Origin of the sequence: Anaerotruncus rubiinfantis (assembly GCF_900078395.1) — a bacterium.
GTDB classification, from domain to species: Bacteria; Bacillota; Clostridia; order Oscillospirales; family Ruminococcaceae; genus Anaerotruncus; species Anaerotruncus rubiinfantis.
This window is the reverse complement of record NZ_FKLA01000006.1, coordinates 1-114,380: the sequence shown is the minus strand read 5'-3', so window position 1 is coordinate 114,380 and position 114,380 is coordinate 1. Positions and strand designations below refer to the sequence as shown.

General features: G+C 57.0%; 109 protein-coding genes, 1 tRNA gene and 1 pseudogene (1 of these 111 running past the window's edge). 69 read left to right on the top strand and 42 right to left on the bottom strand.

The features are described from left to right. Both BN4275_RS00820 and BN4275_RS00815 read left to right on the top strand, forming a co-directional pair. Positions 1 to 137 carry the final stretch of a DUF4234 domain-containing protein gene (locus BN4275_RS00820; RefSeq protein WP_066452636.1) on the top strand. Its footprint begins 307 nt before the window's first position, so the window shows 137 of its 444 coding nt (coding positions 308-444); its start codon lies beyond the left edge, outside the window; its stop codon occupies positions 135 to 137. A gap of 153 nt (positions 138 to 290) precedes the next feature. Further along, on the top strand, positions 291 to 2,549 hold the full coding sequence (locus BN4275_RS00815) for a vitamin B12-dependent ribonucleotide reductase (protein ID WP_066452634.1): 2,259 nt from the start codon (positions 291 to 293) through the stop codon (positions 2,547 to 2,549). Between the two features lie 312 nt (positions 2,550 to 2,861). Here BN4275_RS00815 and BN4275_RS00805 read toward each other — a convergent pair whose 3' ends face one another. Then, entirely contained in the window at positions 2,862 to 3,131 is a 270-nt protein-coding gene (locus BN4275_RS00805) for a DUF6809 family protein (RefSeq protein WP_154018780.1), read from the bottom strand. A 96-nt stretch (positions 3,132 to 3,227) separates the two neighbouring features. Between BN4275_RS00805 and BN4275_RS00800 the strand changes: the two genes are divergently transcribed. The 11 genes from BN4275_RS00800 to rsmI all read left to right on the top strand — a co-directional run bounded on the left by BN4275_RS00800 (position 3,228) and on the right by rsmI (position 11,703). Further along, entirely contained in the window at positions 3,228 to 3,464 is a 237-nt protein-coding gene (locus BN4275_RS00800) for a helix-turn-helix domain-containing protein (protein ID WP_066452627.1), read from the top strand. Next, complete coding sequence (locus BN4275_RS00795; RefSeq protein ID WP_066452624.1) at positions 3,451 to 4,263, top strand: epoxyqueuosine reductase; 813 nt, start codon at positions 3,451 to 3,453, stop codon at positions 4,261 to 4,263. The genes BN4275_RS00800 and BN4275_RS00795 overlap by 14 nt, the downstream gene beginning before the upstream one ends. Positions 4,264 to 4,703: 440 nt before the next feature. Beyond that, a complete protein-coding gene (locus tag BN4275_RS00790) occupies positions 4,704 to 5,756 on the top strand; it encodes a lipid II:glycine glycyltransferase FemX (RefSeq protein ID WP_079987969.1) in 1,053 nt (350 codons plus the stop codon). Further along, positions 5,753 to 7,084: an aminotransferase class I/II-fold pyridoxal phosphate-dependent enzyme gene (locus tag BN4275_RS00785; protein ID WP_066452622.1), complete on the top strand. Its 1,332-nt coding sequence runs from the start codon at positions 5,753 to 5,755 to the stop codon at positions 7,082 to 7,084. Before BN4275_RS00790 ends, BN4275_RS00785 begins: the two co-directional genes overlap by 4 nt. Before the next feature lie 22 nt (positions 7,085 to 7,106). Then, on the top strand, positions 7,107 to 7,307 hold the full coding sequence (locus BN4275_RS00780; protein ID WP_066452620.1) for a hypothetical protein: 201 nt from the start codon (positions 7,107 to 7,109) through the stop codon (positions 7,305 to 7,307). Positions 7,308 to 7,539: 232 nt separating this feature from the next. Further along, positions 7,540 to 7,863 carry a cyclic-di-AMP receptor gene (locus tag BN4275_RS00775; RefSeq protein WP_066452616.1) on the top strand — a complete coding sequence of 108 codons (324 nt, stop codon included), beginning with the start codon at positions 7,540 to 7,542 and terminating at the stop codon, positions 7,861 to 7,863. Beyond that, positions 7,860 to 8,822, top strand: coding sequence for a DNA polymerase III subunit (locus tag BN4275_RS00770; RefSeq protein WP_066452614.1), 963 nt, complete (start codon positions 7,860 to 7,862; stop codon positions 8,820 to 8,822). Before BN4275_RS00775 ends, BN4275_RS00770 begins: the two co-directional genes overlap by 4 nt. Before the next feature lie 12 nt (positions 8,823 to 8,834). Then, positions 8,835 to 9,689 carry a PSP1 domain-containing protein gene (locus tag BN4275_RS00765; RefSeq protein ID WP_066452611.1) on the top strand — a complete coding sequence of 285 codons (855 nt, stop codon included), beginning with the start codon at positions 8,835 to 8,837 and terminating at the stop codon, positions 9,687 to 9,689. A gap of 170 nt (positions 9,690 to 9,859) precedes the next feature. Next, positions 9,860 to 10,030: a 4Fe-4S ferredoxin gene (locus BN4275_RS00760; RefSeq protein ID WP_066452610.1), complete on the top strand. Its 171-nt coding sequence runs from the start codon at positions 9,860 to 9,862 to the stop codon at positions 10,028 to 10,030. 96 nt (positions 10,031 to 10,126) lie between these two features. Further along, on the top strand, positions 10,127 to 10,867 hold the full coding sequence (locus BN4275_RS00755; RefSeq protein ID WP_066452607.1) for a tRNA1(Val) (adenine(37)-N6)-methyltransferase: 741 nt from the start codon (positions 10,127 to 10,129) through the stop codon (positions 10,865 to 10,867). Further along, a complete protein-coding gene (gene rsmI, locus BN4275_RS00750; RefSeq protein WP_066452605.1) occupies positions 10,864 to 11,703 on the top strand; it encodes a 16S rRNA (cytidine(1402)-2'-O)-methyltransferase in 840 nt (279 codons plus the stop codon). Before BN4275_RS00755 ends, rsmI begins: the two co-directional genes overlap by 4 nt. 82 nt (positions 11,704 to 11,785) lie before the next feature. On the opposite strand, the gene BN4275_RS00745 is transcribed toward rsmI, so the two are convergent. From BN4275_RS00745 to BN4275_RS00735, 3 genes are read right to left on the bottom strand one after another with little or no spacing between them, the layout of a single operon-like run. Further along, entirely contained in the window at positions 11,786 to 12,187 is a 402-nt protein-coding gene (locus BN4275_RS00745) for a hypothetical protein (protein ID WP_079987968.1), read from the bottom strand. Beyond that, a complete protein-coding gene (locus BN4275_RS00740; RefSeq protein WP_066452602.1) occupies positions 12,184 to 12,726 on the bottom strand; it encodes a hypothetical protein in 543 nt (180 codons plus the stop codon). Before BN4275_RS00740 ends, BN4275_RS00745 begins: the two co-directional genes overlap by 4 nt. A 36-nt stretch (positions 12,727 to 12,762) precedes the next feature. After that, positions 12,763 to 13,014 (bottom strand): hypothetical protein, encoded by a 252-nt coding sequence (locus BN4275_RS00735; RefSeq protein ID WP_066452600.1) that lies wholly within the window; start codon positions 13,012 to 13,014, stop codon positions 12,763 to 12,765. Positions 13,015 to 13,118: 104 nt separating this feature from the next. Between BN4275_RS00735 and BN4275_RS00730 the strand changes: the two genes are divergently transcribed. Further along, positions 13,119 to 13,592 carry a metallophosphoesterase family protein gene (locus BN4275_RS00730; protein WP_066452598.1) on the top strand — a complete coding sequence of 158 codons (474 nt, stop codon included), beginning with the start codon at positions 13,119 to 13,121 and terminating at the stop codon, positions 13,590 to 13,592. Positions 13,593 to 13,648: 56 nt separating this feature from the next. Here BN4275_RS00730 and BN4275_RS00725 read toward each other — a convergent pair whose 3' ends face one another. Both BN4275_RS00725 and BN4275_RS00720 read right to left on the bottom strand, forming a co-directional pair. Continuing rightward, entirely contained in the window at positions 13,649 to 14,317 is a 669-nt protein-coding gene (locus BN4275_RS00725) for a potassium channel family protein (protein WP_066452596.1), read from the bottom strand. A 509-nt stretch (positions 14,318 to 14,826) separates the two neighbouring features. Next, positions 14,827 to 15,456, bottom strand: a complete 630-nt coding sequence (locus BN4275_RS00720; protein ID WP_066452594.1) for a potassium channel family protein — start codon at positions 15,454 to 15,456, stop codon at positions 14,827 to 14,829. A gap of 209 nt (positions 15,457 to 15,665) precedes the next feature. Here BN4275_RS00720 and BN4275_RS00715 point away from each other — a divergent pair, with 209 nt between their 5' ends. From BN4275_RS00715 to BN4275_RS00700, 3 genes are all read left to right on the top strand, one after another. Then, positions 15,666 to 17,270 carry an ABC-F family ATP-binding cassette domain-containing protein gene (locus BN4275_RS00715; RefSeq protein WP_066452593.1) on the top strand — a complete coding sequence of 535 codons (1,605 nt, stop codon included), beginning with the start codon at positions 15,666 to 15,668 and terminating at the stop codon, positions 17,268 to 17,270. A 275-nt stretch (positions 17,271 to 17,545) separates the two neighbouring features. Further along, the gene (locus BN4275_RS00705; protein WP_423230138.1) at positions 17,546 to 18,988 is read left to right on the top strand and encodes an FAD-dependent oxidoreductase; all 1,443 of its coding nucleotides are present in this window, start codon (positions 17,546 to 17,548) and stop codon (positions 18,986 to 18,988) included. Next, the gene (locus tag BN4275_RS00700) at positions 18,981 to 20,984 is read left to right on the top strand and encodes a thioredoxin domain-containing protein (protein WP_066452590.1); all 2,004 of its coding nucleotides are present in this window, start codon (positions 18,981 to 18,983) and stop codon (positions 20,982 to 20,984) included. Before BN4275_RS00705 ends, BN4275_RS00700 begins: the two co-directional genes overlap by 8 nt. Positions 20,985 to 21,241: 257 nt before the next feature. On the opposite strand, the gene BN4275_RS00690 is transcribed toward BN4275_RS00700, so the two are convergent. The 4 genes from BN4275_RS00690 to BN4275_RS00675 all read right to left on the bottom strand — a co-directional run bounded on the left by BN4275_RS00690 (position 21,242) and on the right by BN4275_RS00675 (position 24,287). Beyond that, positions 21,242 to 21,799: a hypothetical protein gene (locus BN4275_RS00690; protein ID WP_066452577.1), complete on the bottom strand. Its 558-nt coding sequence runs from the start codon at positions 21,797 to 21,799 to the stop codon at positions 21,242 to 21,244. A gap of 242 nt (positions 21,800 to 22,041) precedes the next feature. Beyond that, positions 22,042 to 22,287 (bottom strand): putative Se/S carrier protein, encoded by a 246-nt coding sequence (locus tag BN4275_RS00685; protein ID WP_066452576.1) that lies wholly within the window; start codon positions 22,285 to 22,287, stop codon positions 22,042 to 22,044. After that, positions 22,287 to 22,874 carry a sulfurtransferase-like selenium metabolism protein YedF gene (gene yedF, locus BN4275_RS00680; protein WP_066452575.1) on the bottom strand — a complete coding sequence of 196 codons (588 nt, stop codon included), beginning with the start codon at positions 22,872 to 22,874 and terminating at the stop codon, positions 22,287 to 22,289. The genes BN4275_RS00685 and yedF overlap by 1 nt, the downstream gene beginning before the upstream one ends. A gap of 21 nt (positions 22,875 to 22,895) precedes the next feature. After that, positions 22,896 to 24,287: an MATE family efflux transporter gene (locus BN4275_RS00675; RefSeq protein WP_242863520.1), complete on the bottom strand. Its 1,392-nt coding sequence runs from the start codon at positions 24,285 to 24,287 to the stop codon at positions 22,896 to 22,898. Positions 24,288 to 24,443: 156 nt separating this feature from the next. On the opposite strand from BN4275_RS00675, the gene BN4275_RS00670 reads away from it, so the two are divergent. The 5 genes from BN4275_RS00670 (at position 24,444) to BN4275_RS00650 (ending at position 28,591) form a co-directional block, all read left to right on the top strand. After that, the gene (locus BN4275_RS00670) at positions 24,444 to 25,376 is read left to right on the top strand and encodes a helix-turn-helix transcriptional regulator (protein ID WP_066452574.1); all 933 of its coding nucleotides are present in this window, start codon (positions 24,444 to 24,446) and stop codon (positions 25,374 to 25,376) included. 129 nt (positions 25,377 to 25,505) lie between these two features. Beyond that, positions 25,506 to 25,925, top strand: coding sequence for a YjdF family protein (locus BN4275_RS00665; protein WP_066452572.1), 420 nt, complete (start codon positions 25,506 to 25,508; stop codon positions 25,923 to 25,925). Between the two features lie 231 nt (positions 25,926 to 26,156). Continuing rightward, entirely contained in the window at positions 26,157 to 27,089 is a 933-nt protein-coding gene (locus BN4275_RS00660; protein WP_066452571.1) for a DUF4261 domain-containing protein, read from the top strand. Between the two features lie 20 nt (positions 27,090 to 27,109). Next, positions 27,110 to 27,646, top strand: coding sequence for a DUF5662 family protein (locus BN4275_RS00655; protein WP_066452567.1), 537 nt, complete (start codon positions 27,110 to 27,112; stop codon positions 27,644 to 27,646). Positions 27,647 to 27,727: 81 nt separating this feature from the next. Further along, positions 27,728 to 28,591, top strand: a complete 864-nt coding sequence (locus BN4275_RS00650) for an AraC family transcriptional regulator (protein ID WP_066452566.1) — start codon at positions 27,728 to 27,730, stop codon at positions 28,589 to 28,591. A 59-nt stretch (positions 28,592 to 28,650) separates the two neighbouring features. Here BN4275_RS00650 and BN4275_RS00645 read toward each other — a convergent pair whose 3' ends face one another. Genes BN4275_RS00645 through BN4275_RS00625 form a run of 5 tightly spaced genes read right to left on the bottom strand, consistent with a single transcriptional unit; the run spans position 28,651 to position 33,678 of the window. Beyond that, entirely contained in the window at positions 28,651 to 29,385 is a 735-nt protein-coding gene (locus tag BN4275_RS00645; protein WP_066452565.1) for an ABC transporter permease, read from the bottom strand. Further along, positions 29,382 to 30,128 carry an ATP-binding cassette domain-containing protein gene (locus BN4275_RS00640; protein ID WP_066452564.1) on the bottom strand — a complete coding sequence of 249 codons (747 nt, stop codon included), beginning with the start codon at positions 30,126 to 30,128 and terminating at the stop codon, positions 29,382 to 29,384. Before BN4275_RS00640 ends, BN4275_RS00645 begins: the two co-directional genes overlap by 4 nt. Before the next feature lie 10 nt (positions 30,129 to 30,138). Beyond that, complete coding sequence (locus tag BN4275_RS00635) at positions 30,139 to 31,068, bottom strand: ABC transporter substrate-binding protein (RefSeq protein WP_066452562.1); 930 nt, start codon at positions 31,066 to 31,068, stop codon at positions 30,139 to 30,141. 14 nt (positions 31,069 to 31,082) lie between these two features. After that, on the bottom strand, positions 31,083 to 31,955 hold the full coding sequence (locus tag BN4275_RS00630) for a 4-hydroxybenzoate octaprenyltransferase (protein WP_066452560.1): 873 nt from the start codon (positions 31,953 to 31,955) through the stop codon (positions 31,083 to 31,085). A 25-nt stretch (positions 31,956 to 31,980) separates the two neighbouring features. After that, positions 31,981 to 33,678, bottom strand: a complete 1,698-nt coding sequence (locus BN4275_RS00625) for a menaquinone biosynthesis decarboxylase (RefSeq protein ID WP_066452559.1) — start codon at positions 33,676 to 33,678, stop codon at positions 31,981 to 31,983. A 159-nt stretch (positions 33,679 to 33,837) separates the two neighbouring features. On the opposite strand from BN4275_RS00625, the gene BN4275_RS00620 reads away from it, so the two are divergent. The 22 genes and pseudogenes from BN4275_RS00620 to BN4275_RS00520 all read left to right on the top strand — a co-directional run bounded on the left by BN4275_RS00620 (position 33,838) and on the right by BN4275_RS00520 (position 56,856). Further along, positions 33,838 to 35,808, top strand: coding sequence for an NAD(P)/FAD-dependent oxidoreductase (locus tag BN4275_RS00620; RefSeq protein ID WP_423230137.1), 1,971 nt, complete (start codon positions 33,838 to 33,840; stop codon positions 35,806 to 35,808). Next, on the top strand, positions 35,801 to 36,811 hold the full coding sequence (locus BN4275_RS00615; RefSeq protein WP_066452552.1) for a polyprenyl synthetase family protein: 1,011 nt from the start codon (positions 35,801 to 35,803) through the stop codon (positions 36,809 to 36,811). Before BN4275_RS00620 ends, BN4275_RS00615 begins: the two co-directional genes overlap by 8 nt. A gap of 34 nt (positions 36,812 to 36,845) precedes the next feature. Then, positions 36,846 to 37,946: a hypothetical protein gene (locus tag BN4275_RS00610; protein WP_066452550.1), complete on the top strand. Its 1,101-nt coding sequence runs from the start codon at positions 36,846 to 36,848 to the stop codon at positions 37,944 to 37,946. 58 nt (positions 37,947 to 38,004) lie between these two features. Then, a complete protein-coding gene (locus tag BN4275_RS00605; protein WP_066452549.1) occupies positions 38,005 to 39,066 on the top strand; it encodes an FAD:protein FMN transferase in 1,062 nt (353 codons plus the stop codon). A 476-nt stretch (positions 39,067 to 39,542) separates the two neighbouring features. Beyond that, a complete protein-coding gene (locus tag BN4275_RS00600) occupies positions 39,543 to 40,412 on the top strand; it encodes a MurR/RpiR family transcriptional regulator (protein WP_066452547.1) in 870 nt (289 codons plus the stop codon). 26 nt (positions 40,413 to 40,438) lie between these two features. After that, a complete protein-coding gene (locus BN4275_RS00595) occupies positions 40,439 to 41,263 on the top strand; it encodes an SDR family NAD(P)-dependent oxidoreductase (RefSeq protein ID WP_066452545.1) in 825 nt (274 codons plus the stop codon). Positions 41,264 to 41,301: 38 nt separating this feature from the next. After that, positions 41,302 to 42,825 carry a xylulokinase gene (gene xylB / locus BN4275_RS00590; protein WP_066452543.1) on the top strand — a complete coding sequence of 508 codons (1,524 nt, stop codon included), beginning with the start codon at positions 41,302 to 41,304 and terminating at the stop codon, positions 42,823 to 42,825. Between the two features lie 72 nt (positions 42,826 to 42,897). Continuing rightward, entirely contained in the window at positions 42,898 to 43,977 is a 1,080-nt protein-coding gene (locus BN4275_RS00585) for a TRAP transporter substrate-binding protein (RefSeq protein WP_066452541.1), read from the top strand. Between the two features lie 111 nt (positions 43,978 to 44,088). Then, a complete protein-coding gene (locus BN4275_RS00580) occupies positions 44,089 to 44,580 on the top strand; it encodes a TRAP transporter small permease (protein WP_066452538.1) in 492 nt (163 codons plus the stop codon). Between the two features lie 3 nt (positions 44,581 to 44,583). Beyond that, positions 44,584 to 45,867 (top strand): TRAP transporter large permease, encoded by a 1,284-nt coding sequence (locus tag BN4275_RS00575; protein ID WP_066452537.1) that lies wholly within the window; start codon positions 44,584 to 44,586, stop codon positions 45,865 to 45,867. Positions 45,868 to 45,953: 86 nt separating this feature from the next. Continuing rightward, positions 45,954 to 47,378 carry an FAD-binding oxidoreductase gene (locus tag BN4275_RS00570; protein WP_066452654.1) on the top strand — a complete coding sequence of 475 codons (1,425 nt, stop codon included), beginning with the start codon at positions 45,954 to 45,956 and terminating at the stop codon, positions 47,376 to 47,378. Between the two features lie 23 nt (positions 47,379 to 47,401). Beyond that, entirely contained in the window at positions 47,402 to 48,505 is a 1,104-nt protein-coding gene (locus BN4275_RS00565) for a (Fe-S)-binding protein (protein ID WP_066452535.1), read from the top strand. 25 nt (positions 48,506 to 48,530) lie between these two features. Then, entirely contained in the window at positions 48,531 to 49,310 is a 780-nt protein-coding gene (locus tag BN4275_RS00560; protein WP_066452533.1) for an electron transfer flavoprotein subunit beta/FixA family protein, read from the top strand. Next, positions 49,307 to 50,290, top strand: coding sequence for an electron transfer flavoprotein subunit alpha/FixB family protein (locus tag BN4275_RS00555; protein WP_066452532.1), 984 nt, complete (start codon positions 49,307 to 49,309; stop codon positions 50,288 to 50,290). Before BN4275_RS00560 ends, BN4275_RS00555 begins: the two co-directional genes overlap by 4 nt. Before the next feature lie 14 nt (positions 50,291 to 50,304). Further along, on the top strand, positions 50,305 to 51,414 hold the full coding sequence (locus BN4275_RS00550; RefSeq protein WP_066452531.1) for a glycerol dehydrogenase: 1,110 nt from the start codon (positions 50,305 to 50,307) through the stop codon (positions 51,412 to 51,414). Between the two features lie 228 nt (positions 51,415 to 51,642). Then, entirely contained in the window at positions 51,643 to 52,647 is a 1,005-nt protein-coding gene (gene yiaK, locus BN4275_RS00545) for a 3-dehydro-L-gulonate 2-dehydrogenase (RefSeq protein WP_066452530.1), read from the top strand. Positions 52,648 to 52,714: 67 nt separating this feature from the next. Further along, positions 52,715 to 52,846: pseudogene (locus tag BN4275_RS17775) on the top strand (LacI family DNA-binding transcriptional regulator); the annotation flags it as partial. 12 nt (positions 52,847 to 52,858) lie between these two features. Next, positions 52,859 to 53,713 (top strand): LacI family DNA-binding transcriptional regulator, encoded by an 855-nt coding sequence (locus tag BN4275_RS00540; RefSeq protein WP_341423366.1) that lies wholly within the window; start codon positions 52,859 to 52,861, stop codon positions 53,711 to 53,713. Between the two features lie 215 nt (positions 53,714 to 53,928). Continuing rightward, positions 53,929 to 54,153, top strand: a complete 225-nt coding sequence (locus BN4275_RS00535; RefSeq protein ID WP_066452527.1) for a FeoA family protein — start codon at positions 53,929 to 53,931, stop codon at positions 54,151 to 54,153. Next, complete coding sequence (locus BN4275_RS00530) at positions 54,150 to 54,371, top strand: FeoA family protein (protein ID WP_066452522.1); 222 nt, start codon at positions 54,150 to 54,152, stop codon at positions 54,369 to 54,371. The genes BN4275_RS00535 and BN4275_RS00530 overlap by 4 nt, the downstream gene beginning before the upstream one ends. Before the next feature lie 61 nt (positions 54,372 to 54,432). Further along, on the top strand, positions 54,433 to 56,592 hold the full coding sequence (gene feoB / locus BN4275_RS00525; RefSeq protein ID WP_066452520.1) for a ferrous iron transport protein B: 2,160 nt from the start codon (positions 54,433 to 54,435) through the stop codon (positions 56,590 to 56,592). An 84-nt stretch (positions 56,593 to 56,676) separates the two neighbouring features. After that, positions 56,677 to 56,856, top strand: coding sequence for a FeoB-associated Cys-rich membrane protein (locus BN4275_RS00520; protein WP_066452518.1), 180 nt, complete (start codon positions 56,677 to 56,679; stop codon positions 56,854 to 56,856). Between the two features lie 151 nt (positions 56,857 to 57,007). On the opposite strand, the gene BN4275_RS00515 is transcribed toward BN4275_RS00520, so the two are convergent. The 10 genes from BN4275_RS00515 to BN4275_RS00470 form a co-directional block, all read right to left on the bottom strand. Next, on the bottom strand, positions 57,008 to 57,925 hold the full coding sequence (locus BN4275_RS00515) for a SufB/SufD family protein (RefSeq protein WP_066452517.1): 918 nt from the start codon (positions 57,923 to 57,925) through the stop codon (positions 57,008 to 57,010). Beyond that, on the bottom strand, positions 57,922 to 58,653 hold the full coding sequence (locus tag BN4275_RS00510) for an ABC transporter ATP-binding protein (RefSeq protein ID WP_066452516.1): 732 nt from the start codon (positions 58,651 to 58,653) through the stop codon (positions 57,922 to 57,924). The genes BN4275_RS00515 and BN4275_RS00510 overlap by 4 nt, the downstream gene beginning before the upstream one ends. A gap of 152 nt (positions 58,654 to 58,805) precedes the next feature. Further along, positions 58,806 to 60,653, bottom strand: a complete 1,848-nt coding sequence (locus BN4275_RS00505) for a heavy metal translocating P-type ATPase (protein ID WP_066452515.1) — start codon at positions 60,651 to 60,653, stop codon at positions 58,806 to 58,808. A gap of 41 nt (positions 60,654 to 60,694) precedes the next feature. Next, a complete protein-coding gene (locus BN4275_RS00500) occupies positions 60,695 to 60,913 on the bottom strand; it encodes a cation transporter (protein WP_066452514.1) in 219 nt (72 codons plus the stop codon). 28 nt (positions 60,914 to 60,941) lie between these two features. Then, positions 60,942 to 61,304 (bottom strand): ArsR/SmtB family transcription factor, encoded by a 363-nt coding sequence (locus tag BN4275_RS00495; protein WP_066452652.1) that lies wholly within the window; start codon positions 61,302 to 61,304, stop codon positions 60,942 to 60,944. A 93-nt stretch (positions 61,305 to 61,397) separates the two neighbouring features. Continuing rightward, entirely contained in the window at positions 61,398 to 61,868 is a 471-nt protein-coding gene (locus BN4275_RS00490) for a low molecular weight protein-tyrosine-phosphatase (protein ID WP_066452513.1), read from the bottom strand. Positions 61,869 to 62,016: 148 nt separating this feature from the next. Continuing rightward, a complete protein-coding gene (locus tag BN4275_RS00485; RefSeq protein ID WP_066452512.1) occupies positions 62,017 to 62,730 on the bottom strand; it encodes a GntR family transcriptional regulator in 714 nt (237 codons plus the stop codon). A 268-nt stretch (positions 62,731 to 62,998) separates the two neighbouring features. After that, positions 62,999 to 63,946 carry a transketolase family protein gene (locus tag BN4275_RS00480; protein WP_066452511.1) on the bottom strand — a complete coding sequence of 316 codons (948 nt, stop codon included), beginning with the start codon at positions 63,944 to 63,946 and terminating at the stop codon, positions 62,999 to 63,001. Further along, on the bottom strand, positions 63,937 to 64,812 hold the full coding sequence (locus BN4275_RS00475) for a transketolase (protein WP_066452510.1): 876 nt from the start codon (positions 64,810 to 64,812) through the stop codon (positions 63,937 to 63,939). Before BN4275_RS00475 ends, BN4275_RS00480 begins: the two co-directional genes overlap by 10 nt. 142 nt (positions 64,813 to 64,954) lie before the next feature. Beyond that, the gene (locus BN4275_RS00470; protein ID WP_066452509.1) at positions 64,955 to 66,145 is read right to left on the bottom strand and encodes a DegT/DnrJ/EryC1/StrS family aminotransferase; all 1,191 of its coding nucleotides are present in this window, start codon (positions 66,143 to 66,145) and stop codon (positions 64,955 to 64,957) included. Positions 66,146 to 66,389: 244 nt separating this feature from the next. Between BN4275_RS00470 and BN4275_RS00465 the strand changes: the two genes are divergently transcribed. From BN4275_RS00465 to BN4275_RS00355, 23 genes are all read left to right on the top strand, one after another. Beyond that, positions 66,390 to 67,349 (top strand): acetamidase/formamidase family protein, encoded by a 960-nt coding sequence (locus BN4275_RS00465; RefSeq protein WP_066452508.1) that lies wholly within the window; start codon positions 66,390 to 66,392, stop codon positions 67,347 to 67,349. Positions 67,350 to 67,375: 26 nt separating this feature from the next. Next, positions 67,376 to 68,320: an arginase family protein gene (locus BN4275_RS00460; RefSeq protein ID WP_066452507.1), complete on the top strand. Its 945-nt coding sequence runs from the start codon at positions 67,376 to 67,378 to the stop codon at positions 68,318 to 68,320. Position 68,321: 1 nt separating this feature from the next. Then, on the top strand, positions 68,322 to 69,746 hold the full coding sequence (locus BN4275_RS00455; RefSeq protein ID WP_079987962.1) for a YjiH family protein: 1,425 nt from the start codon (positions 68,322 to 68,324) through the stop codon (positions 69,744 to 69,746). Further along, on the top strand, positions 69,746 to 70,246 hold the full coding sequence (locus BN4275_RS00450) for an alpha/beta hydrolase fold domain-containing protein (protein ID WP_066452506.1): 501 nt from the start codon (positions 69,746 to 69,748) through the stop codon (positions 70,244 to 70,246). The genes BN4275_RS00455 and BN4275_RS00450 overlap by 1 nt, the downstream gene beginning before the upstream one ends. Next, positions 70,243 to 70,437, top strand: coding sequence for an alpha/beta hydrolase (locus BN4275_RS17445; protein ID WP_066452505.1), 195 nt, complete (start codon positions 70,243 to 70,245; stop codon positions 70,435 to 70,437). The genes BN4275_RS00450 and BN4275_RS17445 overlap by 4 nt, the downstream gene beginning before the upstream one ends. 300 nt (positions 70,438 to 70,737) lie before the next feature. Beyond that, positions 70,738 to 71,145 carry an IS200/IS605 family transposase gene (gene tnpA / locus BN4275_RS00440; RefSeq protein ID WP_242863522.1) on the top strand — a complete coding sequence of 136 codons (408 nt, stop codon included), beginning with the start codon at positions 70,738 to 70,740 and terminating at the stop codon, positions 71,143 to 71,145. 147 nt (positions 71,146 to 71,292) lie between these two features. Next, entirely contained in the window at positions 71,293 to 72,618 is a 1,326-nt protein-coding gene (locus BN4275_RS00435) for an L-fucose/L-arabinose isomerase family protein (protein ID WP_066452504.1), read from the top strand. A 77-nt stretch (positions 72,619 to 72,695) separates the two neighbouring features. Continuing rightward, positions 72,696 to 73,778: a C4-dicarboxylate TRAP transporter substrate-binding protein gene (locus BN4275_RS00430; protein ID WP_066452503.1), complete on the top strand. Its 1,083-nt coding sequence runs from the start codon at positions 72,696 to 72,698 to the stop codon at positions 73,776 to 73,778. Positions 73,779 to 73,877: 99 nt separating this feature from the next. Then, positions 73,878 to 74,378, top strand: coding sequence for a TRAP transporter small permease (locus BN4275_RS00425; RefSeq protein ID WP_066452502.1), 501 nt, complete (start codon positions 73,878 to 73,880; stop codon positions 74,376 to 74,378). Further along, a complete protein-coding gene (locus tag BN4275_RS00420) occupies positions 74,375 to 75,658 on the top strand; it encodes a TRAP transporter large permease (RefSeq protein WP_066452501.1) in 1,284 nt (427 codons plus the stop codon). Before BN4275_RS00425 ends, BN4275_RS00420 begins: the two co-directional genes overlap by 4 nt. Positions 75,659 to 75,680: 22 nt before the next feature. Further along, positions 75,681 to 76,607 carry a nucleoside hydrolase gene (locus BN4275_RS00415; protein WP_066452500.1) on the top strand — a complete coding sequence of 309 codons (927 nt, stop codon included), beginning with the start codon at positions 75,681 to 75,683 and terminating at the stop codon, positions 76,605 to 76,607. A 219-nt stretch (positions 76,608 to 76,826) separates the two neighbouring features. After that, the gene (locus BN4275_RS00410) at positions 76,827 to 78,383 is read left to right on the top strand and encodes a PucR family transcriptional regulator (RefSeq protein WP_066452499.1); all 1,557 of its coding nucleotides are present in this window, start codon (positions 76,827 to 76,829) and stop codon (positions 78,381 to 78,383) included. 280 nt (positions 78,384 to 78,663) lie between these two features. Beyond that, positions 78,664 to 79,974 carry a uracil-xanthine permease family protein gene (locus BN4275_RS00405; RefSeq protein ID WP_066452498.1) on the top strand — a complete coding sequence of 437 codons (1,311 nt, stop codon included), beginning with the start codon at positions 78,664 to 78,666 and terminating at the stop codon, positions 79,972 to 79,974. Positions 79,975 to 80,036: 62 nt separating this feature from the next. Then, the gene (locus BN4275_RS00400) at positions 80,037 to 80,894 is read left to right on the top strand and encodes a cysteine hydrolase family protein (protein ID WP_199719762.1); all 858 of its coding nucleotides are present in this window, start codon (positions 80,037 to 80,039) and stop codon (positions 80,892 to 80,894) included. Between the two features lie 91 nt (positions 80,895 to 80,985). Then, on the top strand, positions 80,986 to 81,960 hold the full coding sequence (locus BN4275_RS00395; RefSeq protein ID WP_066452497.1) for a carboxyltransferase domain-containing protein: 975 nt from the start codon (positions 80,986 to 80,988) through the stop codon (positions 81,958 to 81,960). Positions 81,961 to 81,977: 17 nt separating this feature from the next. Continuing rightward, a complete protein-coding gene (locus BN4275_RS00390) occupies positions 81,978 to 82,937 on the top strand; it encodes a 5-oxoprolinase/urea amidolyase family protein (RefSeq protein ID WP_066452496.1) in 960 nt (319 codons plus the stop codon). 14 nt (positions 82,938 to 82,951) lie between these two features. Then, positions 82,952 to 83,212, top strand: coding sequence for a hypothetical protein (locus BN4275_RS00385; protein ID WP_066452495.1), 261 nt, complete (start codon positions 82,952 to 82,954; stop codon positions 83,210 to 83,212). A gap of 14 nt (positions 83,213 to 83,226) precedes the next feature. Then, positions 83,227 to 83,589 carry a biotin/lipoyl-containing protein gene (locus tag BN4275_RS00380; RefSeq protein ID WP_066452494.1) on the top strand — a complete coding sequence of 121 codons (363 nt, stop codon included), beginning with the start codon at positions 83,227 to 83,229 and terminating at the stop codon, positions 83,587 to 83,589. Between the two features lie 164 nt (positions 83,590 to 83,753). Beyond that, the gene (locus BN4275_RS00375; RefSeq protein WP_066452493.1) at positions 83,754 to 84,959 is read left to right on the top strand and encodes a sodium ion-translocating decarboxylase subunit beta; all 1,206 of its coding nucleotides are present in this window, start codon (positions 83,754 to 83,756) and stop codon (positions 84,957 to 84,959) included. Then, complete coding sequence (locus BN4275_RS00370; RefSeq protein WP_066452492.1) at positions 84,956 to 86,125, top strand: hypothetical protein; 1,170 nt, start codon at positions 84,956 to 84,958, stop codon at positions 86,123 to 86,125. Before BN4275_RS00375 ends, BN4275_RS00370 begins: the two co-directional genes overlap by 4 nt. A 251-nt stretch (positions 86,126 to 86,376) precedes the next feature. Continuing rightward, positions 86,377 to 89,961, top strand: coding sequence for a response regulator (locus tag BN4275_RS00365; RefSeq protein WP_368183614.1), 3,585 nt, complete (start codon positions 86,377 to 86,379; stop codon positions 89,959 to 89,961). 3 nt (positions 89,962 to 89,964) lie between these two features. After that, the gene (locus tag BN4275_RS00360) at positions 89,965 to 90,333 is read left to right on the top strand and encodes an Hpt domain-containing protein (RefSeq protein WP_066452490.1); all 369 of its coding nucleotides are present in this window, start codon (positions 89,965 to 89,967) and stop codon (positions 90,331 to 90,333) included. 1 nt (position 90,334) lies between these two features. Beyond that, on the top strand, positions 90,335 to 94,621 hold the full coding sequence (locus BN4275_RS00355) for a PAS domain-containing protein (protein ID WP_066452489.1): 4,287 nt from the start codon (positions 90,335 to 90,337) through the stop codon (positions 94,619 to 94,621). Positions 94,622 to 94,773: 152 nt separating this feature from the next. Here BN4275_RS00355 and BN4275_RS00350 read toward each other — a convergent pair whose 3' ends face one another. The 5 genes from BN4275_RS00350 to BN4275_RS00330 all read right to left on the bottom strand — a co-directional run bounded on the left by BN4275_RS00350 (position 94,774) and on the right by BN4275_RS00330 (position 100,360). Further along, entirely contained in the window at positions 94,774 to 95,877 is a 1,104-nt protein-coding gene (locus BN4275_RS00350; protein ID WP_066452488.1) for a M24 family metallopeptidase, read from the bottom strand. Positions 95,878 to 95,904: 27 nt separating this feature from the next. Continuing rightward, positions 95,905 to 97,200 carry a nickel pincer cofactor-dependent isomerase, group 22 gene (locus BN4275_RS00345; protein ID WP_066452487.1) on the bottom strand — a complete coding sequence of 432 codons (1,296 nt, stop codon included), beginning with the start codon at positions 97,198 to 97,200 and terminating at the stop codon, positions 95,905 to 95,907. After that, positions 97,197 to 98,699: a tripartite tricarboxylate transporter permease gene (locus BN4275_RS00340; protein ID WP_066452486.1), complete on the bottom strand. Its 1,503-nt coding sequence runs from the start codon at positions 98,697 to 98,699 to the stop codon at positions 97,197 to 97,199. Before BN4275_RS00340 ends, BN4275_RS00345 begins: the two co-directional genes overlap by 4 nt. Positions 98,700 to 98,711: 12 nt before the next feature. Then, positions 98,712 to 99,167 carry a tripartite tricarboxylate transporter TctB family protein gene (locus tag BN4275_RS00335; RefSeq protein ID WP_066452485.1) on the bottom strand — a complete coding sequence of 152 codons (456 nt, stop codon included), beginning with the start codon at positions 99,165 to 99,167 and terminating at the stop codon, positions 98,712 to 98,714. A gap of 119 nt (positions 99,168 to 99,286) precedes the next feature. After that, positions 99,287 to 100,360: a tripartite tricarboxylate transporter substrate binding protein gene (locus BN4275_RS00330; protein WP_079987957.1), complete on the bottom strand. Its 1,074-nt coding sequence runs from the start codon at positions 100,358 to 100,360 to the stop codon at positions 99,287 to 99,289. A 191-nt stretch (positions 100,361 to 100,551) separates the two neighbouring features. Here BN4275_RS00330 and BN4275_RS00325 point away from each other — a divergent pair, with 191 nt between their 5' ends. Beyond that, entirely contained in the window at positions 100,552 to 101,433 is an 882-nt protein-coding gene (locus BN4275_RS00325; RefSeq protein ID WP_158572774.1) for an AraC family transcriptional regulator, read from the top strand. A 37-nt stretch (positions 101,434 to 101,470) separates the two neighbouring features. Here BN4275_RS00325 and BN4275_RS00320 read toward each other — a convergent pair whose 3' ends face one another. From BN4275_RS00320 to BN4275_RS00270, 11 genes are all read right to left on the bottom strand, one after another. Further along, a complete protein-coding gene (locus BN4275_RS00320) occupies positions 101,471 to 102,499 on the bottom strand; it encodes a Gfo/Idh/MocA family protein (protein WP_066452484.1) in 1,029 nt (342 codons plus the stop codon). Between the two features lie 164 nt (positions 102,500 to 102,663). Further along, positions 102,664 to 103,692 carry an L-threonylcarbamoyladenylate synthase gene (locus BN4275_RS00315; protein ID WP_242863518.1) on the bottom strand — a complete coding sequence of 343 codons (1,029 nt, stop codon included), beginning with the start codon at positions 103,690 to 103,692 and terminating at the stop codon, positions 102,664 to 102,666. Between the two features lie 99 nt (positions 103,693 to 103,791). Continuing rightward, on the bottom strand, positions 103,792 to 104,754 hold the full coding sequence (locus BN4275_RS00310; protein WP_066452483.1) for a D-2-hydroxyacid dehydrogenase: 963 nt from the start codon (positions 104,752 to 104,754) through the stop codon (positions 103,792 to 103,794). Positions 104,755 to 104,767: 13 nt separating this feature from the next. Beyond that, positions 104,768 to 105,544 carry a FadR/GntR family transcriptional regulator gene (locus BN4275_RS00305; RefSeq protein WP_066452482.1) on the bottom strand — a complete coding sequence of 259 codons (777 nt, stop codon included), beginning with the start codon at positions 105,542 to 105,544 and terminating at the stop codon, positions 104,768 to 104,770. Positions 105,545 to 105,722: 178 nt separating this feature from the next. Further along, entirely contained in the window at positions 105,723 to 107,009 is a 1,287-nt protein-coding gene (locus BN4275_RS00300; RefSeq protein ID WP_066452481.1) for a TRAP transporter large permease, read from the bottom strand. Beyond that, positions 107,006 to 107,497 carry a TRAP transporter small permease gene (locus BN4275_RS00295; protein WP_066452480.1) on the bottom strand — a complete coding sequence of 164 codons (492 nt, stop codon included), beginning with the start codon at positions 107,495 to 107,497 and terminating at the stop codon, positions 107,006 to 107,008. Before BN4275_RS00295 ends, BN4275_RS00300 begins: the two co-directional genes overlap by 4 nt. A gap of 88 nt (positions 107,498 to 107,585) precedes the next feature. Continuing rightward, on the bottom strand, positions 107,586 to 108,659 hold the full coding sequence (locus tag BN4275_RS00290) for a TRAP transporter substrate-binding protein (RefSeq protein ID WP_066452479.1): 1,074 nt from the start codon (positions 108,657 to 108,659) through the stop codon (positions 107,586 to 107,588). A gap of 26 nt (positions 108,660 to 108,685) precedes the next feature. Beyond that, complete coding sequence (locus BN4275_RS00285) at positions 108,686 to 109,561, bottom strand: beta-keto acid cleavage family enzyme (RefSeq protein WP_066452642.1); 876 nt, start codon at positions 109,559 to 109,561, stop codon at positions 108,686 to 108,688. 16 nt (positions 109,562 to 109,577) lie between these two features. Beyond that, on the bottom strand, positions 109,578 to 110,519 hold the full coding sequence (locus BN4275_RS00280; RefSeq protein ID WP_066452478.1) for a transketolase family protein: 942 nt from the start codon (positions 110,517 to 110,519) through the stop codon (positions 109,578 to 109,580). Beyond that, a complete protein-coding gene (locus BN4275_RS00275) occupies positions 110,516 to 111,346 on the bottom strand; it encodes a transketolase (RefSeq protein ID WP_199719763.1) in 831 nt (276 codons plus the stop codon). The genes BN4275_RS00280 and BN4275_RS00275 overlap by 4 nt, the downstream gene beginning before the upstream one ends. Before the next feature lie 5 nt (positions 111,347 to 111,351). Next, entirely contained in the window at positions 111,352 to 112,410 is a 1,059-nt protein-coding gene (locus tag BN4275_RS00270) for a zinc-dependent alcohol dehydrogenase (protein WP_066452477.1), read from the bottom strand. Between the two features lie 381 nt (positions 112,411 to 112,791). Between BN4275_RS00270 and hdhA the strand changes: the two genes are divergently transcribed. Next, the gene (hdhA, locus tag BN4275_RS00265) at positions 112,792 to 113,586 is read left to right on the top strand and encodes a 7alpha-hydroxysteroid dehydrogenase (RefSeq protein WP_341423360.1); all 795 of its coding nucleotides are present in this window, start codon (positions 112,792 to 112,794) and stop codon (positions 113,584 to 113,586) included. Positions 113,587 to 113,776: 190 nt separating this feature from the next. Here hdhA and BN4275_RS00260 read toward each other — a convergent pair. Beyond that, positions 113,777 to 113,853 (bottom strand) — tRNA-Arg (locus BN4275_RS00260). Between the last annotated feature and the right edge of the window lie 527 nt (positions 113,854 to 114,380).

The window sequence follows — 114,380 nt, the reverse complement described above, 5'->3', positions numbered from 1 at the left end:
GTATCATGCAGTCGCAAATCAATGAACTTGCGGATAAGGGCGCGGGCGGCCCTTCGAATCCGAATGGCTATTACACACAGGGCGCGCCAAAGGCACCGGAAGAGCCAACTCCGCCGGATGCCCCGTCGGCAGAATAATTTGAAAATTAGTCACCTTAAACAACCTTGCTGGAAAAGATTCGGCAAGGTTGTTTGTTTTATATGTTGTTTCCATAGATGGAAAGTGATACAATATATAGTATTACGAAATTTATATGATACATAATATAGAGATTAAGGATGGATTGACCGATGAAAATTGGAAAAAACGCAATGACGGTTCTGGAACGGCGTTACCTGATGAAGGACGAGGAAGGCAAAAATATCGAAACAGTGGAGCAGCTGTTTTGGCGTGTGGCGCGTGCCATCGCGGAAGCGGACAGGCATTTCGACTCCGCTGCCGATACCGAAGCATTGGCCGGGCGGTTCTACGAGATGATGACCAATCTCGAATTTTTGCCGAATTCCCCCACCCTGATGAACGCCGGCCGCGAGCTGGGACAGCTTTCCGCCTGCTTTGTGCTGCCCGTGGGCGATTCGATGGAAGAGATCTTTGAGGCGATCAAACAGGCCGCGCTGATTCATAAGTCCGGCGGCGGCACCGGCTTTTCCTTCTCCCGGCTGCGTCCGTCCGGATCGACGGTGCGCACCACCGGAGGCGTGGCCAGCGGCCCGATCAGCTTTATGCGGGTTTTCAACATGGCCACCGAAGCGGTCAAGCAGGGCGGCACCCGCCGTGGGGCAAATATGGGCATCCTGCGGATCGACCATCCGGATATTCTGAATTTCATCGACTGCAAAAAAGACAACGCTGATATCACCAATTTTAATATATCGGTGGGCATCACTGAAGAATTTATGCATGCGGTGCAGCATAACAACACCTTCAAGCTGGTCGACCCCAAAACCAAACAGCCGGCCGGTGAGCTGGATGCGCGTGAGGTTTTTACTAAGATTGTGGAAAGCGCATGGCGCAATGGCGAGCCGGGCATCATCTTCCTCGACCGCCTCAACCGCGACAATGTCGTCCCGAGCCAGGGGGAAATCGAAAGCACCAATCCCTGCGGGGAACAGCCGCTGCTGCCATACGAGAGCTGCAATCTCGGTTCGATCAACTTGGTCAATATGCTCAAAAAGACCGGAAAAGGCTATGCCATCGACTACAAAAAACTTGAAAAAACCGCAAGGGACGCGGTTCACTTTCTTGATAATGTGATCGATGTGAATAAGTATCCGCTCGAGGAAATCGACTTCACCACCAAGCAGACCCGCAAGATCGGCCTCGGCGTGATGGGCTGGTCGGATATGCTCGCCTATATGGGCATCCCTTATAATTCGGAAGAGGCGGTGGAATTGGCCGGAAAGGTCATGAAATTCATCACCGAAACCGGCCGCGCCGAATCGATTGAGCTGGCCAAGACACGCGGACCGTTCCCGCTCTTTAACGAAAGCATCTTTGCCGGCGGCCCGCCGCTTCGCAACGCCACCATCACCACCATCGCCCCGACTGGTACCCTTTCGATCATCGCGGGATGTTCTTCCGGGGTGGAGCCGGTATTCGCTTATGTTTTCATCCGCAACGTTATGGACGGCACCGAAATGATCGAAGTCAACCCGGTGCTTCGGGAGATGCTGGAAGAACGCGGACTCTACAGCGACGAACTGATGAAAAAGATTGCGGCGGAAGGTACGCTCGCGCATATTGAAGAAATCCCGGAGGATATCAAACGGGTATTCGTTTCGTCGCACGATGTCAGCCCGCTTTATCATGTCAAGATGCAGGCCGCGTTCCAGAAATATACCGACAACGCGGTCTCCAAAACGGTCAACTTCAAGCATGACGCGACGGTCGAGGATGTGCAGGAGGTCTATATGCTGGCCTATGAGCTCGACTGCAAGGGCGTGACCATCTACCGTGACGGCAGCCGTGACAGCCAGGTGTTGAATATCGGGTCGGTTAAGAAGGAAGGGGAAACCCCAGTTGAAACGGACCCGGAAGGCTACCCCACCAATATCCGTCCGCGTCCGCGTCCGGAGATCACCTGTGGGCTGACCGAACGGATGAAGATTGGGTGCGGCAATCTTTATGTGACGGTCAACTATGATGAAACCGGCATTTGTGAAGTATTTACCTCGACCGGCAAGGCGGGCGGCTGTCCGAGCCAATCGGAAGCGACCGCGCGGCTTGTTTCGATCGCGCTGCGGTCGGGCATCTCGATTGATGAAATCCTCGACCAGCTGCGCGGCATCCGCTGCCCGTCGACCATCCGGCATACGGGGATGAAATGCACCTCCTGTCCGGATGCGATCGCCCGCGTGATCAAAAAGACAGCGGACATGATCGCGGCGCAAAAGCCGGCTTCGAGTGCAATTCTGGAACCGAAGAAGGCTCCGGAACAGCCGGTCATTGTGACCAAGCATTCCAAATTTTGTCCGGACTGCGGCAGTGAGCTGGAACACGAAGGCGGCTGCGTAAGCTGTAGATCCTGTGGATATTCGAAGTGCAACTAAAGGGATGGAATAAAAGGGCTCCGCGCTTAAGCGCGGAGCCGGGGGAACGCCGGGGGAAAACTTCTTGAAAGAAGTTTTTCCCCGGACCCTTTTTCAAGAATTTTTGATTCGGTTGCGCCGCGAAAAAACAAAAGTTTCGTCAACCTTTTCAAAGGTTGCGGGGAACGCGGGGGCGGCGCCCCCACGCCGGTGCGCGCACGCACCGGAATCCCGCCTGGGCCCGCAGGCCCTGCTTCGGGCGCATTTGGGGGTATGGGAGGATTTGCAAGAGAAATCCCCCCATGTGCGTCCGTAAGCCCTTTCAACCAGCGGTTAAAGCTCGAGGACGAGGGAAGAGCGGATAGATTTGAAACGGACGCCGCGGACAAAGGCACGGGCGGAGGCGCGGTCGATGAGTTCGTCGTGCACGTCGCGCAGATCGAGCAGGAGACGCATTTGCTGTTCGGTGAGGGTATGGGCGAGGAGATCCTGGGCCTGCTGGAAGCGGGCGAGGATTTCATGCGCTTCGGAGGCTTCCTCGTAGGTGGCGAAGGTTTTGAGTTCAGAAAGGAAGAATTCTTCAAGGGCGGTTGGCATAAACATGATTCCTCATATAATATTCTTTACAAGAATATTATATGAGGAATGATTATAATTATCAAGCATATTTTATGAGATAATAGCATAAGAGGTGAGCGCATGAAGAACCTGAAGAAAATTCGTGTCCTGCGGGATTTGACGCAAATACAGTTGCAAATGGAAACCGGTATTAATCAGAGTATCCTTTCCAAGTATGAGACAGGGGAGTACACGCCCACAACTGAAAACCTGCTAACCTTGGCGGCATTTTACAAGACAAGCGTGGACTTCCTTTTGGATCTTACGGACGAGGAAAAACCCTATCCAAGAAAGAAGAGAACCGATGGCGGAACTTGAACAAATTGTCCGCGATGCCGGGATTGATCAGTGGGGCGTGTGCGCCTTTGCCGATGCGCTCCCGCTGTTGGAAGTCCGCGCAAAGGCCCGTATCCCGGAAAATGCGAAATCAATAATTGTATTTTTATTTGGATATTATACAAATAGTTATGAATTGCGCAACATCTCCCGATATGCAATCGTAGACGATTATCACACCGTAATTCGGGGAATTTTGGAAAATTTGGCGAAAAACATAAACAAAAAGTATATAAATAATATATTTATACCATTTGTGGACGCTTCGCCGCTTGTGGAGGTGCGCGCCGCATATCTTTCCGGCCTTGGCGACGTGGGCCGAAATGGACAGCTGCTCAACCCCGTCTATGGGAGCTATTGTTTCATCGGGGAGATCGTCACCGACCTTGTTTTGCCGCCCGGCCAGCCGCAAAGCAAAAAAATGTGCGTCAATTGCGGACAGTGCCTTGCTGCCTGCCCGACCGGCGCACTCTCGGAAGACGGCTTTGACAAGACGAAATGCCGTTCCTTTCTCACGCAGAAAAAAGGCGCGCTGAGCGAATGGGAACGCGGACAGATCCAAGCGGGCGGATTCGTTTGGGGCTGTGACAGGTGCACCGATGCTTGCCCGGTCAACCGGCAGGCTGCCAAGAGCAGAGTCGAAGCCTTTTACCGGGATAACCAGCCGGTGCTCGGGTATGATACAATTGGAAAACTCTGTGAGACGAAAGCTTATGGCTGGCGTGGAGAAAAAGTGCTGCGCCGCAATCTGGATATCATTTCCGGCAAGGATGTGGTATAATAGCCGCAAAGCGGCTATTATAGCTTTTTATGCGCAGGACGATTCGCGCCTTTGGCGCTTCCGTCCCAATGCGCCATTATCCCACTGCGTGCTTCGCACTTGTGGTACAATAGCCGCAGAGCGGTGGATTGCGCTTTTCAGGCGCTCGGAGACTCTGCGCCTTCCCGGCACCCCGGCCCTATTTCTTGCTCGTGCAAGAAATAGGGAAAAGAACACGCCAAAGTGGCTAGCCGCCCCTTTGGAAACCCCGCGGACGCCTTGCCAAACCCCGCGGACGCCTTTGCCCCCAGCAAAACGGTCAGCTCAGGACTGATGGTAACGTTTTATGCTCCCTGCACTGCGGTGGGGCTGGGGTGGATTCAGGGCTTACGAAAACGCTTGGACGGTGTTCTTTGGAGTCACGCAATCAGGACAAAAGGACTGAAAAGGAGATACAGATCTTGGAAATTATTACGCCCGATCAATATGGAGAATATGAGGCATTTGTCTCAAACCATCCGCAGGGATGCTTTACGCAGAGCGTCAACTGGCAGAAGGTAAAAAATAACTGGGGCTTCGAAGCGGTTGTTTCGCGCGGCGGTGCGGGCGAAATCGTCGGCGCCATGTCGGTGCTGATCCAAAAGATCCCGCTGATCGGCACCTCGTTTTTGTATGCGCCGCGCGGCCCGGTCTGCGACCTGCACGACCAGGCCGTGCTCGCCGACCTCAAGGCCGGCGTCGACGCGCTCGCTAAAAAATACAACGCCCATACCTTCAAAATGGACCCGGATGTTCTGATGAGCGACGCGCAGTTTTTAAAACTCGCAAAAGGTATGGGCTTTACCCAAAGCTACGGCCCCGATGGATTTGAAGGCATTCAGGCCCGATTCAATTACCGGCTTTACCTGAACGAACGCACCGAGGAGGAAGTTTTCGCGGCGCTCACCCAAAAGACCCGTTACAACTGCCGCGTGGCAATGAAGCACGGTGTGGAAATACGGGTGGTGGGACAGGAATATCTGGACGATTTTGTGCGGATCATGCAGACTACCGGCGAGCGCGACGGCTTCAACGTCCGTCCGAAGGCCTATTTTGCCCGGATGCTCGACGCGCTTGGCGAGCATGTGCGGATGTATATGGCCTTTTATCAGGACCAGCCGATTTCCGGCGCGATCACCACCAACTATGCGGGCAAGACCTGCTATGTCTATGGAGCGTCGGATAATGTCTACCGCAATGTGATGCCAAATTACCTCATCCAGTGGGAGATGATCAAATGGGCGATCGAAACTGGATGCGCGGTTTACGACTTCCAGGGCGTTTCCGGCAATATGGATGAAAATGGGCATATGTACGGCCTTTACCGCTTTAAGCGCGGGTTTAACGGCACGCTTGACGAGCTGGCCGGAGAATTTGACTATGTCTACCAGCCGCTCAAAGCGAAGATGGTGGACAAAGCGATTGCCCTCAACGGGACGATCGGCGCGGTGAAGCGCAAACTGAAAAAATCATGAGGCAGGCGGGCAAAACACCGCTTCATGACGCGGTGGAAGCATATCTCCAAAAGGACATGGCCCGGTTCCATATGCCGGGGCATAAGGGCCGTGGGACAGGGGAATTCGCAGAAATCCTGCCGTGGGACATCACCGAAGTGGAGGGGGCGGACAGCCTTTTTCACGCGGATGGGCCGATTTTGGAGTTGGAGCGGCAGTTCGCGGAGGTTTACGGCGCGTATCGGACGCTCGTTTCGGCGGGTGGGGCGACGCTGTGCATCCAAACAATGCTGGCGCTCGCATGCGGCAATGGCGGCAAGGTGATCATGAGCCGCAACATCCACCGGGCCGCGATCAACACGGCAGCGCTGCTCGATCTTTCGCCGGTGTGGATCTATCCGGAAAACGACGCGGGGGAATGGTTCCTTGGGCGGTATACACCCGCCTCGGTCGCGGCGGCGATCGAGACGAACCCGGATGCAAAAGCGGTCTACATCACCTCGCCCGACTACTTTGGGGTGATGAGCGACCTTGCCGGGATCGCCGCGGTCTGCCGGGAACATGGCGTGCCGCTGCTGGTTGACAACGCGCACGGCGCGCACCTCCGGTTTCTCCCGGAGAAATACGGGAAGCCGCATCCGATCGACTGCGGCGCGGCGCTCTGCTGCGACAGCCTACATAAGACGATGCCCGCCATGACCGGCGCGGCGCTTTTACATATTGGAGACGGGCAGTTCGCGGCGGATGCGAAACGGATGATGTCGCTGTTTGGCTCGACCAGCCCAAGCTATCCGATGATGCTTTCCTGTGAGATTGCGCTCCAGTATGCGCGCGGCGGCGCCCGGGAGGGCTTTGCCCGCACCGCCCGGCAGATGGACCGGCTGCGGGGACTTTCCCTTGCGCATGGCTTCGCGCTGCCGCAGGGGCTTTCCGATCCGGCAAAGCTTTCGCTCGGCTTTGGGCCGCTTGGGATGGATAGGGAAACATTTGGCGCGCACCTGCGCGGTTTCGGCGTTGAGCCGGAATACGTGAGCGGTACCGCCTGTGTGCTGATGGCCAACGCCTATAACCGCGAAAGCGACTACGAACGGCTCGCGCGGGCAATCGGGGCGCTCTCGCCAGGCGCCGCGCTCCCGCGCCCCCAGTCGGCAATGCCGTTGCGCGCCGCGGTTTTTTCCACACAGGAAATTGTTTTGGTGGAAAACGCGATTGGACGGATCGCGGCCGGAGAAGTTTCCCCCTGCCCGCCGGGCATCCCGGTTGTGATGGGCGGCGAAAGGATTGACGAGGAGGCCGCCGCCGCGCTCAAGGCTTATGGAATTACAGCGGTATGCGTTGTAAAAGATTAAAACTGCGGGAGAGGAATTGCCGATGCTGCTTGGACTGATGAAGGGGATTGCAATCTTTTATTATTGGACCTGGTTCATTTGGCCGTTTGTGTTCGTTTTTTCGCTGGCGGCCGGGATCGCGGAGATCGTGAAGGACGAGAAGGCTTCGGGCAAAAGCCTGATCATCTCGGCGGTTTCGCTGCTCATCATTCTGGCGGGACTGCTTTCTCCGGCGTTTGGCTGACCTTTTTCCAAAGGGCAGCGGAAAGTAGCGGGTTCTCTGCGGAGCGCAGCGGACAAGTCATGCGGTTTCTGATATGCTTTCTTTGCATTCTGCCAACAAAAAACTATGGCATTTTACACCCGGATATGGTAAAATAGCAATACAGAAAGGGACTTCCCTTTCGGGCGCTAATTTTCATGCGTGAAAGCTCTGGCAATGGGGCCGGGGCAAGGGCAACAAGGAGGGTGACCTTATGAAACTGATCTTTGCGATTGTGTCCAATGACGACAGCGCCAAGGTTTCCAAGGAGCTGACCAAAAACAAGTTTTCGGTAACCAAGCTGGCGACGACCGGCGGGTTCCTCATGGCGGGGAACACCACCTTCATCATCGGAATCGACGACGATAAGGTCGACGAGGTCATTTCGATCATTGGCAAGCATTCCAAAAAGCGCACCCAGATGGTGCCGTCCTCCGCGTCTTACGGCGTGGGCATGTACACCTCCTTCCCGGTGGAAGTGCAGGTCGGCGGCGCGACGATCTTTGTAACCAACGTGGAGAGATTTGAGAAACTTTGAAAACATTACTCTATCATAATCAGAAAGCTACCGGTACGCTCGCCAACCTCAGTGCTGGCGGGCGTTTGCCGCATGCGTTGTTGGTCGAAGGCCCCGAGGGTTCCGGTAAAAAGACGCTGGCCCGCCTTTTTGCGGAGCTTTCGCTCTGCGAGGAGGCGGAAAAGCCCTGTGGGATCTGTCCGCACTGTTTCAAAGTGCAAAAGGGGATCCATCCGGACGTGCGGTATTACACTGTGCCGGAAGGGAAGAAGGAATTTCCCATCGACCTGGTGCGCGAGATCCGGCAGGACGCCTACATTGCGCCGAATGAAGGTCCGTGCAAGGTTTATGTCATCGATAAGGCCCATGCGATGAATACGGCGGCGCAGAACGCGCTGCTCAAGATCATCGAGGAGCCGCCCGCCTTTGTGCGGTTTGTGCTGCTCTGCGAAAACCGATCCCGCATGCTGCCCACCATCCTCTCACGGGTTTTGCCGCTGGAGCTGGAGATTCCCACCGTGGAAGAGTGTGAGCAGGCGCTGGCCGCGCTTTCTCCCGAAACGGACGAAACCCAGCGCCGCGCGGCCGCCGCGGGTGCCGGCGGAAACATTGGGCGGGCGCTTTCGCTCATCGGGTCGGCCAAGCCTTCCAAAGCGGCCGCGGATACCCGCTCGCTCTGTGAGGCGCTGCTTTTTGGCGAACGGTATAAGGCGCTGCAGATCCTGGCCGCTTACGACCGGGACCGCGAGGGGCTTTTACAGCTTTTTACCCTGCTGCGTGAGGCGTTCGCCCAGTATGCGGTCGAACGGTACCGCCCGGAGGGGAACCCGGACATGCGGGTGGTGAACCGGCTGACGCCGATGCAGGCGCTCGGCGCGGCCCAGGCGGTTGAAACGGCCGCGCGGCGCGCCAACCAGAATGTGAGCATCGCGCTTTTATCGGCGTGTATGGTGGAACAGATCAAAGCTACACTCAGATAGATGGAGGACGTTATGGCGGAAATTATCGGTGTCAGATTTAAAAGCGTGGGCAAGGTTTATTATTTTGATCCCGGCCCGCTCCAGGTGGAGAAGGGTGCGAAGGTGATTGTTGAGACAGCCCGCGGCGTGGAATGCGGCGAGGTTGCGATGGCAAACCGACAGGTGAGCGACACAGCGATTGTCAAGCCGCTCAAGAAGGTGATGCGCCTTGCAAACGAGGAGGACCTCAAAAAGGTGTCGGACAACGCGGCGCGGGAAAAACAGGCCTTTTCGGTCTGCAATGAGAAGATCGCCAAGCATAAGCTCAATATGAAACTGGTGGATGTGGAATTCACCTTTGATAATAACAAGATCCTGTTTTACTTCACAGCCGACGGACGGGTTGACTTCCGCGAGCTGGTCAAGGATCTGGCGTCGGTGTTCCGCACCCGCATCGAGCTGAGGCAGATCGGCGTGCGCGACGAAGCGAAGATGCTGGGGGGGCTCGGCATCTGCGGCCGTCCATTCTGCTGTTCTTCCTTCCTGGGGGAGTTCCAGCCGGTCTCGATCAAGATGGCCAAGGAACAGGGGCTTTCGCTCAACCCGACCAAGATTTCAGGCACCTGCGGCCGGCTGATGTGCTGCCTCAAATATGAGCAGGAAGCTTATGAGGACCTTCTGCGCACCACGCCGAAGGCGGGTTCCTGGGTGCGTACCAAGGAGGGCCGCGGCGTCGTGACCGAGGTGAACCTGCTGACCGGTATGCTCAAGGTCGCGCCGGAGAAGGATCAGGCCGCGGCCAAGTACATCCATAAGAGCGAAGTGCGTCTCATCCGAAACAATAACCAGGGCGGCGGGGAACCGGCCTCGGACGATGGCGAAAAATAACGAATTTTACAGGCGGAAAATGGTTTAAGTCTTGCATTTTTGCAAACCTGTGGTAGAATAAGCTTGTGAATATCATATCGATTGTGCATCGTTGCATAGTCTATGGTATCGCTGTTGCGCGGAAATTTGCGCGGCGGCCAAAATCACAAATTTTTTTGGAGGTGTTCCCCATGGCATATGTAATTCATGACGATTGCATCTCTTGCGGTAACTGCAAGGAGACCTGCCCGGTTGGCGCGATTTCCGAGGGCGATGGAAAATACGAGATCGACGCCGGTACCTGCATTGAATGCGGCGCCTGCGCGGCGGATTGCCCGGTCGAAGCCATTAAGCCGGAATAAGCAATCATCATAAGCGTACATAAAGAAAAGCCTTCGCTTTGTGTGAAGGCTTTTCTTTTACCTGCGCGCGGCCCGGGATTTTTCTGTAAGGAGCGGATGCTTTTGTTCAAGGACACCTTTGAGCCGCTTGGGGAGCGGATAAAGCTGTGCGTTACGCCGCAGCATAAATTCGGGACCGATGCGTTTCTGCTTTCGGATTTCGCCGCGCCGCGCAGAAAGGATCTGGCCTGCGATCTCGGCGCGGGCTGCGGGATTGTGGGAGCCTTGTGGTTCCGGGACGAAAAAACCGCCCCGCGGAAGGTCTGCGCGGTGGAGGTGCAGGAGCAGGCGGTTGCGCAGATGCAAAGAAGTGTCGCTGTGGGGGGGCTTCCGGCGGACCGTTTTTTTCCGGTACGTGCCGACTTGCGTGATCTTTCCGGCGTGCTGGACGCCGGTATGTTCGACCTGGTCACCTGCAACCCGCCGTACAAAACCGCTGGGACCGGAATTTTGAGCGAAAGCGAAAGCGACCGGATCGCGCGGCACGAAACCCTCTGTGAAATTGGGGATATCTGCGCCGCTGCGGCAAGGCTTCTGCGCTTTGGAGGACGGCTCTGCCTCTGCCACCGGCCGGAGCGGCTGGTGGACGTGGCCTGCGCGATGCGAAAGGCTGGGATTGAGCCGAAGCGGCTGCGGATGGTGCACCAGCGGCCGGGATGCGCGCCATGGCTGCTGCTCATCGAGGGAAAGCGCGGCGCCAAGCCGTTTTTGCAGGTGGAAGCGCCGCTTATAATTGAGGGACCGGGCGGCTTTTCCCAAGAAGTCCTGCGCATCTATCAAAAGGAGGCGAACCTGTGAGCAGGTTATATGTGGTGGGCACGCCGATCGGCAACCTGGGGGATCTGTCGCCGCGCGCGGTAAAGACACTTAACGAATGCGATTTTATTGCGGCGGAGGACACCCGCGTCACCCTCAAGCTTTTAAACCATTTCGGCATCAAAAAGCCGATGGTCAGCTACTATGAGCACAATCTGCGCGAACGCGGGCAGATGATTGTCGGCCGGATTCTGGCGGGCGAAAGCTGCTGTGTTGTGACCGACGCGGGCATGCCGTGTATCTCCGACCCGGGCGAGGACCTGGTGAAGCTCTGTGCCGAAGCGGGGATTGCCACCGTCGTGGTCCCGGGTCCGAGCGCCGCTATTTCCGCGCTGGCCGTGTCCGGTCTTGCGACTTCCCGGTTTGCGTTCGAAGGATTTTTAAGCGTCAAGCGCGCCAGTCGTTTTTCCCATCTCGAAGCGGTGCGGGACGACACGCGCACACTTATCTTCTATGAAGCGCCGCATAAGCTGCTGAGCACCCTGCAGGACATGCTTTCTGTGCTGGGTGACCGCAGGGTCACGCTTGCGCGGGAACTGACAAAGATCCACGAGGAAATTCGCCGCACAACGCTGCTGCAGGCGGTGGAATATTATACCGTAAACAACCCCAAAGGAGAATTTGTGCTGGTGCTGGAAGGCGCGCAGCCCAAAACGGAGGAAGTGCCGGAATTGCCGGAGGCGGTTGGAATGGTGCGGGCGCTCACCGATGGCGGGATGTCCCTTTCGGACGCGGCCAGGGAGGTTGCCCGGCAAACCGGTTATAAAAAGGGTGTGCTCTATAAAGAGGCATTGCAGGAAGCGCTGAAGGAAACCTGAAAGAGAAAGGCCGCCGGAATTTTTCCGGCGGCCTTTCAGGAAATGAGGTTCCCAATGAAAACGGGAGAAAACAGGGAGAGGCTCAGAGAAGCAGGTAGGCGAGCGCAATGAGCAGGACGTTATCCGCCTTTTCGTTATAAAGCAGGAAGATAAGCCCGAGAATCAGCAGGGTTTCGCCGTCAAGATCGAGCTTTTCGAGCAGCCCGTGGATCGGATCGGTGGGCTGTGGGGGCGCGGGCGGCGCAGGCGGTGCCGCCTGCTGCGGCTCGGGATCGTTTTCCTGCGGCAGCACGCGGGACTGCGCTTCGATCACCGGCTGTGGGACGGGGTAAGGCTCGTGGTATTCCCCGATGGTGGGTGTGTCGTAGAAAGAGGCCGCCTCCTGCGCGCGGGACTGGAATTCATGCACGCGGTTGACCGCTTCCTGTTGCATGCGCAGGATATCGTCTTCGGTATAGGTTTTGGTGCTGTTCCAACGCATCATCGGTTGTTGCCACCTCCGCCGAACAGGTTGCCAAGGCTGCCCAACAGGCCGCTGTCGCGCAGAGCGGGCCACATGCGGATAATCTGCATGATCCGTACCGCGTCGTCGATCTTGCTTGCGCGCGTGGGGGAGAAGTGTGGTTTGAGCGAACGTAGCAGCTCTACATTTTTGTCGCTTTGGTTATAGGCGCTCATGAGGCCGGCGATCTTTGAAAACGCGCCGAGATCCGGTCCCGAACCCGCACCGGCATTCTGCGCGGCGCTCGCGGTATTGGCCGCGTTTGCGGCGTTTGTACCGCCCATGTTCTGAAAATTCTGCAAGATGGATGCAATGGCGGCGGGATCGATCCCGCCGCCGGAAGGCGCCGCTTGGTTGCCAGGGCTGCCGGAAGGGGGAGGAGGCGTGTTCTGCGCGGGCTGCCCGCCGGGCGCGCCGGCGGCGCCGGTGTCGATCCCCAGCGACTGTGCGACCGCACGCAGCTGCTCCATCTTTTGCGGATCGCCCAGTATTGAGCTGATTGTTGAATTCAGATCATCCATAGTTTGCGCTTCACGCCCTTTCTGTGTAAACGGGAGCTATTTGCCCATGAGCCCTTTCAGCAGCATCTGTACTTTCGGGCTGTTCATCAGCTGTTCAATGGCAGCTGGGTTGTTCATCAGGTTCTGAATCTGCGCCTGCTGGTTCGGGTTCAGGTTCTTCAATATGCCGTCCATCTGACCGCTCTGCATCTGTTCCTTGAGTTTCTGCGGATCAGTACCCATCTTCTTGCCCGCCATCTGCATCAGGGAATCCATCTGGTCCTGCGAAAGGTTTAGATTGTTACTCAACTTTGTCACCGCCTGTTTCATTTCAATTAATAGTATGATATATTAATAGCAGATATTCTCTGGAATGTTCCTGTCCGCAAGTCCAATTGCAAGGAGTTTGTGTTATGCGAATCATTGTCATGTCCGATACCCACCGTGATTTCCATGCGCTGATGGAGCTGGTGGAGAAGCACCGCGAGGCGGATATCTTTATCCATCTTGGAGATGGCGCGCGGGAACTTGCGCAGGTGGTTGAGATTTTTCCCGAACACAAATTTTTGAGCGCGCGCGGAAACTGCGATTTCGGATCGGAATCGGCGCTGGCCGGATGTTTTTCCTGCGGACAGGCAAAGATTTTTTACACGCATGGGCATATGTATAACGTCAAATACGGCCTGGCGGACCTTGTGCGCGCCGGGCAGGAAATGCAGGCGAACGTTGTCCTGTTCGGGCATACCCACATCCCGATGGTCGATTACCGGGAGGGGATGCACCTGATGAATCCCGGCAGCCTGGGTATGCCGCGCGGCTCGAACGGAACCTACGGCGTGCTCGATGTAACCGAACAGGGGATCGTCTGTTTTATCAATGAGCTTTGAACAGATCACAAAAAATGGGCGGGACGCAAAAAGCGTCCCGCCCATTTTTTTATCCTTTACGTCTCCTTTTTGAGCGAAAGCCGTTCGGAAAGCTCCCGCAGGGCGGTGTTCGCACAGACCACCAGGAGTTTGTCGCCTGAAAGGATCTGCGAATTGCCGCGTGGGATGATCAGGCGTCCGCCGCGGGAGATCGAAACAATAACCGACTCCTCCGGCAGGTGCAGATCCACGAGACGGATGCCGTCAAGGTCATATTTCTCCGGGATCTGCAGCTCGGACAGGGAGGCTTCCCCGCGGTTTAACGGCATAAGCTGCTTGATGGCCGCGGTGTCCACCTCACGTTCGAGCAGCCGGGCGATGTTGTCGGTGGAGGAGATCGGGATATCCACCCCCAGCTGTTTCATGGCGGCGGCATTTTTCGGATTGTTGATGCGGGCGACGGTACGCCCGACATGGAAAATTTCCTTTGCCAGCTGGCAGGCGACCAGATTGTCCTGGTCGCGCCCCGTCACTGCGATGAGCGCGTCGGCGCCGTCCGCCTCGGAAGCCTCGAGAATATCGATAATGGTGCCATCGCCGCAGACGACCGGTACGTCGAGATCGTTGGCAAGACGGGTACAAAGGGTTCGGTCACGTTCGATCAGGCGGGGGGAATGCCCGTGTTCCAGCAGCGTCTTGGTCAGGTAGTAACCGACCTTTCCGCCGCCAACAACAATGATTTTCATAGAAAAAGCCTCGTTTCTTCTTTTTTGCGCCTGCCCAGCGCGGGGGTGCGCCCTTCACACGCCCGGAGATCCTTTCTCACTTGTCCAAGAAAGGAAGCAAAGAGGGACACGCGGGGACACCCCGCAGCCCCGATCTACGGCCTAAGAGCCGCCGCTTTGCGGCAAAGATCGCGCGCAATCTGCGGAGACAAAACGGTGTGTGCCACGTTTGGAAGCCTGCTCGCCTGACGGCGAAGCGCGCTCCGGCCCATAGGCCGGGAAGCGAGTCCCTAGCCCCTTTGGCGTGTTCTTTCCCCATTTCTTGCACCGAATAGCAAAGGCACAGGCAAAAATGCCGCGTACCACCCAGACTCCAAAGGAGCCGCCGCTCTACCGGGAGCATAAAACCAGTGCAGCATCGGAAGGCTCAGCGCAGCGAATACCAGGGCCTCGCGGCGCGCGGCGAAACGCACCAGTAATTCTCAAGCGGCAGAGCCGCTTGATTCCGATGGACGCCTGGAAGGCGCAAATCAGTCGATCACCTTGGCATAGAGGAGCCGGTCGTTTTGGCCGACCAGCTCCTCAGCGTTCGCATGCGCGAGAGTGAGATTGCCGTCGGCATGCAGAAGGCCGAACAGCACCTGCCTGCCGGAATCCTCCGCGCAGAGCTCGCGCAGCCGCATACCGACCTGTCTGGGCTGCGGCTCAGCGGCGTCGAATGAAACGGTGGCCGAATCGAGATAGACATTTTTGACCTTGTCGTGGTCGGTGAGCATCGAATAGATCGCGTCGACCGAAAGGTTGTTTGGGCAGATGGTGTGCAGCCCGAAATGGGAAAAGACGCTGCCGCGCGGCGGGTCGTAGATGCGGGCGAGCACCCGTGGGACCTTGAAAATTTCGCGGGCAAGCTGGCAGACCATGACGTTCATGTTGTCGTCGTTGGTGACCGCAACCAGTGCGTCGCAGCCTTCTATGCCGGCGCGTCGCAGGACATCCTGGTCGATTGGCACGCCGCTCACCGTATAGCCGGAAAAGTCATCCGAAAGCCCATCGAAATGTTCGGGAAAGTTATCGATAACAGCGACATCATGCCCCATTTTGGAAAGCACGCTCGAAAGTTGTGAACCGAGCTTTCCGCAGCCCACTACCAGTACGTTCATCTGCAAAACTCCTTTGAAGGGGAAGCCTTCGTATTTCGTACTCACAAGTATACACATTTTGCTCGGATTTGCAAGGGGAAGCGCGCCGGAAGGCCCGAATTTCGCGGCTTTTCCGGGCAAAAACGGTTGACGAAAGCCGAAACTATGTTATACTGAAAAAGTGACAAATTGGACAGGAAAATTTTGTGTTATCTGTTAGTGGAGGATCTATGATTACCGTTTCGAATGTCAGTTTAATGTTTGGCGGCACCAAGCTGTTTGCAGGCGCCGACCTCAAGTTCACGCCAGGAAACTGCTATGGCATCATCGGCGCGAACGGCGCGGGCAAGTCTACCTTCCTGCGCATCCTCTCCGGCGACCTTGACCCGACCACCGGCGAGGTGGTGATCCCCAAGGAATGCCGCGTTTCGGTTTTAAAGCAGGACCAGTTCCAGTATGACCAGTATCCGGTCATCGATACCGTCATCATGGGCAATCCCCGGCTTTATGAGGTGATGAAGGAAAAGGACGCGCTCTATGAAAAGCCGGACTTTTCGGACGCCGACGGAGAGCGCGCCGCCGAGCTCGAAGGGGAATTCGCCGAAATGAACGGCTGGGACGCCGAGACCGACTCCGGAAGGCTCCTGCAGGGGCTTGGAATCGGGCCGGAGCTTTATGGAACCCCGATGGGTGAGCTCAAGGGCGGCGAGAAGGTTAAGGTGCTTTTGGCGCAGGCGCTTTTCGGCCAGCCGGATATCCTGCTGCTCGACGAGCCGACCAACAACCTGGACGTCAAATCGATTGAATGGCTGGAGGATTTCCTGCTCGATTTCCCCGGCACGGTCATCGTCGTTTCGCATGACCGGCATTTCCTCAACACCATCTGTACCCATACGGTGGATATCGACTTCAACCAGGTGCGCATGTACGTGGGAAATTACGATTTCTGGTATGAGGCCAGCAAGGCGATGCAGTCGATCCTGAAGGACCAGAACAAAAAGCGCGAGGATCAGATCAAGGACCTGCAGGCGTTCATCTCCCGGTTCTCCGCCAATAAATCGAAGTCCAAACAGGCGACCTCCCGCCGCAAGCTGCTCGATAAGCTCACTGTGGATGAAATCCCGGTTTCCTCCCGGCGCTATCCGTGGGTCGGCTTTAAGCCGGATCGTGAGGCCGGCAAAGACATCCTCGAAGTTAAGGGGATCAGTAAATCGATCGATGGGGTCAAGGTGCTTGACGATGTGAGCTTTCTGGTGAACAAAGGCGATAAAATCGCCTTTGTGGGGGAAAATGAACAGGGGCAGACCGCGCTGTTCCGGATTCTCGCTGAGGAGCTTGAACCGGATGAAGGCAGCTTCAAATGGGGCCAGACCGTATCGACTTCCTATTTCCCAAAGGACAATTCCCCTTACTTCAATAACAGTGAGCTTACCATGCTGCAGTGGTTTGCACAGTATTCGCCGGACGACACAGAGACCTTTATGCGCGGCTTTTTGGGGAAGATGCTCTTTTCGGGCGACGATGTGTATAAGCAGGTGAAGGTGCTTTCGGGCGGGGAGAAGGTGCGCTGCATGCTCTCGCGCATGATGCTCACCGGCGCAAACCTGCTGATGCTCGATCAGCCTACCAACCACCTCGACCTCGAGTCGATCACCGCGGTCAACAACGGCCTGATCGATTTTCCGGGGACGGTGCTCTTCTCGTCGCAGGACCACCAGTTTATCCAGACGATCGCCAACCGGATTATTGAGATCCATATGGATGGAACCATCACCGACCGGATGATGAGCTATGACGATTATCTGGAATTTCGCAAGACACAGCAGGCGCACTGAATCTGAAAAGGCCCCCGCAAAAATTGCGGGGGCCTTTTTGGGTGGCATTTATGGCTGTGCGCTTCATGCCGCCAGGAACCGTAAACCCACATGCCGGCGCTCTGCCGTATGGGAATATTTTTGCTGCTTTTACCAATGCTAAAACATCAGAAAAAACAGGAGCGTGGTAAAATGAAAGCGATTGCCAGCCGGCGTGTGAAAAGTACCGGTCCGCGCGAAGCGGCAGGCCAGAAACTGAAAAACCGGGAAACCGTTGCGGCAGGGGGATGGAAGCATTGAGCGAATCGATTTGGAGCAAAACTGTAAAATTTCCGGAACGCGCACCGCTGCGGGGCGACCTTGCGGTGGATGCCGCTGTGATCGGCGGCGGTCTGGCAGGGATTCTCACCGCGCATTTTCTCAGGGAAGCGGGGCTGCGGGCGGTCGTTTTGGAAGCCGCCCGCGTGGGAAGCGGACAGACGAAGAACACCACTGCAAAGATCACCTCGCAGCACAGCCTGGTTTACCACCGGCTGACCGAGCGGTTCGGTGAAGAGAAGGCCCGGCAATATGCCCAGGCCAATCAACAAGCCATCGCCGAATACCGGCATTTGATCGGATCGCAGCGGATTGCGTGCGAATGGGCCGACTGTCCCGCCTATCTCTATTCCACTGCTGAACGGGAACCGCTGGCCCGGGAATTCGAAACGGCAAAAAAACTGGGGATAGACGCGTCTTACTGCAGCGAAACCGAACTTCCCTTTCCAGTGGCCGCTGCCCTGCGCTTTGATCATCAGGCGCGGTTTCATCCGCTGAAGTTTCTGCGCGCGGTCGCGGACCCGCTTGAAGTTTATGAACTGACCAGGGTCACCGCGGCCGAGGAAAACCGTGTGGTCACAGACCGGGGGACGGTGACAGCCGGGCATATTATTTTTGCCTGCCACTATCCGTTTCAAAATTTCCCCGGCTATTATTTCATGCGGATGCATCAGGAGCGCAGCTATGTGATCGCGCTGGAAAATACCGCCCGCCTGGAGGGGATGTATCTTGGCGTGGATCAGGATGGCCTTTCTCTGCGCCCGGATGGCGGGCTGCTGCTTCTTGGCGGCGGCAGCCACCGCACTGGGGAAAATTCGGCAGGCGGGCAGTACCAAAAATTGCGGGAGGCGGCCGGGCGGTATTGGCCCGGGAGCCGGGAGGCCGCCCATTGGAGCGCACAGGACTGCATGACGCTGGACGGCATCCCGTATATCGGCCGGTTTTCCGCGTCCACCCCCAGCTGGTATGTGGCGACGGGCTTCCAAAAGTGGGGGATGACTTCCGCAATGGTGTCCGCCCAAATGATCTCTGACCTGATCGTTAAAGGGGAAACCCCTTGGGAACCGGTGTTTTCTCCGCAGCGTTTTACCCCATCCGCCTCGGCGAGAACATTGATGCAGGAGACGGCTCAGGCCGCCAAGGGACTGACGCGCAGGATCTTCACACCGCCCCAGGCGGATATTGAGGCGCTGCCGTGCGGCCATGGCGGCGTGGTGGAATGCGGCGGGGAAAAGCTGGGCGTCTACAAGGACGGGCAGGGCGAGACATTTGTTGTTTCGATCCGCTGTCCGCATTTGGGCTGCCAGTTGGAATGGAATCCGGACGAGAGAAGCTGGGATTGCCCCTGCCATGGCTCCCGCTTCGACTATCGGGGAAATCTCATTGATAACCCGGCACAGGAGGATTTGGAACATGAGTGAAAACCGCTTGATCCACGAGAAGTCGCCCTATCTTTTACAGCACGCCCATAATCCAGTGGAGTGGTATCCCTGGGGCGCCGAGGCTTTTGAGGCGGCCTTGCGGGAGGATAAACCGATTTTTCTTTCCATCGGGTATTCCACCTGCCACTGGTGTCACGTGATGGAACGGGAATCCTTTGAGGACGCGCAGGCGGCGGAGCTGCTGAACCGGGCATTTATTGCCATCAAGGTGGATCGGGAGGAGCGGCCGGACATCGATGCGGTATATATGGCGGTTTGTCAGGCCCTGACCGGCGCGGGAGGCTGGCCGTTAACCATCCTGATGGGACCGGATCAGAAGCCTTTCTGGGCGGGGACATACCTGCCGAAACGCAGCCGTTACGGGCAGCTGGGCCTGGTGGAGTTGCTGGAACAGGTATCGTCTCTGTGGAGGACCGGCCGCGAGCAGCTTTTGCAGGCTGGGGACGAGATCGCAGCGCATATCGCCAGCCAGAAGCCGGCGCGCGCAGCCGAACCGGACAAAGCGCTGCCGCGCGCGGCGGCAGCGCTTTTCCGGCGCGGGTTTGATCCCAGGAACGGCGGTTTTGGAAATGCGCCCAAATTTCCAGCTGCCCATAACCTGCTGTTTTTGATGGAATACAGCCGCCTGAATAAGGACGCGGACGCCATGAGCATGGCGGAAACCACACTCATCCAGATGGCCCGGGGCGGCCTGTTCGACCAGGTTGGCGGTGGGTTCTCCCGTTATTCCACCGACGAAAAATGGCTGGCGCCCCACTTTGAAAAGATGCTCTATGACAATGCTCTGCTGACTTACGCCTATCTGGAAGCGTTCGCAAGGACCGGACGGGAGTTCTACCGCGGAATTGTCAGGCGGACGCTGGACTACGTCCTGCGGGAACTGACCGGCCCGGAGGGGGAATTCTACTGTGGACAGGATGCGGACAGCGGCGGCGAGGAGGGCAGATACTACCTGTTCACCCCTGATGAGGTGAAGAACGTGCTGGGCCAGGAGGACGGAGATCGGTTCTGCCGGTGGTATGACGTCACTGCCCGGGGAAATTTCGAGGGGAAAAACATCCCGAACCTGCTCGGCAACGATTCTTTTGAACAGGATTCTCTGGAATTGGCGGACATGCGGGAAAGACTCAGCCGGTACCGCCGCAGCCGCGAAGAACTCCACCGGGACGACAAAGTGCTCACCGCTTGGAACGCCCTGATGATTGCCGCTTTGGCCAAGGCATACCGGGTGCTGGGGGAGGTGCGGTACCTGGAAGCGGCAAACCGGGCGGCGGCCTTTTTGCGGGAAAACCTCACCCGCCCGGATGGGCGGCTTTGGCTGCGCTGGCGGGAGGGGGAAGCCGCCCACGACGGGCAGCTGGATGATTACGCCTTTTATGCCTGGGCGCTGCTGGAGCTCTATGCCGCCGGAGCCGATATTTCTCACCTGCGGGAGGCCATCCGGCTTTCGGGTGAACTGGAAACCCATTTCTGGGATGCCCGGCGCGGTGGTTTCCATCTCACCGCCGCCGATGCGGAGCAGCTGATCACCCGGCCAAAGGAAGTTTATGACGGCGCGATGCCCTCTGGAAATTCCGCCGCAGGGCTGGTGCTGATCCGGCTCTGGAAACTGACCGGTGAAAGCCGCTGGCAGGCGCTTGCCGACCGGCAGCTCGCCTTTTTGGCGGGAAGCGCCGGGGATTATCCGTCGGGGCATTGCTTTGCCTTGCTGGCGTTGATGGAAGCGCTTTATCCTTCCCGCGAGCTGGTATGCGCTTCGGCGGACACCCCTCCGGAAGGGCTGCGGGAGATCGCGGAGCAGTATCGGCTGTATACGCTGGTCAAGACGCGGGAAAACGCAGAACAACTGGCGATCTGCGCGCCGTTCACCGGGTCCTATCCGCTGCCGCAGGCGGGAACCGCTTTTTACCTTTGCCAAAACGGGAGCTGCGCCGCGCCGGTAACGAGCCTCAGCCAACTGGAGAAACTGCTTTAAGACCGCCCTCGGCGAACAGCCGATGGCTTGCAGGGACATGGTGGGTTTATGGCGGACATCGGCCCCGCCGCCCATATCGGGCAAATGATCAAACGGATTTACAATTTTCAGGCAGGGAAAGATGTGCGAAAATTCCGAAGCGGCCAGCGGTGCACAGACACCCGGGAGATATGCGGCAGGGCGTGCAAAAAACAAAAAAGAGCGCCCTGCCGTTTTTTGCAGGGCGCTCCTTCTGCTGAGAAGCCTGAACAGAGGCCTTAGCTTTTGGGAGTAAGGGTGACGCTTTGCGCCATGACGCGCTGCTGCTCGGGGGTGATGCGCCCCGCGTCGAACGAGGCCGCGATGTAGACCAGCAGTTCCTTATCATAGGCAAGGATGGCGGGCAGATAGGTGACCGGGGCGGAGGGCATCCGTCCTCCCCACTCCGGCCCCGTGTCCTTCGTGTAAACATAACAGGTGGCATTGCAGGTGGTTTCGGTTTCCTTGACCGGGGTATATTCACAGTCCCAGCTCACCATTGAGCCAAGCATCAGCCCGCTGTATACCGAACGGTAGAAGTTTTCCGGCGTGGTATCCGGATAGAGCTCGAAGGTGCAGTAGCCCACACTGCCCATGACGGTTTCCCCGCTGTCGCGGATATCCATTGGTGTGAATGGGATGGAGTGCGCCTGATCTTCCGGAAAAGATATCGTCCAGCCGTATGGGACCAGCATTTTCATTGTGAACGGCGGAATTTCATAGATTTCGGCGTTATAGTCCTCCTTGCCGTCCTGATAGGCGGGGAAGGTGACCTCTGCCCATTCGTAATTCTCCAAAAGGGCATCATCCTCTGGGGATACGCTAGGAGCGTTTTCCGGTGCGGACGACGCCGGCTCAGGAGATTCTGCGGGCGAAGAAGCCGGGCTTATCAGCTCCGGCACAGGCGGCGGAGCGGCGGGTTTTTCTCCCGGGGCGCCGCAGGCGCAGAGCGAAAGAGCCAGCAATAGGCAAAGCAAGCGCGGAAAACATCGGTTCATAGCATTCACCTCATCATTTTATTTGCGGATACAGCCAAAGCTTAGACCGGGTGGATGCTCCCGTCGTCCGCGATCCCGTAAATGGCATAGAGGCGGGAAGAGCCAAGCGCGGCAAGCTCCTCACGGACCACGCCGAGGTCATCCGGAAAAAATCGGATCGAAATGCCGCAGGAGGCCGTAATTTGGCGCGGCGTGGGCATCATGGAAACTTTGCAGCGGGCTTTCAGCCGCTTTTCAGCATGGATGGCCGCATGGGTCGAATCGAAAGCGATTACGCCGTACCGCATCAGAGGGTGACCACCTTGTCCGCCTGCCGCATGCGCTCGGTGATGTCGTACATGTTGCTGGCCGTACCGATCCGCAGCTGCCCGGCGATGCCGTAAAAATTGAGACAGGTGCCGCAGACCAGGATGTCCACGCCTTTTTCCACAAGGGCCTGGAGATGTTCCACAATCTGATCATCAAAGACCGGAAGCTTGACGCCCGCGTTCATGAACAGGATCGAAGCGGGCGGATCGTCCGATTGGGCGATGGTGTAAAAATACATTTTTATGAGAGAAGTCCCAAGCTCCGGGTCACCGTCCCCGATGGTGTCACGGGGGACAAAAACCGACCAGCTGCCGTTTTTCGGTCGGAGGATTGGCTGTGCCTCACAGACGGGGCCTCCGGCTATCGAAAAAGAAACCGTGTAAACGCCATCCGCTTCGGCGGCGTCAATGGCGTAGCCCTGGCTGTCGGCCAGACGGGTGAGGTTCTCCACTGCGGCCGGGTTGTCCACCAGGACGGTGAACGCCCGCGCGCCCGCATCGATCTCCTTTTTTGCCAGAATGACCGGAATCGGACAATTTTTGCCTTTAGCATCGACTGTGATCATAGCAGATACTCCTTGAAAATTTTATATTTTGATTTTGGTCCAACGGCCGCCGGCAAAACGCAGGCCGTTTAGAAGAGAACGCAGCGCCTGATCCACGGTGAGACCGAGCCACGCGCCCATCAGGCCCATTTGCAGCGGATAACAGAAGAGCCAGCCGGAAAACGGGCGGATAAAGGTGACGCTGATGAGCGAAACAACCGCGACGAAAACGGTATCTCCGGCGGCGCGCAGGCAGCCGGAAAAAGTGACGTTTGCAATCTGCATGAAAACGATGAGGATCATGGGAGTGATGATGACCGGTGCGAAAGCAAGGATTTGCGCTTCCTGCGAAAAAAGCATAAAGATATATTTCCCTACAGAAAGGTAAATAACAGCCAGGACACAGGAGAAGAAAAGCCCGATCCGCTGGCAGACGCTGCCGTAGATGCGCGCGAGGTCAGCGCGGTTTTCCCCAAGGCTGCGGCCGACCAGGGCGATTGAAGCAGCGGAAAGCCCGTCGCCGAGGGAAAAGTTGATGGTCAGCAGATTCATGCCGATCTGGTGCGCGGCGAACGCCACGGTGCCAAGATGGGCAACGATGATAGCGTAGGTGAAAAAGCCGATCCGCAAAAAGACCTGTTCCGCCAGCGTGCTGGAGGAGATGCTGGTGATGGTGCGGATGGTCCGCCGGTCAAAACGCACATGCCGCAGGCCGTGGAAATACAAAAACTGGTCGGGATGAGAGACCGAACGGACGCTCAGGACAAGTCCGAATACGGTGCCGATAACCGTTGCGATCGCCGCGCCTTTGACGCCAAGCTTGGGAAAACCAAAATTGCCGCCGATCAGCAGGTAATTGAAAAGGAGGTTCACCCCGTTGGAAACCATATTGGTGCGCATGGCAATACGGGTGTTGCCCGCGCCGCGCTGGGCGGCATTGATCACCAGTGTGACCGAGTTGAAGATGAGCCCTCCCATGATGATCCTGAAGTACGCGACCGCATCCGCGTGGGTGTCCGGCGCGGAACCGGCAAAACGGATGATCTGGTCGGCAAACCCCACGCAGAGCGCCGTGACAACCACCGTGAGCCCCAGCGTGATGAGAAGCGCCTGCACGAGCACCTTGTTGGCGCTTTCCTGATCCTGTTCGCCGCGCCTGCGCGCAACCAGGGCGGAAACAGCCACATTGAGCGAGACGAAGATCGCAAGCCCGATAAATTTCGGCTGGGTGGTGAGCCCAACCGCCGCAATTGCATAGGAGCCGAGTGAACCGACCATGATCATATCGATCATGCCGACAAGGCTCACCAGAAAAGATTCCACGATCGACGGCCACGCGACCTGCATTGTGTTTTGTAAAAGCTCCCGTTCATCCGGGATTTCCCCGGCGGCCGGGGTCTTGCGCAGAATTTTATCGATATGGATGAGGTGCACGGTAAATTGCCTCCGCTTCCAGTGTAATCTTTTTTTAGTTTACACCTTTCCGATGGGAAAAGCAATCAATCCGGGGAGGGACAGGACTTTTCCAAATATGACTTTCTGGTGTCCGGTTTGTGTGATATGATGAGGATGGAAAAGGAGGCGGCCGCCATGCAGATAAACCGGCTGTTTGAAATTACATACCTGCTCATCGAACGCGGCAGGATGACCGCGGCCGAACTGGCAGAGCGGTTCGAAGTCTCAACCCGCACCATCTACCGCGACCTGGAAATCCTTTCGGGCGCGGGAATCCCGGTGTATACCGACCGTGGAAAAGGCGGGGGCATCCGGATGATGGAACAATTTGTGCTGGGCCGATCGCTGCTCACCGAAGGGGAGCAGGACCGGCTGCTCGCGGGTCTGCAGGGACTGAGCGCGCTGGACGTGCCCGAAGCCAAGGCCGCTCTCCAAAAGCTGGCGGCGCTTTTTGGCAGGCCGCAGAACACCTGGCTGGAGGTGGACCTTTCCCCATGGGGGGACGGCGCGGACAAACAGGTGCAGTTTTCGCTTTTGCAGGAAGCGGTGCAGTGCCGCCGGGTGATTGTTTTCGACTATTTCGGCGCGAACGGAGTGGCCTCCCGCCGGCAGGTTGAGCCGCTCAAGCTCCTGTTCAAGGGCCGTGGATGGTATCTTTATGGCTTCTGCCGGCAGCGGCAGGGCTTCCGGCTTTTTAAATGCGGACGGATGCGCCGCGTGGAACTCACCGGGGAACAGGTGACCCGGGAAGCGCCCGACATGATTTTTTCAAACGCGGCGTCAATCGAGATGATTACCCTGCGGCTGCGTCTGGACGCGGGACTCGCCTATCGGGTGTATGACGAGTTCCCCCCGGAACAGGTCGAGCGCCTGCCAGACGGTGGATTTCTGGTTAAAATGCAGGCCGCGGCCGGTGAATGGGTGTTCAGCTTTCTTTTGTCGCTCGGCCCGCAGGCACAGGTGCTCGGGCCGGCGTGGGTGCGTGAAGGAATGCAAAAACGGCTCGAACAGATGCAGAAGGCCTATCAAACTCCGCACCCGCTTGCGGACGAAGGCAAAAAAGCGTAAAATGAATGCGCAGGGATAAAAACACGGCCCGGTAGGTAGTCCGGGCGCAGCTGAAAGGCTGTCAGTAACCTGCCCTCCCAGGGTTGTCCATTCCTTGCGGGAATTTATTCTGATGGGAGGGATCTTTTGATGTGCAGCATCACAGCGCGGTTTACCGTGTATTTTGAGGACCCGTTCTGGGTAGGCGTGATTGAACGGGTTGAAAACGGCAGGCTTGAGGCCGCCCGGATCGTTTTTGGCGCTGAGCCGAAGGATTATGAGGTCTATGCATGTCTCCTCAAAAATTACACCCGCCTGCGTTTTAGTCCGCCGGTCGCGGCAGACAGGGAAGGCGTACGCAGGCCAAATCCCAAACGGATGCAGCGGCAGATTGCGGCTGGACTTTCCCAGTCCGGCGTCGGCACCAAGGCGCAGCAGGCGCTGAGGCAGATGCATGAAGCGGGAAAGGCTGAACGCAAAGCCCGGCGGAAAAATTTTTCCGCCGCACAAAAGCAGCGGAAATTCGAGCTGCGCCAGCAAAAGAAAAAAGAAAAACACCGGGGCGGCTGAAACGGGCGCCTTTGGCAAAAACGCGCAGGGACGCCTATCCCTGCGCGTTTTTGCCAAAGGTTCATAAGTTAAACGTTTTATGTATCGCAGGGATGTGGTACAATAGCCGCAGAGCGGCTGTTGTACCGGGCTTATGCGCAGGGCGGTCCGTCCGCTGTGCAAACCTGCGCCCAATGGCCAATGGAATAAATGATAAAAGTGCCGGTTATGCCGGACGAACAGGAGGCCCAGATGCGCGAAGAACAAAAAGAATTCCACCAGGACCCCGATTCCAAGGCGGAATTTCCCGCCGCATATTTTATTGAGCTGCTTTTCGAACGGGAGGGGAAACTGCCCGCCGCGGATGAAATTGCGCGGCGGATTGGGGAGAAAATTGGCCGGACCGATATGATGTTTGACAGCGAACAAATGTATATCTTTCATCTCAAGGATAAGCCGGTCGCCTATCGGGACAAAAAGACCTTCCCGGCCGGAATTTCAATCGGCGGCTATCTGCCGTTCGATCCGCAGACAGTCACTGGTTTTGAGCGAAGCCAGTACTGGAATGTGGAGAACGCGGATGCGCTGCTTGCACGGTGCCGCTACAAGGTGCTGCTCGGCGATTGGATGGCTGCTGGCTTGCCATATGCCGAGCGGGCGGAACTTTTGCAGGGCTGGCTTGAGCTGGCGTGGGAATGGTTCCCGGACTGCGCCGCGGTGCGGTTCCCGGTGAGTGGGAAGCTGATGACAGCGGACCAGTGCCGGGATAACCCATATGAGGGCGCGCTGCGGTTTTTACACGGCGGGATCAACCTGCGCTTTTTTAATATCGCGGGGCGGGAGGAATATCTCGCGGACTCAATGGGGCTTTTTGCACTTGGCCTGCCGGATGTGCAGTGCCATTTCCACACGCTTGACCCGAATGAGGTGGTTGGGCTGGTGTTCAATGTGGCTGCTTACCTGTTCGAGAAAGGCGATGTCATTGCGGATGGAGAAACCGTTCCGGGGCTTGGCGGGGATGAAAGGTGGCATTGCCAGCATGAGAATTCGCTCATCCAGCCGAGCCGTGTGGTGCTCGACCTGAATCCGGGAAGATATGCCGCGGGCAGGCGGCAGGAGGACCCGGAACGCGCTGTTTTTCGGAAGCCTGCAAAGGCTTCCTGTGGCGAATTGGAAAATGAATGAATGGGGAGCCAGAGGAAAGAATGAAATGGTGGGGGCATTTGTGCACGATCAATCATCACAAGTGGCTGGTGATGAAGCATTGCTTTGCGGTCGGACTTTATAAGCAGGGCCTGCTGCACGATCTTTCAAAGTACACGCCGGTTGAATTTATGGCCGGGGCGAAATATTTTCAGGGCAGCCGCAGCCCAAATGAGGCGGAACGGCTGGAAAAAGGCTACAGCGCGGCCTGGCTGCATCACAAAGGCCGCAATAAGCACCATCTGGAGTATTGGATCGATTACAGCCCGCGGGAGGACTTTCGGATGGCGGGCATGAAGATGCCGGTAAACTATGTTGCGGAGATGGTTTGCGACCGTATCGCGGCCAGCAAGACCTATCGCAGAGGCGCCTATACCGATGCCGATCCGTACGAATATTTTCTGCATTCCCGCGACCATTACCTGATCCATCCCGAAACCCGCGCACTGCTTGAGGAGCTGCTCTTGATGCTGCGAAACGAAGGGGAGCAAAAAACCTTTGCCCATATCCGCAGGCAGGTGCTCGGCAAAGGCGGGTAGCGACCGCGCAGTTTTGTGCAGGGAATGCGAGGAACCGGGGCGGGAAAACTGGTAAGATGGCAGTAAGGAGCTGAGGAAACCATGGAATGGCTGGACCGGATGAACGAAGCACTGGACTATATTGAAGGCAATCTTGATGGGAAGATCGACCTTTCGGCGGCGGCGCGGCTCGCATGCTGTTCGGTCTATCATTTTCAGAGGATGTTCCCCTATATCACGGGGATACCGCTTTCGGAATATATCCGCCGCAGGCGGATGACCCGGGCGGCCTTCGACCTGCAAAACGGCGCAAAGGTGCTCGACACCGCGCTGCGGTATGGCTACGAATCGCCCACGGCGTTCAGCCGGGCCTTTCAGAACGTACATGGGGTGCCGCCTTCCGCCGCGCAAAAGCAAGGCGCGCCGCTCAAGGCATATGGTCGGATCAGCTTCAAAATTACCGTCAAAGGGGATACCGAAATGGATTATCGGATTGTCAAACGGGAAGCGTTCCGGATCGTGGGGCTCTGTGAGCCGCTCGACCGGGATCTGGAGAAAAATTTTGAGCTGGTGCCGCAGATGTGGGCCCGCGCTGCAATGAGCGGCGCGGTGGAAAAGCTGGCCGCGCTGATGGACAGCGAACCAAAAGGCGTGCTCGGTGTGAGTGCCTGTATGAGCGGGGACGATTGGGCCTACTATATCGGCGTCGCGTCAAACCTTCCGGTGCCGGAAGGCTTGCCGGGTGCCCAGGAGTATACCGTCCCAGCCTGTACCTGGGCGGTGTTTCCGGGGACCGGCCCGATGCCGGGCGCGATTCAGGAGATCGAAAAGCGCGCGGTTACCGAATGGCTGCCCACCTCCGGTTATGAATACGCCGACGCTCCGGACATTGAGCTTTATACCACTCCAAACCCGCAGGACGCGATGTTCGAGGTATGGCTGCCGGTGCGCAAACAGGAAGCTTAATCGAAATACCAGAAAAAGCGGCCCCGGATTTTCCGGGGCCGCTTTTTTGATAGATTCCGTCAGCTTTTCCAGCGGCAGAGCTTCGCAAAGAGCAGATCTGCCGCAAGGAAAAGCGCCGCGCCGGTGAGCGAAATCACAATGATGCCGCCGTACATTTCGGTGTAATCGATCCGAGACCACGCATCGAGGATATAGTAGCCGACCCCGGCACGGGTTCCGTAAGCCTCCACCAGCAGGAGCACCGCCAGCGAGGTGCCCATGCCGATGCGCAGACTGGTAAACAGTTCCGGCAGGATGGCGGGCAGGGTGATCTGCCAAAGAAGCGCGCTTTTTGGGGCTCCGGCGCTGATTGCCACCTGGTAAAAACCCGGGTCGATCCCGGCGGCCGCGTCGCGCGCGGCCACGATCACCTGAAAAAGTACCGTGAGCGAAAGGATTAGCACCTTTGAGCCGTCTCCCAGCCCGAGCAGCAGCATCGCGACCGGCAGCAGAGCGGTCTTGGGAATGGGATAGGAAAAGTAGACAAGCGGATGCAGAAGCCTGCCCCAGTGGGCAGAAGACGCCATCAAAAGCCCGATTGGAACGCCGCATGCAAATGCAAGCAGCAAAGCCGTTGCAATCCGAAGAAGGCTTGCGCCGATATGGGAGATAATTCCAGACGAAAACACCTCGCCGAAATGTGCATAGACAGTGAAAGGACCCGGTAGCGCGCGGGTGCCTAGCAGCAGTGCCGCTGCCAGCCACAGCAGGTTGAGCGTCACAAATCCAAGCAGAAAACACACGCATTTTTTCAAAAATTCCCCCCTCCCTCTCCGGCGGCCTGCAAAAGCGCTGTCCGCAGCCGCCGTGAAAAAGTGTGGAAGCCGGGAGCATCGCAGCCGTCAATCCCTCTCCAGGGATTTTCGGCGACGAGGCGGAACCGCCCGCCCGGCTGCATCACCGCGATCTGCCCGGCGAGGAAAAGTGCTTCTTCGGGCCGGTGAGTGACGATAATTGCAGTCGCGCCGCATTCGGCGAGCAGATTCTGGCAGAGGAGCTTTGCGTGCCAGGCCGCGGCCGCGTCAAGCGCGGCGAACGGTTCGTCCATCAGCAGAAGCTGCGGCTGCATAAGCAAAGCGCGCGCCAGCGCGGTCCGTTGCGCCTGTCCGCCGCTCAATTCCCGCGGATACCGGCCAAGGAGCGGCAGCAGGCCAAGCCGTGCGCAGAGTTTTTGTAGCGCGGTTTCATCCGTATTTCCGCGCAAATCCGAACAGAATCGGATATTTTCCCGGACGGTTTTCCAGGGGAGCAGGCCGTAATGCTGTGGGATAAGCCCGATGGATACTTTTTCGGGTGTGAGCGGCTTTCCAGAGAAGGAAACCGAACCTGCCTGCGGTGCCATTGTCCCGCCAAGCAGGTTTAGGAGCGTTGTTTTGCCGCAGCCGGACGGCCCTAAAACCGCCAGTACGCCGCCGGAGGACAGGCTGAACGAAAGCCCGTCGATGACCGGTGCTTTCGCGCGGGGATAGCCCACCCGCAGATTTTCCACTGTAAGCATGGCGCGCTGCCTAGGAAAGCCTGCCAAGCAGGCTTTTGGGGGTGAGGGCCGCATCGCAGAGCCCTTTTCGGGAAGCCCATGCGATTGCGGCGGCCAGGTCCCTCTCGCTGGGCAGGGCGTTTTTGCGAAAAACCGGCAATTCAATGCCGCCCGCGAGCTCCTCCGGGAAGCCCGCGCTTTCAATCACCACCGATTCAAATTCCGATACCGGCGTTTCGTTGATATAATCCACCGCTTCGTCATAGGCGCTGTACAACTTTTTAATCAGATCCGCTTTTTCTCTGATCGCGTCCCGCGTGAAGGCCGAAACCGCCGGATAGAGGCCGGCTGCGTTCGCACTGCCGAGCAGCGCGGCGCCGTCCCGCTTTGCGATGGTGGCGAAGGGCTCAGGAAGCAGGCAGAGCTCCACGCCGCCGGCGCGCAGCATTTCAAGCCGGTCGGGGATGCGCGGGACGAGCTCCTTGCGCAGATAATCAGGCGTATAGCCCTCCTGTGTGAGGATCGTGTCGAGCGCATATTCGATCAGGGTGTTTTCCGAGATGGCGATCCGCCCTCCTGCGGCGCCGGCAAGCGAAGTGATCCCGGTGCCTGATCCGGCAAGCAGCAGGTAGTCGCCGTCGGTCATGCCGGTGATCTTCACGTCCAGTCCGGCGTTCTGGTAGATGCATATGCCTACAAAGTCGGTGAAAACCCCGTCAAGCTCGCCCGCCTGCAGCGCCGCGTCGCGGTCTTTCGCGGAGGAAAAAATCTGCATCTCCAAATTTACGCCATGCTTCTCATCGAGCTTCTGGTTTTTCATAACCGCGAGCGGGATGACGTCCGAGGAATACATGACCCCGACGCGCAGCGCGCCGGTTTCCTCCTGCTTGCCGCAGGAGAAGAGAGAGAAGGCCGAGAGCCCCGTGAGCAGCAGGGCGAGGGAAACGCGCAAAAACCGCATGGGAAAGGCTCCTTTCAAAGATAGATGTCGAGCACGCCGAACAAGAGCAGCGTGAGGCTGGTGAGCTGACTGACGCTGTAGGATGCAAAGGTCACGTTTTCGAGCCGTCCTGGCGAAACAAGCCGGTGCTGCACCGCCATGAGCCCGGCGATCACTAGGAGCCCCGTACCGTAAAGCGGGCCCATCAGCGGGGAAATAAGGCCGAAGGCGGCAAGACAGCCGAGCGCAGCCACATGGAAACCGGTGCTGATGCGAAGCCCACTTTTGATCCCGAAGCGCACCGGAATCGAGTGCAATCCGTTCGCTTTGTCAAAATCGTAGTCCTGCGAGCCGTAAATGATGTCGAATCCGGCGGTCCACAAGCAGTTTGCTGCTCCGAGCAGCAGCGGCGGCAGAGAAAACCGGCCGGTCACCGCGAGCCACGCGCCCACCGGCGCGCAGGCGCAGGTCACGCCGAGCACCAGATGACACAGCCAGGTGAATCGCTTTGTGTAGGAATAGATGAACATGAGGAAAAGCGCGGCGGGCGACAGGACAAGGCAGAGGGGGTTCAGCATATAGGCGCCAAGAACCATCCCCGCGAAACAGAGAAGCGTAAAAATTACCGTCTCCGCCACCGAGATTTCGCCGCGTGGGATCTGGCGGTTCGCGGTACGGGGATTCTTTGCGTCGATCTTCGCGTCCACCGCGCGGTTCAAGGCGTTCGCGCCGGTGCGCGCGCCGAGAAAGGCGGCGGTTGCCCAAAAGACGACCCGCGGCAGCGGCCTACCGTCTGACGCGGCAAGCAGAGCCACCAGCCCGAACGACAGGGAGAACACCGTGTGGCCAAACATCACGAGCTTACCGTAATCATGGAGCTTTCGGATCAGTTTTTTAATCGGATTCATCGTTTCGCCTTCCGTTCAAAGAGATTCAAAGCCCGTATTCTTCCCAGCGCCGGTCGACCTGCTCACGGATATCAGGGGACATCATGATGTCCTGCGGCCACGGGCGGGTGAGCCCTTCTGACGGCAGTTTGGTGGTTGCGTCGAGCGCCGCGCGTCCGTTTTCGACCGTGAGGTCGCGGGCCGCGTCGATGTTATTAAATACGCGCCAGAGCACTTCCTGACGGTTGCAAAGATTCACCGTGTCATCGACCGCGACCGCGAGCTTTACATCCGGGCTGCTTCGCAGGAAGGCTTCGGCGGCGCGCTTCCCATCCCCTGCGGCGGATTTTTGTACCGGCAGAAAATGAAGCTTACCGGTGCGGATGCGTGCGCCCGGCTTGCGCGCCGCATCCACGCCGAGCCGGGCGCCGTAGAGCGCTTGGTCCGAACTGTGGTCAAGCGCGTCGAGCGGGCCCATTGAAATGACCAGGTCCTTTTCAAAATCGGTATTTTGCAGGATGGCTGAAACGACCGCATCGTAGCTGCTCGGGTCGACCCCGGCATCCACCGCGACGATGAGCTTGGTACAGCGCATCTGTCCCATTCCCCAAATTGCGTTCATCACGGTGCGCGCCGCGCCGGGAAAATCATTTTTCACCGATACGACCGCGCAGTTGTGGAAAACGCCCGGGAACGGCAGGCTCAGATCCGCGAGCTGCGGTATTGAGATCCGCAGGATGGGCAGGAAAATCCGTTCGGTGGCTTTGGCCAGGTAACAGTCCTCCATCGGAGGACGGCCCACGACCGTAGCGGGGTAGATGGGATTTCTTTGCCGGGTGATGCAGGTCACATGAAAGCGCGGGTACCAGTCCGCGAGCGAATAGTAACCGGTGTGATCTCCAAACGGCCCTTCCCGGATCGGCGCCTCTTCGGTGTCCACATAGCCTTCGAGCACGAACTGCGCGTCACACGGAACCCAGAGCCCGTTTGTCACGCAGCGGGTGAGCGTAACCGGACGCTTTTGCAGAAAGCCCGCAAGCATCAGCTCGTCAAGCTTCGGCGGCAGCGGCGCGGTCGCCGCGTAGGAAACGGCCGGTCCGCAGCCGAGCGCCACCGAAACCGGCATCCTGCCGCCATGGGCCCGCCACGCCTCATAGATAGCGGAGCCGTCCTTGTGTTTCTGCCAGTGTATGGCGGTGGTGTTTTTACTGAGCACCTGCATGCGGTACATGCCGATGTTCTGTACCTTTGCGTCCGGGTATTTGGTGAAGACGAGCGGCAGGGTGAGGAATCGCCCGCCGTCGAGCGGCCAACACTGCAGTACCGGCAGGGCGGAAAGGTCGGGGCTGCGTTCGACTACCTGCTGACAGGCCGCGTTTCCCAAGGGTACGCGCAGCGGAAAACAGCAGGTGAGGCGCAAAAGCTTTGGCAAAAAGGATAAAACGCCGCCGATTGAGGTATAATGCGAAAAGTCGAGATAGGCAGAAAGGCCGTCCGCGATTTCATCAAGCGATTCGGCACCGAGCGAAAGGGCCATACGCCAATCGCTGCCCACCGCATTGATAAAAACCGGATAGCGGGAGCCCTCCACGTTTTCGAAGAGGAGCGCCCTGCCATGGGCCTTGCTGACCCGGTCGGCAATCTCGGTAATTTCCAGAATAGGCGAAACCGGCGCTTTGATACGGGAAAGCTCACCGAGCGCTTCGAGTTTCTGCAGGAAGGCGCGCAGATCTTTGCCTGACAAGGGGAAGCCTCCTTTTGTGAGGGATGTTTGAAAAAGAAACAGTGGATTTTTGGTCGCGGTTTTGAATCGGTGGCGTCCCGTGGTGAATACTAAAGGAAGGGTCCAATGTGGCTTCGCCGGTCAGCCGGCCCGGCAGCCGATCGTTAGGAGATGAAAGCATTGAAAAATATTGTCATTGTCGGCGCAGGTTATGCAGGTGTCCTCACGGCAAAAAAACTGGCGAAACGCCTGAAAAAACAGGAGGACGTGCAAATTACGATTATCGATAAAAATCCGTTCCATACCATGTATACCGAGCTGCACGAAGTAGCAGCGCACCGCGTGGACGAGGTCAGCATTAAAATCAGCCTGGAACGGATATTCGCGGGACGGAATGTGCGCGTCGTGCTCGATTCGGTCCTGTCGATCGATTTTGAGAACAGAGTGCTCGCAGGCAAGGCCGGCGCTTATCCATACGATTATCTGGTTTTCGCGACCGGCTCAAAGCCAGCCTTTTTCGGCGTGCCGGGTGCGGAAGAGATCTCCTACACCCTGTGGTCCTACGACGACGCGGTGGTCCTGCGCGAGCATTTGCTGCGCGTTTTCCGCCGCGCCGCGCGCGAGGCCGATCCGGCCGAACGCCGCAGGCTGCTGACCTTCTATGTGGTCGGCGCGGGCTTCACCGGTGTGGAGATGGCGGGGGAGCTCGCGGAACTGGCGCCGCTGCTCTGTGAAAAATTTGAAATTGACGCTGGCGAAGTCTCGATGTTTGAGGTTGACGTGCTCGACCGCATCGTTCCCATCCTGCCGGAGAAACTCTCGGATAAGGTCGCGCGCAGGCTTGCCAAGATGGGCGTGCGGGTGCGGCTCGAAACCGGCGTGGCGGGCATTGGCAAAGATTACATCGAGCTCAAAGGCGAGGACGGCCGAGTGGAACGTTTTCCGGCCGGCACGGTCATCTGGACAGCTGGGATCGAGTCGAGCGATATTGTCTCAGAGGCGGCTGAAGCGCTGCAGACCGCCCGGCGCGGCAGGGTTGTCACCGATAAATACCTGCGCGCTGCCGGTCACGCGGATGTGTTTGTCGCGGGAGACAATATTATGTATGTCCCAAAGGGCGAACAAAATCCGGTTCCGCAGATGGTTGAAAACTGCGAACAGAGCGCTGAACTCATTGCCCACAACCTGGTTTCGCTTGTGACCGGGCGGGGGGAACTGCGGGAATACAATCCCAAGTTCCACGGCGTGATGGTGTCGGTTGGCGGACGCTACGGTGTGGCGCAGGTCGGCACCCCGAACCACATGTTCAGCCTGCCGTCCTTTTTGGCGATGTTCGTCAAACATTTCATCAACGTTGTCTATTTTGTGCAGGTGCTCGGCTGGAACAAGGTGTTCAGCTACCTGAAGCACGAATTTTTCACCATCCGCGACTGCCGCAGCTTTCTGGGCGGGCACTTTTCCAACCGCACGCCGAGCTTTTTGCTCGTGCCGCTGCGGGTCTGGCTTGGGGCTTGCTGGGTGTTTGAAGGGGCCATGAAGATCGTGGAGGGCTGGATGGACACCCCAATGCTGACCGGATTTTTCGGCGGCGCGAACCAGTTTTTCAACCAGATCCTTTCCGCGGCGGGCGCGCGAAACGCCGTCGCGGTGGTGGATGCGGTGGCGAGCGCGACAGCCGCCGCAGGGGAAGCGGTTTTGACCGGCGTGGCAGTGTTCAGCTACCGCATCCTTGGTTTTCTCGATGTGACGCTTGTGAGCGCGTCCGACCTCACACATGCGACGATCTCGGATTATGCCTTTAAGATCGACTTCCCGCTGGTAAACTGGTTTGTCAATCACGTGATCCTCTCAAGCGATGGGATGCAGGTGTTTATGCAGATTTGTGTTGTGGCGGCAGAAATTTTGATCGGCCTCGCGCTGATCGGAGGACTCTTCACCTTCCTGACATCCGGCGCTTCGCTGGTGCTGCAGGTGATGTTCGTCATGACCACCGGGCTTTACCTGAATACCTTTTGGATGGTTTTTGCGGCAATCGCAGTGCTCATCGGCGGCGGACGGACGATCGGCCTTGACTACTATGTGATGCCCTGGCTCAAGAAACGCTGGAAGAATGTCCGGTTTGTAAGAAAGTGGTATCTCTACAATGATTGAAAACGCAGGCATCAGAAATCTCGCCCGGGGCGAACCATTCCCGGGATTTGACGAAGCGCTGGGGTCGGCCGGTGCGCGGGTCGGCCGCGCGCTGACCACAGCACCGGGGCTCATTAAGAATTATACCGGATATCTGGCTGAGGCGCGGGGAAAGATGATCCGCGCGGCAAGCCTGCTTGCCTGCGCGCAGGCTCCGGACGGGACAGTCCCCGCCGACGCAGTGTGCTTTGCGGTGTCGGTGGAGCTTTTGCACCTGGCGACACTGGTGCATGACGACGTGATCGACGACGCCAGTCTGCGGCGCGGCGTTCCCACCATGCAGCGCAAGTTCGGCCGCCGGACGGCTGTCATCTGCGGGGATTATCTGTTGAGCCTCGCGCTGCGCGCGGCGGCCGCGGCAAACGACCGGGAAACATACCTGCGCCTGCGGCTGCCGGATTTCGCGGGGCGGGTCTGTCTGGGGGAACTGCAGCAGCAGATGAACAACTACAATTTTGATTTGACCGTCTGGCGTTATCTCAAAATCATCCGCGGCAAGACCGCGGCGCTTTTTGAGGCGGCTTACCACGGCGGCGCGATCCTCTGCACACAGGATGAAACGCTCCTTCGCCGTTATGAACGGCTTGGACGCAGCGTGGGGATGATCTTCCAGCTGACCGACGACTGCGCCGATTTTGAATCGGATGAGGCAGCTGCAAAGAAAACGGTCCAGTCGGACTACGAGCAGGGGGTTGTCACGCTGCCGCTTATCAAAGCGCTTGAAACGGACGCGGACTTTAAACTCCGCGCCCGCCAAGGCGGGCTTTCCCGCGATGCGCTCAACAAAACGGTGCGCGCCTGCGGTGGGCTTGACGATACGCGGCGGCTTTCAAAACGGTATTATGAGCGCGCCATAAAGCTGGTTGCACAGCTGGGCGTACCGGAAGAAAAGGAAGCCCGATTGACGGGAATTCTTGACAGAGCTTACCATGGACCCACAAAGCAGCCGGAGCAGAACGGCTGAACCTGCTTCGCAAAGCTGAAAGGAGAAATCGATCATGAAAAGGTTATTGGCGGCTGTTTTGAGCCTTGTGCTGGCGACGCCCATGCTGGCGGGCTGCGCATCAAATCTCCCGAAAGGATATTCGCCGTTTGCCTCTGCGCCTCCGGAAAGCGCATCATCCACCGCGCCGGAAGCTGTCCCCGAACAGAGGCCAGAGACGCCTCCCTCCGGAAAAGGCCTCGCGACTGGCCTGGCCATACTCAATTCAGTGGCGAAATCAAAAGACGCTGGCGAGGAGGACGGGCTGGCTGAGGCGGACACAAACATCGTGGCGGTGCTTGTGGACGCACAGGGGCGGATCGTCGACTGTAAGATTGACGCAGTGCAGGCAAAGATCCCGTTTTCGAAGGAGGGAAAGCTGCTGGCGGATACGGCGGCCATGTTCCGGACCAAGCAGGAACTGGGCGGCGAATACGGCATGAAGAAAGCTTCGGGCATCGGCAAGGAGTGGTACGAACAGGCGAACGCCCTGGCGGCCTATGTGACCGGGAAGACGGTTGAGGAGATCAAGGGCATTGCCCTGACCGAAACGACCGCGCCGGCGGACGCGGAACTCGCGGCCACGGTGACCATCTCGATCGGAGACTGGATCGCCTCGATTGAGAAGGCGGTTGCGAACGCGAAACCGCTCGGTGCAAAAGCCGGCGACAAGCTTGGCATGGGGACCGTGACGAATATGTCAAAATCAAAGGACGCGGGGGCCGAGGATGGCCTCGCACAGGTGGATTCAATCTATGCGGCGGCGTCGTTCGGCACGGACGGCCGTGTCACAAGCTGTATTCTGGATGGCTCCCAGTCGAGCGTGCGCTTCGATAAAACCGGAAAGATCACGACCGGTCTGGACATCGCGCCGCAGACCAAAAACGAGCTGAAGGAAGCCTATGGGATGAAACAGGCTTCCGGTATTGGACTCGAATGGTATCAGCAGGCGGAAAATTACGCGCGGTATGCACTGGGCAAGACGGCCGATGAACTGTCCGGCATTGCGGTGAACGACAGCGGTTCGCCCCAGGACGCGGAACTTGCCGCATCGGTCACGATCAGCGTCGGGGACTTTAACCTGGCGCTGGGCAAGGCGGCGGACAGCGCCAGATGACAAAAATGCGAAAGGACGGGACGTATGGGACCCGTCCCGTCTTTTTTCGAGGTGCCGTATGGGACAGAGACGATGGATAGTGGGCTTTGCGGCTTTTTGCCTGGCTGTATCGCAGGGCGGATGCGGCGGCCGGACCGAAGCGGCAAGGCTCCCGCGCTATGAGGCCACCTTCCTCTCCTTGTTCGACACGGTGACCACCATCGTCGGATACGGCGGCAGCAAAGAAACATTCACCGCCAATGCGCAGCTAATCCACGACGAGCTGGAAGCCTACCATCAACTTTATGATATCTACCATACGTATGACGGCGTAGCAAACCTCAAAACGATAAACGACCTGGCTGGGATTGCGCCGGTTAGGGTGGATCGGCGGATCATTGATCTGCTTTTGGAGGCCAAGGAGCTATATGTCCGCACCGGCGGAGAGATGAACGTCGCGTTTGGAAGCGTGCTTTCGATCTGGCATGAGTTCCGCATCCGAGGGATTGACGACCCGGAACATGCGACGCTTCCGGCGATGGAAGCGCTGCGCGCCGCCGCACAGCATACCGATATCGAAAAAATAGAGATTGACCAAACGGCATCGACCGTATTTCTTGCCGATCCGGAGATGCGCCTTGATGTGGGTGCGATCGCAAAAGGCTACGCGGTGGAGCGGGTCTGCCGCGGCGCGCGGGAACAGGGAATCAAAAACCTTCTGGTCAGTGTGGGCGGCAATGTCTGCGCGGTCGGCGGGATGGACGGTTTTGGCGCGCCGTGGCGGGTCGGCGTGCAGAATCCCGATCATCAGAGCGGGCGGAAATATCTCTGCCGGGTTGGCCTGCGCGACCGGTCGCTTGTCACAAGCGGCGGCAGCCAGCGTTATTATACGGTGGACGGCGTGCAGTACCATCACATCATCGATCCAAAGACGCTGATGCCCGCCCGGTATTTTTGGGCGGTCAGCGTGATCGCAAAGGACTCAGGGACTGCGGATGCGCTTTCAACCGCGCTCTACAACCTGCCGTACACGCAGGGACATAGCCTGGCCGAACGCTTCCCGGACATCGAGGCGCTGTGGGTGATGCCGGATGGAACACAGAAGATGACGGACGGATTTGACGATTTTATTTTAAAATAACGGGGAACTGGTGAAAAGGAAAACCGGCTGCGGACGCGGCCGGTTTTTTGTTCGGAGGACATGATTCGGGTGAGAAAGGCATAGGATGGGATAGGCTCCTGGAACCGGCCTTTGGTTGAAAAGGAGGCGGAATTCCGCAAAGCTGGACAGGCCCTGCGAAAAATGAAAAAATTCTCCGGCAAGTGAAAATTCAGCAAAGTTGTGAAAGATTGAAGTTCATCATACATTTAATGGAAGAACATTTTCAAAAATATCACGAGACTGTCAAAGCCTTTGGCGAAAGGACAAGTTCAATTGGTGATTTTTCAGAGAATGAAACGAAAAAGTTGATAAAATTCAGGTATGTTGAGCAGTTTGACTTTGATTTTTCAATCCCATAGAATCAAATTGAAAATAATATTCAAAATTGACCCCAAAATATCAATCTTTTTGAAGGATACTTGCAGAAATAAAAATAATCTTCAAAAGTGAAAGCGATGGGTGATAAAATGACCAGCCATACCCAGATCAGCCTGACGATCGACCAGAAACTGCTGGAGCTGACCAAAACCGAACGGCGGGTGGCGGATTACATCCTGGTGAACCAGGACCGGATCATCTATGAATCGATCACCGATGTGGCGGAGGCCACCGGTTCCAGCGAAGCGACCATTATCCGCATGTGCCGAAAGCTGGGCTACAAAGGCTTTCAGGATCTCAAAATCCGGGTGGCAAAGGATTTGGTTTCCCCGCTCGAAAAGATCCATGAAGGGGTTTGCGCCAGCGATTCGGCCGGCAGCATCCTGGAAAAAAGTTTCGACAGCGCGGTGGAAACGATAAACGCCACCAAACGGGTGGTGAGCACCCCTGAATTTGAAAAGGCCGCCAATGCAATCCTGCACACCGGGCGCCTGCTCGTATTCGGGCTTGGCAATTCGGCGCCGGTCGCAATGGATGCCGCGCATAAATTCCTGCGGGCGGGCATCGATTCAAATGCTTACTGCGACAACCACTTTCAGATGATTGCTTCGAGTTCGCTGAAACCTGGCGACGTGGTACTTGGGATCTCCCATTCGGGCAATTCCCGCGACATTGTCGAAGCGCTTGGCTATGCCAAAGAACAGGGCGCCACCACCATCTGCCTGACCAACTACGGGAAATCCCCGATCACCCGCGGCAACGTTTCGGACATCAGGCTGTTCACAAGCGCAGCCGAAACAAAATTCCGGGTTCACGGATTGACCTCGCGTATTGCGCAGCTCGCAATTATTGACGCGCTGTTCATCTATGTATGTTTGAAAAAGGGGGAGGAATCGATCAAGAATTTTGAAAAGGTGGATCAAAGCCTTTCTCTGAAGAAATATTGACGAAAATCAAGGAAAGGAGGAGCGCAATGATTGGAATTGATGTGGCGGGCATCCGGGTGGCAGTTACCGGCGCGTCCGGTGTAATTGGGCTGGCGATTGCAAAAGCGTTTCTGGAAAACGGCGCCTCGGTCGCGAACTGGGATCTTTCGGAAAGTCCCGAAGCGAAGGCTGCCGGAGACGCGCACCCGGGACGTTACCGGTTCATACAGGCCGATCTCGTCGAGGAAACGCAGGCCAAAGCCGCGGCCCAGGCGACAGCTGGGGCGTTCGGGGGGATCGATGTGCTTGTGAACAACGCCGGGATCATCGCGAAACAGGAGATTGAGCAACTCGATACGTCCACCCTTGACCGGCTTTACAGGGTGAATATCCGCGGAGCGGCATTCGCCGCGAAATACGCGGTGCCGTATCTCAAGAAAAGCGGCCGCGGCCGGATCATCAACATGTCCTCGGTGCAGGCGCTGCTGGGCATGGAAACGTACACTCCCTACACCTTCACCAAGGCGGCGCTTTCCGGCATGACGCGGGTTTGGGCGCTTGAACTTGCCGGATATGGGATTACTGTGAACGCCATCTGTCCTGGCTGGGCGGACACCGGAATGACCCGGACCGCACTGGTGGAACGCATGGCCGGGCTGCACGGGCTTCCGATTGAGGCGGCGCGGGAGCTGATCCTCTCTTATGTGCCGCAGCACCGGCTGATAGACCCGGACGAGATCGCCTTCGCGGCGCTTTTCCTCGCCAGCACGCTTGGCGCGGCGGTCAACGGCGTTGACCTTTCGCTCGATGCGGGGGTCGCAAACTGCGCCAAGGCCGGGCTCAGCATGCTTTCCCCATTTGAAAAACTGTAAAACCCTTTTCTATAGACAAAACTGGGAGGAGAAAGACCATGAGTTGTTTGTTAATGGGCGTGGACTTTGGCACCGGCGGCTGCAAAACGACAGTCATCGACACAGAAGGCAATGTGAAGGCAACCGCGTTTGAGGAATACCCATCCGACCACCGGCACCCCGGCTGGTCGGAACAGAACCCGGATCACTGGGTGAAAGCGCTGGTGAACACGGTGAAAAGCTGCGTGGAAACAGAAGGGGTTGACGCCGCGGAGATCGCGGGAGTGAGCTTTTCCGCTTCGACCCACAACGCGGTGCTGCTCGATGGGAACGGCGAAGTGATCCGTCCGTGCATCATGTGGAACGACCAGCGCAGCGCGGGGCAGGCCAAACGGCTTTGTGCGGAGCACGGCGAAAAGATCTTCCAAATCGGCATGCAGATGCCGACCGCGACCTGGACGATGCCGCAGCTTTTATGGATTCAGGAAAATGATCCGGAAAGCTTTGGGAAGATCCGTCACATCCTTTTCACAAAGGATTACGCCCGGCACTTTGTCACCGGCGATTGGTATACCGACCATGTCGACGCGCAGGGTACCCTGCTCTATGACGCGAGAAACTTTTGCTGGTCGAAGGAGCTCTGTGACCTGATCGGGCTGGACGTTTCGGTTCTGCCGCAGGTGATCAAATCAAAGGCGATCGCGGGAACGGTTCAAAAGCGGGCGGCTGAATTGACCGGCCTGCGCGAAGGCACCCCGGTCATTGCGGGCTGCTCGGACACGGCGGCCGAGGACTATGGCGCGGGCGCGGTAGAGGAGGGCCACCTGCTGGTCAAGATGGCTACCGCCGGCAATGTCAATATGATCCTCCGGGAGGCCGACCCGCATCCGAAAGGCTATACCTACCCGTTCGCGGTGGAAGGCATGTGGTACATGTGTATGGGCACCAACGCGAGCGCTTCCTCCTATCGCTGGCTGCGCGACGCGCTCTACGCGGTCGAAAAGGAGGCCTGCGAGACGAAGGGGGAGGACGTTTACCGGCTGATGGACGCGCAGGCGGCCGAAGTACCGGTCGGATCGCGGGGGCTTATCTTCCACCCGTACATCCTGGGAGAACGCTGTCCGTATTTCAATGCGAATTACCGCGCCGATTTCTTTGGGATCAGCGTGGTGCACGATAAACGCTACTTTGCGCGTGCGGTGCTCGAAGGGGTTGCCTACAGCCTCTATGACTGCTTCCAGGTGGTGAAGGAGACCGGACGCGCCGCTTCGGAGATCCGGCTCATCGGCGGCGGCGCGAAAAGCCCGCTTTGGTGCCAGATCCTTTGCGATGTATTTGGGGTGCCGGTTGTGCGGCCGGAAAAAGATGACTCCTCGTTTGGCGGTGCGCTTTTGGCCGGGGTAGGCGTCGGTGTGTTCCCAGATGAAGTCACGGCGGTGCGTCAGTGCAACCGGATCAAAAAGACCTATTATCCGGACATGGAAAACCACGCGAAGTATGAGAAGTTCTTTGCGGTCTACCGCGAGGTGACCGCGTCGTGCGCGCCCATCTGGGAGAAACTGCAGGAAATCGCGAACGACTGATCAGAGCCTGTTTTAGCGCGGCGGGAAAGCCGCCAAGACAAATAGAGACGAATTATTTAAGGAGGATTTCAAATGAAAAAAAGGATTCTTTCCCTGGTACTGGCAGCAGTTATGGTCCTGGCGTTCGCGGCCTGCGGTTCGTCTTCCGGAAATTCCACGGCCCCGGCTGCTTCCGGCGCCCCGGCGCCGGCTGAATCCAAGGATGCGGCGCCTGCGGACAGCGGCGAGGTGATCGAGCTTTCCTTCGGTCACATCCAGAACCCCGGCCACGCGCTTGCGATCGCGCCGGAGGAGTTTAAACAGTTCGTCGAAGAGAAAACAAACGGCCGGGTGAAGATCACCATTTTCCCGTCAAGCCAGCTCGGGACCCAGCGCGAGATGATCGAACAGACGGTCATGGGAACGCTCGACATCAACTTTTCGAGTGTGGCGGAGCTCTCTACCGGTCTCAACAAGCCGATCATCGGCGCGTTTGAGCTCCCGTTCCTCTCCAAAGACCTGAAAACCCAGGAACGGCTGATCAATGAGGTCGTCATGCCCGAGCTGCCCAAACTGCTCGAGGGCACCGGTCTCAAGATGCTCAACTGCTATTCGAACGGCATCCGCCAGCCAATCTTAAAAACCCGTCCGATCACCAAGCTTGACGATCTCAAGGGACTCAAGATGCGCTGCGCGGAGACCCCGCTTTACGTCAACCTCTGGACATCGCTTGGATGCACCGTCGTCACCTCCCCGTGGAGCGAAGCGTACACCGTCGTGCAGCAGGGCGTTGCGGACGCGGCGGAAGCCGACGCGGTCGGCCTTGTGAACGTCAACCTTCAGGAGGTTTCCAATTACTATTCCCGCATGGGCCACATTGGCGCGATCTATCCGACCTACATCAACGAGGAAAAATGGAATTCGATCCCGGCTGACCTGCAGGAAATCATCATGGAATGCGCGGCCGAAAGCCAGGCGAAACAGATCGCCGACCGGCAGGGACTCGACGACATCGCGGAAAAGGCGATTGCGGACGCGGGCGTTGAGATCAACGACGTGCCGGACGAGGAACGCGCAAAGATGCGCGCGGCCTGCCAAAAGATGTACGATGATTTCGCGGCGGAAAACAACTGCCAGGAGCTGATCGACAAGCTGCTTGCCATCGACGCGTAAAAAGGGCTCCGACAGCATCCGGCTTCCCATCTGGAATCCGGCTGTGCGGCCCTTAAAAGCCGCACAGCCTGCTTTCGGGCCATATCCACCATGTAGTAGGGAGATGTTGCTATGAAAACATGGCTGAAGATAGACCGCTGGATCGATATTGTCCAGACCTGGATCTGCATCGTCCTGTTTGTGCTGATCCTGTTCTTCGGCAGTATCCAGATCTTTGGGCGGTACATATTCGGCGTTTCCACCCCCTGGTCAGAGGAGCTGATGCGCTTCTCGGCCATCTGGTTGACCATGGTCGGTTCGGCGCTCACCATCCGCGTGGATGGCCACGTGTCGGTCGATATCCTGCTGGGTTTCATGAAGAACAACAAGGCCCGGTCGGTCCTGTTCACCGCGGCGCGGCTGATCTGCGTGGTATTCCTGATCGTCTACCTGCCCGCGTCGATCCAACTGGTGATGCGCAGCGGGAATTCGATGGCCGCCTCGCTGCCGATTTCCTATGTGTATATCTATTCCGCGGTGCCGGTCGGGATCGTTATGATGATCCTGTCCTATATCACCACCATCCCGGCTTACGCGAGACAATATGCGAAAGGGGAGAAATAAACGATGTTGCTGATCGCAGGTGGATTTCTCATCCTTTTTCTGATCATCGGCGTGCCGGTCAGCTTTGCAATCGGCTTTTCTGGCGTGCTGGCCTTGATGCTCGGCAGCGATGTGCCGATTTTCATGGCGGTCCAGCAGATGATCCGCGGGATCAACTCCTTCCCGATGATGGCGGGGCCGCTCTTCATTCTGGCGGGTGAAATTTTGAGCGGCGCGCAGCTGTCGAAACGCATTCTGGATTTCAGCCGTTCGCTGCTTTCCTGGATGAAAGGCGGACTCGGTATGGTCTGTGTGCTGGCCAATATGATCTTCGCGGGCATCTCCGGTTCCGGCGCCGCCACAATGGCGGCGGTCGGGTCGCTGTGTACCCCGGAGCTCAAGGAATCCGGCTATGACCGTTCGTTTGTGGCCTCGCTGATCGCGGGTTCCGGTTCGCTTGGCCCGATCATTCCGCCGAGCATCAACATGATCGTTTTCGCCTCGCTGACTGGATTCTCGGTCGGAAAGCTTTTTCTCGGCGGCCTGGGGCCAGGCATCCTGATCGGCCTTCTGCTGATGGGCATGTGCAACTGGTATGCGCGCAGGCATAAGATCGACCAGGGTACCGGCACCTTCAGCCTCCGTGAGGTTGGAAAATCGTTCAGCAAAGCGTTTTTTGCCCTGCTTACACCGCTTATCATCATCGGCGGCGTCATCACCGGCGTTTTTACCGCCACCGAGAGCGGCATCATCGCCTGCCTCTACGGTCTCGTTTGCGGCGGTTTCATCTACCGCACGCTGCACCTCAAGGACCTCTATAAAATTTTCAAGCGGGCGATCGAATCCTCGGCCATGCTGATGATGCTGATGGGTATTTCGAACATCTACGCCTACATCTTCGCCAAGGAGAACGTCGGCGGCGCAATCAAGAGCATTATGCTCTCCATTTCCACCGATCCGACCGTGGTTGTCTGCATCATCATCGGCCTCATGCTGGTGATCGGATGCTTTATGGAAACCATCGCGGCGATGGTTGTCATCCTGCCGGTGATCTATCCGATCGTGCTGGAGCTGGGCGTGGACCCGCTCGTGTTCGGCGTGCTCTTTTCAATCGCCACGGTGGTCGGCGGGCTGACCCCGCCGGTTGGGCTCTATCTGTTCATCTCGATGAACATCGCGGAAGCGCCCTTTAAGGAGGCGATCCGCTATACACTGCCGGTTGTGCTGTTCGTGCTCTTTACGATGATTCTGACCCTGTTCGTTCCGCAGGTCGTCACCCTGATCCCGAACCTGCTCATGGGCACCTAGCGCGGGGCTTGCCCGCACAGATTATTTGGAAATGGATTTTCCGCCCATAAATGGCCGGGCGAAAAATCGGAAAGGGGCTTTACCTTATGCAAATCAACGAGCTTTTATATCAGTTTATCCGCTCCGAACTGGAGGACGCGGTAGGCGGAGAGAACGTGAGCACCCGTTCGAGCGACCTGCTGGTACATAGCGTGGACTATTTCTTTGTCAGCCGCATGTGGGAGGACCGCGGCAAAAACACCCCGCAGCCGGACTTTGTGGTGCGTCCCGGCTCGGCGCAGGAGGTCTCCAAGGTTCTCAAGATCGCAAACTACTATCAGATACCGGTCACGACCTGGGGCGGCGGCTCCGGTTCGCAGGGCGGCGCGCTTCCAGTAGCGGGCGGCATCGTGCTTGACACCAAACGGATGAACCGCATCCTCGACTTCAACCCCAACTCGATGTGCGTGACGGTCGAAACCGGCGCGAATTTTCAGCAGCTCGAATGGTATGCGAACGAACGCGGCTATTCGCTGATGCACTATCCGAGCTCAATGAACTGCGCGACGGTCGGTGGATTTCTTGCGCACCGCGGCATCGGCGTTCTCTCCACCAAATACGGCAAGATCGACGACATGACCGTGAGCCTTGAAATCGTGCTCCCGAATGGGGACATCATCGAGTCCTCGCCGGTGCCGAAGCACGCGGCCGGCCCGGATTTGGCCCAGATTTTTATCGGGTCCGAAGGGACGCTCGGCGTCATGACCAAGGTCACCCTGCGGCTCTATGAAAAACCGGAAACGCGGCGTTTTCGGGCGTTCCTCTTCAAGAATGTCACCGACGGCATCGCCTGCGGCCGTGACATCCTCCGGAAGGTGAAGCCTTCGATCATGCGCCTTTACGACGAAGCGGAAACCGTTTCGATCATCAAGGAAGTACTCGGCTTTGCGGCGCCCGGCGCGTTCATGAACATCGCGGTCGAAGGCATGACCGAGATTGTCGATATTGAGGAGCGTATCATCCTGGAGACCTGCGCCAAATATGAGGCGCAGGACCTCGGCCACGAATACGGCGAGAAATGGTGGGACAGCCGCGTCACCTTTTTCTATCCCGGGCACGCGCTCGACCTGCCGAAGATGTACGGGACGCTTGACACGGTCGCCACCTATGACAACATCGAAAAGATTTATCACGCCAAAAAGAAAGCGATAGCCGACAACTTTGAAGGCGTGCGTTATATCGCGCATTTCTCCCACTGGTATGAATGGGGATGCATGATCTATGACCGGTTCATTATGGATCATCCGCCGGAGGATGCGGTCGAATGCATCCAGCTGCACAACCGGATCTGGAACGTCAGCGTGCGTGCGAGCCTTGCAAACGGCGGTGTGGTCAACGACCATCACGGCGTGGGGATCAAGCTCGGCCACCTCATGAAGGAACAGTATGGGCCCGGCATGCAGGTATTCGAGGCGCTCAAGGAAAAACTTGACCCGAATCACATCATGAACCCCTGCAAGCTGGGGCTTTAAGGCCAGAAGAGGAGGAATGACGCATGTTATCGGAAAAAGCGAACAAAACTGTAAAGGCCTGCCGGTTCTGCTGGATGTGCCGGCATCTGTGCCCCATTGGTCTCAAGACCGGCCGGGAGAACAATACCCCGCGCGCGAAAGGAATCCTGCTCGATATGGCGGGCCACGGCGAGGCATATTCGGTGTCGATGGCGGAAGATATGTATGAATGCCTGCTTTGCGGCGCTTGTGCCGCGGGCTGTGAAACCGGCTTCGATCCGCGGATCTTCATCCGCGAAGCCCGCACAAAAGCGGTCGTTGAGGATGTGGTGCCGGATTATGTGCAGGCGGTTATCGACAATCTCACCGAAACCGGGAATCTCTGGGGCATCCCGTCTGAAAAGAAAGCCGAAGTGCTGTCCCCCTGGTCGAAGGACAAAGCCGAGGTGATCCTCTACGCGGGAGAGACCGCCGCGCTCAAAACCCCACAGATGGTGGAAACGGCGGCGAAGCTGCTCGCGGCGGCGGGCGTCGATTTCGCAACGCTCCGCGACGAACCGTCCAGCGGGGCCATGCTGGGTGATTTGATCGGCTATGTGGACGACACAGCCGCCTGTGCGAAAATACTGGCGGAAGCGATCGCGTCAGCCGGGGCGAAAACCGTGGTCGTGCTCGATCCGGCCGACGCGAACGTCATGAAGCAGGAATATCCACAATGGGGGATCGAACTGGGCGCTGATGTCGTGACCGCCACCGCATACTTTGCGGAGCTGGCCGCGCAGGGCAGGCTCAATCCGGCGAAGGTCACGGTCGCGGACGCGACCTATCATGACCCGGACCGGCTGGCCCGCGACCTCGACGAGACCCAGCCCGCACGCGACCTGCTCGCGGCAATGGGGATTGCGTGGAAAGAGATGTTCTTTAACCGCGATATGGTTCGTTCCTGCGGAGAACAGGCGGTCAAAGCGCACTCGCCGAAGATTGTGGCGCTTACGGCGGCCGGGCGCTGGGAGGATGTCGACCGGTGCGGCAGAAAGACGGTGATCACCGCTTCACCATCCGACTATGAGATCCTCTCGGCGGACATCCCGAAGGGGCACGCGGTCGAAGACCTTTTCGCGCTGCTGGCAAAAGCCTGCGGCTTGTAAACAAAATGAAAAGCGGGGGAAAAGCATGGAAATCTGCGTCTGTTTAAAACAGGTTCCCGAAACACAGGATGTGGGGCTAGACAAAGACACCCATACCCTGCAGCGGGACGCTGCCACGCTGATTTTAAATCCCGCTGACGCAGCCGCGCTGGAACTGGCATACCGGCTTAAAAAAGTGCATGGCGGCAGCATTACGGCGCTTTCGATGGGCGGAAAAAAAGCCGCCGCGGTGCTTTCACACGCGGCGGCACAGGGCGCGGACGCGACCGTGCTGGTGAGCGATCCGCTCTTTGCCGGATCGGATACCTTTGCGACTGCGCAGGTGCTTTCCCGTGCCGTCCGGCGTCTTGGCCCGTTTGACCTGATCCTCTGCGGCCGCCGGGCGATCGACGGCGAGACCGGGCAGGTCGGCGGCGAGCTTTCGGTGATGCTGGATGCGGCATATCTTGCAAATGTCTTCTCCCTGGGCGTTGAGGGAAACGAAGCGTTCTGCACGAGTTTGCACGAGGAAGGGTTCGACGAATACGCCGTGCGGCTCCCCGCGGTGCTTTCGATCTGCGAAGGCGCGGCGCAGGAACATATGCCGTCGCTTCTGGATCTGCGGCGCGCGCGGAAAGTCCCGCTGGAGGGGCTTTTTGCCGGTGACCTGGGATTTCAAAAGGGTGAGGCCGGGCTTGCGGGGTCCAAAACGCGGGTGCGAAGGGTCTTTTCGCCGGAAAAAGGGATGCGCCAATGCGCTTTCGCGGAGGATCTCCCGGCAGGCGCCTTTGCAATCTGCAAAAAACTTGCGGAGGTGACCGGATGAACGGGAAAAGCCGCCGCAATGAGATCTGGGTGATTTGTGAGACAAAGGGCGGTACGCTGACCGATGCTTCGTGCGAGCTGCTTTGGAAAGCGCGGGAGTTGGCGGGACACGCCGGGGCCGCGGTATCCGCGCTGCTCATGAGCGGCGCGGATACCGCATCCGCCGCGTTTGCGGCGGGCGCGGACTTTGTCCGCGCGGCCCCGGCCGCGTCCACTGTGCGCACCGCTTATGAAACCGCGCGGATCGTGGCGGCTGCGGCGAAGGAGACGCCGCCGCTCGCGATTCTGCTGCCCGCCACCGTTTACGGCGTTTACGGCCGCGCGGCCGCCCCGCAGGTGGCGGCGCTGCTCGGCGCCGGGCTCACCGCCGACTGCACCGGCCTTGCGATGGAAGGGGATCTGCTCGTGCAGACCCGGCCCGCGTTCGGAGGGAACATTCTGGCCGAGATCGTCGGCACCGGGAGCCTGCCGCAGATGGCGACGGTTCGGCCGAAAGCGATGCCCGCGCCTGTGCTCGATTATTCCCGCACCGGTCCAGTGAAACCGCTCGCGGTTCCGAAGCTGGATCTTCCTCTGCGGCTGCTGCGCCGGGTGTGCGAAGCACCCGCGCAGACGCTTACCGGCGCGCAGCTGATCGTTGCGGGCGGGCTTGGCGCGGGCGGCAGGGAAGGCTTTGCGAAGCTTTCTGAGCTTGCGGGGCGTCTCGGCTGTCCGCTTGGCGCGTCGCGCGCGGCGGTCAACGCTGGGCTTGCGCCGTATGCGGCGCAGGTGGGGCAAACCGGTGTGACGGTGCGGCCAAAGCTCTATCTGGCCTTCGGAATTTCCGGCGCGGTGCAGCACCTCGCCGGGATGGGGGCCTCCGATTATATCATCGCGGTCAACACCGACCGGCGCGCGCCGATCTTCGACCACGCCGATTATGGGGTCGTCGCGGACAGCATCGAAGTGATGGATCTGTTGCTGAAACAGTTAGAAAGTTGAAGGAGGGGCACATCATGACTACGACAAGCACAAGGGCCTTTGCCTGCCCGCTGAAATATATCCAGGGACCGGGTGAATTTGACAATCTCGAACGTTATACCAGCGGCTTCGGCCCGAAGGTTTGTTTTTTGATTGACGGTTTTTTATATGACGGGTTGAATGCCCGGCTTGCGGGCATCTACAGCCCGACCCAGTCGGAATATCTGGCGATCAGATTCGAAGGCGAGTGCTGCCAGGAGGAATTCGAGCGGGTCGGCAGGCTCGCCGGGGAATTCGGCGCGGACGTACTGGTCGGCGTGGGCGGCGGCAAGACGCTCGACACGATGAAGGTCATCGCAAACGAAGTGGGGCTTCCGCTGATTATCGCGCCTACTTCCGCCTCGACCGACGCGCCGACTTCGGCCATGTCGGTCATCTATACCAAAGACGGCGTCTATGTCAAAAACGTGCGGCATAAACGTCACTCGGAGATGGTACTGATGGATACCGAGATCATTGCGAAGGCACCGGTCCGGCTGTTTGTCTCCGGTATGGGCGATGCGCTCGCAACCTATTTCGAAGCCGCCGCCAACGACCGTTCGGACAGCGCCAACTATATCGGCGGCGGATACCGCCGCTGCAAGGCGGGCATGGCGATCGCGCAGATGTGCTATGACATCCTGCTGGCGGACGGACTGCGTGCAAAGCTTTCGCTTGAGGCGGGCTGCTGCAGCGAAGCGGTCGAAAATGTCATCGAGGCGAATACCCTGCTCTCCGGCCTGGGCTTTGAAAATACAGGCTGTGCCTGTGCGCACGGTATCCATGCGGGTCTCACCGAGCTGCCTTCCACCCACCGGTTCTACCATGGGGAAAAGGTGGCGTTTGGCGTGGTCTGCCAGCTCATGCTGGAAAACGCGCCGGGCGAACTGGTCGACGAGGTGCTCGGCTTCATGACGGCGGTGGGTCTGCCGGTCACGCTCGGCGACCTCAATGTGGAGGCCACACCGGAGAATGTGCGAATCATCGCGCATAAGACAGCGGTCGAGAATAAGCTGATCCAGGCGGAGCCGTTCCTCATCACCGAGGACAGCGTTTATAACGCTATCTTAGCGGCGGATGCGGCTGGCCGGTATTACCGTGCCTGAAAAAGTGTGGAACTGCGTTCCCCGCCCGGTTTTCGGGCGGGGGCAATTTTTGAAACCAAATAAAACCGGTTTCATGAATATTGTGGAAAGGCAATAAGAAAAATGGTTTCTTCTTATGAAGTTGGGAGAAAATGTGGGTTGATTCCTTGACATTTGCAGGAAGTGTGGTAAATTAAATTCATAAAACCGGTTTCACAGAACTTTACAACAATTTGAGGAGGAAAACATATGAGAATCCCTTATGACGAACTGGTGGCAGAATTTAACCGCGTCCTGATCAAAAAAGGCTTTGACGAAACGGATGCGCTCGAAGCGGCGAAAATTTTTGCCGACAACAGTGTGGACGGCGTCTATTCCCACGGCGTCAACCGCTTCCCACGCGTCGTTTCCTACATCGAAAAAGGCTACATCAAGCCGGACAAGAAAGCGATCAGGGTTGGCGGAAGCGGAGGGTTTGAACGCTGGGACGGCCAGCTTGGCATGGGAAACCTCAATGCGAAGCGCTGCATGGACCGTGCGGTGGAGCTTGCGGGCGAATATGGCGTGGGCGTCGTGGCGCTCGGCAACAACAACCACTGGATGCGCGGCGGATATTTCGGCTGGCAGGCGGCGGACGCAGGCTGCATCGGCATCTGCTGGACCAACACGATGCCCAATATGCCCGCCTGGGGCGGCAAAGACCGCCGCATCGGCAATAACCCTTTCATCATTGCAATCCCGCGCTCGAACGGCGAGCATGTTGTGATCGACTGCGCGATGGCGCAGTTCTCCTATGGAAAAATCGAGGAGTGCCGGCTCAAAAAGATACCGCTGCCGGTTGTCGGCGGCTATGACTCCAATGGCAACGTCACCACTGACCCGGCTGAGATCGAAAAGACCTGGCGGGTGCTGCCGATCGGTTACTGGAAGGGCTCCGGTATCTCGATTGCGCTCGACCTGGTGGCGACCGTGCTTTCCGGCGGCCTTTCGGTTACCGCTGTCGGTAAAAAGTGTGAGGAAGAATATGCGCTCTCCCAGATGCTGATCGCGATCGATCCACGCCATGTTGCCGCACAGAATATCTCCGACATGCTGATCAACGAGGTCATCGACGATATCAAAGCTTCCGAACCGGCCACAGAAGGTGGAAAAATCCTCTATCCCGGAGAGCCGGAGATCCTGACCCGCCGTGACAACCTCGCAAACGGTATCCCGGTCCTTGAGGAAATCTGGGCGCAGATCAAAGCGATGTAATCCAGCCCGCACAGGCGGCGGATATGCGATGCCGGAAAACGGCATGTGAAAAAGACGGGAGGGACCGACATTGACCATCTACGACATCGCGAAGCTGGCCGGTGTTTCGCCGTCCACCGTTTCGCGGGTGCTCAACAACAAGCAGAATCTGCGGGAGGAAACCCGTCTGAAGGTACAGAAAGTGCTTGATGAGAACCATTATACCCCCAGCATGTTCGCCCAGAGCCTTGTGAGCAGCTCAATGCGCACGATCGGTATTCTGGTCACCGATATCCGGGAACTGCACCATTCCAACACCGCCTATACCATCGAGCAGGAATTCAGCAGGCTGGGTTATTGCTGCATGCTTTGCAATACCGGCGAGGAGCCCGAAAGCCAGAGCAATTACCTGCGCATGATGGGCGCGCGCAAGGTGGACGGCGTGGTGCTGCTCGGTTCGGTTTTTCAGACCCGGTATATCCAGAATGAGATTGCCAGGCACCTGCCTGAAACGCCGGTCGTCATGGCAAACGGCTATCTGCCGCTGCCGAATGTCTGCGGCATTCTCTGTGACGACCGCGGAGGCGTCTGTGAATGCGTGACAAGCCTTCTGCGGCGCGGGCACACCCAGATCGGTTTTGTGCAGGACTTTGACAACGCCAGTTCCCGGCAGAAATGTCAGGGCTATCTGGAGGCGTTTGAACGGATGGGGATTGCCTGCAACCGGGACAATATCCACCGCGGGGTCTGTTCCATCGAAGGCGGCATGGATTCCACTCGCAGGCTGCTCGAACGCAATCCTCTGATCACCGCGATCCTCTTCGGGGAGGATATCGCGGCGGTCGGCGGCATCAAGGCGTTGAAAAAACTCGGCAAGCGGGTGCCGCAGGATGTGGAAGTGGCCGGTTTTAACAATTCGGTCTACACCGAGGTCAGCAGTCCGGAACTCACTTCGGTTGACAACAAGATGGGGATTATGGGCATGACCGCCGCGCGGACACTGTATGATATGATCAGCGGTGTGAAGCCGGCCTCCCGGATGACCCTTTCTGTGGATGTGGTCTATCGGGAAAGCCTGAAAAAATAAGGAAAACCGGGCCGCGCGGCAATGGCTGCGCGGCCCGGTTTTTCTTCGCGGGCAAACATGTGGAGAAAAAAGACGCGATGGAAAAATTTTTAGGAAATGCTTGACAAATCAAGTTAGCAAGTGTAAACTACATAAATAGAAAGGGTTAGTTCAAGCTAACCCATGTCTTTAATGAGAAAGTTAGCAGACCCTAACAGAAAGGGATGGTAAAGATTATGCCGTTGACAATGGCACAGACAGGCAGCCGGAGCAAAGTGAAAATGATCCATGGAAAGGATGAAACGAGGCGGTTTCTGGAAAGCCTGGGCTTTGTGGAAGGCGGAGAGGTGACAGTCGTGTCCGAGCTAGGCGGGAACCTGATCGTAAATATCAAGGATACCCGGATTGCGCTGAGCAAAGCGATGGCGAACCGGATCATGATAGAGGAGGGAATCTCATGAAAACATTGCGGGAAATCAAATGCGGGGAAACGGTCACGGTGGCCAAACTTGGAGGCGAAGGGGCGCTTAAGCGGCGGATCATGGATATGGGGATCACCAAAGGGGCCTCCATCTATGTGCGCAAGGTGGCGCCGCTGGGCGATCCGGTTGAGGTGACGGTGCGCGGTTACGAGCTGTCGATCCGCAAGGGCGACGCGCAGAATATCTTTGTGGACTGAAGATTTTTACGAACACGGGTTAGCAATGACTAACGACGGAACAAAGATGGGGAGGATGCATATGACAATCAAGATTGCGCTCGCAGGCAATCCGAACTGCGGGAAAACGACGATGTTTAACGACCTGACCGGATCGAGCCAGTACGTGGGAAACTGGCCGGGAGTCACGGTGGAAAAGAAGGAGGGCAGGCTCAAAGGGCACAAGGATGTCATCGTGACCGACCTGCCGGGCGTGTATTCGCTATCGCCGTACACACTGGAGGAAGTAGTGACGCGGGACTACATCATGGAGGAGCGGCCGAGCGTGGTGGTCGACCTGGTGGACGCTTCGAACATCGAACGCAACCTTTATCTCACCACCCAGCTGACCGAAATGGGGATTCCGGTGATTATCGCGCTCAATATGATCGACATCGTCAAGAAAAATGGCGATGCAATCGACACGCAAAAGCTTTCCGAGGCGCTGGGATGCGAAATCATCGAAACATCCGCGGTAAAAGGGGCCGGGTCGCATGAGGTGGCCCGGCGCGCGGTGGAAATGGCAAAGACCGGGATGAAAACAACGCCGCAGCACACCTTCGACGCAAAGGTCGAGGAGGCGCTCGGACAGATTGGGCGTCTCATCGAGGGGATAGTGCCGGCGGAAAGCCTGCGCTGGAACACGATCAAGCTGTTTGAGCGGGATGAAAAAGCGATGGCGAAGCTTTCGCTTCCCGTCGATGCGCGCAAACAGGTGGAAGAGATCATCGCGGGCTGCGAAAAGGCATTTGACGACGACAGCGAAAGCATCATTACCAACGAACGTTACCAGTATATTGCCAGGCTGGTCAAGAACTGTGTACAGAAACGCCGCGCTGGGATGACCGTTTCGGACAAGATCGACCAGGTGGTGACCAACCGATGGCTGGCGCTGCCGATCTTTGCGGTTATCATGTATGTTGTTTACTATGTGTCGGTTTCGTGGCTCGGCACCATTGTGACCGACTGGATGAACGACACGCTGTTTGCCGAGACAATCCAGCCCGCTGTGACCGGCCTTTTGGAGAGCGCGGGAGCAGCGCAATGGCTCATCGGCCTGCTCGTCGACGGGATCATCGGCGGTGTGGGCGCGGTGCTCGGCTTTGTGCCGCAGATGTTCATCCTGTTCTTCTTCCTGTCCATTCTGGAGGACTGCGGGTATATGGCGCGCGTGGCGTTCATCATGGACCGCATCTTCCGTAAATTCGGGCTTTCGGGCAAGAGCTTTATCCCGATGCTGATCTCGTCCGGCTGCGGGGTGCCGGGCATTATGGCGACCCGCACGATCGAGAATGAGAAGGACCGGCGGATGACGATTATGACAACGACTTTTATCCCGTGCGGGGCGAAGCTGCCGATTATTGCGCTGATCGCGGGCGCGGTGTTCCCAAAGATCACCTGGATGGCGCCGGCGACCTACTTCTTCGGAATCTTCATGGTGATCATCTCGGGCATCATCCTCAAAAAAACAAAGATGTTCGCGGGCGATCCGGCGCCGTTCGTCATGGAGTTGCCGCAGTATCACTTTCCGGCGCCGAAGGGCGTGCTGATCCACATGTGGGAGCGCGGCAAGGCGTTTATCATTAAAGCCGGTACGGTGATCTTTGTGGCCTGCGGGGTCATCTGGTTTTTGCAGAACTTCGGCTTTGGCCCGGAAGGGTTCGGCCTGGTGGACGACCAGAACGCCAGCATGTTGGCGGCGATCGGAGGCGTGCTCGCGCCGCTGTTCCTTCCGTTGGGATTCGGCAACTGGCAGGCGGCTGTCGCGAGTGTGACCGGGCTTGTCGCAAAGGAAAATGTGGTTGCAACTTTTGGGGTGCTGTTTGGGCTTGGCGAAGTGGCCGAGGACGACCCCGCGCTGCTGGCGGCGCTGCCGGGGCTGTTCACAACCAGCGCGAGCGCGTTGGCCTTCATGGTGTTCAACCTGACCTGCGCGCCCTGCTTCGCGGCAATCGGGGCGATCCGGCGCGAGATGATGAGCGCAAAATGGACCTGGTTCGCAATCGGCTATATGACCGGTATGGCGTATGTGATGGGCTTCATCATCAACCAGCTGGGTGGGGCGTTGTTCTACGGAGTGCCGTTCGGGATTGGGCAGGTGCTGGCGCTTATATGTGTGGCGGTGCTGCTGTGGCTGCTTTTCCGAAGCTGCAATCCGGATAAGAAGAACCCCAAAGCGCTTCCGGTTGGCGTGAATGCCTGAAGAAAATAACGGAAAAAGACCGGCCGCCTCGCCGCGGGGCCGACGGGAACGACATTGGATGGCGCGGCGGAAAGGAAGGCTTTTATGATTACCTGGGTGATCTTTGGCGGGTTGGTGCTTTTGATGTTCTTTGCGGCAAGATACGCTTTCCGCAAGGCCAAAAACGGTGAATGTGTCGGCTGCTCCGGCTGCAAAGGCGGGCGCGGATGCTGCGGCTGCAAAAGCGAAAGCAGTCCGCCCGCCCCATCCCATGACGGCAGATGAGCCTGCCGCTTCCAAAGTTGATTTAACCCCGTTCCCCAGCCGGGCCCAATGCTGCTGTAAAATGGGCCCGGCCGGGGAACACCTCCAAAAAAAGACGGATACAAGAAGCGGCCCGCCGGGAATCTCCGGCGGGCCGCTTTTGCGGTGATGTTTATTTGAGGAACCCGGCGACAATCTTCGCTTCGGCTTCCGATTCGGTGAGCCCCAGGGTGCGCAGCTTGAGGATCTGCTCACCCGCGATCTTGCCAATAGCAGCTTCGTGGATGAGGGCCGCGTCGCCATGGCTGGCGGTGAGCTCGGGGGCGGCGTCCACCGTGCCGTTGTCCGCGATGATGGCGTCGCACTCCGAATGGCCGGTGCAGCGCGCGTTTCCGACGATACGGGAACGGTAGGCCTGATGGGAATTGCCGCGCGCCACCGAACGGGAGATGAGATCGACGCCGGAGTCCTCGCCATCGAGCACGACTTCGAAATCCGTTTTGGCCTGCTGATCGCCCTCGGTCAAAAGGCGTTCGTGGATGAGCAATTTGGCGCGCGGGCCGACCGTCGCCTTCATAGTGCGGGTCGTGCGGTCCACGCCGCCGATCTGGGAGGTGTCCATCTCGAGCACCGCGTCCTCTTCAAGGGTCGCTTCGGTGACCGGATCGATCGACCGCAGACCGGTGCCATGGCCGGTCCCGAGATGCTTTTCCACATAGCGGACATGCGCGCCTTTCGAAAGGAAAAAGCGATGGATACCGTTGTGTCGGGCAGCCGAGGCATCCTCGGTATGCACGCCGCAGCCCGCGACGATGGTCACGTCAGCGCCTTCGCCGACAAAGAAGTCGTTGTAGACCAGGTCATCCACATTGCCGTGAGTGACGATGGCGGGAATCGAAACCGTTTCACCATGGGTCCCGGGCAGGATGCGGATATCAAGGCCCGGCTGAAATTGTTTGGGTTCGATTTTGACGTGTTCGGTCGATTGGCGGCCCGCGCATCCGCCGTCCTCGCGGATATTAAACGCGCCTGAAAAAGAGCCGGCCCAATCGGAAACAGCCGCGAGCAGCTCCTGAGTGACATGATTCATGATGCAGTTCCCTCCTCCAGGTTGGGGCAATGGCCGCAGCGTTCCTCGCCGCCAAGCAGCTTTGGCAGGATCTTATCGCGCGGGCCGCGCTCCTGTACAAGCCCGTCAGCGATCACAACCAGCTCGTCCGCGATCGAGAGGATCCGCTCCTGGTGCGAGATGATGATGAGCGTCCCATCCAGGCTCTCGCGCATCTCCTGAAAGACACTGATGAGATTCGAGAAACTCCAGAGGTCGATGCCCGCTTCGGGCTCGTCGAAGATGGAGATGCGGGTGTGCCGCGCGAGCACGGTTGCGATTTCAATACGCTTGATTTCGCCGCCCGAAAGGCTGCCGTTTACCTCGCGGTCGACATATTCCCGGGCGCATAGCCCCACCCGGCTGAGAATTTCGCAGAGTTTGTCCTCCGAAAGCGATCCGCCTGCCGCCAGTTCGACCAGGTCGCGCACGGTCACGCCTTTGAAGCGTACCGGCTGTTGGAAGGCGTAGCTGATGCCGCGCCGGGCGCGCCCGGTGATATCAAGGCCGGTGATGTCCTCTCCGTCGAGCAGGATACGGCCGGAATCGGGCTTTTCAAGCCCGGCGATCAGCTTGGCGATGGTAGTCTTGCCGCCGCCGTTCGGCCCGGTGACGACAATGAGCTTGCCGTCCGGGATCGAAAGGTCAACGCCTTTCAGGACGCGTTCCCCGCCAGGAGCGCCCCATGTGATCTGTTCGAGTGTAAGCAATGATATTGTCCCTCATTTCAGGACGGGCCGGTTTGGAAGGCCTGTCCGCTTTCATCTAGCCGCGATTGATACGTAACAAAATTATAGGCCCGGCAGCAGAAAAAGTCAAGCTGCCCAAGGCGCTCAAAAGCCCGCCGAAGCGGGCTTTTTGGTCATTTGTCGGGACGCAGCGCGCGGGAAGCGTTGAGGATCGCGATGACCGATACGCCCACATCAGCAAAGACAGCTTCCCACATGTTCGCAAGGCCGCACGCACCCAGTATGAGAACCAACGCCTTGACGCCAAGCGCAAAGACAATATTCTGACGCACGATACGCAGCGTTTTTTTCGAGATGCGCATAGCGGAAGCGATTTTCGACGGCTTGTCATCCATCAGCACGATATCAGCCGCTTCGATCGCCGCGTCGGAACCGAGCGCCCCCATCGCAATGCCGATGTCGGCGCGGGAAAGGACCGGCGCGTCATTGATGCCGTCACCCACGAAGGCAAGCTTGCCCTTCGGGGACTTTTCGCAAAGGAGCGCTTCGACCCGGCCGACCTTGTCGGCGGGCAGCAGCTGGGCGTGGACTTCGTCGAGCCCGAGCTCCTTTGCCACGCTTTCGCCGACCGCTTTCGCGTCCCCGGTCAGCATGACCGTCTTACGCACGCCCTGCGCCTTCAGCGCGGCGATTGCCGCTTTCGCATCGGGCTTGAGTTCGTCGGAGATGACGATGTGCCCGGCATAGGCCCCGTCGACCGCCACATGAACGGTGGTTCCAACTTTATGGCAGGGGTGCCATGCCACGCCGATTTCGTCCATCAGTTTGTCGTTGCCCGCGCAGACCATCTGTCCGCCAACCGTGGCGCGTACGCCGCGGCCGGAGAGTTCTTCCACGCCGGTGACGCGGCTCTGGTCGATCTCCATGCCGTAGGCCTCCCGCAGCGAGCGGGAGATTGGATGGTCGGAAAAGCATTCCGCGTAAGCGGCCAGTTCGAGCAGCTTGGCTTCCGAGAATTCGTCCGGATGGATCGCGGTGACGTTGAAAACGCCTTTGGTCAGAGTGCCGGTTTTGTCAAAGACCACGATTTCGGTGTCCGCGAGCACCTCGAGGTAGTTGCCGCCCTTGACGAGAATACCGGTTTTTGAGGCGCCGCCGATCCCCCCGAAGAAGGAGAGCGGCACCGAAATGACCAGCGCGCATGGGCAGGAGATGACCAGGAAGATGAGTGCCCGGTGGACCCAGTCGGACCACGGCAGCCCCATCGTAAGCGGCGGGATCACTGCGAGCAGCAGGGCCGCGGTGACCACTGCGGGCGTATACCAGCGGGCGAACCGGGTGATGAAATTCTCGGCACGTGCCTTTTTGCTGCCTGCGTTCTCCACGAGATCGAGAATTTTTGCCACGGTGGACTCTCCAAACGCCTTGGTGACCCGCACGTGGATGAGGCCGCTGAGGTTTACGCAGCCGCTGATCACGTCGTCGCCGGACTCTACGTTTCGCGGCAGCGATTCGCCGGTGAGCGCGGCGGTATCGATCGCCGAGGCGCCCTCGAGCACCACGCCGTCAAGCGGGATCTTTTCTCCCGCCTTGACAACAATCACATCGCCGACCGCGACCTCATCCGGATCAACCTGCAGGAGCTGTCCGTCCCGCTCGATATTGGCATAATCGGGCCGGATATCCATGAGGCTGGCAATCGACTGGCGGGAACGGCCTACAGCATAGCTCTGGAAGAGTTCACCAACCTGGTAGAACAACATAACGGCCACGCCTTCCGGATATTCTCCGGTGCAGAATGCGCCAACTGTAGCCAGCGCCATCAGGAAGTTCTCATCAAAGACCTGCCCACGAAAAATATTGCGGCCCGCGCGCCAGAGCACGTCGTAGCCGATGACCGCGTAAGGCCCCAGAAAGGCAACCAACCGCAGCGGTCCTTGCGCCGGGAGCAGCAGCGCCGCCGCAAAGAGCACCGCGGCGCCCAGAATCCGGTATAAGGTCAGTTTTTGTTTTTTATTCATCGTATAACCCCTCTATCGTCGCAATTTCGGGATGCGGAAAATTACAGGCAGATGGTACAGTCAGGTTCGATCTTTCTGCAGGTTTTGACGACTTCGCGCATGATTTCGTCAAAACGGGCGTCGTCCGCGTCAATGGTCATTTTCTGGGTCATGAAGCTGATGGCAACGTCGTTTACACCATCCAGCTTTTTCACAGCGTTTTCCATCTTGGCGGCGCAGTTTGCACAGTCGAGATCCTGCAGTTTAAAGTGCTTTTTCATAAGATATCCCTCCAATGAAAGATTCATTCTATTCAGCGACATGTTCCATGCCCTGGTTGATGATCGTGCGGACATGTCCATCCGCAAGGGAGTAAAAGACGGTTTTGCCTTCGCGGCGGTATTTGACGAGCTTGCTTTGTTTGAGCGCACGCAGCTGGTGGGAGATGGCGCTCTGGGTCATGTTCAAAAGCTGCGCGATGTCGCAGACGCACATCTCGGATTCGAAGAGCACATAGAGGATTTTGATCCGGGTGGAATCGCCAAAAATTTTGAAAAGTTCGGCCAGATCATAAAGGATTTCATCTTCCGGCATCTCCTGGGTGACTTTGCGGATGATATCTTCATGCGCGTGGATGTATTCGCAGCGTTCAACGTCGTTTTGATCAAGCATATCTTCACAACCATTCATATGAAATATTGTTCATATATTATTATATATAACCGCCCGGAAAAGTCAACACCTTTCCGGGCGGTTTGAAAAATTTTATGCGCAGAGTTCACCGCGTTTGGCCAGATATTGGAGCAGCGCCTCGCAGCCTTCACAGATATCTTTCCAAGCAGTGTCAAAATCATCCGAATACCATGGATCTGAGATGTCACGCGGCCGGGGGGAGAAATCGAGCAGCCGGAAAACCTTGCGGTCTTTGTCCGGGCCTAAAATCCGCTGCATGTTTATGAGGTTGCGGTTTTCCATGCCGATCAGGTAATCGTAATTTTCATAGTCGGCGCGGGTCAGCTGGACCGCACGCTTGCCTTCGCAGGTGATGCCGTGCTCCAGCAGCTTGCATTTGGCGGCGGGGTAGACCGGGTTGCCGATTTCCTCGGCGCTTGTGGCGGCGGACGCGGTTTGGACGGCGGCGCTGACCCCGTGTTTTGCGGCGAGATCACGGAAAATAAATTCGGCCATCGGACTGCGGCAGATGTTGCCGTGGCAGACAAATAGGACTTTAATCATAAACTGCCCCTCAAAAATCAAGTATTTTAGGCGATTAATTAAGCCGATACATAATTGTTATTATAGCATGCTTTGTGGTAGTGAGACAACATATATTGATGTATGAAAAACGCGCAGGCTTGCTTTGGCTTGATTTGAGCTGTATGCTTCAGTGTCCGCCGGGAGCGGAAAAAGTTTTTATTTTCAGCACGTTGTCCCTCGTTGACAGGACGTCTTCCTCCACCAGGCTGATTGCCATTCCCACATCTCCCTGCAGCATAGCGTCAATAATTTTGATGTGGACAACAATATTTTCGGATACGAAGGAGGAGCTTTTGTTCTGCATCGAGTGATTGAGATTCAAAAGGCGGCTGCGCCTTGTCAGATTGCAGATATTTGTATATTCCTTACAGACGACCTCCGGCAGGAACTCAGCGAAATAATTGTGAAGCTCGATATCCAGATCGAAGATCTCACGCAGATGCCCCTCGGTGAAAGTTTGCATATTTTGATATGCCTCAAACCGCTGCCGGTATTCCATCAGCCTGCGGTGACTCGCCTTACGGGTTGCACAGAGCACAACCACCCGCTCGAGTGCCGCGCGTGCCTGATAGATGACATCCAGCTCTTCAAAGGTAAGTTCCCGCACAAAAGTCCCGTACTGCGGCTTGATTTCCAGATAACCGTCCCGCTCAAGGGAGCTTAAAGCCGCGGCCACAGGGGAGCGGCTGACGCCAAGTTCCTCACTCAGCTTTGCAACGCTCAGCTTGGTTCCGGGCTTGAGACGGTCCTCCACGATCCAGTCAAAAAGAATATTATACACCTGCTTGTTTAGTAAAACTTTGCTGATTTTGACTTCCGGTGTATTGTCGGTCCATTCCATAGTGTCACCTCTTATACAATTACCATCTAACGTGTTACGATTATTACCAGTTTAATTGTATTATATATAACCAAGCATGAAACGTCAATCTGTAAATTCCAAACAGTAACATGTCAAATTTGCAATCATCCGGCTAAATGCAAGCCTCTGTAAGATATGTCCGCAGCGTAATATAAAATGAACAGCCGGTTTAACCGGCTGTTCATTTTATATCAGAGGAATCGGTTGAAGGGCCTGCGGCAGCGCGTCCTCCGGCGCCTTGAAGCGTTTACGGATGCTGCCTCTTGGCTGCGGCCGCGCGTTCTGCGACGGCGGCGATATCTTCCGGCAGCAGATGGTATTTTTTTGAAAGTGCGGCGTAGGAACCGCTTTCGGTGAAAGTGTCCTGCACGCCGATTCTTTCCAGCTTGACGCCAAGCCCGGCATCCGCGAGAACTTCGGCCACGGAGCTCCCCAACCCGCCGATCACGTTGTGCTCCTCCGCGGCAACCACTGCCCCGGTTTTTTGCGCGTAGCGGCGAATCAGCTCCGCGTCGACAGGTTTCAGAGAGAACAGGTCAACCACCGCGGCGCGAATGCCTTTCTCCGCGAGCAGCTTTGCGGCTTCCAGCGCGCGGCCGCTCATCACGCCGCAGGCAAAGATGACTACATCCGACCCGTCGCGCAGAACCTTGCCCTTGCCGATGGCGAAGGTTTCATCCTTCGGGTAGAGGTGCTCCATTTCGTCACGGGAAAGGCGGATGTACATCGGGCCCGGCGTTTCGACAGCCAGCCGGATGAGGTTTTCGGTCAGCACTTCATCCGAAGCCACCAGGACAGTCATGCCTGGAATCGCGCGGAAAAAGGCCAGGTCTTCGATGGAATGATGACTTGCGCCGTCATAGGAATCGGAAAGGCCGCCATAAGCGCCTATCAGTTTTACATTGAGATCTGCGTAGGCAATCAGCTCCCGCGCGGAAAGCGAACCGAGCGTTGCGAGGAAAACCGCAAAGGTGTTGACAAACGGGATTTTTCCCGCTGCGGCCATTCCGGCCGCCATCGCCACCATATTCTGCTCGCAAATCCCGACATTGAAGAACCGCTCCGGGCAGGCCGCGGCAAAAATACCGGACTTGGTGGAGGAGGAAACATCCGCGTCGAGTACTACGATCCGGTCGTCCCCGCGCCCGTATTTGGCAAGCGCGTTTCCATAAGCCTCACGGATTGTTATTCCCATGATTTGTTACCTCCCAGTTCCGCCGTCGCTTTGGCATAGTCCGCGTCTCCAATCGGCTTGCCGTGCCATTCATTTTTGCCTTCCATGAAAGAAACTCCCTTGCCTTTGACCGTTTCCGCAAGGATGACACAGGGCTTCCCAGCGGATTTGGCCGTGTCGATCGCGTCAGAGAGCGCCGCCACATCGTGCCCGTCGCAGGTGATGGGAAAGAGCCCGAACGCCGCGAATTTTGCGGCGAGGTCGCCGAGCGGCAGGATTTCATCGCTTGTGCCGTCGAGCTGAACATGGTTGCGGTCGACAATCGTAATCAGGCGGTCAAGACCGAACTTGCTCACCGACATCGCGGCTTCCCAGATCACGCCTTCGTTGCATTCGCCGTCGCCAAGCACCGCGTAGACATAATTTTTCCGTTGGGAAACCTTATTGGCAAGCGCCACGCCCACGCAGGCGGCATAGGCCGCGCCGAGCGGGCCGGACGGCAGCTCACGCCGCCACATCGTGCCCGTCGCGGCGTTCGGGCTCTTTCCCATCACCTGCGACGGGCAGGGATGCCCCTGCAGGCGGCTGCCGGCCTGACGGAGGGTGGCGAGCTCCTCTTTGGGAAAGAAGCCCTTTTCCGCAAGGATGCGGTAAAGCATGGGCGCGGCGTGCCCTTTGCTGAGCACTATCCAGTCGCGTTCCGGATCCGAGCGGTTCGACGGGGCGATGTTTGCCTTTGCAAAGTAGAGCACCGTCAGGATTTCGCAGCAGGAGAGCGATCCCCCGGGATGCCCGGTTTGGATGCTGTGGAGCTGTTTGATCAGATCCCGACGGAATTTGGCGCAGTAATTTTGCAGGGAATCGCATTCCGCGGCGGTCAATTTCATGGTCATCATCCTTTCATAATGGAGGGGGCCTTCTGTAGGCGCAGAGGAGGAACGCTATCCGTTTGAGTACGGGGGCTGGATAGATGCTGTCCACCCCCCCCTTTTTTTTTTCGGGAGAGATTTCCGGCGCTAGCGCTGCGAATTACTTTTTATAGGAACCGAGCACCTTGTGAAGCGCTTTTGAGATATCTTCCGCATGCTGTTTGGTATGCTTTTCACTCCAGGGGATGAACAGCATGTGCTTGCAGGCTTCAACCGCGTTCGGGCACATCCCCAGCTCCATATGATAGTTGTGAGTCACCACATCATACATATAAATCGGATGCGGCAGGTAGCCCGGCGCACAGGCCATCCCTTCGGCTACGAGCGCGGCTGCCATCTCCTTATTTCCGGCGGTGAACTTTTCGGGATCGAATGCAAGCGCGTATTCGAAAAAGGTCTGGGTTCCCAGTTCAGTGTCGACCGGTGGGTAAAGCCCGTCGATGTCCGAAAGCAGCCGGGAAAGATACAGGGCCGATTCGCGGCGCTGCGCAACCAGCCGTTCCAGCTTGTTGAACTGTGCAATGCCGACTGCAGCCTGCAGGTCGGTCATGTGGTAGTTGGGCGCGAGGAAGAGATGGTCGCGGTACACTTCACGCGGCCAGGCCTTGTCGTGACAGTGAACCAGCTTGCGTCCGCAGAGCTCGTCTTTCGGCGCCATCACCATGCCGCCGTCGCCGGTGGTCATGTGTTTCGACTGCTGGAACGAGAAGCAGGAGACGTCCCCGAAGGTGCCGACCAGCCTGCCTTTATAACGTGCGATGTGTGCCTGCGCGCAGTCTTCTATGAGGAAAAGGTTGTGCTTTTTGACAATCGGCATGATCCGATCCATGTCGCAGGGATATCCATAGAGGTGAACCACCATGAGCGCCTTGGTGCGCGGCGTGATGTGGCGTTCGATGTCGTCCGGGTCGATATTTTGGCTGATGGGATCGACGTCGACAAAAACCGGTTCCGCGCCCTGTAGCATCACGCCGAGCACGCTGCCTATATCGGTGATGGCGGGGATGAGGACCTCGTCGTTGGCGCCCAGGTTCAAAAAGTTGATAGCGGTGTGTAAGGCCGCGGTACCGGAGGAAACGCAGACCGCCTTCTCCACGCCGTATTTTTCCTCCCACATCTTCTGAAAGTCCTTGATCTTGGTTCCCCCGATGAAGCCGAGATTGCCAGCCGCGATGACTTCGGAGATCTGCTCCATTTCTTCCGCGCCGAAATCCCGCCCGGAACTGTTCATAATGGTCGGCAGCTTGTAATCGATAGCCGCGCGACCGCCGTTAATTGCCAATGTTTCCACGTAAATTCCTCCTGATTCAAAATGGCCTTTGATCAAATTATGTAACATGTTAGTTGTTGCAATCATTATAACAAGATAAGACGGAAAGTCAATGGGGGATATAATTCTTTGCTCGTACAAAAAACACGCTGAAATTTAGCGATTTCCACGTAAATTTATTGTTTGACATTTCTAAACGACTATTTTATAATGAAATAAATCATTTAACATGTTAGCTGTCGGAAAAGGAAACGGAGGTCTTTGCATGGATCAGATGAAAACCGTACCGCTGCAGACGCGGCAGTTCCTCTTTGATAAGGAAGCTCCTGCTGTGCTGCGCGTGTCGCCGGGGGAGCGGATCAGGTTTGAAACCGAGGACGCGGATGTGAGCCTCATCCGGACGGAAAACGACCTCTATCAGGATTTTTCTGTCCTGTATGAAAAAGGCGGCGGCACAAACCCCCTGAGCGGCCCGGTCTATATCGAAGGCGCGAAACCCGGCGACACCCTCGCGGTGGAGATTCTGCGAATTGAACCCGGATACTGGAGAGGGGAGGGTTACACGGCGATCTTTTCGGGGCTGGGCGCACTGCAAAATGCGGCCGGAAGCCTCCAGCCGCCGCTTGAGCCGCGGACCAAGATCTGCCGTATCGCGGATGGCTTTGTCCATTTTAAAAGCCATGACAAAAAGCGGGAGATCAAGATTCCGACCAGCCCTTTCATTGGGACCATTGGGGTTGCGCCGAAGGAGGACCGCTGCTCCTCTGGAAAGATGGGGAGGGACTTCTGCGGGAACATCGATATACCGGCTGTGAAGGCTGGCAGCACGGTGCTTCTGCCGGTAAACGTCGAAGGCGCGCTGCTTTCGCTCGGAGATGTGCACGCCTGCCAGGGCGATGGGGAAATAACCGGCTGCGCGCTCGAATGCCAGGCAGTCGTCGAGGTGCGCGTGAACATTCTTCCGCGTGGACGGTCAACCTGCGAAAGCTGGCCGCAGCTGCTCGATGAAACCTATCTTGGCGTGTTGGTCCCGCTCGGCGCCCAGAACCTCACAATGGCGATGCAGTACGGCTACGCTGAACTCGCCCGTGTGATGGAAAAGCATTTCGGCTTTGACCTGCTCGATGCGTATCAGCTTCTGAACCTTGTGGGCGAGATCCGGGTTGGCAGTGAATTCTCCTGCCTGTGCCGGATTGCCCTGGCCTATCTCACCGAAGAAAAATAACTTCATGATAACGGGAGGAATTATTTATGCAGGCTAATTATGACGTCAATTTCAACACAGATGCAAACGCAAAGTATAAGTATGGCTTTATCGGGACCGAGTGGGACCAGGGCGGCTGCATCGGCCCATCTGGACAGCGCACCGGTCCGGCCTCGGTTCGTGAGGCCATGCAGCTCGCCTGGGGATATGTCCGGGATAACCGGATCTTTGACATCGAATCGAACCGTGTGGTGGATCTGAACGACATGATGATCAAGGACTTTGGTAATATCGACGATTACATCGTTACCGATTGGGAATACAGCAATGACAGGATCACCGAGAATGTCTCCAAGGTCATTGCCGAGGGCTTTACGCCGGTTGTGGTGGGAGGGGACTGTTCGATCCACTACCCAAGTGTGCGCGCTGTTCATAACGCCTGCGAAGGAAACATCGGCGTCATCTATATGGATGCCCACTGCGACTTTTACAACGACCTGCGCAAATACGGCAACCTCTCCCACGGCCATCCCTGCGGCAACATTATGAAGCTTCCGCGCGTCAACGGCGACAACGTGATCCACTTCGGCATCCGCGCCTACGAGAAGCCGGAATTCTATGATTACATTGTGAACCACGGTTCCCATGTGATGACCCCACAGACCTTCTATAAGCTCGGCATCGCTGAGTCGGCCAAAGAAGCCCTTGCGATCCTCAAAAAGAACACGGAAAAATTCGTCATCTCGCTGGACATCGATGTTTTTGAAGCGGCGGTCGCGCCCGGTTCAGCCGGCCCGGAGGTGGGCGGCTATTCCTCCTACGACCTGCAGGAATTCCTCAAGATCCTCGCCCCGGAAGCGGCCGGATTTGTAATCACCGAGGTGAACCAGACCACCGACTTCAATAAGCACACAGCCATCCTTGCGGCAAAGCTCTTCAATGATTTCATGATATATAATTACGCGGCCAACAGCGGAAATTGGAGGAGATAAAATGGAGGATAAAAATGTTGCGGTAAAATCTGAGCCAGCTGCCCCGTCGGATGTCTGTCCCGCCGTTGGAACAATGATCGAGGGGGTCAACACCCCTTCTGCCTACACAAAGTTCCTTCTCTGTTCATTTGCCGGCCTTGCGCTGTTTTTGATCCCGATAAAATGGAACGGGGACTGGACGATCGGCGTCAGCATCCTTTCGGATTCGCTGATGGTCTATATCGAGCCAGTCATCGCCTGGCTCTGTGTCACCATCACCCCGGTTTCCGCAATTCTGAGCCTGCTCGCCAAACTTGCGAAGCCCAGATTCATCATGGAACATAAGATGATGAAGGACCTGTTCGACGTCGAGTGGTTCTGGGTCATCATCCGTGCGCTGGGCGGTATTTTCATTGTCATGGTCTTTTTGCAGGTCGGGCCCGAATTCATCGTCGGGGAACTGACCGGAACCGTTGCTTACAATATGGTCGTCTGGCTCGGCGGTCTGATCACCCTGTGCACCTGGCTGATCGTATTCCTCACCGACTTCGGTTTCATGGAGTTCTGCGGCGTCATGGCGGAAAAGATCATGCGTCCGGTATTCAAGCTGCCGGGCCGTTCGGCGCTCGACTGCATCGCCTCCTGGCTCGCGGCGCCGCCGGTCGCGGTCATGATTACCGTCGGCCAGTATGAGGACGGCTACTATACCGACCGCGAAGCGAGTGTCGTGTCCACCTGCTTCTCGCTGGTGGGCATATCGGCGGTGCTCGTACACATCCAAAATCTGCATCTGAAGCATTATTTCTTCCCGATTTACGGCACCGTCTGCATCGCCGGCGTTGCCTGCGCAATCATCTGCGCGCGTATCTACCCGCTCGGTACCAAAAAGGACACCTATTATAAAGGCGTCTGCAATGCGGTTCCGCAGCAGCTCCCGGCAAATACCTCGCGTTTTTCGTTCGCAATGAACCGAGGCCTGGCAAAAGCGCAATCGGTCAAGTCTGCGGGTCCGCTCGCCAGGCTCTGCCTGAAGAACACCGCCGACATCTGGATCGGGCTGACCCCGGTCATCATGGCGCTGGCCACCATCGCGCTCATTCTGGCGGAGTACACGCCGGTGTTTGATATCCTTTCATATCCTTTTGTCCCGCTTCTGAACCTTCTGCAGATTCCGGAAGCCGCGGCGGTTGCGCCGACCTTTCTGATCGGTTTTCCGGATCAGCTGATGGCGGCTGTCGTGGGCGGCGCGACGGTAACTTCTGAATATTCCCGCATTGTCATCGCGATCGTTTCTTTGAACCAGCTCATTTATATGTCGGAAACTGGCGCGCTTCTGATGAAATCCTCGCTTTCGATCAACTTTAAGCAGCTTGTGATCATCTTCCTCGAGCGGACCATCATCACCCTGCCGTTCGCGATGATCGCGGCGCACCTGCTGACCGCGTGATGGAAACCATCCGAGAAGAAGTTCTGCCAAACGGGCTTGTTTCGATCATCCGGCAGAGCCCCGGACATCGGCGCGGGACGCTTGACCCGTCGGTCTATCCCATCTGCAGGAAAGCGCCGGAGCTCGTTTATCCGGCGGACCCTGACCGGCTCGCTGAAGGGGATATCGAAGCCCTGCGCGCGCAGATGGGTTTCCCAAGCAGGGATCTGTCGGACGGGGTGCGGGTGGACAGGCGGATTCTGCACTCCGCTAAAGATGAAATCCCCCTGAGCGTTTACCGCTGCGGCGGCCTGTTACGGCCGCCGCCCGCGCTTTTTCTGCATGGCGGCGGCTTTTTGGCGGGCTCCGCCGAGCTTTATGACAATCTTTGCAAATACGTTGCAGCGAAAGCCCGTTGCACCGTGATAGCGCCCGATTACCGGCTCGCTCCGGAGAACCCCTTCCCGGCGTGTCCCCGCTTCTGGCGGCGGACTTTCATGGGTTGCCTCCGCTCACGATGATCTGCGCGGAGTACGACTACCTGTGTCCGGAGGATGCGCTTTTTGCGCGGAAGCTTGCGGATGCGGGAGTGGCGTCTCGGCTGCTCCTCTATAAAGGTGTCCCTCACGCTTTTGCAGAGATGCTGGGGATAGCGCCTCACGCACAGGACTGCCTTGACGAGGTCTGCGCCGCGATTCGCGGTACGGATTGAATAATGCCATCCACCATATTCTGGAAAATCAGAAAGCCCCCGGGATTTGGGGGCGGAAACTGAAAAAAGCCGAATATAAGGGCGGGCCGGGCTGATTGCCCGGCCCGCCCTTTCGTTGTAGAGAAACCACCGGCTGTGCCGGTGGTAGAGAAAAAGCTTTAGCGAGGGGCGAGAAAAAAGAACTCCTTTTGATATAATGAAACTGCGGTCTGCCAACTGCAAGTCAAAATATCAAAAGGAGGAAGTCCAATGAAGGACACGAATAGTTTAGCACATACAAAGTGGAACTGCAAATAGCATATAGTGTTTGCGCCAAAGTATCGTAGGAAGGCGTTCTATGGAGAGAATAGAGCTGAGATAGGGAAGATATTGCGAGAATTATGCAGATGGAAAGAAATTAACATTATAGAAGCAGAGGTATGCCTCGACCACATACACATGCTGATAGAAATACCACCCAAAATGAGTGTAGCGGGGTTTGTAGGGTTCCTCAAAGGTAAAAGCAGCTTAATCATATTCGAGCGGCATGCCAATTTGAAGTATAAGTATGGGAATAGAACATTTTGGCGTAGAGGGTATTACGTTGATACAGCCGGTAAGAATGCCGCAAGAATAGCAGAGTACATACAAAATCAACTTAAAGAAGATCAAGTTGAAGACCAGATGACACTCAAAGAATATAACGACCCGTTTACGGGTAGTAGATAATAATCTCATGCAAATGGCAGACCGTATATGCACCTTAAGGTGCGGCTGGCATCATAGGGCTTTGCCCGCATATGAAATACCCCCGGCTATGCCGGGGGATTATTATTTTTTCAGAGCGGACTCTATGCGCGCGCGCAGATCACGCAATTGCTTGACGACCTTGGCTACGGGTATGTGATGGTTTCCGAGCAGGACACCCACCTCGGCGCGGTGCTCACTTATGAAGAGGCAAAAACCTGTGCCTCGCTCTTCAAAAAGCACGCGGACGAAATCAGCGGTATCATCGCGGTGCTGCCGAATTTTGGAGAGGAGCTCGGCGTGGCGGAGGCGATCGACCTGGCAGGGCTCGGCGTTCCAGTACTGGTGCAGGCATGCGACGACGATTTTGACAAGCTCGACATGGCCAACCGCCGGGACGCTTTCTGCGGAAAGATTTCGCTTTGCAACAACCTCTACCAGCGTGGCATCCGCTATACCGAAACCACCACCCACACCTGCAAAATTGACAGCCCCGCTTTCCGGGAGGACCTGGAACGTTTCGCGGCAGTCTGCCGGGTTGTGACCGGCTTGAGAGGTTCGCGCATCGCCATGCTCGGCGCAAGGCCGGTGGCGTTTAACACGGTGCGGTTCTCCGAAAAAATCCTGCAGCGGCTTGGCGTGAGCGTGCAGACGGTGGACATGTCGGAGATCCTCTTTGACGCGATCAACTGGCCGGACGGCGAAGCGGTTCGGGAAAAGGAAGCCGCGATCCGCGCCTATGGGAAAATTCCGGACTCCATTGCGAATGAAAAGATTACCCGGCAGGCAAAGCTCTGCCTTGCGATTGAGGCGCGTGTCGCTTCGCTCGACTGCCAGGCGAGCACCGTACAGTGCTGGGACAGCGTGGAAAACAACTACGGCTGCGCCACCTGCCTTGCGATGAGCATGATGGGCGAAGCGGGCAGGCCGAGCGCCTGTGAAAGCGATGTGACCGGCGCTGTGAGCATGCTGGCGGCCTATCTCGCGGCGGGAAGCGCCCCGGCGCTTATGGATTGGAACAACAATGTCCGCGAGGAACGCGACCGCTGTATTTCGCTGCACTGCTCGAATTTCCCGAAATCCTTTTTCCAAAACGAGGAGATGGAGATCGAATGTCTGGACGTGCTGGGCAGCACGCTTGGAAAAGACCGGTGCTTCGGCGCCTGCAAGGCACAGGTCGCGCCCGGTCCGATGACCTACCTGCGGATCACCACCGATGATCAGCAGGGGATTGCGAAGGCATATGTCGGGGAAGGGGACTTCACCGGCGAACCGCTGCAGACCAAGGGCGGCCTTGCAAATTGTCATGTGCCGGGACTGCAGGAGCTTATGAAATACATCTGCAAGAACGGATTCGAGCATCATGTCTGCTTTGTGCGCGGGCATGTGGCGGACATCCTGCAGGAGGCGCTCGAAAATTATCTTGGCGTCCAGGTCTACCGCCATCGGGCATAGGGCGGCTTTGAAACGGTTTCTCGCTGCGCGGCAGATGAGATAGAAACAGAACCATATAAGAGAAGGAGAAGAACACAATGAAAAAAACGCTTGCCATTTTATTGTCAGCATTGATGTTGGTAACCCTGATCGTGGGATGCGGCGGCTCGGACGCTGCGCCTTCCAGCAGCGCGGCTCCGGCCGCACCGGCAGCTCCGGCTGCATCCTCCGAAGCGGCCCCGGCCGCCCCGGAAGTGACCCTTTCGATCGGCTACGAGAACAATCCCGGTGAAACGATCGACCTCGCGGCCAACGAGTGGAAACGCCTGCTCGAAGAAAGAAGCGGCGGCACCATGAAGGTGGAACTCTATCCCTCCAGCCAGCTCGGCAGCAAAAACGATCTGGTTGACCAGATGATCGCGGGCGACTCGGTCATCACGCTGGGCGACGGCGGCATGTTTGCCGACCGCGGCGTGCCGGATTTCTCGATCTCGGTTGCATACGGCGTGTTTGACACCTGGGATCAGGTCTGGAAACTGGTCGATTCCGACTGGTTTGCAGAGCAGTCCAAACAGCTCGAAGAAAAGGTCGGCCTGAAAATCCTGGCCGCCAACTGGATCTATGGCGAACGTCATATCCTCTCAACCAAACCGGTTCGTTCGTTGGCTGATATGAAGGGCCTCAAGATCCGCGTCCCAACCGCCAATATGCATGTGGTTGCGTTCCAGCTGATGGACGCGAGCTCGGTTTCGATGAACCTGGGCGAGGTTTACACCGCTCTGCAGCAGGGCGTCATCGACGCGCTGGAGAATCCGCTTTCGGTCCTGTATAACGGAAAATATCAGGAAGTTGCGAAATACCTGACCCTGGACGGCCATTCGAAGGCCACCACCACCTGGTTCTGCGGCACCACCTTCTATAACTCCCTCACACCGGAGCAGCAGCAGTGGCTCTGTGAGACCGCTGAAGAAGCCGGCCTTTTCAACAATGACCTCGCGCTGGCCTCGGATGCGGAGATGATCGAGAAATTCAAGGCAGAAGGCGTTGAAATCATCGAGCTCACCGACGCAGAGAAAGCCGAATTCCTGGCGCCGATGAAGGAACTGTTCCAGTCCTCGGAAATTGCAAAAACCGTGAGCCCGGGCCTTTATGACACTGTCATGGGGATCATCAATGGCTAAAGAATAACCGAATACCACGGTGGCAGTACTCCGGAGCCCCGGAGTGCTGCCGCCGGCTGTGAGACCAGCCAACACATCCTGCCATAAGAAGGTGAACAAATGAAGACGCAAAAGGTTAAGATTCTAAAGGCTATTTTAAACATCGATCTTTTCATCGCGATTGCCGCGGCGACAGTTCTGATCCTCATCACCTTTGCAGGTGTGCTGTTCCGTTATTTCCTGAACTCCCCGCTTGTCTGGGTGGAGGAGGTCCAGCTGGCCTGCTTTATATGGATCCTGTTTTTTGGCGCAAGCGCGGCCATCCGCAACGGCGGCCACGTGTCGGTGGACGTCTTTGTGGATATGATGGGCCCGAAGCAGCGTAAGGCAATCACCTGGTTTGTCTATATTGCTGTGACGGTGGTATTGCTGTTTTTACTGTTCAATGGTTACAAGCTCTTCTTACAGATGCTTGCGATGAACCGCCGTACGGACACCCTGAAAATCCCCAGCGCGGCAATCTATTCGGCCATGCCGATCTCCTGCCTGCTGATGCTGATCAATTTCGCGGGCATGCGGTTTGCGCCGCAGATATTCTCGGATGAGGAGGAGGACACATGAATATCGTTGTTGGCTGCCTTGTGATCATGCTGACCCTGCTCCTGCTCAGCGTCCCGGTCTTCGCTTCGATCATCTCGGGCGTGGCGTTCTATTTTGCCATGAATACGACCGTGCCGACCCAGATCATCGCGCAGCGGATGATCTCAGGGGTGGAGAGCATCCCGCTTTTGGCGATTCCATTTTTTGTCTGCGCCGGTATTGTCATGAACTATTCCGGTATCACCAAACGCGTCATGGACTTCTGCGTGGTGCTCACCCGCAGGATGTACGGCGGCCTTGCGCAGGTGAACGTCCTGCTTTCCACCCTGATGGGCGGCATGTCCGGCTCGAACCTGGCGGACGCCGCGATGGAGGCCAAAATGCTCGTTCCGGAGATGGAAAAGGCGGGATTTTCGAACGCGTTTTCTTCGGTCGTCACGGCGACCTCTTCGATCATCACGCCGCTCATCCCGCCCTCGATCGGGCTTATCATCTATGGTTCGCTTGCGAACATCTCGATTGGAAAGCTGTTTGTGGCGGGAATCAGCCCCGGGCTGCTCCTGTGCCTTTCGATGATGATTCTCGTGACCATCATTTCCAAAAAGCGCGGCTACCAGCCCCCCGCGACCGAGCCGCTGCCGAAGGGTGCGTTTTGGGAGGCGTTCAAGAAAGCGGCCGCTCCGTTATGTATGCCGGTCATCATCATCGGAAGCATCCGCTGCGGCATCTGCACCGCGACCGAAGCCGGTTCGGTGGCAATCCTCTATTCGTTCATCCTGGGAATTGTTTACCGGGAGCTGAACGCCAGGATCATTTTCAAGGTTATGAAGGAGACGGTCATCACCACGGCGGGCATCCTGCTCATCGTCAGCACGGCCTCCTCGTTCGGATGGGTTCTGACCAAGGAAGGAGTCCCGCAGTTTTTGGCGAATGTGGTCCTGGGCGCCATCTCCAACAAATATGTATTCATGCTGATCGTCAACTTCCTGCTGCTTATCATGGGCATGTTCATGGAAGGCACGGCCATCCAGCTGATTCTGGTCCCGCTGCTCGCGCCGATCGCGGTTTCGATGGGCATCGACCCAATCCACTTTGCGATTGCCTTTGCCTTTAACCTCGGCATCGGCTGCCTGTCTCCGCCGCTCGGCACGGTCATGTTTGTGACCTGCGGTATTACAAAGTGCAAGATCAAGGACTTTGTCATAGAGGCGATCCCGTTTTATATCATGGCAATCATCTGCCTGCTGCTGCTCATCTTTGTGGAGCCGCTGTCGCTCTTCTTTGTCAATCTGATCTATTAAGCCGGGAAAGTGAGGAAGGACCATGATTTATAAACAGCCGGGTTTTCCCGTGCCCCCGGAAAAAATGATCCGCGTCATCACCAGCACCGACGCCAAAAATGAGGCGGATGACCAATATGCCATTGTGCAGACCCTCCTGAGCCCGCGGTTCGACAACCGCGGGATCGTCGCCGCCCATTTTGGGCAGGAGAAATCCGTCGCGAGCATGCTGGACAGCTATCACGAAGTGGAAAAGCTCTTTGGGCTGATGGGGTTGGAACCACAGATCCTGCGCAAAGGCGCGGAGCACGCCCTGCCGGACGAACAGACGCCGGTCCCTTCGGAAGGCGCACGGCTTATCATCGAAGAAGCGCTGCGGGAGGACGCCAGACCGTTTTATGTCACCGTGCTGGGCCCGCTGACCGACCTTGCAAGCGCCTGCCTGCTCTGTCCCGAGATTGTGGGGCGCTTCACCGCCATCTGGATCGGTGGCGGACGTTATCCGAAGGGCGGTATGGAGTACAACCTCAAAAACGACCTGCATGCCGCAAATGTGGTGATGGACGCGGGGCTTGACCTGTGGCAGGTGCCGGAGGATGTTTATCAGCAGATGCTGGTGTCACTGGCCGAACTGCGGGTGCGGGTGAAGCCGCATGGGGCGATTGGGGATTACCTGTTCACCCAGATGGTCGAATGGGGACAGACCTATTTTGGCAAACGCAGTTCGCTGCGCACCGGCGAATGCTGGTATCTGGGTGACTCGCCGGTCGTTGGGCTGATGCTCAATGAGCATCCGAACGATTACGATCTGGTTCCAGCGCCGCATATAGCGCCGGATATGACCTATCAGCCCTCGAAAAGCGAGCATATGATCCGGGTTTACCGCCGGATTGACAGCCGTTTCGTGCTGGAGGATCTCTACGCGAAGCTGCAGCTCTTCATCGAAGAGCCCGGGGAAATGATCTATTGATCCGGCCCCCACGGGATATTTAAAAAGCAAAGGGCCCGGGGAACCGCTGTGAAGCGGTCCCCGGGCCTTTTGAATTGGTGCGCTTTGCGGGGGTTCAAGCGGCTGATGGGAGGAGATTTACGAGGGGGGGAACAGGCCCGCGCTTTAAAAAGCAGGCAAAATACGAGTTGCTTTGTATCTAGGATCCTGTATAATCGAAATTGGAGGGAGGAGAGAAGCATGGGATTTGACATGAGCCGGATTTTGACGCTGGAATGCTTTGCGGGCGCAGAGGTGCTCGCTGGCCACCGCGGGCTGAGCCGGGAAGTACATCTTGTAAATGTGATGGAGGTACCGGACATCTCCAACTGGGTAACGGAAAATGAGCTGATCCTGACCACGGCTTATCCGTTTAAGGACGACCCTTCCGCGTTGGGCACACTGATCGAACAGCTTTGCCGGAAAAATGTCAGCGGCCTGGCAATCAAGCTCAGCCGTTTTATCAAGTGCCTGCCGGCGCCGGTCCTTGAAATTGCGGACCGTCTGGATTTTCCGGTTATCTCCCTGCCCTCAAACGTCCAGTTCGACCGTGTGATCCTCGAGGCGTTTTCGCATATCATCGAAGAGGACTATGTTGAAATCAAAACATCGGGAGACCTGTCAAAACGCCTGCAGGAGATTGCGGTGGGGGGCGGAACGCTTGAAGAGGTCGCCCAGGCGCTTGCCGGCTGGTGCGGCGGGGAAGTGGTGATCAAAAGCCCCGAAGGGAGGGTGCTCGCGCAGTCCGCGGGGCGATCGGTCAAACCGGGCGTGCCCGGCTCCGTCAGTTATGAAAAACAGGTGACCTTTGACGGCCGGCTCTATGCGGTGATCACCTTGAACCTTTGGCGCAGGACGGTCAGCCGCGCGGATCTTGAACTGATCGACTCGGCGATTCCGTCGATCATCATGATCCTTTTTCAGATTTCACTGCGGGCGCACATCCAGAAGCGGGAGGAATCACTCAATGACCTGCTCCTGGGCCGGATGGTTCTCTCCCCGAAAAACATGGAGTATATCAGTTCGCTCGGCGTCGACCTTGCCAGCCCGTGCACCGTCTGTGTCCTGCGCGCCGGACGGCTGCAGGGGGAATCCTACGACCTGCTTGCTCATGCAGTCACTCAGGCGCTTGAGGAGGCGGTGGGAACGCGGGGCGTGTGGCCGGTTATCACGAAAATGCAGGGCTGCATGGTGCATCTATATTTTTCGGAACAGCATGGCCCGGCGGCTCTGGCTGGCCTCTATCAAAAGCTCCTGGCCGAAATCAGCCGGATGATGCCGGACATTCCCCTGAGCGTTGGTATCGGGCGCCGCGCCAAAAAGGCGGGCCGGATCAATGCGGGTTTTCTGGAAGCGCAGAAAGCGCTGGATATCGGGGCGCAGATCTTCGGCCGCGGCGGGGTTTATCTCTATGAAAACCTGGCGGTGGAATCGCTGCTTTCGCATCTGCCGCTTGACGAGGAGCTGGTGGAGTTTGTAGAGGGGGAACTGGGCGCGCTGATCGCCTATGACCGGCGCAAGAAAAAACAACTCCTGCTGACGCTGGAGGAGCTGCTTACCGGGGACAGCGATACGGCCATCGCAAAGCGGATGTTCCTGCATCCCAAAACGCTTGCGTACCGCAGAAGCCGTATCGAACAGATCCTAGGGGAGGAGCTGGACGGGACGAGCAAGCGGGTTCGGCTGCTGATCGCGCTCAGGCTTTACCGGCTGAACAGCCTGCGCTGGAAAGGACGGCTTGGGGAACAGGAATCCTGATGAAAGCGGCTGCAGAAATGCGGCAGGAATAGGAAATTTATGGATACACTTTTCACGGGCGCTTTGCGTCCGGGGAAAGTGTATTTTTGTAGATTTGTCATGAATATAGATAAATAAATTACAAAATGTGGATAATATTTTTATAATAAATCTGTAATTTATCTGATCAGGATAAGGAATGGATCTTTTTTTATCTGGAGCAGAAATGGTCAATTATTACCGATTTGTTAAACTATGATTACAGAATTATTTACATCAGGCATGTGAGAGGAGGAAAATCATGGTAAAAACCCAAAGCACAATCCAGCTTGTCTACGAGCCGGAGGAGAAGCCGCGCTCAACCAAGGACGCGATCATCTATTCGCTGCAGTGGATCATGATCATGTTCTACCCGGTCGTGTGGGGTTACTCGGTTGTAGGCAAGGGCCTCGGCATGACAGGGGAAGAGATGGGCATGTATATGGTGCGCGTCGTCTTCATCATCGGAATTTCCACCCTCGTCCAGGTTTGCGCAGGTCACAAGCTCTCGATGGTCTGCGGACCGAACATCATCCCGTCGCTTGCCATCGTTGCGGCTTTCTCGGTGGGCGGCAAAGAGTATGCGTTACAGTCTTTCAACGCCTATATCATCGCGGGTATCATCGTCGCCATTCTGGGGGCCACGGGGCTCATCAGCAAGATTGGCAGCGTCTGGACGCCGCTTGTGTCCGGCGCGATGATCATGATGGTGGGACTCACCACCAGCACCACCGGAGTCGGGCTGATCGCCAGCCAGAACGCGACCGCTCCCTTCTTCATCGGTATCCTGCTCGCGCTCATCTGCGGCTATCTGTCGCTGCGCGGCAAGGGGATGATCGCTTCGATCCCGGTGCTCATCACAATCGTGCTCGGCTATGTGGTGTTCATCGCAATGGGAAAATTCGACTGGGCGCTTGTCTCGTCGATGCCCACCTTTACCCTTCCGCAGATTTTCCCCTACGGCCTGAGCATGCCGCCGGTTGACCTCATCATCACGATGGTGATCGTCAACATCTTCTCGGCCATCAACCTCTATGGCAATGTGCAGGGTTATACGGGAATCATCGGCCGTAAAATGGAGCCCAAGGACGAGCGCCGCTATTTCACCGCCTTTGGGCTGGTGGAAGGGGTTGTGGCCTCGATCTTCGGGGTCCCTAGCAACACTTCCTACGGCGAAAACCTCGGCTTCGTGCTGCTGACCAGGGTGGCCTCCCGCTTTTTCCTGATCGTCGCGAGCATCGCATTCATCGTGCTCTCCTTCTTTGGAAATGTCGGCGGGCTGATGGCGGCAATGCCGGAAGCGGTCGCGGGCGCGGTGCTGCTGGGCGTCGCCTGCACCCTCATTGGCATCGGCGCGGACAACTGGGCCAAAGGTCCCAAGTTTGAGACGAGGGAAATTTTCATCGTCGGATTTTCGGTGTTCCTTGCGTTTGGGCTCAACTTTTTGCCCGAGACTTTCTTCGCAACCGTCCCGCGGCTGGTCGGCACCCTTTTCAAGAACCCGGTCATCATGGTCATCATCCTGGTGGTCATCATGGAGCAGATCATCTTCCGCGAGAAAGCAAAAGCCTGAACGCCCCGCAAAATACGGTCAAACATTATTCACCCATATATGAAATCTAGGAGGTAAGAAGCATGGCAGAACTGAGAAAATACGAGCCCCTTTACAGCGTGAACCGCGACAAGAAACTGGCGAAGGTGCAGGAGGCGTATGAGCGCTTCAAAGAGACAAAAACCTTTGAGTTCCCGCAGTGGCTCTATGGCGCGCCGATCGGCAAGCTGATCAAGGTCGAGGTCGAGGACTGCCCGAATTTCGGAGACACGGCCTATGTCGAGATGGATTCGGCGCGTACCGCCTTCATCGCGGTTGATATGCAGACCGATTTCTGCGGCAAAAAAGGCTATGTGGATGTCATGGGGTACGACCTCAACAACACCGCGCGGGCCCTGGAGCCGATCGCCAACGCGCTCGAGGCGGTGCGCGGCACCGATATCAAGGTGATCCACACCCGCGAGGGCCATGAACCCGATCTTTCGGACGCCCCGTTCAACAAGGTCCTGCGCAGTAAGATCATCGGTGAAGGCGTTGGCATCGGCGACGTGCCGGAAAACGGCCTCGGACGGCTGCTGGTGCGCGGCGAGCCGAACTGGGACCTGCACGAAAAGGTTTACCCCATCCCGGGCGAAATGATCATCGACAAGGCCGGGAAGGGCGCCTTCGGTTCGAGCACCATCCACATGGTCCTCAAGAACCTGGGCATCACTCACATCGTCATCTGCGGCATCACCACCGACGTATGCGTACATACGATCATGCGCGAAGCGAACGATTACGGCTACTGGTGTGTCCTGATGAAAGACGGCACCGGCGCGACCGATATGGGCAACCATGAGGCGGCGATCAAATCGGTCAAGATGCAGGGCGGCGTATTTGGAAACGTGACCGATTCCAAACGTTTTATCGAAGCGGTCAAAGCGGCGGGTCTCAAGTAATCCGCGCTGTCCGCGGCGCCTGCATAAAATTTGCGGGACGCATTCAGACATCCGTCCGAATGCGTCCCGTTTTAAGAAAGGGGTACTTTGCTTGGGAATCAAATCAGAGGCGGTCATATGTGTCCTCAATGAAAACACCCCGGACCGGAAGGTTGTCATCCGGATGTCCGGAAACGACTATGTGCTGGTGGAATACGGCGAGATGAAACTGGATGTAGGCTACCGGGTGCGTCTCTACTGGCTGGAAAAAATCATCCGGCAGATGCAGGTCGCGGGAATCCGGGAGCTCTCGCCGGGTGTGCGGTCAATGCTCATCTATTACGACAGCCTCACGCTGCCTCTGAACCGGCTGGTGGAGGTCATCCGCATGGCGGAAAAGAGCATCGCGGCATATGAGGATCAGCCGGTTCCTTCCCGGCTGGTGAAATTGCCGATCGCGTTTCACGATGAAAAATGTCTGGCCTACGTCCGTAAATATATGGAGTCGGTACGCGCCGAAGCGCCGTACCTGCCCGACAATATGGAGTTTGTTGCGCGCTGCAACGGGCTCGATGGGGTTGAAAAGGTGCAGGAATACTTCCTCGCCACCGAGCATCTGGTGATCGGCCTGGGAGATGTCTATCTCGGCGCGCCCTGCGCGGTGCCGCTCGACCCGCGCTACCGGATGAGCGCGCCGAAATATAATCCCGCCCGGACGATGACGCCAGAAGGCGCGGTCGGCATCGGCGGCGCGTTCATGTGCATCTATCCGATGGAATCCCCGGGAGGTTACCAGCTCATCGGCCGCACCGTCCCGTTCTGGGACACCTGGCAATTAAACGACGCTTTCCGGGAGGCTCCGTGGCTGCTGCGGCCGTTCGACCGGGTTCAGTTTGTCGCTGTGAGCGAGGAGGAACTCGACCGTATGGGGGCGGGGGTGCATAACAACACCTATCAATTTGAGATTGCAGACGGGGAATTTGAGATTGGCGCCTATGAGGAATTCTGCCGGCAGGTGGAACCGCAGGCGCTGGCATTTAGACGCCGGCAGGCGGAATCAATCGGCCTTGCGACACAGGGCTATTAGGAAGGGGAGCGGGTTAGATGATTGAGATTATTGACGGCGGCCTTGGCCTGACTGTTCAGGATTACCCGGGACGGATCGGTTATTGGAATATCGGGATCCCACCCTCCGGGCCGATGGACCCGTTTGCGTTTCGGCTTGCGAACCGTCTCGCGGGAAATGAGGACGGGGATGCCGGGCTGGAAATCACCGGCATGGGACCGACCCTTTTGTTTCACGACCCGGCGGTGATCGTGCTGGGCGGCGCGAAATTTGCCGCGACGATGGATCAGGAGGAGCTTCCCTGGTGGACGCCGGTCGAGGTGCCCAAAGGTGCGCGGATCAAGATCGGCCGGGTGATTGGCGGAGGGTTCCGCGCGTATCTGGCAATCCGCGGCGGGATCGACGTGCCGGAATACCTCGGCAGCCGCTCGACCTTTGCATATGGAAAATTCGGCGGCTTTGAAGGCCGGCCGTTGAAAAAGGGCGATATGCTGGAGATTTTTACCGGAAAGCCGGTGAAATCGCGCAAAAATGCCTTCAACGTCTCCTGCATGCCCCAATATACCAGCCGGTGGGAGATCGGCGCGCTGCCCGGGCCGCATGGCTGTCCGGATTTCTTCACCGAAGAAAGCGCGGACCTGTTCTTCTCATCGGATTACCATGTGAATTACAACGCCAACCGCCTGGGAATCCGCCTGGAAGGCCCGAAACCGGTTTTCGCGCGCGCCGACGGCGGGGAAGGCGGCCGGCATCCTTCGAATATGCACGATTATACCTATGCGATTGGGACGGTCAATTTTTCCGGCGACACCCCGATCATCATCGGTGTGGACGGGCCGAGCCTCGGCGGTTTCATCTCGTTTTGCACCGTGCCGACCGCCGAACTGTGGAAGGTCGGGCAGGTCAAGCCCGGGGATGTCATCCATTTTCGCAAGATGACCCTAGGGGAAGCGATCGAACTGCAGCGTGAGATGGAAACCATCCTCTCGCTTGTCTGAAAGGGGGAAACAGAATGACGATCTCCACCTTGTCATTGGCTTGGTCGCTCTGGCTGGCGGTGGCAGTGGCGGTTTGCGCGGCGGTGCTGATCCATAACGTCCGCCGCGAGATCCGGCATGTGAAACCGCGCGCCGCCGTGTCCGCAGGGGCGAACCGGCCGGCTGAAGCCGCGCCCGCGGGAGAGCTTAGCGCTGAACAGGTCATCGCGGCCGCGGCCTATTACTGGCTGCATCCCGAAAATCCCGCGGGCCAAAGCGAAAAAATTGATCAGTAAAAGGAGTGTCCCATATGAAGCATCTGAAAATTACCTATAACGGCTTCACCTATGAGGTGGATGTGGAGGAGACCGGCGCGGTCAGCTCGATTTCACCCGCTTGCGCGGCGCCAATCCCGGCGGCTCCCGCGCCTGTACCGGCCCCGCCGCCCGTCCCGCAGGGCGGAAACGTCGTCGAAGCGCCGATGTCCGGGCGGATTGCAAAAATCCTGGTGCAGGTGGGCGATACGGTTCGCGCGGACGACCCGGTCGTCATTCTGGAGGCCATGAAGCTGGAGAATGAAATTTATGCCGATTATGACGGCGTGGTGCGGGAAATCCGGGTAAAACAGAACCAGGTGGTAAATACCGAAGATGTGATCGCAGTGATTGGCTGATGGAGGTGAACGGCATGGCACAGGTCTGGATTATGACGGCGCAGATTGCCGGTGTGGCGTTTGTGCTGTCAATACTGACAGCCGTGGCGATCTCATTGATCCGCACAGTCCTGCAAAAGTTCGTGCGCAAATGAGTTCCGTCCGGCGCAATAAGGAGTGAGAATATGGACCTTTCAATGTTGTTTCAGGGGATTTCAACCCTTTTCGCAGTGGATCCCCGGATGGCCCTCGCGCGCATCCTGCTGATCGCACTGGGCGTGCTGCTGTTCTATCTCGGCTGCAAACATACGCTGGAGCCGCTCATCATGATCCCGATGGGCTTTGGCATGGTGGCGATCAACAGCGCGGTGCTTTACCTGTCCACCGGCGTGATGGGAAATATTTTTGTCGATCCAATGGTGTCCGATACCAACGCGCTGATGCAGATTTTGCAGGTGGATTTCCTGCAGCCGATTTATACGTTTACCTTTAGCAACGGGCTGATCGCCTGTATTGTTTTCCTGGGGATCGGGGTGCTGACCGACGTGGGATACCTGTTGGCCTATCCCTTCACAAGCATGCTGATCGCCTTCTGTGCCGAGCTCGGCACCATCCTGACCTTTCCGCTGGCCATCTCGATGGGGCTCGCCCCCGGAGACGCGGCTGCGGTTGCGCTCATCGGTGGCGCGGACGGCCCGATGGTACTGTTCGCTTCGCTCACAATGGCAAAGGACCTGTTTGTCCCAATCACGATTGTGGCATACCTCTATCTGAGTCTGACCTACGGCGGCTATCCATTTTTGATCCGACTGCTGGTTCCCAAAAAGCTGCGCGGGATCAAGCCGCCTGTGGATGACCGGATCGCCAGCGTGACCCGGCGGGAAAAGCTGGTCTTTTCGATCGTCGCCTGTCTTGTGCTTTCACTGCTTTTCCCGGTTGCCGCGCCGCTGTTTTTAAGCTTTTTCCTTGGGGTGGCGATCCGCGAAGCGGGGGTGGAAAAATATGCTGAAATGCTGGAAAACACCTTCCTGTATGCCTCCACCTTTTTCCTGGGGCTTCTGCTGGGGGTGCTCTGCGAGGCGACAACCATCCTAAATCCCGTGATCCTCAAGCTGCTGGTACTCGGGATGTTTGCCCTGCTGATCTCCGGAATCGGCGGCATTGGCGGCGGATATCTGGCCTACTTCATCAGTGGGAAAAAGTTTAATCCTGTGACGGGTATAGCGGGGGTGTCCTGCGTGCCGACCACTGCCAAGGTCGCGCAGAAGGAGGTCACGCTGGCCAACCGGTCCGCAATCATCCTGCCCTACGCAATCGGTGCAAACGTTTCAGGGGTGATCACCACAGCGATCCTCACCGGCCTGTACATCACCTTCCTGCTCTCGAAATGACGCGGCGGGATCCACTGCCCCAACGGCTGGGCGGCCTGCTGATTGGGCTGGCGCTGGGATTTGCCTGCTACTGGGGGCTTCCCGCGGCTGGAAGAAGCACGCTTTTGCCGCTTGACTACGATTGGATTGTCGCGGGCGCCGCCCAAAGCCTGCCCAAACAGCTTGCCTGGTTCTTTATGAACTTCGCCGAGCCGCAGTTTTACGCGGGAATTCTTTCCGGCCTGGGCGTGATTCTGGGCGGAATCGTTGCATGGCTGCGCTGGCGAGGCGGAAAGTCGGCTCGTTTCGTCCTCTGTGGAAATCCCGCGCTGTTCCCCTGGGTGCTTGCCGCGCAGCTTTCATCGCTCGCTCTCACCCTTTTCGTGTTTGCCCGGTTTGGGAGCTATTTTCCCGATGGGGTGGATTGGGAGGCGACTTTTATCCCGGTGGTCGGCGCGCCGCCTGCGGTTATCCTGCTGTGCGGACCGGGCTGGCGGCAGCTTTTTGCCGGTTCGGTTTTGGGCGGACTTTTCTGCGCGCCCACGGCGGTGTGGCTGAATCTCCATGTGGCTGCGCCGCTCGGGCTGCCCAGCGTGGTGGCGAGCGTCATTGCGATGGCAGTGACCGGGGCGGTGATCTGTCCGGTCTGCGCCGCGCTTTTTGGCGTGGCGCCGCCGGCGAAAAAACCAGCCGCAGCCGGCCGTGGGGTCGCCTGGCGGGTGAAACGGATGCTCGCTGATTTTAGTGAGGCGCAGTTTTATGGCAATGAGACAGCCTCGCTCTTCCTGTTGGGCGGGGTGCTGTTGGAAACGGCGCTCTGCGCGGGGCATGGGGTCTATGGAACCGGGCTTGTCCCCGCGATTCTGCTTTCCCAGTTCACCGGATCGGCCGTGGGGATTTTCCTTTACGGAGAACGGCTTGCGGACGGATACGCCACCTTTATCCCGGTTGTAAGCGTGGGCCCGGCCTGCGTGCTCTTTTATGGCGGAGGGCTGCTGCCCGCGCTGTTCGCGGGTATTTTGGGCGGCATTCTTGGCGGCCCCACGGCGCAGATGATCCGCGGGAAGCTGCCGTGCGGCGTTCACCCGACGGTTGCCAATGTTACGGCAATGGCGGTGTGTACCACGCTCGTGACAGCCGCTATGGATCTGCTGCCCTGTTTTTCACGGGTTCCAAACTTAGCTTGAGACTGGGAAAGGGGCTCGCTCCATGTTGTGGAGCGGGCCCCTTTTTGCCGCATCAGAAAGGGGTTGGCTTTATCCGTTCGCAGGGCCTGCCGCTGCCTGTGGTGAGGGCGGTGGAAACGATAAAAAAGATTGCCCCCGAACGTTTCCTATGCTAAAATAAAACATATACAGGCAAAATCCGGAACAACGGGATTTGTGCTTCGCAAAGGCGCGGCAGGGCATGTCATGCCTTTGTGGAAAGGATGAGACGGATGATCACGACAGCCAAGGAAACGGTTCGGCGGTTCTGTCAAAGCTGGTTTGAACAGCGCGACGCGGAAAAGACGCTGACATTTTTATCAGAAGACGTCAGGTTTGTGGGCACGGGTGAGGACGAGTCTGCCCAGGGAAGCACCGAAATGGCAGCATATCTCAGGCAGGACATTCAGGAGATACCCGAGCCTTTTCATTTTGAACTGGCTGATATCCATGAGCAGAGGATTGCGGAGCATGTATGCAGTCTGGCCGCGGGGCTGATCCTGAAAAATACGCTGTATTCCTGGCGGCTGCGGGCATTTTTCACCCTGGTTCAAACAAAAGGCGGCGAATGCCTGATCAAAAATCTTCATTTTGCGGAACCCAGCGCGAGCCAGCTTGAAAGCGAGCACTATCCGCGGTCGCTGGTGATGGAAAATATCGCCCGTCAGCGTCAGGAGCTGTTGAATGATTCTCTGGCCGGCGGGATGATGGGCGGTTACATAGAGCCGGGTTTCCCATTTTATTTTATCAACCGGCAGATGCTGGCATATCTGGGTTATGAGAGCGAAGCGGAATTTATCTCTGATATTGGCGGTATGATTTCCAACTGCATGGCGCCGGAGGACCGGGAATTTGTGGATGTGCAGGTAGGGCGCCAGCTGGACGAAAAGGGAGAATACACAGTAGAATACCGGATGAAAAAAAGGGACGGGTCCTATATCTGGGTTCACGATGATGGCAGACGGATCACAGCGGAGAACGGCAGGCCCGCCATTGCTTCGGTTTGCATTGACATCACGGCGCAAAAGCAGACGCGGGAAGAATTGCTGCATATCTATAACAACATTCCCGGGGCGGTTTTTCGCTGCAAATTTGATCCGGATTTCTCTGTCGTTGAGGCCAACGACGGCTTGTTTGACTTTATCGGGTACAGCCGGGAAGAATTTGCAGCCATGGGCAACAAAATGTCCACAGTGATCTATCCCGAGGACCTGCTGGCGATGGCGGATAAATTGAAGGCGCAGCTGATGAATGGGAATACCATCCATAATGAGAGCCGTCTGGTGTGCAAGGATGGGACGGTCAAATGGCTTTCCATCAAAGGCCAGCTGTTCACCGAGCAAGATGGGGAACAGTATTTTTATTGTGTTTTTGTGGATATCACCGATGAAAAGCAACTGCGGGAACGGGTCCAGGAACTGTATGAAAAGGAGCTTTCCTATTTTGTGGAGCTCTCTTCAGCGGAAGGCTGCATCCAGGGGCGGCTCAACGCCACACAGAACCGGATGGAAAGCTATCTGGCGACGGCGGATGTAGCGGTTGCGCATTCCGGAGATTCCTACGATGATACGATCGAAAACCTGGCGGCCTCCGCGGTGGACCCGGCTTATGGGGAGGATATCCGCAGGCAGCTTTGCAGGGATAAGGTGCTGGCGGATTACGCTGCGGGAAAAACAGAATACCATTTCGATTTTCTGCGCAGGCGCAATGACCGCGGGGCATTCTTTGGCAGCACAAACTTTCGCTCCTATATGAACCCGGAAACTGGGGACATCATCCTGTTTTTCTATACGCATGACGTGACCGAACAGAAAATTCAGAGAGAGCTCCTGAACCGGCTGGCGGAGCTGGATTACGACGTTATTACCGACATCAACATTCCCCGCGATTTTCACCGCACGATCTCGATGGACAGAGGCCGCAGGGACACCGTCCCCCGACAGGGCGAATTTCAGAAAGAGATCCGTAAGGTGGCCCAGCGGTTTATGGACGAAACCTGGCAGAAAGAATATCTCGGCAAGCTGGACTATGCCTATATGAAAAAGATGCTGGAGGAGCAAAACACCTACTCCTTCATTGTGGAGATGAAGGATGATCACGGTGAGCGGCGGATCAAGCGGTTCCAGGTATTCTATATTAATAAGGAACTGGGGCGGGTCTGCATGGCGCGCTCCGATGTTACGGATGTGGTCCGGCAAGAGCAGAAACAGAGGGAAGATTTGGCGGCGGCCCTGGTTGCGGCGGAACAGGCCAACGCGGCCAAAACCGATTTCTTGTCCCGGATGTCCCATGAAATCCGCACGCCGATGAATGCGATCATTGGGATGAGCACAATTGCGGCCCAGTCGATCGGGGATGACGAGCGGATCGCTGACTGCCTGTCCAAGATCGGCATTTCATCCAGATTCCTGCTGTCCCTGATCAACGACATTTTGGACATGAGCCGGATCGAAAGCGGCAAGATGCTCTTAAAAAATGAGAAGATCCCCGTAGAGGAATTCCTGAGCGGGATCAATGCCATCTGTTATACCCAGGCGGCGGCCAAGGGTGTGGAATATGAATGTATTGTGGACCCGGTTCTGGACGATTACTACATTGGAGACGCCATGAAACTGCAGCAGGTGTTGATCAACATCCTGTCGAACGCCATCAAGTTCACCAGCGAGAACGGGAAGGTCACATTTTCCGTTGAACAGCGCAGGAAAACCAAAAATGACGCTGAGCTGCGCTTTATTGTGAACGATACCGGCTCTGGAATGAGCGAGGAATTCCTCCCGCATATCTTTGAGCCGTTTTCCCAGGAATCCACTGGCGCCACCGCCGTGTATGGCGGTACCGGGCTGGGCCTTGCCATTTCCAAGAACATTGTGGATATGATGGACGGGAACATCACAGTGCGCTCGATCAAGGGGATTGGTTCCGAATTCACTATAAATGTGAAGCTCGGCATCACCGAGGAGGAAAAACTCCGACACCATCTGAAAAAGCGGGATTATCATTTCTCTCACTTGAAAACACTGGTTGTGGACGACGATGTGACCGTCTGCGAGAGCGCGGTCGCCACGCTCAAGGAGATGGGAATCCATGCCGAATGGGTGGACAGCGGAACAAAAGCCGTCGAACAGGTGAAAACCCTTTGGGAGAACGGCAGATTTTATGATATGATCCTGATCGACTGGAAGATGCCAGAGATGGACGGCATCGAAACCGCGCGGCGTATCCGCCGGATTGTCGGGCCGGATGTCACAATCATCATCATGACCGCCTACGACTGGGTCTCCATCGAGCATGAAGCGAAGCTGGCGGGCGTTAACCTGCTGATGAGCAAGCCGATGTTCAAATCCTCGTTGATTTCTGCGTTTACCAAGGCTCTGGATAAAAAGGAGAGCCAGGAAAAACAGCCCGAGATCACCGACTATGATTTTTCCGGAAAACGGATTCTGCTGGTGGAGGACAACCAGATCAATACCGAAGTGGCCGCAATGCTGCTGGAAAACAAGGGGTTTGAGGTTGAAACGGCAGGAAATGGGCTGCGGGCGCTGGAACTGTTCAGCAAATCGACGCGGGGGTATTACGACGCAATCCTTATGGATATCCGTATGCCCCTGATGGATGGGCTGACAGCTGCCACCAACATCCGGCACCTCAGCAACGCCGACGCCGATTCCATCCCGATCATTGCAATGACCGCGAATGCCTTTGATGATGACATTGAAAAGAGTAAGGCTGCGGGGATGAACGCCCACCTCGCCAAACCCATCGAACCGGGGCGCCTGTATCAGACTCTGTCTGATTTTATTTTCGGGAAGGAGTCCTGAGGAATGCGGGGATTCAGAGAAGCGTTTGAAGCCTATGGTGCGGATTATGGGGCCACAATGGCGCGGTTTATGGGAAGCGAGACGATGTATCTGCGGCTTCTGGATATGCTGTTCCAGGATAAAAACCTGCAGAAGCTGGGCGACGCAGTCGCGTCCGGCGATCTGCGCGGCGCGTTCGAGGCGGCGCATACCCTGAAGGGGGTGGCCGGGAATATGGGGCTCACCCCGCTGTATGATGCGGTCTGCGCCATGGTGGAACCGCTGCGGACCGGACAGCAGTGCGCGGACTATCCGGTTTTATATCAAGTGGTACAGGAGGAATTTCAAAGGGCGAAGATCTTTCGGGACGATTTGAAAAGGACGGTGGAGTAGAATGAGGCTTGCGCATGAGCTGGAAACGCTCCTCAGCAGCATTCCCAGCGGGCTGTGCGTCTACCGTCTGGAGGGCGGACAAATCCGCCCGGTGTTCCATAATTCAGCTTTTTGTACGGTTTTGGGTTTTTCGGACGAGCATATCTTCCAGGATGGGCAGGAGTTGTCCTTCTCCAATATATACGAGGAGGATCTGCCGACCCTGCGGGAAAAAATCTGCGGACTTATGAAAAACAGTGCGGGGATGTCCCACACCTTCCGGGTATTCAACGACAGGATGGGGGAATACCGCTGGCTCCATGTCGAGGTTTCTGCCAAGCAACAGGGGGACGGCCTGTTTTTTTATGCTGTTTACAGTGATGTGAGCGAACAGGTGCGGCTGGAGCGGGATCTGACCGACACAAATGGAAAGATGGGGGATATCATAAACGCCATTCCGGGCGGTGTGGCGATCTATAAGGTTTCCGATATTTTTGAAACGGTGTATTTTTCGGACGGCGTCCCGCAGCTGTCCGGATACACCGTTGCGGAATACCGCGAGATGGTCAAATGCGACGCGGCTGAGATGACCTATTGGGAGGATACCGGCATGGTGGTATCCCGGGCCAGGGAGGTCATCCGGACCCGCGGGGTTGATGAACTGGAATTCCGCAAGCGGCATCGGAACGGGCATATCGTGTGGGTGCGCGCCCAGGTAAAATGGATCGGGGAAGAGGATGGATGCGCGCTTTTGCACTGCGTGTTCCACAATATTTCAGATCTCAAGGAAGCGCAGCTTGAGATGGAGCATCTGGTCAATTCGATCCCGGGCGGCATTGCCAGTTACCGGGTGGAAGGGAATCGGTTTATCCCCACCTTTTATTCGGACGGCGTCATGGTGCTCTCCGGCCATACCAGAGAAGAATATGAGGAGCTGGTGCGGGACAACGCGCTCGATATCATTTATGAACCGGATCGGGAACGGGTGCTCGCAGCGGCGCGGGCGGCGGTTCTGAGCGGTGAAGTTCTGGATGTTTCCTATCGGATGCACCATAAGGATGGATCCCTCATCTGGATCCATCTCAATGGCCGCCGGCTGGGACCGCTTTCGGAGTCCACACGGTTTTACGCGGTTTTTACGGGAATGTCTGCGCAGACGCATCTCTTTCAGAATATTGCAAATGAAACGGCGGATGGAATTTATGTGATCGCCAAAGAAAATTACGAACTGCTCTATGTCAATGAATCCAAGGCCCTTTTTCTCAAGGAATCGGATTGTATCGGAAAAAAGTGCTATGCGGCAATGCATGGGAAGGATGCGCCGTGCGAATTCTGCACGCTGAACAGCCATGCGGCGGATGCGCAGGAACACGAGATGCCGGTTGACGGGACCGACCGGTTTTACAAAACACGTTTCCGGGAAGCCGATTGGAATGGAATCCCGGCCTACATCAAATATGTCCGCGATGTCACCGAGGAAGTCAGGACCCGGAAGGACAAAGAGCGCCTGGAGATGTATTTCCGGACGGTGGTTTCCAATCTGCCCGGAGGGATTTCGGTCATCCGCTGTGATCCGGACGGCAATATGACGCAGGAGTTCATTTCCGACGGCTTTGCCGCAATGACGCATATGACGGCGGCACAGGTGTCCGGGTTATATGGCCGGGATATCTTCACAGGTTTTCATCCCGGGGATGTCCCGGCGCTGCGGGAAAAACTGCAGGCCTATGCAAAAAAAGGCGAGGGGCACTGTGAGCTGGCCGGCCGGATCAAACGGGGCGACGGCAGAGGCTATGTCTGGGTTAAATGCACCCTGTCGCTCTTGCAGACGGAGGATGGCGTCCACAGGATCTATGCCGTATACACAGACATGACGGCCGCGGTCAGAGAGCAGGAAAAGATCCGCCAGCAGTATAAGGAGATGCTCCTCCAGCATTACCGCACGCCGGGACCGAACGCCCTGATCCTTGGCCACTGCAACGTCACCCAGAACCGGATCCTGGAGATCATCGACCATACCGATTCCAACCTGATGAAAGTCTTTGGCACGAACCGGGAGAATTTCTTTACCAGACTGTCCGACATGATTGTCGGGCAGGAAGATCGGAGTTCCTTTTTGAACACCTATCTCAATGCCCCGACGCTGGCTGCTTTTTCGCGGGGAGATACCGAGCGTATCATGGTTTGCTTTGTCAGGCTTCCAAAGGAAGAAACCGGCCGTTATGTCCAGTTCAAGGTGAATTTGGTGGAGACTCCGGACACCGGAGACGTCACGGGAATCCTGACGGTCACCGACGTCACCGAACAGGCGATTTCTGAGCGGATACTGCGCCAGCTTTCGGTCACGGGCCATGATTTCATTGTGGATGTGGATCTCCTGCGGGATCGCTACACCATCCTTTCGTGCATAGAGGACACCGGCAACGTTCCGCCGCGCCAGGGCCGCCATTCCGAATGGATACAGAAGATGGGCAACTGCAAAGTTGTGCCAAAAGACCGGGAACAGTACCTGCGGGGGCTGGACCCTGTGCGTATGCCGGAGCGGCTGAAGCGGGAAGGGGCATATACGTTTGCTTTTTCAGTTGTGGATGACAACGGGGATATCCGTACAAAAAATATGACTGTTTCCGCCGTGGATCTGCGGTTGGGCAGGATTTGTCTGTCCCGGACGGACATCACGGATTCCATCCGGGAACAGCAGGGCCTTCTGCATATGATCGCGTATACCTTTGAACTCGCGGGGTTCATCAATGTTGGCAGCGGCCGCCTGACCATGCATACCCGCCAGACAGTTCTGGAAAACCTGGCGCCTTATATCGTTGAGCAGTATGATCATGCGGTGGCGTATTTCGCGGGCCGTTACGGCGTGGAAAAAGACGGCGAGGCCGGCGAGCAGTTCTGCCTGGAGACCATGCTCCGCCGTCTGCATGAAAAGCCGGAAGGCTACGACTTTGTGTTCCCCTACCATGCGGACGACGGGCTGCGGTATAAGCAGATCAACGTGCTGTGGGGGGATCAGAACCATCGGACGATCTGCATGGTGCGGGCGGATGTAACAGATATGCTGGCCGCGGAACGGGAAACCAAAAGGAATCTGGAGGACGCGCTTACGCAGGCGCGCAATGCCAACCGCGCCAAAAGCGATTTTCTTTCGGCGATGAGCCACGATATCCGCACGCCAATGAACGCTATCATGGGGATGACCACGCTGGCAGCCGCTTATATTGACGATCCCGAACGTGTGAAGGACTGCCTGCAAAAGATTTCCGCGTCTTCCCAGCATCTGCTGAGCCTTATCAACGATGTCCTGGATATGAGCAAAATCGAACAGTCCAAAATTGCCCTCAACCGGATGTATGTCACGCTTGCCGACTTGGTGGGACAGCTTTCTTCCATCATGGCGCCGCAGGCCAGGGCGGCGGGGGTTCTGTTGGATGTCCGGATCGCGGACGTTTCCCACCGCAGCTTTTATGGGGATGGGCTGCGTATCAATCAGATTCTGCTGAATATCCTGAGCAACGCGGTCAAATTCACTCCGGAAGGCGGGCGGGTGGACTTTTTGATCGAGGAAGTTTCCCCAGCCCGCCATACGGGATGGGTTCGTTACCGGTTCACTGTGAAAGACACAGGAATCGGAATTCCGGAGGAATTCCTTGCACATATTTTTGATCCGTTTATCCGTAGCACCCTGGTGGCCCGTATCGAAGGAACCGGACTTGGGTTGAGCATCGCAAAGGGGCTGGTCGACCTGATGGAGGGCAGCATTTCTGTGGAAAGTACGGTCAATAAAGGTTCGGCCTTTTACGTTGAGCTGGAATGCGAACCTGCGCCGGCTGGAGCGGACCCTTGTCCGGATGCCGCTGGCAGCAGACTTTTCCAGATAAAGGCGGACCGGTTGTTATGCGGATGCCGTTTTTTGGTGGCGGAGGACAATGCGATCAACGCGGAAATCCTCTGTGAGCTTCTCCGGCTGTTTGGTGCGGATTCGGTTGTAAAAGCGGACGGGGCGCAGGCTGTGCGGGAATTCAGGGATGCGCCGGAAGGAACCTATGACGCGATCCTGATGGATATCCAGATGCCGGAGATGAATGGATATGAGGCGGCGCGCGCGATCAGGCGGATGGAACGCGCGCAAGCAAAAACCATTCCGATTGTGGCAATGACGGCCAATGCCTTTGCGGAGGATGTACAGGCGGCGCTGCAGGCGGGGATGGATGCGCATGTGGCCAAACCGTTGGATGTAAATGTGCTGCGCTCGGTCCTGAGTAAGGTGCTGGGAAAGGGAATGCCGGATCGGAGCCTGCAATGAAACCGCGCAATAGGCTGACGTGCTGTATCGGTTGATCCTTGAAAACTTTCCACCGCTTGCCTTGGATTGTGTGGAAAACCTTCCCGCCCTAAAGAAGCATAAAAAACGGCGGTCTCGCAGAGACCGCCGTTTTTTATGCTTCTTTAGGGCGTTCAGCCTTCCCAGATCGCTGGACGGGTGAAGGTCTGATCTTCGACAGTGACTGTCATGACCGGGCAGATCACTGGCCGGGACACCGGGATAATTCCATGGGAGGTGGCAATCACGGTGTCTTCGCTTTTGGTGCCGGTGATGGAAGGATTCCAGCAGAATGCCTGGTTTTCCTGGATGAGGCCCGGCGTGGAGAAATCCACCCGGTAATCGCGTCCGGCGTAGCCGATCGGCCCGCCCTGATGATGCAGTTTGAATTCTTCGCCGTAACCGTGCGTTTCGTACGCTTTCTGCCCGGCTTCCAAAGCCGAAACAAAACTCTGGCCGGGGATGGAATTGGCCATAAGGGTGCAGTCGATTTCCACATTGGCGCGGTATTGGCTGGCCAGCTGGCTGGAGACGGGGACAAAGTTCATCAGCCGTGTGCAGCAGATGATGAGCCCGCGGTACCGCATATTTCCGCCGAGCTGAACCCGCTCACGCACAATTCGGTCGGTCGGGACAGGGTGCCGGTAATTGGAAATCCGGTCATCCGCCGCGCACATGGCGGACACAACGTCGAGGCCGGTTTCGCGAATGCGGTGCGCAAGCTTGCCGATGATGGAAAGCTCACTGTCGCCCGGGCGGGCCTGCGCGATGGTTTCCTCGATGGCGCGGGCGGTCAGATACCCGCCCACAAGGTAGCGTTCCACTTCAGATTCGGTCAGCGAGAAACGAAGGAGCCGGATCTCATTGGAGATGTTCGGCCCGGCCGGATTGCCATGATCAAAACCGACCTTTCCGGACGGGACAAGCCGGCGGATCGTTTCGCCTTCAAACGCATTTTCATACCAGGTCTGGCAATGGATCGGATAACCCAGATCTTCAAGCTTTTCCTCGTCACGCATCCGGGCCGCTTCGATATTGGTGGTGATTGCGTACTGGCTGTCCCGGGTGATCAAAAGGCCGCAGTTGCCCATTTCGCCCAACCCGACATAGTTGATGCCGCCGCCGGTCATCCAAGCGAAATTATCCTGCCGCTTGAGATAAACCGCGTCGAGCGAGAGTCGTTCAAGGGCTTTGCGGATGCGGTCCAGCTTGATTTGGATCTCTTCCATGATTGTCATATGTAAAATCCTCCCCGTATGAAAAGTTTAAAATAAATTGCCTTGGGCATCAAATTGCCAGGCGTAGGGATCGCTGAGAATTTCAAAACGGCCGTCGCCCCTGAGCGTTCCGGCAAGGTTTTCGGACACCTCGATTTCGGTCAGGCAGAGGGTGTTATGGATTCGCACCAGGGCCGCGTCCGCAAAATTGGCCAGATTGCTGGTTTTGATGCAAGCCTGGACCGCCTGCTGATCGTTTGGCAGGACCATGGGGATCTTGACGCCGCCGGTGAGGGTGGCGGTCAGGGTATTTGGATAGGTTTGTGTGAAATCGAACTTTTCAGCAGCCCGCCGCGTGGTGAAATCGGCCATCCCGAGGCCGTTCCCATTCCCCTTGGATTCCTTGGAGATATCGAGGATCAAAAGCCGCTTGATTTTGGGCCCGCCGCTGATCCATTCGGAATGGTAACGCCCGACGACGTTCGTGTCAAATCCGGCACCGCTGATATTTTTACCGATCTCATCGATGATCAGCGTATCCAGCTGGTCGAAGTGCAGGCGCGGCGCGTAGGACTTTGCCATCTCGAGCAGGCGGGGTTCCTCCGAAGCGATCTCCTCCCTGCGCAGCACGGCGCAGGCGGCGGTTTCATGAAACGCGTTTTCCACAAGCCCCACAGCGCACAGGATGTTCAGGTGCCGGATCGCCTCATTTGCAATCTCGGGGATATGCTCCGGCATGCGGCCAAACCCCAGATTATGCGCAATATCCGCGCCTTTCTGTTTGCCCAGGCCGATGGTGATCATCTTCATCAGCCCCGATTCATAAGGGCCGCGGAAGCAAACATGCGGCTTGATCCGGTTAAGCACAATCAGGTGATCGGCCTCATACGCCAGCCGGTCGGTCAGCACAGGAAGGCCCGAAGCGGTGCGCCCCAGCTCCACGGTGTCCATGGTGGCGCGGATCGGCGCGCCAACGGCATCTTCCGTATAACCCATTCCGCGCAGCATGGCAGCCTGGCCTTCGGCCGTGGCCCCTGCGTGGCTGCCCATGGCCGGAATGAGAAACGGCTCGCCGCCCGCTTCGCGCACAAGTCCCACCAGAGTTTTTACCGCAAGCGGCTGATTGGCGATGCCGCGGCTGCCCACGGTGATTGCCACGGTTTGGCCGGGACGGACCGGGTCAAGCAGATGTTTTCCATGAACCTGCCCGGAGATCTGCTGCGCAACGTCAACCGGAGCGGGATGTACAAAATGCTGTCGGACTTTTACCATCCGCGGGATTTCGATGCCGGAGAGCAGGTTTTCAATGGTGGACCAGTTCCCATTCCCTCCGGTGCGGATCATACCGCCACCTGGCTCTTGGCCTTGCTCTGCCGGTAGGTTGACCGGATCTGCATCAGGATGAATACAGCGGCCAGCAGCAGGAAGGCCAGGGAGATCGGACGGGAGAAAAGGATAGTCCAGTCATTTTTGGAGATCTGCAGGGCGCGGTTCAGATTCTGTTCCGCCATCGGCCCCAGGACGATGCCCAGAATCAGCGGCGCGCCGGGATAGCCGTACTTTTTCATGAACAGCCCGACCAGGCCGAAGATCAGCGCGACCAGGATGTGATAGACCTGATTCGACTGGGAATAGGCGCCCACGATGCACAGGATCAGGATGATTGGCATGAGGATATTGATGGGAACCTTGAGGACATACGGCGCGACCCGTGCAAAGCCAAGCCCCACGGCGAGCATGAGGAACTGGATGACGAACATGCCGGCGAAGATGGCGTAAACAATATTCGCGTTCTCCACAAAGAGCAGGGGACCGGGCTTCACGCCGATCAGAACCAGCGCGCCGAGCATAACCGAAGTGACCACATCGCCGGGGACGCCCAGGGTGAGCATCGGGATCAGCGCGCCGCCAGTGGTGCCGTTGTTGGAAGATTCACAGGCCGCGATTCCCTCAAGCGAGCCGTTGCCAAACTCCTCCGGCCGTTTGGAGACCTTTTTTGCCACGTCATAGGCAAGGAACGCGGAGATTGCGCCGCCAGTGCCCGGGATGATCCCGATCAGGACTCCGAGGATGCCCCCCAGAACCGAAATCTTAAAGAAGGATTTAATTTCCTGGAAAGTGGGAAGCAGGTTTTTGACCTGTTTGCCTTTGATGTCGGAACCATCCTTGCCGTGGCTGCCGACCTGTGAGAGAACTTCGCTCACCGCGAAGATTCCGATCAGCACCGGCAATAGCGGGAAGCCGTTCATCAGGTAGTGATTGCCGAAGGTGAAACGGGAAGCCCCGAGAATCGGATCGGTCCCGACCGTGGCGATAAAGAGCCCGGCCGCGGCGCTGATGAGCCCCTTAAAGATATTCTTGCCCGACGATACCGCGACCATTGTCAGGCCAAAGACCGTCAGCGAGAAATAATCGGCCGCATGGAACTGCAGTGCGATTTTGCTCAGCTGCGGGGCGATCAGGATAAGACAGAGTGTGCTGATGATACCGCCGACGAACGACGCGATCGCGGCAGTGCCGATGGCTTTGCCGCCATACCCCTTCTTTGCGAGCGGGTACCCATCCAATAGAGTGGCTGCTGCGGAAGGCGTTCCAGGCGTGTTGAGCAGGACGGCCGAGACCGACCCGCCAAACATCGAGCCGCAGAATACGCCGCAGAGCATGACCAGGGCGATATCGCTGGGCATCCGATAGACCAGCGGCAGCAGCAGGATGATTCCGATGGAACCGGAAAGGCCCGGCAGCGCGCCGATGACAATCCCTTCGACCACGCCGAAGAGCATAAACAGGAAACAGGCCGGCTGAAAAACAGTCGCGAAGCCTGATAAAAGTGCGCTTAACATGCATTGCCCCCCTTAAAACCACCGGCATTCCGGCAGGAAGATCATAAAGACTTTTGAGAAAAGGACATAGATCACCACGCTGGTAACGATACTGATGATGGCGGCGGAAAGATATTTGCGGTAACCGAACAGCATCATTACGGAAAACAGCAGCAGCGGCGTGAGCAGCAGGAAACCAGCCTGCCGCAGAAGCCCGACATAAAGAAACGCGATTGCGGCGGTGGCCGCGATCGGCCGGATTGTTGCCCAGTCGAGCTGTACCTGGACATTCCGGAATCCTTTCATGCAGGTGAACACCATCTGGATGGCGCCCAGCAATATCAGGCAGAAACCGATCACCCGCGGGAAGCCGCCCGAACCCAGACCAATTTTTGCGGTGGGGAGCGACGACGAAAGTACGAACGCTCCGATTCCAAGTATAAGGGTTCCGATCGCGGCTAACAGATCAGAGATCCTGGTGTCTTTCACAGATAATTCCCCCAATCAGGGCCTCGTGACAGGCCCCTGCGATAAAAATCGGCCGCACAGGAGGTCCCTGTACGGCCGGCGACTGTCGTTTGGAGCGTCGCAGCAACCGCTTTTGTCAGTTAACTGGCCTTGTAGCGGTCGCCGAGGCCCTTGGACTTGATCAGTTCCTCAAAGCGTTTGTTTTCCGATTCCATAAACGCCTTGAAATCGGCGGTGTTCTTATACGCCGGGACAGCGTCCATGCTCTTCATCTTTTCAACATAACGTTCATCTTCCACACATTCCTTGATGATGTCATGCAGCTTTGCAATGAGCTCTGGCGGGGTTCCCTTCGGAACGACCACGCCGCGCCACTGTTCGATGGTGAGGTCAAGTCCGCTCTCCTGCGCGGTGGGGACGTCCGGATATTTCTCAAACCGTTTGGAACCGAAGTTGCCCAGGATTTTGAGCTGTCCGGCGTCCACGTTGGTCATGCCCTCCGGGGCGTTGCACATGGCCGCGTCAACCTCTCCGCTGAGCAGGCCGGTGACGGTCGGGCCGCCGCCGCTGTAGGAGATGTGCGAGAATTCCGCGTCAACCGCCTGCTCGAAGAGCAGGGCAGCCAGATGGTTTCCGCCGCCAACGCCCGCGTTGCCGATCGAAATCGTGCCGGGAGCCGCTTTTGCGTCCGCGATGAATTCATCCAGAGTGTTCCATTTCGCGTCGGCGTTCACCAGCAGGTAGTTGTAGCTTTCCACGATCTGGATCACCGGCTCAAAGGAAGTGATGTCGTAGGGGACTTCGCTCATGTGGATTTTTGAAACGTGGGCGGTGTTGACATGCATCACCTTGTAACCATCCGCTTCAGCGTCCATGAACTCGGTGCTGCCGGTGACGCCGGAAGCGCCTTCGACATTTTTGATGACCATCGGCTGTCCGTTCGCGTGGTCGGCGAAGACGTCGGCCAGCGCGCGGAACACGAGGTCACCGCCGCCTCCGGCCGCCCACTGGACAGTGGCTTCAACCGGTTTTGCCGGGAAATCCGCAGCGGGGTCCTCAGCGGGCGCCTCACTGGAAGGTGCGGCGGGTTCGCTGGATGCGGCGGGCGCCGCGGACTGGGCAGGCGCTGCGCTGGATTGCGGCGCGGCGGACTGGCCGCAGCCGGACAGGCATATCAATGCGATTGCTAATACGAGAGAAAGGGTTCTTTTCATTTTCCATCCTCCTTATTCAAGTCTGCTTCTTTTTGCGAGTGGGAATTTCCCCTCGCTAATATTATGGTACATTCACAAAATGTGAAAAGTAAGTGCAAAAAATGCTGTGCATGTTGCAAAAAGTGCTCTTGTCGATTATAATAGGCGTATATTTTGAAAGGGCTTGTCCCGGCAAAAAGGAGTGCGCACATTTGAAAGAAAAAACCCAGAGGCAAACGCTGCATGGCGTTCCGAATATGGACCGTGATTATCAGATTTTTCATTATCTGGACGGCTGGGATTACTATGCGCCGCTGCACAGCCACAATTTTTATGAACTGTATTTTTTGATTTCCGGAAGCCTCAGCTATCAGATCGGGAATACGATCTTTGCGGTAAAACCCGGGGATATCCTGCTCTTTGGAATCAACCAGCCGCACCGCCCCCTGTTCTCCGGACAGCAGGTGACCTATGAGCGAATCGTGCTGCGGATTTCGGAAAAAATGCTCTGCCAGCTCTCCGATGAAGAAGATGATCTGGCCGCCTGTTTCAAATGGCAGCGTTTCGGGGTCTACCGTTTTTCCCTTGAAACGCAGAACAATATCCGGCTGCTCCTCAGCCGGCTGATTGCGGAACAGGACCGGGGACAGGACAATTTTGGCAGCGGCGTGCTTTATAAAGCATATCTGACCGAACTGATGGTGCTTTTCCGCCGCAACTGTGAAGAAAATGCCCCGCAGTATATGAGCGACCCGGTCAAAAAACGGCAGATGATCGAGATTGTCAACCACTACATCGAAGAGAATCTGGAACGGCATATCTCTGTGGCGGAACTGGCGGAACATGTGTATCTGAGCAAATATTATTTCATGCGTTTTTTCAAGGAAATGACAGGGACTTCGGTGTATCAGTACATCATCCAGAAGCGCTTGGTGGGCGCAAGCAACCTGATTATGGAAGGGGTGCCGGTCGCGTCGGTCTATCTGTACTGTGGATTTGGAGACTACACCAGTTTTCTGCGGGCGTTTAAGAAGCAGTTTGGCTACTCCCCGAAACAGTACGCGGAATATCTCGCCGCCCAGGAATCGAATTGATATCCGATTCCTGGGCGGCATTTATAATGATGTGGGATTAAAGGTAGATCTCGCGCTTTTGGTCGGAAGAGGTATAGATCGCTTTGATGACCGAAAGCCCATGCAAGGCGTCCGCGCCGGTTACCGCCGGCTGCCGGCCTTCCAGCAGCGCCTGGGTGAAGTCCTCATACTGCCGGTAATGGGACTCATCGCTGATGCGTGCGTCGAGATGCTGCGCATTTGCGCGGGCCACATCCACAACCGCGTCGAGCGCGGCGTTTTTTCCGGATTCCAGCTGGTAAAACAAGAGATGGTCATTGCGTACAATTGCGGAGCCTTTTTCACCGAACAGGCAGAGCTCCGCGTACAGCCCAGGATAGCAGACGGTCGAACCTTCCACCGTGGCAAGGCAGCCGTTTGAGAACTCCAGATTGGCAACCCCGACGTCCTCAGCTTCGATTTCATGATGCAGCAGGGTGCGGCATTTGCCGCTCACACTTTTTACCCGCCCAAAAAAATTGAGCAGGAGATCGATATAATGGATCGACTGGTTGATCAGCGCGCCGCCGCCGTCATACTGCCAGGTGCCGCGGTAGGGGTTCTGGAAATACTGCGCGTCACGGTACCAGATGGTGCGGGACGCGCCCCAGAGCAGCCGTCCCATAAGCCCTTGCCGGACCGCTTCCTGCAATGCGAGGACCGGCCGGTCGAACCGGTGCTGCAGGATCACGCCGAACGTTACGCCGTTTTGCCGGCATGCCGCAACCATCTCCTGCGCATGTTCCACGCTGATATCGATGGGCTTTTCGCAAAGGACGTGCTTCTTTTCCCTGGCGCAGGCGATCACCGCGTCGCGGTGCATTCCCGACGGCAGGCAGACAGTGACCGCGTCGACCGCGGCGTCGCGTAAAAGTTCACGGTAATCGTTATACACCTTGCAGCCGTATTGCGCCCCCATTTCGGCCGCGGCTGTCTTGTTCACATCGCAGACAGCGGCCAGGTATGCGTTTGGCAGGCGGGAGATCACTCCTGCGTGCAGTTTGCCGATAAACCCGCAGCCCAGTACTGCATATCCGATCTTTTCCATTCCTGTGCTCCTTTCCGGTTTGGATTCATCCTTACTATACCGGATTTTTCGCTTCCATCGCAGTGCAAAACCTGCCCAGCCTATTGCAAAAAATGCTCAAAAAGGAACGCTGCAGAGGCAAACCCCATTGTGGCCGGTTACACGTGTCAACCGGTTTTCATCGCTTACAGCGCGATCACCCGGAACCCGGCGGCTTTTTTCAGGCGGTTTGCGACTGCAAGACCAAGACCCTGCGCATCCGGGCATTGGGCCCAGATTTCGCGGACGCAGGTGTGATCGAAGGCGCGCAGCGCGTCAAAGACGCGCCTTGCCTGTTCGCGCTTGTCCGTTTCGCTCCCCAGACAATGGACTATATGTCCCGCGAACCGGTATGCATATTCGTCAAAGCAGACGATCCCGGAATCACCGCTCATATGTGCTGCGATATAGTCCGCCGTATTCGCTCCGGAGCCGGTCAGGACGGTCACTGGCGCTTTTGGCGCGTAATGCCGATACTTCATACCCGGCGCGCGCGGCCGTTCGCCGTCCTTCAGCTGGGCGGTGACCGCCCGGTCGAGGACGACTTCGCCAAGTACTTCGCGCAGCGCTTCAAGCGGCAGACCACCCGGCCGCAGCAGGCGCGGCGGATTGCAGGTCAGGTCAAGGATGGTGGATTCCACGCCGACTTCACAGGGCCCGCCGTCCAGAATCCCTTCAATCCGGCCGCCCATATCCTCCAACACATGAGCGGCTGTGGTGCAGCTGGGCCTGCCGGAACGGTTGGCGGATGGACCCGCGACCGGCAGATCCGCCAGCCGCAGAAGTGCAAGCGTAAGCGGATGCGCAGGGCAGCGCATACCGACCGTATCGAGCCCGCCCGTTGTGCGGTTCGGGATGCAGGCTTTCCGGCGCAGGATCATTGTCAGCGGGCCGGGCCAGAATCGCCGGGCAAGAAGATAGGCGCTTGACGGAACCTCCTCGCAGTAGCGGGTGAGCCATGCGGCGTCCGGGACATGGAGGATCAGGGGATTGTCCTGTGGTCGGCCTTTTGCCTCGAAAATCCGGCATACCGCAGTCTCATCCAGGCCATTTGCGCCAAGCCCATACACGGTTTCGGTGGGGAAGGCCAGCAGCCCGCCGCCTGTGATCACTTTGGCAGCTTCGGAGAGGATCTTCGAATCCACACCATCCGGTTTCCACATTTTCGTTTTCAATAAAAAACCCCCATTCGTTTGATTATACCGGCGAAAAAGCCGCCGCATATTGATTGCGTGTGCATCAACATGCGGCGGCTTTAATTTTGCTTGGAAAAGTCAGTTGACCACGTTGACCGGATTGCCGGAGAGATACGCCTTGACGTTCTCGGCTGCGCAGTCCATGATGCGCTGGCGGCTCTCCTTGGGCGCCCAGCTGATGTGCGGCGTGATGATGCAGTTCTTCGCCCCCAAAAGCGGGTTGTCCCCCTTGATCGGCTCGGTCGATACCACATCCAGCCCCGCCGCGTAAACCTTCCCGCTGTTTAACGCGTCCGCCAAGTCCTGCTCCACGATGAGCGGACCCCGCGAGTTGTTCAGGATGATCACCCCATCCTTCATCTTCGCGATGTTTTCCCTGCTGATGATCCCTTCGGTCTCCGGGAACAGCGGGCAGTGCAGCGCGATCACATCCGAGGTTTTCAGCACCGTTTCCAGATCCACATATTCCGCCAGCGCTTTTCCGCTCTCATTCGGATACGAATCGTACGCGATCACCTTCATCCCCAGCGCCTTCGCGATCCGTCCCGTCGCCTGACCGATCCGCCCAAACCCGATGATCCCCATCGTTTTGCCCGCAAGCTCGATCAGCGGGTAATCCCAGAAGCACCAGTCGTCGTTATGCTCCCATCTGCCCTCGTGCACCGCCTTGTTGTGGTGCCCGATGTGGTGGCAGACTTCCAGAAGCAGCGCGATCGCGAACTGTCCCACTGACGCGGTGCCGTAGGCCGGGATATTGGTGACGGGAATCCCCTTTTCCCGCGCATACTGATAATCCACGACATTGTAGCCGGTCGCCAGCACGCTGATAAACTTCAAATTTGGACAGGAGTCGATGACTGTCCGGGTGATAGGGGTTTTGTTCGTGAATACAATCTCGGCGTCCCCGATGCGTGCGATCGCCGCCTGTTCATCGTCCAGGGGGGTGCGGTCATAGACGGTCAACTCCCCAAAGGCTTCCAGTCCCGCCCATGAAAGGTCGCCGGGATTTTCTGTATAGCCGTCCAAAATGATGATTTTCATGAAGATCCCTCTTTCAGTCTGATTCTTCCGGAATGCTTTTTGGCTGGCGGTCCGGCCGGTTTGTCTTCCACAGCTCCGCCAGCACGATATCCCGCGCGTTTTCCTGCCCAATCCAGGTGCTCCAGAGGTCGACCGACGCGCGGATCGCATAACCCACCTGGAGAAAATCTCCGCTTTTCAGCGCGTTCAAGATTTCCGTATGGGTCGCGAGGGCGGATTCGGCATTCTGTCCCTTTTCATAGTTTTGCAGGATGAAGGGGGCAAAGATATCAAATGTAAACTGGTACACGTCCCGCATGATGGTGTTGTGCGTCGCCTCCGCCAGATGTTTGTGAAACATCAGGTCCAGCTGATACAGTTCCCAGCTGTCGGATTTGCGCTGGTCGATGAAATCCTGCATTTTTTGGTTGCAGGACTCCAGATTTGCGAAATCATCCGCGTTTGCGTTGCAGATGGCCAGCCGCATGACCCCCATCTCGATGGATTCCCGGAAATCATAGAGTTCCTGGAGGGTGTTCTTTTTCAGGATGATCTTGAAAAGCAGCGGGCCCATAAAAGAGATCTGATCCGGGTCCGAAATATAGGTCCCGTCGCCGCGGCGGATCTCCACAATGTGGCTTGCCTCCAGTACTTTCATAGCTTCCCTGACACAGCTTCGGCTGACGCCAACCTGTGTGCAGAATTCCTGTTCGGTCGGCAGCTTGTCCCCGCTCTGCCATTTCCCGGCCATGATACAATCTCTGATATAATTGGTCACTTTGTCAGTCGCCATCGAGCCGGATACTTTCATAAATCGCATTCCTCTACCGTAATTTTTTACAGCATCCCGCAGCCGCCCAATCTGCGGCGCGGAATAATCGCCCGTCACAGCAGCCGCGCAGGCAACCTGCGCATGCCTGCTATAATAGCCGCTTCGCGGCTATTATAGCATAATTCTCTGCCGAAGAAAAGCTGTCGTATCATATCCGTCAAGCCAGCAGCCCCGGCAGCCAAGTCACCAGCTGCGGGAAGAAAATGAGCAGCAGCAGAGTGATGAACATGGCCGGCAGATAACGCAGGGATTCCTTTGTGACGGCACTCACCGGGAGCTTGGCCACATCGGAGACCACGAACAGGCAGATGCCGAACGGAGGCGTGATGATGCCGATAATCAGAGCGACCACCATGATGATACCGAATAAGATGGGATCGATCTGCAAAGAGTTTACGATTGGCATCAGGATGGGGGCGACCATCAGGATGGCGGCCGTGGTGTCGAGGAAACACCCTACCACCAGAAGGAAGGCGGCGATAACGAGCAGTCCCACGGTCTGGCTGTAGCCGACAACCGGCTGAAGCAGAGCGGTGAGCATCTGCGGCAGGCCTTCACGGGTCAGAATCCAGGTGTAAAAACCAGCCACCGCAATGATGTACATGAAGGTGCCGGCCGAAGCAACGGTGGCCTCCAGGGTTTCCCAAACGCTTTTAAAGGAGATCTCCCGATAGAGAAGTCCGAGCAGGATGGCGTAGTCGATCGCCAGGATGGCGGCCTCGGTGGGCGTGACGACGCCGAGCGAAATTCCGCCGATGATGATGACCGGGCAGAGCATGGGCAAAATCCCCTGCAGGCAGGCGTTTAAGACCTCTTTTCCCGGCACTTTGTCGACCGGCCAGGAACGGCCCTCTTCGGTGAAGTGGGCGCGCAGGGTAACATTGAGCATCAGCGCGGCAGCCATCAGGAGCCCGGGGATGATCCCGCCCATAAAAAGTTTGCCGATCGAGATCGAAGCAGTCGCGCCGAGGATGACCATGTTGACACTCGGCGGGATGATCGGCCCCAACACGCTCGAAGCGGCAGTAACGCCTGCCGCTACGTCCTTTTTATATCCCGCGCGGTCCATCATTTCCATTTCGACCTGGCCGAGCCCGCCGGCATCCCCGACCGCTGTGCCCGACATCGAGGCGAACATCATGCTTGCGAAGATGTTGGTATAGATAAGTCCGCCGCGGAAACGTCCCACCAGCGCGCGCGCCAGGTTAAAAATGCGGTTGGTGACTCCGGTGCCGTTCATCATCCGGCCGGAAAGCAGGAAAGCCGGCAGCGCGATCAGCACATAGTTGAAAAGCGGATTTGTCATCGCGTGAGGCATGAATTCGATCGGGATGGTACCGATATTCAGAAAGAAATAAAGAATCGTCGGAATCCCAAGTGAAAAAGCCACAGGGACACCCAAAAGCAGTAAAATCAGGAAAACAATCAACAGCATCGGAATCATGCTTCACTCACCCCTTTTTTCGTCATCGTCAGGTATTCGATCAGTTCCGCCAGATAGATGGAGAACATCATGACGGACGACAGTGTAATCGAGATATAGTAGCAGTAGCGCGGGATCCGCAGCGCCACGCTGACATGCTGCATGGTGGGGAACAGGATGAAGGAGCCGGCCACGATCATCACCATAAAGGCAAGGATGAACAGATAGACGATGATCTTGATCATGCCGTTTACCGACCCAGGAAGCTTGCTGACGAGGAAATCGACCGCCACATGTCTTTTTTCATAGGTAGCGGTCGTTGCTCCGAGAAATGAGATCCAGACAAAAAGGAAGGTCGCCAGTTCTTCAACCCAGGTGAAAGGGTTGTTGAAAAGATAACGGCTGATAATCCCCATGGTCACCGTGACAATCAGGACGAGCAGCATAAACGCGCCGGTTTTTTTGCTGACCTGGTAGAACAGGTAATTCAGTTTTTTCAGTAGATTCATAAAACGACCTCTCTATACCCGTGGATTTGTGTTAATCCGGGCCGAAAGAGGACACTTCCGGCCCGGACTGGCGTCACAGCGCTGGGGGTTATTCGGCCATGTCAGCGATCTGCTGGTACATTCCGGCCGTCCAGTATTTTCCGGAGGCGTCCAGCTCGGAAGCCCGCGCGGTCACCATCTCCCGGAGCTTTTCAAGCTCCGCCGGGTCCAGCTGGGCGATGTTGGCGCCCTTTTCCTCCATCGCCTTGAGCGCTTCTTCGCAGGCGGTGGAAATCTGTTCGGTGTACCAGTCGCCGGCTTCCAGCGCGGCCTGGGTCAGCGCTTCCTGCTGATTGGCGGACAGATTCTGGAAGGTCCGGTCGTTGATCATGACCTGCATGCTGTCACGATTGTGCTCGGTGATCGTGACATTTGGGGCCGCCTCGAAGAAATTCATGCTGTACAGATTGTCGAGCGGGCCTTCTGCTGCGTCGCAGACGCCCTGCGACAGTGCCAGATAGGTTTCGCTCCATGCGATCTGGGTCGCCTTGCCGCCGATCGCATCCACGGACTCGAGATAACCGGTGAGTTCCGGGACGCGGATTTTCATGTTGGAAAAATCCGCCGCAGTGGTGATGGGGGCTTTGGTGACGAATGAACGCGCCGCACGGTACCAGTTGCTCGCGATGATTCGGATACCCTTGAGCTCGCGGAAATCCTCCTCCATCTGTTTGTTCAGATCGCTGTTGATGTATTTGTCATAGTGTTCGGCGTTCTGGAACAGGAACCACATGCTGTCGATCGTCTTATCCTGCAGGAAGGTGCCCATCCAGCCCGCGTCCACAAACATATCCTGCGAGCCCATGCCAACCGCTTCCACCTGCGCGGTCGCGTTACCCAGCTGGGACGCGGGATAAACTTCCAGCGTAAGGCTGCCGCCGCTTTTTTCTTTGGCGAGTTCAGCCATCTTGTAGAGCGCTTCGGTGGAGGGGTCCTCGGTGGTCTGGATTCCGCCAACCTTCAGTATGACCGCTTTTTCATCGGAAGCGGGTGCGCTCCCGCCGTCTGGGGAAGAGGCCGCCGGCGCCGCGGAGGACTGGGACGCGCTGGAATTGCCCGCGCCGCAGGCGGCGAACGAAGTGATCAGGACAGTAGCCAACAGGACGCTTAGGATTTTTTTCATTACAATTCTCCTTCTCTTTCCGTATTTCATTCTGCGTGGATCATCTTTTTCACATCGCCGGGCGATGCGATTTCACGGTCAAACTGTCGGGCAATTTTGACGGCCCGGGTGATGAGCATTTCATTTTTGGGCGCGCCGAGCTCGCTGTAATGGTAATCCCCAATGCCGATGGCAAGGTTCCCCCCCGACGCGATCACATGCGGGGCGACATTTAAAAGGTTGCCGCCCAGGCAGTTGGCCGTCCAGTAGCATTCCTCGTCGGGCAGGGTGCTGCGCAGGGCATCGACGCCCTCCTTGGTGCAGGGGTGTCCGGTCAGATACCGCCCTTCGGTCAGATGGAACAGGAAATAGCCCGGCTTGGTGATCAGCCCCTGGTCAAGAAATTTCTTTCCGCGCCGGACAAAACCGACGTCCCAGCAGGTCATCTTCACCTTGATTTTATATTTTTTCATTTCGCGGGCGCAAAACTCCAGCGTGCCGGTGGGATTCAGGTAGACCTCGTCCTCGTTTCGGAATTGGCCGGAGGCTTCATCGTATTGTTCCAGGTTGACGCTGCCCATGTCGAGCGGGATGATGTCCGGGCGGGTGGCGGGGTTTTCCGCGAGGGCGCAGATGATCCGGATGCGGTCCCTTTCCTCCTTGTCGTTGCTGTTGAAACCAAGGGTGGGAAGCAGGAGGATATCGGTCTTTTCCCGGACCTTTTCGATGATTTCGGCGTATGTTTCCGGGCGGTTGCAGGGACTTCCATCCGGATTGCGCGCATGGAAATGGAGAATCGCGGCCCCCGCATCCCGGACCCGCTGCGCCTCGTCGACGATTTCCCGCACAGTCCAGGGGACATGCGGATTCCTGTCCCGCATGGCGTATTCATTGATCCGCGCCTCCAAGATTACCTTGTCCATGATCATTGGCCCCCCGTCAGCGGCTGCAAAGTTCTTTTGCCGCTTTTACAATTGCATCCGCCGACATGCCGTAGGCATCCAGCAGCGCGTCGGCGGCTCCGGATTCCGCGAAGCGGTCCTGCACGCCGATAAAGGCCATGGGTGTCGGGCAGAGTTTTGCAGCGGTTTCCGCGATTGCGCTGCCGAGCCCGCCGATCACATTGTGATCCTCAACAGTCACCGCCCGCTTACAGCGCGCAAGCACCTCGGCAACGCCCTGCTCGTCGATCGGCTTGAGGGTGGAGACATCCACCAGCGTGGCGGAGATGCCTTGTGCTTTCAGATCTTCAGCCGCCTGGACCGCCCGGTTCATCAGATAGCCGGCGGCAAAAATGGCCACATCGTCGCCGTAGTTTTTTAGGACGCGGATCTTTCCAAATGTGAACGGGACGCTTTCGTCATAGACGATAGGCTCCCGTCCGCTGGCGCAGCGGACATAGACCGGGCCGTCGATTTCCATGGCGGCTTTCACCGCGCCGTAGACCTGATACTGGTCCGCCGGGGTCAGCACCGTGATATTCGGGATGGTGCGCACGATGCCCAAATCCTCGATAAACTGGTGGGTCACGCCTTCCCGTTCACCGCCGAGCAGACCGCCGTTAATCCCGATGAGTTTTACGTTCATATTGGGGTAAGCGCAGTAGGTGCGCATCTGTTCGCAGGCGCGCATGGTGATGAATCCGCCGTAGGTCCCGACGAACGGGACCAGTCCGCAGCTTGCAAGGCCGGATGCGACCAGCACCGCGTCCTGTTCGGAGATGCCGCATTCCACATAACGGTCGGGGTACTGTTCGGCAAATTTTGTAGCGCGCATGGCCTTCAGGGAATCTGCCGAGACCAGCATCGCGCGGTCGTCCTTTTCCGCAATATCAAGCAGCGCTGCGGTAAATGCTTCTCTGGAACCGCTGTATTTCATCATTTCTGATCCCCTCCCAAAAGCTCGATGGCACGTTCCAGCTGCGCGTCGTCTGGAACCCGCTTGTGCCAGGAATTGTCGTCCTCCATATAGTCGAGGCCTTTTCCCTTGACCGTTCTTGCGACGATCGCGGCCGGCTGGCCTTTCTGCGCTTTTGCCGCTTCGATCGCGCCGAGGATTTCGTCGATATTATGACCGTCGATCTCCTGTGTGAACCACCCGAAGGCTTCCCACTTTTCCCGGACGGGAAGCAGGCCGGAGCATTCGGTCACCGAGCCGCCGCTCTGCCAGTTGTTGTGGTCGATAAAAGCGATCAGATGGTCAAGGCTGTTTTTCTTCGCGCACATGGCGGCTTCCCAAACGGAACCCTCCTGTAGCTCGCCGTCGCCCATGATGACGTAGGTGTAGTAATCCTGCTTGCGGTATTTTCCTGCGATTGCCATGCCGGTGGCAATTCCAAGGCCGTTCCCAAGCGATCCGGAGGTCATGTCAAGCCCGGGGGTTTTCTGGAGCGTGGGGTGTCCCTGCAGTATCGAACCGAGGCTGCGCAGACCGTCGAATTCCGCTTTGGAGAAGTACCCTTTATAAGCGAGCGCCGTATAAAGCGCGGGGCAAGCGTGGCCTTTGGAAAGGATGAACCGGTCGCGGTCAGGCCATTTCGGATCTTCCGGACGGATATTCATCTGGTCAAAATAGAGACAGGTCAGGATATCCATGGCGGACATGCAGGGACCGGGATGCCCGTCACCCGCGTTGTGGACCATTCTAACGACTTCCAGGCGCATCTGGTTGGCGATCTTCTGCAGTCTTTCGGTGCGTGCGTTCTCCACAAAAATCACTCCTTATCTTTATCTTTCAGGAACAGGATTTTACCGGCGCCCTGGCTGATCTGCGCAAAAGCCTGTTCGTATTCCGCAAAAGAAAACCGGTGGGTGACCACCTTCAGAAGGTCGATGCGTTTGGCAGCCATCAGGGAGGTCAGGTCATGCCAGGTGGTCCAGATGCGCCGGCCGAAGATGCCTTTGATGCTGGCTCCTTTCAGATTGATATTCTGGGTGACGTTGATTTCCACCGGACCGCCGGGGTGTCCAACAGTGACGATCCGGCCTTCGAGCCGGATCATATCAAAGATCGTTCTGTAGGCGCTGGCCGCGCCGGAAAGCTCGATGACCACATCCGCGCCGCCGCGCACTTTGGTGAGCTTTTTGACCTCCTCCACCGTGTTGCATTTGGTGAAGTTGAAGGTAGCCGCGCCAAATTCCGCGGCCATTTTGAGCCGGTATTCGTCCATATCGAAGGCGATTACCCGTCCGGCTCCCGCCGCATAGGCAATCTGGATTGCCATAAGCCCGATCGGCCCGCATCCGTTGATGACAACCGTATCTCCGGGAGCAATCCTCGCCTCCTCGACCGCCCGCATTGCGACACCGGCCGGTTCGAGCAGCGCGCCTTCTTCAAAGCTCACCTCATCGGGAAGGACAAAGGAGATCTTTTCGTCCGCCACGGCGTAAGGGGCAAAGCATCCGTTGCAGCTGGTGCCGTAGACGCTCATGTTTGCACAGTTGTGCGCTTCGCCGTTTTCACACTGAAAACAGGTCCCGCAGGGGATGTGCGTTTCAATGGCGACCCGCTGGCCAACTTTGCGGGTGGAAACCGCTTCACCCACAGCAACGATGGTGCCGGAGAATTCGTGGCCGATGATAAAGGGGAACTGGACGTTGAATTTTCCCGCGAAATCCTTGGCGTTCTGATCCCACTTATAATAATGGATATCCGTTCCGCAGATGGATGCCGCTTCCACTTCGATCAGGACTTCGTGGGGTTTGGGGACTGGCTTGTCAACCTCCCGGTATTCAAGGCCGATGTCCGTGCTGTTTTTTACGACCGCTTTCATGGGTTTTTCCTCCTATTCATCAGATGTTAAAATTTAGATTATTCATAAACATCTGATGTACTATGGGCTTATTATCTGCTTAAAAGGCATTAAAGTCAATATATTTTAGCAAAATTGCGTTTTTTCTTTGTTTTACACAATGATATTGTCTGATGTTTGTGCAGGATGCTTTGAAATTGTAAGATATTCTCAAAATATAAAGTCTGATGTTTGGAGGGATTTGGGAGGGCCGAACCGGAGGATTATCCCTGGTCGGAGGAACGATTGCTTTATGCGGCGGCGATATGGTATTGCGGCAGGCAAAGAAGCCTGCATAGAATCCCTTTCAGAACAAATAATGATAAAAAACGAAAGGATCAGAAAATGGCTATGGAGCGGAAATTGGAGAACAAAGTCGCGTTGGTGACGTCGGCCACCAAAGGGATTGGTTTGGCTTGCGCGTTAAAGCTTGCGGAAAATGGGGCGCGGGTGGCAATGGGGGCCCGCCGGCTGCGGGCTGCGCAGGAGATCTGCGACCGGAGCAGAGCCAAAGGGTATGAGATGTTTCCAGTGTTCTTTGACGCCCTTGAGCGGGAGAGCTACGGCTCTATGGTGGGGGCGGCTGTCAAGCAGGCGGGGCGCATCGATATTCTGGTCAACAACTTTGGAACCGGCAGGCCCGCGGAGGATCTGGATTTGGTAAACGGATCAGAAGAGGCTTTTTTTGAGATTTTGGAGCTGAATCTGGGGAGCGTTTACCGCATCAGCCGTCTGGTGGTTCCGCATATGCTGGAGCAGGGCGGGGGAAGTATTGTGAATATCTCCTCCATCGGCGGGATGATACCGGACGTAACCCGGATCGGTTATGGCGTTTCAAAAGCCGCGATCAATAATATAACCCAGCAGATCGCCATGCAGTATGCGCGCAACAACATCCGCTGCAATGCGGTGCTTCCGGGGCTCACCGGTACCGACGCCGCGATGAAAAACATGCCCGATTCCTTTATCCGATCGTTCCTGTCCCACGTGCCTCTCAATCGTATCGGAACTCCGGAGGACGTTGCGAACGCGGTGCTTTTTCTCTCGAGCGACGACGCCTCCTATATTACCGGTCACATCCTGGATGTAGCCGGGGGCTATGGCATTGGGACTCCGCAATATGCCGGCCTTGCAAGGCGCGCGGGTTCGGACGTCTGAGCGGCGGGTCCCGGTCAAAGGGGCCTGTCCGGAAACGTTGGCGCTCCAAGTGCGTCCGGTTTGACAGGAATACTATATATAATGTGTATAGGAAGTGATGGATTCGGAATGAATGCTGTAATTTGTATTTCCCAGGAGATGCCGGACAAAAAGAAAAACCCTGCAGAGCTTTTCGCAATGCAGGGTTGTGTGGTACGCCCGACAGGATTCGAACCTGCGACCTTTTGAGTCGGAGTCAAACGCGCTATCCAACTGCGCCACGGGCGCATACCAATTTCATTATAAGATTTATGGGAATCAAATCAGTAGTTAATAGGATAGCACATTCTGAAAAAAAAAGCAATCTTTTTTCAAAAAAGCCTGGATGAAGCAGGAAAATCGTGGCATACTGTAGAAGAACGGAAAAAATCTTTTCCACACAAAAATGTTGAAAAATCCGGGAGCCCGCTTGAATAGCTTAATTAAGCCTGTGGAAAGATTGTGGAAAAAACAAACTGTAAAAGGCAGGCAAAATTCTTGCCAAAACTGCTTGACAGTTTGTCCCAGCCGTGATATTATAACTAAGCTGTCTCGTGAGCGCGGCGCCAAAAACCGCCAAGAGCCGGCAAGCAGCACCTTGAAAAATGAACAACGAGAGAAAGAACAGAAGCTTGTAGATTGGCTCTGAGAGCCGGTTTATAGGCAGAAGTAACCCTTGAAAATTTTTTTGAGTACACTCATGGAAACGTGAGCGTACAAACGCGAAAAGCGAAACCAGCAAAGGTAACTTGGCTGGGTCACACTTTGTGAAGTGA

What these genes read in the sequence shown, in the direction of transcription:
- BN4275_RS00375 (WP_066452493.1), top strand. Translation starts at nt 83,754, where the DNA reads ATGGACCTTTCAATGTTGTTTCAGGGGATTTCAACCCTTTTCGCAGTG.
- BN4275_RS00740 (WP_066452602.1), bottom strand. Translation starts at nt 12,726, where the DNA reads ATGGATGATCTGAATTCAACAATCAGCTCAATACTGGGCGATCCGCAA.
- BN4275_RS00415 (WP_066452500.1), top strand. Translation starts at nt 75,681, where the DNA reads ATGATTTATAAACAGCCGGGTTTTCCCGTGCCCCCGGAAAAAATGATC.
- BN4275_RS00390 (WP_066452496.1), top strand. Translation starts at nt 81,978, where the DNA reads ATGATTGAGATTATTGACGGCGGCCTTGGCCTGACTGTTCAGGATTAC.
- BN4275_RS00550 (WP_066452531.1), top strand. Translation starts at nt 50,305, where the DNA reads ATGACTACGACAAGCACAAGGGCCTTTGCCTGCCCGCTGAAATATATC.
- BN4275_RS00730 (WP_066452598.1), top strand. Translation starts at nt 13,119, where the DNA reads ATGCGAATCATTGTCATGTCCGATACCCACCGTGATTTCCATGCGCTG.
- BN4275_RS00355 (WP_066452489.1), top strand. Translation starts at nt 90,335, where the DNA reads ATGAGGCTTGCGCATGAGCTGGAAACGCTCCTCAGCAGCATTCCCAGC.
- BN4275_RS00350 (WP_066452488.1), bottom strand. Translation starts at nt 95,877, where the DNA reads ATGACAATCATGGAAGAGATCCAAATCAAGCTGGACCGCATCCGCAAA.
- BN4275_RS00540 (WP_341423366.1), top strand. Translation starts at nt 52,859, where the DNA reads ATGTTCGCCCAGAGCCTTGTGAGCAGCTCAATGCGCACGATCGGTATT.
- BN4275_RS00310 (WP_066452483.1), bottom strand. Translation starts at nt 104,754, where the DNA reads ATGAAAATCATCATTTTGGACGGCTATACAGAAAATCCCGGCGACCTT.
- BN4275_RS00805 (WP_154018780.1), bottom strand. Translation starts at nt 3,131, where the DNA reads ATGTTTATGCCAACCGCCCTTGAAGAATTCTTCCTTTCTGAACTCAAA.
- BN4275_RS00555 (WP_066452532.1), top strand. Translation starts at nt 49,307, where the DNA reads ATGAACGGGAAAAGCCGCCGCAATGAGATCTGGGTGATTTGTGAGACA.
- BN4275_RS00665 (WP_066452572.1), top strand. Translation starts at nt 25,506, where the DNA reads ATGTGCAGCATCACAGCGCGGTTTACCGTGTATTTTGAGGACCCGTTC.
- BN4275_RS00365 (WP_368183614.1), top strand. Translation starts at nt 86,377, where the DNA reads ATGATCACGACAGCCAAGGAAACGGTTCGGCGGTTCTGTCAAAGCTGG.
- BN4275_RS00480 (WP_066452511.1), bottom strand. Translation starts at nt 63,946, where the DNA reads ATGGGAATAACAATCCGTGAGGCTTATGGAAACGCGCTTGCCAAATAC.
- BN4275_RS00405 (WP_066452498.1), top strand. Translation starts at nt 78,664, where the DNA reads ATGGTAAAAACCCAAAGCACAATCCAGCTTGTCTACGAGCCGGAGGAG.
- BN4275_RS00640 (WP_066452564.1), bottom strand. Translation starts at nt 30,128, where the DNA reads ATGCTTACAGTGGAAAATCTGCGGGTGGGCTATCCCCGCGCGAAAGCA.
- BN4275_RS00765 (WP_066452611.1), top strand. Translation starts at nt 8,835, where the DNA reads ATGGCGGAAATTATCGGTGTCAGATTTAAAAGCGTGGGCAAGGTTTAT.
- BN4275_RS00430 (WP_066452503.1), top strand. Translation starts at nt 72,696, where the DNA reads ATGAAAAAAACGCTTGCCATTTTATTGTCAGCATTGATGTTGGTAACC.
- BN4275_RS00460 (WP_066452507.1), top strand. Translation starts at nt 67,376, where the DNA reads ATGCAGGCTAATTATGACGTCAATTTCAACACAGATGCAAACGCAAAG.
- BN4275_RS00670 (WP_066452574.1), top strand. Translation starts at nt 24,444, where the DNA reads ATGCAGATAAACCGGCTGTTTGAAATTACATACCTGCTCATCGAACGC.
- BN4275_RS00285 (WP_066452642.1), bottom strand. Translation starts at nt 109,561, where the DNA reads ATGGACAAGGTAATCTTGGAGGCGCGGATCAATGAATACGCCATGCGG.
- BN4275_RS00760 (WP_066452610.1), top strand. Translation starts at nt 9,860, where the DNA reads ATGGCATATGTAATTCATGACGATTGCATCTCTTGCGGTAACTGCAAG.
- BN4275_RS17445 (WP_066452505.1), top strand. Translation starts at nt 70,243, where the DNA reads ATGATCTGCGCGGAGTACGACTACCTGTGTCCGGAGGATGCGCTTTTT.
- BN4275_RS00345 (WP_066452487.1), bottom strand. Translation starts at nt 97,200, where the DNA reads ATGATCCGCACCGGAGGGAATGGGAACTGGTCCACCATTGAAAACCTG.
- BN4275_RS00455 (WP_079987962.1), top strand. Translation starts at nt 68,322, where the DNA reads ATGGAGGATAAAAATGTTGCGGTAAAATCTGAGCCAGCTGCCCCGTCG.
- feoB (WP_066452520.1), top strand. Translation starts at nt 54,433, where the DNA reads ATGACAATCAAGATTGCGCTCGCAGGCAATCCGAACTGCGGGAAAACG.
- yedF (WP_066452575.1), bottom strand. Translation starts at nt 22,874, where the DNA reads ATGATCACAGTCGATGCTAAAGGCAAAAATTGTCCGATTCCGGTCATT.
- BN4275_RS00655 (WP_066452567.1), top strand. Translation starts at nt 27,110, where the DNA reads ATGAAATGGTGGGGGCATTTGTGCACGATCAATCATCACAAGTGGCTG.
- BN4275_RS00520 (WP_066452518.1), top strand. Translation starts at nt 56,677, where the DNA reads ATGATTACCTGGGTGATCTTTGGCGGGTTGGTGCTTTTGATGTTCTTT.
- BN4275_RS00485 (WP_066452512.1), bottom strand. Translation starts at nt 62,730, where the DNA reads ATGGAATGGACCGACAATACACCGGAAGTCAAAATCAGCAAAGTTTTA.
- BN4275_RS00720 (WP_066452594.1), bottom strand. Translation starts at nt 15,456, where the DNA reads ATGAACGTACTGGTAGTGGGCTGCGGAAAGCTCGGTTCACAACTTTCG.
- BN4275_RS00780 (WP_066452620.1), top strand. Translation starts at nt 7,107, where the DNA reads ATGCTGCTTGGACTGATGAAGGGGATTGCAATCTTTTATTATTGGACC.
- BN4275_RS00410 (WP_066452499.1), top strand. Translation starts at nt 76,827, where the DNA reads ATGGGATTTGACATGAGCCGGATTTTGACGCTGGAATGCTTTGCGGGC.
- BN4275_RS00500 (WP_066452514.1), bottom strand. Translation starts at nt 60,913, where the DNA reads ATGAAAAAGCACTTTAAACTGCAGGATCTCGACTGTGCAAACTGCGCC.
- BN4275_RS00385 (WP_066452495.1), top strand. Translation starts at nt 82,952, where the DNA reads ATGACGATCTCCACCTTGTCATTGGCTTGGTCGCTCTGGCTGGCGGTG.
- BN4275_RS00755 (WP_066452607.1), top strand. Translation starts at nt 10,127, where the DNA reads ATGCTTTTGTTCAAGGACACCTTTGAGCCGCTTGGGGAGCGGATAAAG.
- BN4275_RS00610 (WP_066452550.1), top strand. Translation starts at nt 36,846, where the DNA reads ATGAAAAGGTTATTGGCGGCTGTTTTGAGCCTTGTGCTGGCGACGCCC.
- BN4275_RS00560 (WP_066452533.1), top strand. Translation starts at nt 48,531, where the DNA reads ATGGAAATCTGCGTCTGTTTAAAACAGGTTCCCGAAACACAGGATGTG.
- BN4275_RS00530 (WP_066452522.1), top strand. Translation starts at nt 54,150, where the DNA reads ATGAAAACATTGCGGGAAATCAAATGCGGGGAAACGGTCACGGTGGCC.
- BN4275_RS00425 (WP_066452502.1), top strand. Translation starts at nt 73,878, where the DNA reads ATGAAGACGCAAAAGGTTAAGATTCTAAAGGCTATTTTAAACATCGAT.
- BN4275_RS00605 (WP_066452549.1), top strand. Translation starts at nt 38,005, where the DNA reads ATGGGACAGAGACGATGGATAGTGGGCTTTGCGGCTTTTTGCCTGGCT.
- BN4275_RS00600 (WP_066452547.1), top strand. Translation starts at nt 39,543, where the DNA reads ATGGGTGATAAAATGACCAGCCATACCCAGATCAGCCTGACGATCGAC.
- BN4275_RS00795 (WP_066452624.1), top strand. Translation starts at nt 3,451, where the DNA reads ATGGCGGAACTTGAACAAATTGTCCGCGATGCCGGGATTGATCAGTGG.
- BN4275_RS00270 (WP_066452477.1), bottom strand. Translation starts at nt 112,410, where the DNA reads ATGAAAGCGGTCGTAAAAAACAGCACGGACATCGGCCTTGAATACCGG.
- BN4275_RS00635 (WP_066452562.1), bottom strand. Translation starts at nt 31,068, where the DNA reads ATGCGGTTTTTGCGCGTTTCCCTCGCCCTGCTGCTCACGGGGCTCTCG.
- BN4275_RS00290 (WP_066452479.1), bottom strand. Translation starts at nt 108,659, where the DNA reads ATGAAAAAAATCCTAAGCGTCCTGTTGGCTACTGTCCTGATCACTTCG.
- BN4275_RS00800 (WP_066452627.1), top strand. Translation starts at nt 3,228, where the DNA reads ATGAAGAACCTGAAGAAAATTCGTGTCCTGCGGGATTTGACGCAAATA.
- BN4275_RS00360 (WP_066452490.1), top strand. Translation starts at nt 89,965, where the DNA reads ATGCGGGGATTCAGAGAAGCGTTTGAAGCCTATGGTGCGGATTATGGG.
- BN4275_RS00495 (WP_066452652.1), bottom strand. Translation starts at nt 61,304, where the DNA reads ATGCTTGATCAAAACGACGTTGAACGCTGCGAATACATCCACGCGCAT.
- BN4275_RS00700 (WP_066452590.1), top strand. Translation starts at nt 18,981, where the DNA reads ATGAGTGAAAACCGCTTGATCCACGAGAAGTCGCCCTATCTTTTACAG.
- yiaK (WP_066452530.1), top strand. Translation starts at nt 51,643, where the DNA reads ATGAGAATCCCTTATGACGAACTGGTGGCAGAATTTAACCGCGTCCTG.
- BN4275_RS00785 (WP_066452622.1), top strand. Translation starts at nt 5,753, where the DNA reads ATGAGGCAGGCGGGCAAAACACCGCTTCATGACGCGGTGGAAGCATAT.
- BN4275_RS00685 (WP_066452576.1), bottom strand. Translation starts at nt 22,287, where the DNA reads ATGCGGTACGGCGTAATCGCTTTCGATTCGACCCATGCGGCCATCCAT.
- BN4275_RS00570 (WP_066452654.1), top strand. Translation starts at nt 45,954, where the DNA reads ATGCAAATCAACGAGCTTTTATATCAGTTTATCCGCTCCGAACTGGAG.
- BN4275_RS00585 (WP_066452541.1), top strand. Translation starts at nt 42,898, where the DNA reads ATGAAAAAAAGGATTCTTTCCCTGGTACTGGCAGCAGTTATGGTCCTG.
- BN4275_RS00630 (WP_066452560.1), bottom strand. Translation starts at nt 31,955, where the DNA reads ATGAATCCGATTAAAAAACTGATCCGAAAGCTCCATGATTACGGTAAG.
- BN4275_RS00580 (WP_066452538.1), top strand. Translation starts at nt 44,089, where the DNA reads ATGAAAACATGGCTGAAGATAGACCGCTGGATCGATATTGTCCAGACC.
- BN4275_RS00370 (WP_066452492.1), top strand. Translation starts at nt 84,956, where the DNA reads ATGACGCGGCGGGATCCACTGCCCCAACGGCTGGGCGGCCTGCTGATT.
- BN4275_RS00815 (WP_066452634.1), top strand. Translation starts at nt 291, where the DNA reads ATGAAAATTGGAAAAAACGCAATGACGGTTCTGGAACGGCGTTACCTG.
- BN4275_RS00280 (WP_066452478.1), bottom strand. Translation starts at nt 110,519, where the DNA reads ATGATGAAATACAGCGGTTCCAGAGAAGCATTTACCGCAGCGCTGCTT.
- BN4275_RS00400 (WP_199719762.1), top strand. Translation starts at nt 80,037, where the DNA reads ATGGCAGAACTGAGAAAATACGAGCCCCTTTACAGCGTGAACCGCGAC.
- BN4275_RS00330 (WP_079987957.1), bottom strand. Translation starts at nt 100,360, where the DNA reads ATGAAAAGAACCCTTTCTCTCGTATTAGCAATCGCATTGATATGCCTG.
- BN4275_RS00595 (WP_066452545.1), top strand. Translation starts at nt 40,439, where the DNA reads ATGATTGGAATTGATGTGGCGGGCATCCGGGTGGCAGTTACCGGCGCG.
- BN4275_RS00295 (WP_066452480.1), bottom strand. Translation starts at nt 107,497, where the DNA reads ATGAATCTACTGAAAAAACTGAATTACCTGTTCTACCAGGTCAGCAAA.
- BN4275_RS00565 (WP_066452535.1), top strand. Translation starts at nt 47,402, where the DNA reads ATGTTATCGGAAAAAGCGAACAAAACTGTAAAGGCCTGCCGGTTCTGC.
- BN4275_RS00305 (WP_066452482.1), bottom strand. Translation starts at nt 105,544, where the DNA reads ATGAAAGTATCCGGCTCGATGGCGACTGACAAAGTGACCAATTATATC.
- BN4275_RS00300 (WP_066452481.1), bottom strand. Translation starts at nt 107,009, where the DNA reads ATGATTCCGATGCTGTTGATTGTTTTCCTGATTTTACTGCTTTTGGGT.
- BN4275_RS00475 (WP_066452510.1), bottom strand. Translation starts at nt 64,812, where the DNA reads ATGAAATTGACCGCCGCGGAATGCGATTCCCTGCAAAATTACTGCGCC.
- BN4275_RS00575 (WP_066452537.1), top strand. Translation starts at nt 44,584, where the DNA reads ATGTTGCTGATCGCAGGTGGATTTCTCATCCTTTTTCTGATCATCGGC.
- BN4275_RS00535 (WP_066452527.1), top strand. Translation starts at nt 53,929, where the DNA reads ATGCCGTTGACAATGGCACAGACAGGCAGCCGGAGCAAAGTGAAAATG.
- BN4275_RS00340 (WP_066452486.1), bottom strand. Translation starts at nt 98,699, where the DNA reads ATGTTAAGCGCACTTTTATCAGGCTTCGCGACTGTTTTTCAGCCGGCC.
- BN4275_RS00660 (WP_066452571.1), top strand. Translation starts at nt 26,157, where the DNA reads ATGCGCGAAGAACAAAAAGAATTCCACCAGGACCCCGATTCCAAGGCG.
- BN4275_RS00725 (WP_066452596.1), bottom strand. Translation starts at nt 14,317, where the DNA reads ATGAAAATCATTGTTGTTGGCGGCGGAAAGGTCGGTTACTACCTGACC.
- BN4275_RS00490 (WP_066452513.1), bottom strand. Translation starts at nt 61,868, where the DNA reads ATGATTAAAGTCCTATTTGTCTGCCACGGCAACATCTGCCGCAGTCCG.
- BN4275_RS00715 (WP_066452593.1), top strand. Translation starts at nt 15,666, where the DNA reads ATGATTACCGTTTCGAATGTCAGTTTAATGTTTGGCGGCACCAAGCTG.
- BN4275_RS00515 (WP_066452517.1), bottom strand. Translation starts at nt 57,925, where the DNA reads ATGAATCATGTCACTCAGGAGCTGCTCGCGGCTGTTTCCGATTGGGCC.
- xylB (WP_066452543.1), top strand. Translation starts at nt 41,302, where the DNA reads ATGAGTTGTTTGTTAATGGGCGTGGACTTTGGCACCGGCGGCTGCAAA.
- BN4275_RS00380 (WP_066452494.1), top strand. Translation starts at nt 83,227, where the DNA reads ATGAAGCATCTGAAAATTACCTATAACGGCTTCACCTATGAGGTGGAT.
- BN4275_RS00650 (WP_066452566.1), top strand. Translation starts at nt 27,728, where the DNA reads ATGGAATGGCTGGACCGGATGAACGAAGCACTGGACTATATTGAAGGC.
- BN4275_RS00420 (WP_066452501.1), top strand. Translation starts at nt 74,375, where the DNA reads ATGAATATCGTTGTTGGCTGCCTTGTGATCATGCTGACCCTGCTCCTG.
- BN4275_RS00465 (WP_066452508.1), top strand. Translation starts at nt 66,390, where the DNA reads ATGGATCAGATGAAAACCGTACCGCTGCAGACGCGGCAGTTCCTCTTT.
- BN4275_RS00745 (WP_079987968.1), bottom strand. Translation starts at nt 12,187, where the DNA reads ATGATGCGTTGGAACAGCACCAAAACCTATACCGAAGACGATATCCTG.
- BN4275_RS00615 (WP_066452552.1), top strand. Translation starts at nt 35,801, where the DNA reads ATGATTGAAAACGCAGGCATCAGAAATCTCGCCCGGGGCGAACCATTC.
- BN4275_RS00775 (WP_066452616.1), top strand. Translation starts at nt 7,540, where the DNA reads ATGAAACTGATCTTTGCGATTGTGTCCAATGACGACAGCGCCAAGGTT.
- BN4275_RS00505 (WP_066452515.1), bottom strand. Translation starts at nt 60,653, where the DNA reads ATGAATAAAAAACAAAAACTGACCTTATACCGGATTCTGGGCGCCGCG.
- BN4275_RS00450 (WP_066452506.1), top strand. Translation starts at nt 69,746, where the DNA reads ATGGAAACCATCCGAGAAGAAGTTCTGCCAAACGGGCTTGTTTCGATC.
- BN4275_RS00320 (WP_066452484.1), bottom strand. Translation starts at nt 102,499, where the DNA reads ATGGAAAAGATCGGATATGCAGTACTGGGCTGCGGGTTTATCGGCAAA.